The organism is Mycobacterium sp. 852002-51613_SCH5001154, from assembly GCF_001667425.1.
Taxonomy (GTDB): Bacteria; Actinomycetota; Actinomycetes; order Mycobacteriales; family Mycobacteriaceae; genus Mycobacterium.
The window spans coordinates 1-114,746 of sequence record NZ_LZII01000045.1 but is presented as its reverse complement, the minus strand read 5'-3'; the positions used below and the strand labels follow the sequence as shown (position 1 = coordinate 114,746).

Sequence of the window (114,746 nt, the reverse complement as noted above, 5' to 3'; positions counted from 1 at the left end):
CTGACAGCGGGTTTCGGCGGAATGATCGCGCTCGTCGACGGCACCATCCATCACCAAGACATCCGCCGCGCGCTGGGCCGGCCGCGCAGCGTGCCGGCCGATCGGCTCGAGCGGGTCCTCGGGCTGGTGCCGGGCAACCCCAGGCTCGGTGCCGGCCGCCGGATCAGGGGCCTGCGATTGCGCGCCACCGACGTCGACTGGGAACACGGCCGCGGGCCGGAAGTCACCGGCCCCGGTGAGGCGCTGCTGATGGCGATGTCCGGCCGCCCCGCGGCGCTCGCCGACCTCGCCGGCCCGGGCCTGGACACACTGGCCGCCCGGCTCCCCGGCTGAGGCCGCGCGGCCCCGCGCGGCCCCGCGTCCTCAGCGGACAAAGGAGCTTCGCTTACGATCGAGCCTCGTGCCCCACGACGATGATCAGCGTTCGCAGCGGATCCCTCGCTTGGTGGCAGTCGTCGCGGGCCTCGTGGGTCTGCTGTTGTGCGTTCTGGTTCCGTTGCTCCCGGTGAAACAGACCACCGCGACGGTGCTGTGGCCGCAGGGCACCGCGGACGGGCACGTCACCCAGATCACCGCGCCCCTGGTGTCCGGGGCGCCGCGCGCGCTGGACATCTCCATCCCGTGCGCGGCGATCGCCACCCTGCCCGCCGGCGGCGGCCTGGTGGTCTCCACCCTGCCCGCCGGCGGGATGGACGCCGGCAAGAACGGGCTGTTCGTGCGGGCGGACAAGGACCTGGTGGTCGTGGCCTTCCGCGACACTGTCGCCGCGGCCGCGCCGCGCCCGGCGGTCGCCGGCGGGGCCTGCAGCGTGCTGCACGCCTGGGCCGACGCGGGCGCGGCGGGTGCGGAGTTCGTCGGCATGCCCGGCGCCTCCGGGATACTGCCCTCGGAAAAGAAGCCCCAGGTCGGCGGCATCTTCACGGACCTGAAGGTGCCCGCCCAGCCCGGGCTGTCGGCCCGCGTCGACATCGACACCCGGTTCATCACGGCCCCAACCGCCCTCAAACAGCTCGCCATGGGCGTGGGCGCGCTGGCCGTCCTGACGGCCGTCATCGCGCTGGCCGCGCTCGACCGCCGCAGTCGGGGCGGCGGCACGCTGGTCAATTGGCAGTCCCCGATCGCCTGGCTTTCCCGGTACCGTCCCCGTGCGCGCTGGAATTCGTGGCGGCGCGTCGGCATCGCCACCTGGATCGCCGACGCCGGCGTGATCGCGACGCTGCTGGTCTGGCACGTCATCGGCGCCACCTCGTCCGATGACGGCTACAACCTGACCATCGCCCGGGTCGCCCCGAAGGGCGGCTACATCGCCGACTACTACCGCTACTTCGGCACGACGGACGCACCGTTCGACTGGTACCTGGGGGTGCTGTCCAGGCTGGCGTCGGTGAGCACCGCCGGCGTGTGGATGCGGCTGCCGGCCACGCTGGCCGGCATCGCCTGCTGGCTGGTGATCAGCCACTTGATCCTGCGCAGGCTGGGGCCCGGCAGGGGCGGCCTGGCGGCCAACCGGGTGGCCGTCTTCACCGCGGGCGCGGTGTTCCTGGCCGCCTGGCTGCCGTTCAACAACGGTCTGCGGCCCGAGCCGCTGATCGCGCTCGGGGTGCTGATCACCTGGATCCTGGTCGAACGCGCGATCGCGCTGCAGCGCCTGGCCCCGGCCGCCGTCGCCATCTTCGTCGCAATGCTCACCGCGACGCTGGCGCCGCAGGGCCTGATCGCCGTCGCGGCGCTGCTGACCGGCTCGCGGGCCGTCGCCCAGACGATCCGGCGGCGCCGGGCGACCGACGGGCTGCTCGCTCCGCTGGCGGTGCTGGGGGCGTCGCTGTCGCTGATCACCGTCGTGGTGTTCCGCAGTCAGACGCTGGCGACCGTCGCCGAGTCGGCGCGGATCAAATACAAGGTCGGGCCGACGATCGCGTGGTACCAGGACTGGCTTCGCTACTACTTCCTGACGGTGGAGTCCAACCCCGACGGGTCGATGGCGAGGCGATTCGCGGTCCTGGTGCTATTGCTGTGCCTGTTCGGGATGCTGGTCATCCTGCTGCGCCGGGGCGGGGTGCCCGGGGTGGCCAGCGGTCCGGCCTGGCGGTTGATCGGCACCACGGCGGTCGGCCTGTTGCTGTTGACGTTCACCCCGACGAAGTGGGCGGTCCAGTTCGGCGCCTTCGCCGGACTGGCCGGGGCGCTGGGCGCGGTCACCGCGTTCGCCTTGGCGCGGATCGGACTGCACAACCGCCGCAACCTGACGCTGTACGTCACGGCCCTGCTGTTCGTGCTGGCGGTCGCGACCTCCGGCGTCAACGGCTGGTTCTACGTGGGCAACTACGGGGTGCCGTGGTACGACATCCAGCCGGTCGTCGCCAGCCACCCCGTGACGTCGATGTTCTTGACGCTGTCCATCCTCACCGGCCTGCTGGCCGCCTGGCAGCACTTCCGCATGGACTACGCCGGGCACACCGAGGTCAAGGACAGCCGGCGCAACCGGGTGCTGGCGTCGACCCCGCTGCTGGTGGTCGCGACCATCATGGTGGTCGGCGAAGTCGCCTCGTTGACCAAGGGCGCGGTGTTCCGCTACCCGCTCTACACCACCGGCAAGGCCAATCTGGCCGCCATCAGTTCGGGGCTGTCGCCCGCCAGCTGCGCGATGGCCGACGACGTGCTGACCGAGCCCGACCCCAACGCCGGCATGCTCGAGCCGGCGCCCGGGCAGACCTTCGGCCCGGACGGCCCGCTCGGCGGCGCCAATCCGGTCGGCTTCAAACCCGATGGCGTCGGCGACGACCTGAGGTCTTATCCGGTGGTCACCAAGCCGGGAGTGGTGAATTCCGACGCGTCACCGAACAAGCCGAACGCCGCGATGAGTGACTCCGCGGGGACCGCCGGCGGGAAAGGCCCCGCCGGTGTCAACGGCTCGCACGCGGCGCTGCCGTTCGGCCTCGACCCGGCCCGCACCCCGGTGATGGGCAGCTACGGCGAGAACTCGCTGGCCGCCACCGCTACCTCGGCCTGGTACCAGCTGCCGCCGCGCACCGGCGACCGTCCGATCGTCGTGGTTTCGGCGTCCGGCGCCATCTGGTCGTACAAGGAGGACGGCACCTTCACCTATGGGCAGTCGCTGAAGTTGCAGTGGGGCGTGGCCCGCCCCGACGGCAGCACCCAGCCGCTCGCGGAGGTGCAGCCGATCGACATCGGGCCCGAGCCGGCGTGGCGCAATCTGCGATTCCCGCTGACCTGGGCGCCGCCCGAGGCGAACGTGGCGCGGATCGTCGCCTACGACCCGAACCTGAGTTCGGACCAGTGGTTCGCGTTCACGCCGCCGCGGGTTCCGGTGCTGCGGACCCTGCAGCAATTGATGGGATCGCAGACGCCGGTGCTGATGGACATCGCGACCGCCGCGAACTTCCCATGCCAGCGGCCGTTCGCCGAACACCTTGGCGTTGCCGAACTTCCGCAGTACCGCATCCTGCCCGACCACAAACAAACGGCGTCGTCGTCGAACGGGTGGCAGTCCGGTGAGGCCGGCGGGCCGTTCCTGTTCCTGCAGACGATGCTGCGCACCTCGACGGTCGCGACGTATCTGCGTGGCGACTGGTATCGGGACTGGGGATCCGTGGAGCAGTACTTCCGGTTGGTGCCGGCTGATCAGGCGCCGGACGCCGTAATCGAACAGGGTGTGATGACAGTGCACGGCTGGAGCCGGCAGGGACCGATTCGGGCGCTCCCATGACCGTCACGACCGTCAAGAACGTGAGGGTGACGCGGTGGGTCGCGACGATCGCCGGGCTGATCGGCTTCATCCTGTCGGTGGCCACCCCGCTGCTGCCCGTCGTGCAGACCACCGCGACGCTGAATTGGCCGCAGAACGGCCAGTTGAACAGCGTTACCGCGCCGCTGATTTCGCTGACCCCCGTCGACGTGCACGTCACCGTGCCGTGCTCGGTGGCGCGCGACCTGCCACCGGAGGGCGGCGTCGTGCTCAGCACCGCGCCCAAGAAGGGCAAGGACGCCGCGCTGAACGCGTTGTTCGTGGTCGTCAACGGCAAGCGCGTGGACGTCACCGACCGCAACGTGGTGATCGCCAGCGCGGCGCGTGACCAGGTGGCATCCCCCCAATGTCAGCGCATCGAGATCACCTCTACGAAGGCGGGCGCCTACGCCACGTTTGTCGGACTGAACGATCCGGCGGGCAGACCGCTCGGCGGCGGTTTCCCCGATCCGAACCTGCGGCCGCAAATCGTGGGGGTGTTCACCGACCTGACCGGCCCCGCCCCGCCGGATTTGCAGCTGTCGGCCACCATCGACACCCGGTTCTCCACCACCCCAACGACTTTGAAACTTGTCGCGATGGTGCTGGCGATCGTGTCCACCATCGTCTCGCTGGTCGCGCTGTGGCGGCTCGACCAGTTGGACGGTCACCGGATGCGCCGGCTGATCCCGGCGAACTGGCGCACGTTCACCCTGGCCGACGTCACCGTGATCTCCGGATTCGTGCTGTGGCACGTGATCGGGGCGAACTCGTCGGACGACGGCTACATCCTGGGCATGGCCCGGGTCGCCGACCGCGCCGGCTACATGTCGAACTACTTCCGTTGGTTCGGTAGTCCCGAGGACCCCTTCGGCTGGTACTACAACCTGCTGGCGCTGATGACCCATGTCAGCGACGCCAGCCTGTGGATGCGGTTGCCGGACTTGATCGCAGGGATCGTGTGCTGGCTGCTGCTCTCGCGCGAGGTGCTGCCCCGGCTGGGGCCCGCGGTCGCCCGCAGCAAGGCGGCGAACTGGGCGGCGGGCATGGTCCTGTTGACCGCCTGGATGCCGTTCGACAACGGCCTGCGGCCCGAACCCATCATCGCCGTCGGATCGCTGATCACCTATGTGCTGATCGAGCGCTCGATGCGCTACAGCCGGCTGACGCCCGCGGCGCTGGCGGTCATCACCGCAGCCTTCACGCTCGGCGTCCAGCCCACCGGACTGATCGCGGTGGCCGCGCTGATCGCGGGTGGCCGTCCGATCCTGCGCATTCTGGTCCGCCGCCATCGCCTGGTCGGCACCTGGCCGCTGGTGGCACCCATGCTGGCCGCCGGAACGGTCATCCTGACCGTGGTGTTCGCCGACCAGACGCTGTCAACGGTGTTGGAAGCCACCAGGATTCGCACCGACATCGGGCCCAGCCAGGCCTGGTACACCGAGAACCTGCGCTACTACTACCTGATTCTGCCCACCGTCGACGGATCGCTTTCGCGCCGCTTCGGCTTCCTGATCACCGCGCTGTGCCTGTTCACGGCCGTGTTCATCATGTTGCGGCGCAAGCGAGTTCCCGGTGTGGCCCGTGGACCGGCGTGGCGACTGATGGGCGTCATCTTCGGCACCATGTTCTTCCTGATGTTCACGCCCACCAAGTGGGTGCACCACTTCGGGCTGTTCGCGGCGGTGGGGGCCGCGATGGCCGCGCTGACGACGGTGCTGGTGTCACATGAGGTGCTGCGCTGGTCGCGCAACCGGATGGCGTTTTTGGCGGCGGTGCTTTTCATCTTGGCGCTGTGCTTCGCCACCACCAACGGCTGGTGGTACGTCTCCAGCTATGGCGTGCCGTTCAACAGCAGCATGCCGAAAATCGGTGGAATCACGATCAGCACAATCTTTTTCGCATTATTCGCGATCGCCGCCCTGTGGGCGATGTACCTGCACTTCGCGTCCAGGAGCCGCGGCGAGGGACGGTTGGCGCGGCTGGTGACGGCGGCGCCCATCCCCGTCGCAGCGGGATTCATGGCGGTGGTGTTCATCGCGTCGATGACGGCCGGCATCGTGCGCCAGTACCCCACCTACTCCAACGCCTGGGACAACCTGCGGGAATTCAGCGGCGGTTGCGGGCTGGCCGACGACGTGCTCGTCGAGCCGGACAGCAACGCCGGCTTCATGGCGGCCCTGCCCGACAATTACGGCCCGCTGGGCCCGCTGGGGGGTGTCAACCCGACCGGGTTCACCCCCAACGGGGTACCGGATCGCACGCTCGCGGAGTCGGTCAAGGAGACGTCGGTGCCGCAGCCCGGAACCGACTACGACTGGGATGCGCCGACCAAGCTGAGCACGCCGGGTGTCAACGGGTCGACGGTGCCGCTGCCGTACGGCCTCAACCCCGATCAGGTGCCGCTGGCGGGCAGCTACACCAGCGGCGCGCAACAACAGAGCAAGCTGACCTCGGCGTGGTACCAACTGCCGAAGCCCGACGCCGGACACCCGTTGGTGGTGGTGACCGCCGCCGGCACGATCGCCGGCAACAGCATCCTGCACCACCACACCAACGGGCAGAACGTGGAATTGGAATTCGGCAAGCCCGGCCCCGGCGGCGCCGTGCTTCCGGCCGGGCGCCTGGTGCCTTATGACCTGTACGGCGAGCAACCCAAGGTATGGCGGAATCTGCGCTTCGCGCGCTCCCAGATGCCGACCGACGCCGTCGCGGTGCGGGTGGTCGCCGAGGACCTGTCCCTCACGCCGGACGACTGGATCGCCCTGACCCCGCCGCGCGTTCCGGAGCTGCGCTCGTTGCAGGAGTACGTCGGCTCGACGCAGCCGGTGCTGATGGACTGGGCGGTCGGACTGGCCTTCCCTTGCCAGCAGCCGATGCTGCACGTCAACGGCGTCACCGAGATCCCCAAGTTCCGGATCACTCCGGACTACAACGCCAAAAAGCAGGACACGGACACCTGGCAGGACGGGGTCAACGGCGGTCTGCTTGGGATCACCGATCTGCTCCTGCGCGCCCATGTGATGTCGACCTACCTGTCCCACGACTGGGGCCGCGACTGGGGATCGCTGCGCAAGTTCGACACCATCGCCGATGCGCAACCCGCGCGGCTCGACCTCGGCACCGCGACCCGCAGCGGGTGGTGGTCCCCCGGGCCGATCCGCATTAAGCCTTAGCTGCTTTATAAATGCATCGCCTTTAATTAGTCAGCCGCCAAATAGCTGCCTAAATTAACGGTCGAGTAATTGTCCGCATTGGGTTTAATTCCGCCGATTTCGGGTTAATACTCATTCCGCTGTGATCCACTTCACACGGACCCAATAGGTGGCCCCCCATGCACGCGCTGACACGACTCGGAACATGTGCGGCGGTGATCACCGTGGTGATCACCCCGGCGGCGGCGCTCGAAAACACCAAGGCGGCCGCCGAGGGCGGCACCACGGTAGCCCTGGACAACTACTATCGGCGCTGCGATTTCAGCCGCGTCGGCGTAGCCCCCAAAGTGCCCCGGCCCGGGCTGGGCACCGGTTCGGCCCAGATCCATACCTCCGGGTCAAAAGCGGTCGCCGAGGTGCACCTGTACGACGAGCCCGAGCCGGGCACCCACTTCGACGTCGGGCTCATCCAGATGCCGCGGCCGTCGTCGAGTCCCTGCGGGCCGGGTGATCCGGGCACCGCCTTCTCCGGCATGGACATCGACCCGGCGGGCAACGGAACGGCGACCGTCCAAGACACCATTCGGCCCGGCACCACTGGCGTGTGGGTGATTATCGAGCGGTCCAACCCGAACTCGCAGAATCCAGCGGAGTTTTACACGTCCGAGTTCGTGGCACCGGTATAAGCCCCCCTCCCTGCCAGGGAGTGCCATAAGTCCCTATCTCGACGCCGCGGTCAAGTGCTCCGATAAAGGAGATCGCCGAATGACCGGCACCGCATGAGAGGTACGGCAATGAACGTTCCACAACAGTCGCAGACGACACGCTTCTTCTCCCGCGTGCTCGGTCCCTTCCTCGTGATTGTCGATGTGACGGCGGTGGCGCGCGCGTCCGACATGCAATCGCTGCTGTCGCAGTTCGAGGCGAACTCGATGTGGACCTTCGTCACCGGCGCCTTCATCTTGTTGCTCGGCCTGACCATTGTCGCCGCTCACCAGAACTGGCGCGGCGCCGCGGCGGCCATCGTTTCCCTGCTCGGCTGGCTGATCGTGTTGCGGGGCCTGCTGCTGGTGGCCTTCCCCAAGTTCTTCGCCTCGCTGGCCAACGACATGATCGGCGCGCAAGCCTGGTGGATAGCGGCGTGCGTCGTCTTCGCCGTTGTCGGTGTGTACCTGACCTACGTCGGCTGGGCACCGGCACCGACGCGGCCGACGTCGCAGGGCGCCGCGGCCAGCCCGGATCTGCCGCGAGCCGCGTGAGCGACACCGGGTCTACGCCGAACCGGCCGACGCAGCGCGAAGGTTCGGAGGAACTCACCGGCGACATCGGCACCGCGGTGCCGCCCGAGTTCGACGCGCCGGCAACCGCCGCCGCCGCGGCGCTCGAGGACACACCGACGCTGAGCCCGGGCTCGGCGCTGCTCGTCGTCACGCGCGGGCCCAACGCCGGCGCACGGTTCACCTTGACCCAACCCGTCATGGCGGCGGGCCGGCATCCCGAAAGCGACATCTACCTCGACGACATCACCGTCAGCCGTCGGCATGCCGAAATACGTAGCGAGGGTGGCCAATTCCGCGTCGTCGACGTGGGCAGCATGAACCGCACCTATCTGAACCGGGAGCCCGTCGACTCGGCGGTGCTGGCCAACGGTGATGAAATCCAGATCGGCAGGGTACGTCTGGTTTTCCTCACGGGCGCGTAGCGTCACTCCCATGAGCGACTACGCCGTCGAGGCGGTGGACAGGCTGCCCTTCTCCACGGAGGAGAAATCGCAGCGCTACCAAACCGAAAACTACCGCGGGGCCGTCGGTCTCAACTGGTATCGCACCGATCCCACCCTGCAGTTCACCATGGCGTACTACCTGCAGCCGGATGAACTGGCGGTCCTAGAGCCGCATCTGGTGCGCATGGGCGAGCTGATGGGCGGTCCGGTCGCGCGATGGGCGGAGGAGACCGACCGCAACCCACCCCGGCTGGAGCGTTACGACCGCTGGGGACACGACGTCAGCCAGGTCGTCATGCCGGTCTCCTTCACCCAGTCCAAGCGCGCGGTCCTGGATGCCCAGCAGGCCCTGCGCGACGACGCGCGCGCCGCCAAGGTGAGCTCGGGCCTGGGCCTGTTCGCGTCCAACTATCTGCTCAACCAGGCCGATATCGGGATGGGCTGCGCGCTTGGCACCGGCGGCGGCATGGTCCAGTCACTGGTGGCCGCCTACGCGCCGGCCGACGTGCGTGAGCACGTGCTGGCCAAGTTCGCCTTGGGCGAGTGGGCGGGCGAGACGGCGCAACTGCTGACCGAACGGACCGGCGGCTCGGACCTGGGCGCGCTCGAGACGACGGCGACCCGCGCTGGGGACGCGTGGATTCTCAACGGCTTCAAGTGGTTTGCGTCCAACTGCGGTGGCGAGGCGTTCGTCGTGATGGCCAAGCCGGAGGGCGCGCCCGACTCATCGCGGGGCATCGCCAACTTCCTGGTGCTGCGCACCCGCCGTGACGGGTCGCGCAACGGGGTGCGGGTGCGCCGTCTGAAGGACAAGCTCGGCACCCGATCGGTGGCCTCCGGCGAGGTGGAATTCGTTGACGCCGAGGCGTTTCTGCTGTCCGGGGAACCCGCCGGCGAGGCGGGACCGTCGGACGGCAAGGGGCTGGGCCACATGATGGAGCTGACCAACGCCGCGCGCCTCGGCATCGCCCTGTTCGGGCTCGGCAACGCGCGCCGCGCCCTGGTCGAGTCGCTGTGTTACGCCCGGCGGCGGCAGGCGTTCGGCGGCGCGCTCATCGACAAGCCGCTGATGCGGCGCAAGCTCGCCGAGCTGGTCGTCGACGTCGAAGCCGCGCAGGCGATGGTTTTCGACGGCACCGGTGCCACCAACCATCGCCAGCCCCGCAGCATGCGGCAGCGCATCGCCGTGCCGGTCACCAAGCTCAAGGTCTGCCGGCTCGGGATCACCGCCGCGTCCGATGCGATCGAAATCCACGGCGGCAACGGCTATATCGAGACCTGGCCGGTGGCCCGGCTGCTGCGCGACGCGCAGGTGAACACCATCTGGGAGGGGCCCGACAACATCCTCTGCCTGGATGTGCGGCGCGGCATCGAGCAGACTCGCGCCCATGAGCCGTTGTTGGCGCGGCTGCGCGACGCGGTGTCGGTTTCCGATGACGACGACACCACCCGGCTGGTCGCGGGGCGCATCGAGGACCTGGACGCGGCGATCACGGCATGGTCCAAACTCGACCGCGACATTGCCGAGGCGCGGTTGTTCCCGCTAGCTCAATTCATAGGCGACGTGTACGCCGCGGCGCTGCTCACCGAGCAGGCCGCCTGGGAGCGTGCCACCCGCGGCCGGGAGCGCAAGGCGCTGGTCGCCCAGCTCTACGCGCAGCGGTATCTCGCCGACCGCGGGGCGCTGCGCGGCATCGACGCCGACTGCGACGAGGCGTTGGAGCGGTTCGACGAACTGATCGACGGCGCGCTGACGGTCGACCCCTGACAGTGATTCGTCGGGCCTCAGTGGGGTATCAGCGGACGCGTCGGCACACCGTGGTAGCGATGCGGGTCGGGTAAGCGCCTGCGGCGCACCATGTGTAGCAGAACCAGAACCGACGCCGCCGCAGCGTAGACGCACCACAGTGATGCGAACCCCCGGGTGTAGAGGACGGCGACCACGATCAGCCCGACCAGGTTGAGCAATCCGAAAGCGACGATCGATCGATAGCCCGACATCACCGCCCCCCCGATGACAGCCACGATGTAGAGCACCGCCCACACAGCGCCGTTCTCGACGCCGGTATGGTAACTCAACGCATGTGGAAGCCTGCGCACGCTGACCGGATTGGCCAGGACGGCGAAGGCGAGGTACGACGACACGACGACACCGAGCAACACGAACGGCGCCACTCGTAACCGGGCCCCTTCGGTTCGAGAAGTAGCACCGCCAGCGGAACGTACGTCGGCAACAACGCGAAGGCGATCAGTACATACGCCAGAACCGCCAGATGTGCGACGCCGACGGACCGGTCACCGTCCTTGGCCGCCCATACGACAGCTTCGATGAACTGGTGCAGGGAGAAGATAGTCGGCAGCAGCGCGAACGGCAGCTCCCGCGGGTGTTTCACCTCTCGCAGTGACACCGCGGCCACGGGCAGCAACGCGGTCCCTGCCACCAGGTCAGCCGTCATCGAGAAACACACATTGCCAATGCTGCCATGGGCCTTGCGCGCGCAACTCGTGTGGAACTCAACTCGCGCTCGGTCACTGCCCACACTGCCGCCACGCCACTCGAACGGCTGCCTGCCACCTGGGACATCGCTGAGAGTTTCGCGGGCAGTGCGTGTCCGGGTACGGAGTGGGTAAGACCGGGTGCGGAGACGCAAAACGAGCACCATGTGGTCGCCGATGGCTACCCATCGGCGATCTCAGCGCCACTGCCGAACGGAGATGATCCATCTGTCTGACACCGTCTTGCATGTGCCGACGACCACGCCGGGCGTGGTAGTCGACGAGACCCGAAGGCCCGTTACGCCGACTGCGAGCACGCCTCGGCCGCGGCGGGAAGGTTGAGCAATGTCGCCTGTCACCCAAGGCCCCATGGGGCGTTTGACATCCGAGCTACGCCTGATCAGCCGCAACCCGAGCCACTTCCGAAGTGGCCGGTGGTACCTACTGGCCGATGGCTTGCTGCTGATTGCTCTGGGCACAGCCGGGTTCGTCTCCGCCGGCGTCCATCCCCACGCCCCGCCCGTCGGCGCCCCGCTGCTGGGACTCGCGTTGACACCCTGGCACAGCGCACTACTGTTCGGGTTTGGGGTGTTGGCCGTCTTCGGCGCGGTCCAGCGCCGCGCGGCGGTCGCCGTAACTGCGCTCAGCTCACTGGTTTTCGTGGCTCTGGTGATCATCGGCGCGATCTTCGCGACGCATCACACGCCTGGACCGCTCGGCTTCGAACCGCGCGACATCGTGTTGCACGGCGTGCTGGCGGTGGCGAATTTTGCTGTCCTGTACTGGCTCATCCCCGACGCGCTGGAGGGGCCGGATTGGGTCCCGCGCCGGGGCACTGAGACCGGGCAGCGCACAGAGCCGGCCACGCCGCCGGCGGGTCCGGCCGCCTAGCTGCCCCTTAGACCGGGATCAGCCCGTGCTTGCGCGCCGTGCGGAACCACAACTGCTTGTCCCGCAACAGCTTCAGGGACTTACGCAGCAACAACCGGGTCTGGTGCGGGTCGATGACCGCGTCGATGAAGCCGCGTTCGGCGGCGGTCCACGGGATCGCCATGTTGAGGTTGTAGCCCTCGATGAAGTCCTTCTTGATCTGCTGCGCCTCGGGCGTCGTCGGGTCGGGGAACCGCTTCATCAGCAGCTGCGCGGCGCCCTCGGCGCCGATCACCGCGATACGCGCGGTGGGCCAGGCGAAGTTGAAGTCGGAGGTCAGCTGCCGGGATCCCATCACGGCGTAGGCGCCACCGTAGGACTTGCGCACGGTGATCGTCACCTTCGGCACGTCGGCCTCGACCACCGAGTAGAGGAACCGGCCGCCGCGCTTGATGATGCCCCTCTTCTCCTCCTCGGCGCCCGGCAGGAAGCCCGGGGTGTCCACCACGAACACCAGCGGGACGTTGAACGCGTCACAGAACCGGATGAACCGCGCGGCCTTGTCGGAGGCCTCGTTGTCGATCGACCCGGCCAGGTGCATGGGCTGGTTGGCGATGACGCCGACCGGGCGCCCGTCGACGCGGGCGTACCCGGTGATGATGGCCGGCCCGTGCTGCGCGGCGACCTCGAGGAAGTCGCCGTCGTCGAAGATGCGCAGCAGGATTTCGTGCATGTCGTAGGCCGCGTTGTCGGAGTCCGGCACGATCGTGTCGAGCTCCAGGTCGGTCGGCGTGACCTCTGGCTCCAGCCCGGGGTTGACGATCGGCGGATTGTCGAAGCAATTGGACGGCAGGAATGACAGGAAGTCACGCACGTACTGGAACGCTTCGGCCTCGGAATCCACCACCTGGTGGATGTTGCCGTAGCGGGCCTGCGCGTCGGAGCCGCCGAGCTCGTCGAGGGTGACGTCCTCGCCGGTGACCTCCCTGATGACGTCGGGACCGGTGACGAAGAAGTAACCCTGGTCGCGCACCGACACGAGCAGATCGTCTTGGATCGGCGAATACACCGCTCCCCCAGCGCATTTGCCGAAGATGAGGGAGATCTGCGGGACCAGACCGGACAGCGCCTCGTGGCGACGGCCCAGCTCGGCGTACCACGCCAGCGAGGTGACCGCGTCCTGAATCCGGGCACCACCCGAGTCCTGGATGCCGATGATCGGGCACCCAACCATCGCGCACCACTCCATCAGCCGCGCGACCTTGCGGCCGAACATCTCGCCGACCGTGCCCTGGAACACCGTCTGGTCGTGGGAGAACACCCCGACCGGCCGGCCGTCGATCATGGCGTGCCCGGTGACGCAGCCGTCACCGTAGAGCGCGTTCGGGTCGTTCGGCGTTTTGGCCAGCGCCCCGACCTCGAGGAAGGTGCCCGGATCGACCAGTGCGTGGATGCGGGCGCGGGCACTGGGAATGCCCTTCTGGTCGCGCTTGGCGACCGCCTTCTCACCTCCCGGCTCCTTGGCCAATTCCAGGCGAACGTGCAGCTCGGCCAGCTTTTCAGCTGTCGTGTGAGCGCGAGAAGGCTCCGCACCGGTCACTACTTGCCCACCTCACTCGTCCGGCGGCGCCCCGCCTCGATGTTGTCCAGCGCCTCGGTCATGTGCGCCCCCACCTTCGCGATGATCGGCTCGTCGATGGCCTGGATGTGTTCCCCACCGATCGGCACGACCTCGAGGTCGGCCACGTACTCACCCCAGCCGCCGTCCGGCTGACGAACCGCATACCGCGGCTCGAACTCGATGACGTCGTCATGGTAGCGATCCGCCATGTAGAGCGTGACGTGACCGTCGTACGGCTCGATCTGGACCGTTTCCAAGGCGCGGTTGTCCAGGTATGACGTGCGCTGGTGCTCGATGATCCCGCCCGGGACCTGCACGCCGCTCTGCTGGACGATCTCCAACACGAACTTGACCTGGCCCTCGTCGTCGAGCTCCTCGAGCTGCTCGTAGGGGATCGCGGGAATCTCCACGTTGAAGGTGCGCTCGGCGAACCTCGCGTACCGGTCCCACCGCTTGCGGGTCTCCTCCCTGGTCTGCGGGATCTCCTCGCCGGCCCGGACCGTGTCGATCATGCCGACGAACGCGACGTTGGCGCCCATCCGCTTGAGCCCGATCGCGCAGGCATAGGCCAGGGCGCCACCCAGTGACCAGCCCACCAGGATGAACGGCTTGTCGCCGTTGATCTCGAGCAGTTTGGGCACGTATTGGGCGGCCCGTTCCTGCACGGTGCCCTCGACACGCTCGAGCCCGTACATCGGGGTGTCCGGCGGCAACCGCTTGAGCAGTGGCTCGTAGACCACCGTCGAACCGCCGGCCGGGTGGAAGACGAAAACCGGTATCTGCGAATCGTCTTGCGGCGCCCGGATGGTGCGCACGAATCCGTCGAGCTCGCCGGCCTCGAGGTAGCTGCGCACCTTCTCGGCCAGCGCCTCGATGTTCTGCGACGTCAGCACGTCCTCGACGGTGATCGGGCCCTCGGCCCGCTCGGAGAGGCGCTGCGCCATCTTCGCGGCCTGCTCGTCATCCAGCTTGGGCAGCGGGTTGAAGATGCCGCCCGGGGACTTGCCGGTGATGATCGCCCACGTCGCGAACGTGACCCGTTCGGAGGCGTCGCGCGGCGGCACGTCGGAGTTGAGCGCCTTGGTGACCGCCTCCTGGTTGAGCGCTTGTGCGGCGCCCGCGAGGTTGGGCTTTGCCTGCCCGGCGCCATTTCCCTTGGGTCCCGACGGTTCCGTGGGCGGTGGCGGGAGGGGCGCGTCGGAGGCCGGCGGCGGCGCCTCTTGCGTCTGCGGCTCGGCCTGCGGATCGGGTGCCGGCGCCGTCACCGTGGCCGGCGTCGCGCCGCTCACCATCTCCGCCTGCATCCGGGCGATCTCTTCGGGTGACTGCGTCTTCTGGTATTCGTGCAGCTGCTCGACCTCGTCGCGGTGCTCGACCGCGTACTTGATCAGCTCCTCGATGTTGTAGAGGTTGGCGTCGCGGACCGCCGTCAATTGGATCGGCGGCAGGTCGAAGTCGTACTCGACGCGGTTCTTGATCCGCACCGCCATCAGCGAGTCCAGGCCGAGCTCGATCAGCGGCACCTCCCACGGCAGGTCCTCTGGTTCATAACCCATGGCCGAGCCGACGATCAGGCCCAGGCGCTCCGCGACGGTCTCGCCCGACTCCGGCGACCATTTGCCCATGCTGGCCGAGAAGTACCGGTTGGTCAGGCTGTCCGTCAGGGTTTCGGCGTCGGCCTCCTCGACGGGCGTCTCCGGCGCGGCCGCCGCCCCGTTGGACGGGGCGGTGATCGCCGCTGCGGCACCGACCGCGGCCGGCAGGGCGACGCCGGCTTCCCCGGCCCGGGCCACCAGCGCGTCGTAGACCAGCGTGAAGGACTCGTCGATGCGGGCATGCACCTGCACCGACGCGCCGCGGGGGTGCCGGGTCAGCGTCGTCACCAGCCGGGCGCCCTCGCCGGGAACCGCACGCTGTTCGGCCGCCGCGAGTTGCGCGTCCGGAAGCACCTCGGCCGCAGCGGTTTTCACCAGGGCGGCGAGGTCCGTCGCACCGCGGGGGTGGAACTCCCAGACGTGGCGGCCGTCGGGCAGCGCGACATGGTTGCCCGGCATGAGCGCCGAGCTGCCGCCGTGCGCGAAGTGCACGTCCAGCCAGTGCTCCTTGCGCTTGAACCGGGTCGGCGGGATGTTCGCGTAGTCTGCCGGTCCGGCGGCACGGGTGAACAGCGTCCAGATGTTGAGGTCGTGGCCGTAGACGTAGAGCTGCGCCATGGTCGAGACCATCGACTCGACCTCGTCCTGCTTGCGGGCCAGCGTCGGGATCAGCTGGGCGTCGTGCAGCCCGGCCGCGGCCGTGGTCAGTCCGACCTGCATGAGCGCGACCGGATTGGGCGCAAGCTCCAAGAAGGTGGTGTGCCCGCTGTCGACGGCGTTACGGACGCCGTGGGTGAAGTAGACGCTGTGGCGCAGCCCCTTCTTCCAGTAGTCGACGTCGTGGATCGGCTCGCCGCCGGGCTTGATGTAGGTGCCCTCGTGCACGGTCGAGTAAATCCCGACGGTCGGGCTCGTCGGCTTGATGCCTTGCAGCTCCGCGGCGAGCTCCCCGAGCAGCGGGTCCATCTGCTGGGTGTGGCTGGCGCCCTTGGTCTGGAACTTGCGGGCGAACTTGCCCTCGGACTCCGCGCGGGCGATGATCGCGTCCACCTGCTCGGGCGGACCGCCGATGACGGTCTGCGTGGGGGCGGCGTAGACGCACACCTCCAGGTCCGGGAAGTCGGAGAACACCGTCTTGATCTCGTCGGCGGAGTACTCCACCAGCGCCATCAGCCGGATGTATTCGCCGAACAGCATCGCCTCGCCCTCACCCATCAGGTGCGAGCGCGAGCAGATGGTCCGGGTGGCGTCGCGCAGCGACAAACCGCCGGCGAAGTACGCCGACGCCGCCTCACCCAGCGACTGACCGACCACCGCGGCGGGCTTGGCGCCGTGATGTTTGAGCAGCTCGCCCAGCGCGATCTGGATCGCGAAGATGGTGACCTGGGTGGTCTCGATGCCGTAATCCTGCGAGTCGTCGAGGATCAGCTCGAGCACCGAGTAACCCAGCTCGTCCTGGACCAGCGCGTCGACCTTCTCGATCCACTCGGCGAAGACCTCGTTGCGCAGGTACAGGCTCTTGCCCATCTTGCGGTGCTGCGCGCCGAACCCGGCCAGCACCCACACCGGGCCGTTGGTCACCGGCCCGTCGACGCTGAACACGCCCGGCCGCTGCTTGCCCTCGGCCACCGCGCGCAGGCCCTTGATGGCCTCTTCGTGGTCGTGCGCCAGCACCACCGCCCGGGAGCGGCCGTGGTTGCGCCGCGACAGCGCCCGCCCGATCGATTCCAGCGACGACGCCTGACCCTCCGGGCTTTCCATCCAGTCGGCCAGCTCGGCGGCCGCCGCCTTCTTGCGCGAGGTCAAGAAGGCCGAAACGGCCAGCGGGATCAGGGGTTTGGTCGGCTCCTCCGCCTCCTGCGCGGCGAGCTCCTCCAGTGCGATCTCTTTCAGCCGCAGCGCCTCGTCGGTGACGCCGGGCAGCTCGTAGTCTTCGTCCTCCTCGGCCGCCTCGGCGTCCGGGATGATGTTGCCGAAGTCGTCGAAGCGCAGCGCGTGACTCTCCATGGTGGGGGCATCGGCGGTTTCGGCCGCGGCCTGCGGTTCGGGCGCGGGCTCGGGTTCGCGTTCGATCACGTCGCGCGGCAGCACCTCGCGCACCACCAGGTGCGCGTTGGCACCGCCGAAGCCGAAGCTCGACACCCCGGCCAGCGCGTAGCCGCCGTACCGCGGCCAATCGGTGGGCTGGTCGATCACCTTCAGGCGCATCGCGTCGAAGTCGATGTAGGGGCTGGGCCCGGCGAAGTTGATCGACGGCGGCAGCTTGTCGTGCTGCAGGGCCAGCACCACCTTGGCCATGCTGGCCGCGCCGGCCGCCGACTCCAGGTGACCCACATTGGTTTTCACCGCACCCAGCAGAGCCGGGCGATCGGCCGGACGTCCCCGGCCGACGACGCGGCCCAGGGCCTCGGCCTCGATCGGGTCGCCCAGGACGGTCCCGGTGCCGTGCGCCTCGATGTAGTCGACGGTGCGCGGGTCGATGCCGGCGTCCTTGTAAGCCCGGCGCAGCACGTCGGCCTGCGCATCCTGGTTCGGCGCGATCAGGCCGTTGGACCGGCCGTCGTGGTTGACCGCGCTGCCCGCGATCACGGCCAGAATCTGGTCGCCGTCGCGGCGGGCGTCGTCGACCCGCTTGAGCACCAGCATCCCGCCACCCTCGGAGCGGGTGTAGCCGTCGGCGTCCGAGGAGAACGACTTGATCCGGCCGTCGGGGGACAAGACTTGGCCGATCTCGTCGAAACCGAGCGTCACCACGGGCGTGATCAGCGCGTTGACGCCACCGGCGACCGCGACGTCGGCCTCGCCGTTGCGCAGGCCCTGCACGGCCTGGTGGATGGCCACCAGCGAGCTCGAGCACGCGGTGTCGACGGCGACCGACGGACCGCGGAAGTCGTAGAAGTAGGAGACCCGGTTGGCGATGATCGACGTCGCGGTGCCGGTGATGGCGTAGGGGTGCGCGACGGTCGGGTCGGACACCGCCAGGAAGCTGTAGTCGTTGTTGGAGACTCCGACGTAAACGCCGACGGACTGTCCGCGCAAGCTCGACGCCGGGATGTGCGCCTGCTCGAGCGCCTCCCAGGTCAGCTCCAGCGCCATCCGCTGCTGCGGGTCGATGTTGTCGGCTTCGGTCTTGGCCACCGCGAAGAACTCGGAGTCGAAACCCTTGATGTCCGTCAGGTAGCCGCCGCGGGTGCGGGCCTTCGCCAGCCGCTCGGCCAGCCGCGGCTCCTCCAGGAACTCTTCCCAGCGCCCCTCCGGCAAGTCGGTGATGGCGTCGCGGCCCTCCATCAGCGCCCGCCACGTCTCGTCGGGGGTGTTCATGTCGCCGGGCAACCGGGTCGACAAGCCCACGATCGCGATGTCGACACGGTCGGCCGGGCCGTTGCGCGTCCAGTCCGAAACGTCGTCGCCCGAGGTGTCGATCTCGGGCTCGCCCTCGATGATCCGCGTGGCGAGCGACTCGATGGTCGGATGCTGGAACGCCACCGCGACCGACAGCGTGACACCGGTCATGTCCTCGATGTCGGCGGCCATCGCCACGGCGTCGCGCGACGACAGGCCCAGCTCGACCATCGGTACCGACTCGTCGATGTCGTCCGGTGACTTCCCGACGGCCCGGCCCACCCAGTTGCGCAGCCACTCGCGCAACTCGGGGACCGTCATTGTGCGCCGCTTCTCAGCATCGCTTCGTCCCCCGCAAGCGGGAGGTGCCCCCACTGCATCATCGCCGGCGCCCAAGTCGGTCTTCGTGTTGGGCAGATTCTCCTGCTGGTCTTGGGGGTCGTCTAGTTCAGCCATGGTTCCTGGGTTCAGTCGTTAGCGCCGGCGAAGGCGGTCGGGGAACCGACGCCGCTACGCAGGCTGCCGTCGAGGTAGGCGGCGCGGCACGCGCGGCGCCCGATCTTGCCGCTGGAGGTGCGCGGAATCGTTCCGGCCTGCACCAGCAGCAGGTCGCGGACGGTCACCCCGTGACGGACGGCGATGGCCGCCCGGATCTCGTCCGCGATCGGCTGGTAGTCGAGCTTGTGCGTGCCGGGGGCACGCTCGGCCACGATCACCAGCTGCTCGGAGCTGTCATCGCGGTCGTGCTTCAGGCCCGTGTGCGGGTTGTCGAACACCACCTGCGGCAGCTCGTTGGCCGGGACGGAGAACGCGGCCACATATCCGGTGCGCAGGGCCCGGCTGGCTTCCTGCGCCGAGTACTCCAGGTCCTGCGGGTAGTGGTTGCGGCCGTCGATGATGACCAGGTCCTTGATCCGGCCCGCTATGTAGAGGTGTCCGTTGTGGTAGGTGCCGTAGTCGCCGGTGCGAACCCACAGCCCATCGTCCTCGGCTCCCTCGGCGTGCGACTTGCTGATGCGCGACTTGAGGATATTGCGGAAAGTCTCCTGGGTCTCCGCCTCCCTGCCCCAGTAGCCGAGGCCGAGGTTCTTGCCGTGCAGCCAGATCTCGCCGATCTGGTCGTCGGGCAGCTCGCTGGCCGTATCGGGGTCGACGATGACGGCCCACTCGTCGACACCGATGACGCCCGCCGAGACCTGCGCGACGGCTTTCGGCGCGTCGGGGGCCACCTCGACGAAGCGTTGCCTGTTGAGCTCGTCGCGGTCGACATGGATGACGGTGGGCGCTTCGTCCATCGGCGTGGTGGACACGAACAACGTCGCCTCGGCCAGGCCGTAGGACGGCTTGATCGCCGTCTCCCGCAGGCCGTACGGCGCGAACGCCTCGAAGAACTTGCGCATCGACGCGGGGGACACCGGCTCACTGCCGTTGAGGATCCCCTTGACGTTGCTCAGGTCCAGCGGCGGCTCGCCCTCCTTGGGCACGCCGCGCACCGCGGCGTGCTCGAACGCGAAGTTGGGGGCGACGGTGAACAGTTCGGAGCCCGGCTCGTCGTCGGGCTTGCGCGCCATCTCGCGGATCCAGCGGCCGGGGCGGCGCACGAACGCGGCCGGCGTCATGAAGGTGAAGTTGTGGCCCAGAACCGGGGACAGCAGTGCCGTGATCAGGCCCATGTCGTGGAAGAAAGGCAGCCAGGACAGGCCGCGGTCACCCTCCTTGCCTTCCAGCCCGTTGAGCACCTGCAACACGTTGGTGGGCAGGTTCAGATGGCTGATCATCACGCCGGTCGGGGTCCGGGTGGAACCGGACGTGTACTGCAGGTAGGCGATGGTGTTCTCGTCGGCCTCGGGCTCCACCCAGGTAGAGGCCACCTCGGTGGGCACCGCGTCGACGGCGATCACCCGGGGCCGTTCCTTGGCCGAACGGGCGCGGATGAACTTGCGGACGCCTTCGGCGGCCTCGGTGGTGGTCAGGATGGTCGACGGCGTGCAGTCGTCGAGCACGGCGTGCAGCCGGCCCACGTGGCCCGGTTCGCCCGGGTCGAACAGCGGCACCGCGATCCGGCCGGCGTACAGCGCGCCGAAGAAGGCGATCAGGTAGTCCAGGTTCTGCGGGCACAGGATGGCGATGCGGTCACCGGGCTGGGTGACCTGCTGCAGCCGGGCGCCCACCGCCCTGTTGCGGGCGCTGAAGTCGCGCCAGACGATGTCGCGGTACACCCCGTCGCGCTCGGTGGAATAGTCGATGAAACGGTAGGCCAGCTTGTCGCCACGAACCCTCGCCCACTTCTCAACGTGCTTGACCAGGTTGGTGTTGTCCGGGAACCTGATCTTTCCATTCACGATGAACGGGTTGTGGTAAACCATGCCGCGCTCCTGTCACACCTGTTTTAGGTCGGCGACGCCGACGTTGTTGTCCTCTGGTCGGCCACGCCGACGGTTTCCATCTCTACGCGGGCCAGCCCTCGCGAGGCGCCTCGGGCGCCAGCCTCCTGCTGATCACAGGCCGGCGTCTACCAGGACCGGGTCCGCAACAAAGTCTTATAGCTCTTAAATTCCTCTTAATGTTAAGGGGCTGCCCGCAGCACACCAAATCACAAGGTACCGCTGATCTGCACCCGCAACGGGCTCCTGGCTGCTGTGTCCCGCGGCCGGTCATCCATGTTTGGGGTGCGGCGCATTGTTGATCAGTCCTTGAACCCAATTCAAGGTCCAATCCGTCGCAGCCTGCCCGTCGGCGTTCCAGAACTGCGTCGTCGCGTACAAGGCGTGGATGGGCTGCCCGCCATTCCCCGCCAGGGTGTTGAGCGTGTTGGGCAGGTTGGCCACGCTGAACGCCTCTTGCGGCGCGGCGCAGATGAGGTCGCCGGGCGCGCAGATCTCGTTGGTCTTGTCGTTGAGCGCGCCGAAACCACCGGGCCGGGCTCCGGTCATGGTCAACCCCAGCCCGGACAGCACCGGCACCTCGTGCAGCGTGACCTCGGCGCCCTGCCCCGGCGGATTGGGCCCGATGTCGTTGCCCACCCCGGGCTGACGGCGACCGTCGGCGATCAACGTCACACCGAGCACCAGGTCGTCGTCGACGGGTCCCCGACCGTTGCCGATGTCGCTGGCGATGTCACCGGCGATCACCGCGCCCTGGGAGAAACCCGTCAGCACGTAACTGGTGAGCGGGCACTTGGCGTTCATGTCCGTCATTGCCTGGACCGTCGCGCGGGTGCCCTCGGCGCGGCTTTCGTTGTACGACATCTGCGTGTCACCGCCGAGGGGGTTATGGAACTGCGCGGTGTAGGGGGTGGTGTACTCCTGCACCCGGGACGCGGGGAACTGCTGGCTGACCGCCGTGGTCACCTTGTGCAGCAACGCGTTGGGGAATTGCATCGGGTTGATCGGATCGTCCTGCGGGGCGGACTCCCAGGTGCCGGGGATGTTGACCAGCTGGACGTCGGGGCACGACGCGTCCTGCGAAGCGGGGCGGGGCTTGTGCGGGTGGGTGGTCGTCGACGGCGAAGGCAGGACGCCGGGCGGCACCGCGCTGGGCGGCGACTCGCGGTTGCGCAGCAAGACCACCACGGCCACGATCACCAACAACACCACGACCGCCATCGCACACGCGGCGGCCCAGGCGAGGACTCGGTGGCGCTTACGCCGGGCGTTGGTAGCCATGTTCTCCTGCTAGCAGAGTGGGTGGATCGCGACGCGGTCCTCCCGACCCCTGCCGCACACCACTACACGGTACCGGCTCCCCCGACTGGATCCGCCGGGCAGCGACCCGCAGCGCCCCGCTACCGAATGGCGCCGACGATGTCGCCCGACATGGCCCCCAGTTGCCCCGACCACGAGCCCCAGCCGTTGTCGCCGCCGCCCGGGAAGTCGAAGTGACCGTTGTGCCCGCCGTTGCTGCGGTACTGCTGATAGAACTCCCGCGAGCTGCCCATCGCCGCGCCCGCCTGGCCAATCATGGCGGCGTCGTCGCCGCCCATATTCGTCGGGCTGTAGACCCAGACGCGAGTGTTGTTCTGCGCCAGCAACGACGCGTGCACGTAGGGGTCGTGCCACTTCCACCGACCGAGCTGCGGGGCGCCCCACATCCCGTTGCCGTCCACACCGCCGAATTGTTGCAGGCCGGCCAGGATCGCCCCGTTGTAGTTGGTGCTCGATGGGTACAGGAATCCGGACAGCGAACCGGCGAAGCCGAAGCGGTCGGGGTGGAACGCGGCCAGCGCCATCGCGCCGTAGCCGCCCTGCGAGGCGCCGACGGCGGCGTGGCCACCGGGCGCCAGGCCCTTGTTGGCGGACAGCCAGTTGGGCAGCTCGCTGGACAGGAAGGTGTCCCACTGCTTGCTGCCGTCCTGCTCCCAGTTGGTGTACATGCTCCACGCACCGCCGGCGGGCGCCACCACCGAGATGCCCTTACCGCCCAGCGTGTTCATCGCGTTGCCCGCGGTGACCCAATTGCTGACGTCCGGCGCCGCATTGAAGGCGTCCAGCAGATAGACCGCGTGCGGACCGCCGGCCAGGAAGGCGACCGGGATGTCGCGGCCCATCGCCGCCGACGGCACCATCAGGCTCTCGTAACCGGCCGCCCGAGCCCGGCCGGCGGGCCCGCCCGTCACCGTCACGCCGATCAAGCCGACCGCCAGCGCGGCCACCGAGATCATCCGAAGAAGCGCTGGCATACCCCGCACGACCCTCATGTCCACCCTCCATCGTCTAGTCGCTGTGGAGCACATTAGCCAGCGCCGTAGTTCCCCCGCCCGCGGGGTAGTGAAACAAATCACACACCAAAACAACCAGCGGCGGAAACCCCTAGGGGTTTCCGCCGCCAGTCGCGTCGTTCTTGGGCTTAGGTGCCCTGGCCGGTCTGACCGTTCCCGGCAGGAGTCGCGGCCGTGGCCGGACCGGCGCCCGGGGTGGCACCCAGGGTCGCCTGCAGGTCAGGCTTCATCGCCTGCAGCTGCGCGCCCCAGTACGGCCAGTCGTGCGTGCCGTTGGCGTCGAAGTTCCACACCGCGTTGTTGCCGCCGGCGGCCTTGTACGCGTCCTGGAACTTCAGGTTGCTGGTCCGCACGAAGCCCTCCAGGAACTTCGCGGGCAGGTTGTCGCCACCGAGGTCGGACGGCTTGCCGTTACCGCAGTACACCCAGATGCGGGTGTTGTTCGCGACCAGCTTGCTGACCTGCAGCGACGGGTCGTTGCGCGCCCACGCCGGGTCGCTCGACGGCCCCCACATGTCGTCCTTCTTGTAGCCACCGGCGTCACCCATGGCGAGGCCGATCAGCGACGGACCCATGCCCTGCGACGGGTCCAGCAGGGCCGACAGCGAGCCGGCGTAAACGAACTGGTTCGGGTGGTATGCGGCGAGGATCAGGGCCGACGAACCGGCCATCGACAGACCCACGGCGGCGTTGTTGGTCGACTTGACCTGCTTTTGCGCCGCGAGGTACGCGGGCAGCTCGCTGGTCAGGAAGGTCTCCCACTTGTAGGTGGTGCAGCCGGCCTTACCGCAGGCGGGCTTGTACCAGTCGGAGTAGAAGCTGGACTGGCCGCCGACCGGCATGACCACGGCGATGCCCGACTGGTTGTACCACTCGAACGCCGGGGTGTTGATGTCCCAGCCGTTGAAGTCGTCCTGGGCGCGCATACCGTCGAGCAGGTAGAGCGCGGGCGCGTTGGCCCCACCGCTTTGGAACTGAACCTTGATATCGCGGCCCATCCCTGCGGAAGGAACCTGCAGGTACTCCACCGGCAGACCGGGGCGCGAGAACGCGCCGGCGGTCGCCGAGCCCCCCACGGCGCCAATCAGGCCCGAGAGCAGGGCCGCACCAGCGGCCGCCACCACGAGCCGGCGCGGCATACCTGCCACGGCGCCGCGAAACCTGTCGACAAGCGTCATCCTTGCTTCCTCATCCTTCTCGGCGCGCCCAGCATCCGGACGCGTCCTTGATTTGGGTCGTACTGCATGCGATCAGGCGCAGCAGTGCTCGTGTAGTCAACCACACCTGTAGCCGTCGAGTCGCATCGAGACCGCACCGCAAAGCGTCAGTCGGCGATCGTTACCCGATGTTTTCCAGGCCAAACGCCGGCGCCGTTGGCGGCGTTTTCGCATGTGCTTGGGCACTTGTGCCAGCTGGTGAAGGCCCAAATGTGAAGTTGCTGGCAATCTTTCGCGGGCGTGGATCGTGATCGTTTTGAGATTGGCCGAAAATTCTTCTGCGCGCGGCTTACTCGCGAGACGGCGGCGGGACCTCTTCGGGCACCGGCAGTCCGCATCTGGCGAGCTCGTAGCGCGGAACGCGGTCGATCCGGTACTTGGTGAATTCATAGGAATGCACCAGGTTGGAGAGGAATCGGTGCGGGGTCATCGGTGCGCGCACCGAACTCAGCACCGCCTTGGTCTCGGGGCATTGCAAGGCGGTTACCGCCTCCGCGACCCATTGCATGTCCAGATAACCCGGGATACCGGGATACACCTTCACCCATGGTCCGTCGGCGATCACCCAATCCGGGAAGAGGTTCTTGTCGTGGCCGATGCGGCCGTGCTTCAACCGTTCCGTGTGTTGCGCAAGCGGATTGGCCAATCCGATCTGGTCGATCACCCTGACGTCCAGCCCGACGTTCATTCCCACCATGCCGAGGTTGGTGAAAAACACTATGTGCTGCGGCTTTTCGGGGGGCTTGCCGGGGCCAGGCTGCGCCTGCGGCACCAGGTCCCACTGGATGTAATTGCCCGACGGCAGCAGTAACGCGCCGTCGGGGGTGTTCTCGAGGGCCGTCAGGATGGCCGCCATCCGCGGATAACCCAGGTAGTCGGCGGCGGTCAGTGGATGCGCGTGCCCGGTGGCCTGCGCGTAGAAGCGCCGCTCGTCGACGATGCCGGAGTAGGTCACGTGGGTGGCGTCGTCACCCATCCCCGGCGAATTGGCCGCCCACAGTGACCAACCCGCCACACCCAGCCAGAGCGCGCCCGCCGCACCGGCCACCCAATAGCCCGTCTCCCGCGAGTAGTCCTGGCCGTCCGGTATCGCCACCGGGATCACGGCCACCGGGGCCAGCAGGCAGAACAGCGGCGCCAGCAGCACCCGCCCATGCATGAAGTCGCCGCCCTGCCGGATCCAGTAGAGCGCCTGCAGCAGGCCGCTCACCAGAACGAAGGCCACGACGGCCGGGGGGCTTTGGACCGCCCGGGCCAGCCGACCGTAGTCGGGCGAGAGCGCGGGGCGCAGGAACGACGGCCGTCGGCGGGCCGCGAGCAGCAGCACCCCCAGCGGCACGAGGAGCACCACCGGCACCCAGACCACGTAGGGCGCGTCGAAATTCGAGAGGTAGATCATGCCCTGGGACCACTTGTCGCCGGCCGCATCCTTGGCCAGGGCGGTGCCGGGCACCAGCAGGCCGTAGTAGCCCATCCGGAAGATCTCGTAGCCCACCGGCAGCAGGCCACCGGCGACCACGACCAGCACCCGGCGCCGCCACGTCCGCGCCGCGATCAGCATCATGATCAGCGCCAGCCCGCCCATCAGCGCCAGGTCGGGCCGAACCAAGACGCTGAAACCGGCCACGAACGCCAACACCCCGATGAAGAGCCTGCGATCCGGGCGGTTGCGCACCGGCTGGGCCCAGCACACCATCATCCACCAGAGCAGACCGAGGTAGGCCAGCGTCAGCCCGCTCTCCAGCCCCGAGGTGGCGAAGTCACGCGCGGGCGGCAGCGCGACGTAGACCAACGCCCCGGCGGGCAGCATGACCGCCCTGCGGCCCCGCAGGCTGGGCGCATACAACCGGGCGGCCCCCAGCATCAGGAGCGCCACGCCCAGCACCGAGAGCGTCAGGGCCAGCGCCAGCGCCACGTATTCCATGCGCATCGGCCCGCCCACCCAGCTGCCGACGTACATCAGGTAGGTCCAGGCCGTGGAGGTGTTGGCCTCCACGCGCTCGCCCTGATTGAAGACCGGGCCGTTGCCGGCCAGCAGGTTGCGGACCGTGCGCAGCACGATCAGCCCGTCGTCGGCGATCCAGCGCCGCTGCCAGGCACCCCAGGCGAACAGGACGGCGACCACCACCACGCTGATCCACAGGCTGACCCTGACCATGGCGGTGTAGGGGAATACCGGCCAGCCCAACCGTCTGATGACCGGCCGGCCGCGCATCATGCGCGCCTTGAGGGCCTGCAGTTCGGAGCTAGCCGAAGGCAACGGCGGCTCCAACTGTCGCGATCCACGTCACCGCCAGCAGCTGCAGCACCCGGTCCCGCAGCGCGATGTCCTCGGGCTCGCCCGCCAGCCCGCCGTCCACGTCCACCGCGTACCGCAGGATGGCGATGGTGAACGGGACCATGGACACCACGAACCAGCCCGCCGCGCCGTGCTCCCGGTCGAACGCCCACAGCCCGTAGCAGACCACCAGCGCCGTGGCCGACAACGTCCAGACGAACCGCAGATAGGTGCTGGTGTAGTTCTCCAGCGCCTTGCGGATCTTGGCCCCGGTGCGCTCGGCCAGTTGTAGCTCGGCGTACCGCTTGCCGGCCACCATGAACAGCGACCCGAACGCCATCACCAGCAAGAACCACTGGGTCAGACGGATGTCGGTGGCCGCACCCCCTGCGATGGCCCGCAGCAGATAGGCCGACGACACGATGCAGATGTCCATCACCGCTTGATGTTTCAGGCCATAGCAGTAGCCCAGTTGCATTGCGAGGTAGACGGCCAGCACCAGCGCCAGATTGGGTGTGATCCACCAGCCGATAACCAGTGCGGCGATTCCCAGCACCACCGCCAGGGCGTAGGCCAGCCACTCCGGCACGACGCCCGCGGCGATCGGGCGGAACCTCTTGGTGGGGTGCTCGCGGTCGGCCTCGACGTCGCGCGCGTCGTTGATCAGGTAGATCGACGACGCGGCCAGGCAGAACGCCGCGAACGCGCCCAGGGCCGGGTAGGCCTTGTCCAGCACGTCGTGCAAGTGGTAGCGGACCGGACCGCCCAATGCGGCCAGCGGCGCGGCCAGCACCAGGACGTTCTTCACCCACTGGCGCGGGCGAATCGCCTTGACCACCCCGATCACCACGTTGCCCGGGGGCCCGGTCACCACGTCCTCACTCATTCGGCCAGACCTTCCGCGCCCGGCCCTCGAGCCGGACGGTGATTCGGGCGACGATGGCTCCCAGAGCGATGCCGCACGCCACGTCGCTGGGATAGTGCACCCCCAGCAGCATCCGCGACAACGCCATCGGGGGAACCAAGACGGCGGGCAGCGGCAGACCGGTGATCCGGCCCATCAGGATGGCCGCGGCCGTCGTCGAGGTGGCATGCGCTGACGGGAAACTCAGCTGGCTGGGCGTGCCGACGTTCACCACGACGGCCGGATCGTTGGGCCGCTTACGCCGCACCACCCGCTTGACCAACACGGCGGCGGCGTGCGCGGCGAATGCGCCGGCCCCCGCCATCAGCCACTCCACGCTCCGCTTCGGCATCAGCAGCGCACCCACCGCCGCCACCGCCAGCCAGCCGATGCTGTGCTCGCCGAAATGCGACAGACCGCGCGCGGCCGTCAGCACGCCGGGCCGGTCGGCCAAGGCCGACTGCACAGCCACCAGCGCGGCCACCTCACCCGTAGGGGGTGGCGATTCAGGCATGCTCTCGCTCGGCAGGTAGCAGCGCCGTCTCCCACTTCTGCTTGCTGGACAGCACGGGCAACGCATCCCGGTACGTTTTGCGCATCTCATCGAACCGGCTCGCCAGCCGGCGCTGCCGCCGCAGCGAGGCGAACAGCAGCTGGAACATCTTGCGGCGGTCGCGCTGCCGGTAGACCACCCCGCACCCGTCGGCGGTCGTCACGGTGACGCCGTCGACGGTGCACAACCGGAACCAGCGCGCGTCCTGGGTGGGCACGTTGAACTCCGGGCGCCGGTGGGCTTCGGGGTCGGCCTTGGTTGCGTTGTGCGCGATGCCGCGGGCCAGCCGATAACCGATCGACAGCGGGTTGACCGGCGGCTTCATCGCCCTCGTCTTGTTCGCCGGCGGGGGCAGTTCGCTCGCCGCCGGCAGCACCACCGCGTCCGGGTATTCCTTGCGCAGCCGATGCACCTCGGGCAGAGCGGATTCCAGGATCGAGAAAATGTGCTCGGGCCCGGCCAGAAAGTCGTCGATGGCCCGGTTCTGGATAGCCACCGTCGAATACTCAAGGCAGGCAAGGTGTTTCAGGGTCGCCTTCAGGTGACTGCGAACCAGCCCGGTGACATCGCCGTCCCAGTGCATCGCGGCGACCACCAGCCGGTTGCGCAAATGGAAGTAGGCCTGCCAGTCGATGGCGTCGTCCTTGTCGCTCCAGGCCATGTGCCAGATCGCCGCACCCGGCAGCGTCACCGTCGGATACCCGTGCTCCCCGGCGCGCAGGCCGTATTCGGCGTCGTCCCACTTGATGAACAGCGGCAGCGGCTGGCCCAGCTCCTCGGCGACCTGACGCGGGATCATGCACGTCCACCAGCCGTTGAAGTCGACGTCGATGCGCCGGTGCAGCAGCGCGCTCCGAGCGTTCTTGTCGTTCAACGGGAATTGGGCGAAGTCATGGTCGTACTCCGCGTGCGGTGCGGCGGTCCACATGAAGTTCGACTGGTTGACGACCTCGCCCATGATGTGCAGGTGCGACGGCTCCTGCAGGTTGAGCATCTGGCCGCCGATGAGCATCGGCGTCTTGGCGAAGCGGTGCAACGCGAGCACCCGCAGGATTGTGTCCGGCTCGATGCGGATGTCGTCGTCCATGAACAGAATCTGTTGGCAGTCGGTGTTTTTCAGCGCCTCGTACATCACCCGGCTGTAGCCGCCGGAACCACCGAGATTGGGCTGGTCGTGGATGGACAGCCGGTTGCCCAGGCCGGCGGCGGCGGCCGGGAAGTCCGGGTGATCACGCACCTTGCGCACGCCCTGGTCGGGGACGATCACCGCCCCAATCACCTCGTCCACCAACGGATCCGCGGTCAGGTCGGCCAGCGCGTTGACGCAGTCGGCGGGCCGATTGAACGTGGGGATGCCGACGGCGATGTTGGCCGCGCCCGGGGCGGGCTCGGTCGCATACCAGCCACCGCTCACCAGGTTGACCACGGTGTCGGTGGTGATGTCGAACCAGACCCAGCCGCCGTCCTCGAACGGCCTGAGCGGCACCTCGATCTCGACGATGGCCGGCTGGTCGTCGGTGCCGACGAATTGGCGGCCGTCCACGGAGATCCGCACTCCGGTGGCCTTCGTCCGGTACACGTCGACGCGGCCGGTTCCGGTCAACTCGACCCGCAGCACCACCGAGGTACAGATCGACCAGCGGCGCCAGTAGCTCGCGGGGAACGCATTGAAGTAGGTGGCGAACGACACCTCGGACTCTTTGCCGATCTCCAGCGAAGTGCGGCTGGTCGCGTGCGCGCGCCGCGCATTGGTGGTCGATTCCTCCAGGTACAGCTTGCGCACGTCCAGGGGCTCACCCGGACGCGGCAGGATGATTCTGGAAAGCAGGCTTACAGCAGTCATCAGGCGCCGCTCCTCCCCCTCGCTTCGATCTGCGTCGTCGCCGGCGCGCTTGCCCCCGCGCCTTCTTCCACCAGAGGTGCGCCGTCGCGCAGGTGCGGTGCGACGGTGTTGTCGTACATGTTCAATGCACTGGCAATCGCCATGTGCATGTCCAGATATTGATAGGTGCCCAACCGGCCACCGAAAAGCACCTTGGCGGAGGCGGTTTCGGCCTTCGCCCGCGCTCGGTACGCGGCCAGCAGGGTGCGGTCGGCCTCGGTGTTGATCGGATAGTAGGGCTCGTCGTCGTCTTCGGCGAATCGCGAGAACTCCCGCATGATCACCGTCTTGTCGGTGGGGTAGTCGCGCTCGGTGTGAAAGTGCCGGAACTCGTGGATGCGGGTAAACGGCACGTCGGGATCGTTGTAGTTCATCACCGGCGTTCCCTGGAAATCCCCGATCGGCAACACTTCCACCTCGAAGTCCAGTGTGCGCCAACCGAGCCGGCCCTCGGAGTAGTTGAAGTAGCGGTCCAGCGGGCCGGTGTACACGACGGGCGCGTCCGGGCTTTCCGCGCGCAGCTGGTCGCGAACCTCGAACCAGTCGGTGTCCAGCCGCACCTCGATGCGGTCGTCGGCGGCCATGTTCTGCAGCCAGGCCGTGTAGCCGTCGACCGGTAGTCCCTCGTAGGTGTCGCTGAAGTACCGGTTGTCGAAGGTGTAGCGCACCGGCAGCCGGGTGATGTTGGCGGCCGGGAGCTCCTTGGGATCGGTCTGCCACTGCTTGGCCGTGTAGCCCTTGACGAACGCCTCGTACAGCGGCCGGCCGATCAGCGAGATCGCCTTCTCCTCTAGGTTCTGCGCGTCCTCGGTTTTGATCTCGGCGGCCTGCTCGGCGATCAGCCGGCGCGCCTCGTCCGGGGTGAAGTATCTGCCGAAGAACTGCGACACCAGGCCCAGCCCCATCGGGAACTGGTAGGCCTGCCCGTTGTGCATGGCGAACACCCGGTGCCGGTAATCGGTGAAGTCGGTGAACTGCCGGACGTAGTCCCAGACCCTCTTATTAGAGGTGTGGAACAGGTGGGCGCCGTACTTGTGGACCTCGATGCCCGTCTGCGGCTCGGCCTCGGAATAGGCGTTGCCACCGATGTGCGGGCGGCGTTCCACGACGAGCACGCGCTTCCCGAGTTGGGTGGCTGCGCGCTCGGCAATGGTCAGGCCGAAGAATCCAGAGCCGACGACGAGGAGATCGAAACGAGCGGTCATCGGTTGCTTAGGGTATCCGACCGCGTGGGTCTAACCCATCTGGCGAGGCCAGGGAGTCCGCCTTCGGCCGAATGACGGTGCGGGCGGGACACCTCAGCGGCCCGATCACAACCGGGGTCGCAATTACCTCACGATTCAATATCACCACTCTAGTCACAGCAATCTCACTCGTACCATCGACTCTGTGTGGTTCTCGCCAGCTAGGACGGCGGACCGCACCGAAACAACACAGTTCAGATGAGTTGTCCAGATTGAGGAGACTTCCGTGCCGAACCGACGCCGACGCAAGCTTTCGACAGCCATGAGCGCGGTCGCCGCCCTGGCAGTGGCGAGTCCTTGCGCATACTTCCTTGTCTACGAATCGACGGCCGGCGGCAAGCAGCCCGAGCACCACGACTTCAAGCAGGCTGCCGTGATGACCGACCTGCCCGGCGAGCTGATGGGAGCGCTGTCGCAGGGGCTGTCGCAATTCGGGATCAACCTGCCCCCCGTGCCCGCGCTGAACGGGGGCACCGCCGCCAGCACTCCGGGCCTGACCAGTCCCGGCCTGGGCACTCCAGGGCTCGGTACGCCAGGGCTCACCAGTCCGGGCTTGACGAGCCCGGGACTCACCAGTCCCGGCCTGACCAGCCCCGGCTTGACGAGCCCGGGTCTGACGAGTCCAGGCCTGGCGAGCCCAGGTCTGGCGAGCCCAGGCCTGACGCCCACGACGCCGGGACTCACCGCGCCCGGCGCGCTACCGACCACCCCGGGCGCCGGAGTGGCGACCCCGGGCGCGGGACTCAATCCGGCGCTTTCCAACCCCGGGCTGACCAGCCCGACCGCGGTCACGCCCGGACTGGGCACCCCGACAGCCGCGGGTGAAGTGCCGATCACCGCTCCGGCCAGTTTGGATCCCGGCGCTGACGGCACCTACCCGATCCTCGGCGACCCGTCGTCCTTCGGCAGCGGTTCGCCGCTCGGTGGCGGTGGCACCGGTCTGGGCGGAGGCAGCGGCAGCGGCAGCGGCGGCGGCGGCCTGGTCAACGACGTGATGCAGGCGGCCAACCAGCTGGGCGCCGGCCAGGCCATCGACCTGCTCAAGGGCCTGGTGATGCCGGCGATCACGCAGGGTATGCAGCACGGCGCCGCGGGTGCACTCCCGGGTGCCGCCGGTGCCCTGCCGGGCGCCGCGGGTGCATTGCCGGGTGCCGCCGGTGCCCTGCCGGCCGCCGCGGGCGCTCTGCCGGGTGCCGCAGGCGCTCTGCCGGGTGCCGCGGGGGCCCTGCCGGCCGCCGCGGGCGCTGCCGGTGCGTTGCCGGCGGCGGCGGCTGCCGCGCCGGTCCTGCCACCCGTGTAGACCTCAAGGGAACCCTTCAACCAGACGGCACCGCAGATTCTTCTGCGGTGCCGTCGATTTTCGTGCAGATTCGCGCCGCCCCGGTTCGTGTCGTCTCATCATTAACATTAGAAACACAAGTAACATCGCCTGGTGTCTCCTAGTCGCGGGCCGACGACGTTGCTCACCGCCATCGCGGCGACCGTCGTCATCGTGTCCTGGGTGGCGGACACGACGCGCGACCGCCGCACGGCCGGCCCGCCGCCGGCCCACGGCACCCAACTGGCCGAACAACCGCTGGTCGGGCTGGGCGGCGGCGTCACGGTTCGCGAGATCGGGCAGAGCACCCCGTTTTCCCTAGTGGCGCTCACCGGCGACCTGGCCGGCACGTCAACCCGGGTCCGAGCGAAGCGTCTCGACGGTTCGTGGGGGCCCTGGTACCAGACCGAGTACGAAACCGCGGCGCCCGACGGCGCGACGCCGGCCGGGTCCCTCGAGGGACCGCGCGGAACCGACCCGGTGTTCGTCGGCACCACCACCACCGTCCAGATCGCGGTCACCCGTCCCATCGATGCGCCGGTGACCCAACCGCCGCCCGCGCCGCCCAACGAGACCGGCCTCGGCTACAAGCCTGCGTCCCGGGAACAACCGTTCGGGCAGAACATCTCAGCCGTCCTGATCTCCCCGCCGCAAGCGCCGTCGGAAACGCAGTGGACGCCACCGTCGGGGGTCTTGATGCCCGGCCAAGCCCCGGCCATCATCAGCCGGGCGCAATGGGGCGCCGACGAGTCGCTGCGTTGCGGTAGTCCGCAGTACGACAACGGGATTCGCGCCGGGGTGGTGCACCACACCGCGGGCAGCAACGACTACTCCCCGCTGGAATCGGCCGGGATCGTCAAGGCCATCTACACCTATCACAGCAAGACCCTGGGCTGGTGCGACATCGCCTACAACGCCCTGGTCGACAAGTACGGCCAGGTGTTCGAGGGCAGCGCCGGGGGGCTCACCAAAGCGGTCGAGGCCTTCCACACCGGCGGCTTCAACCGCAACACCTGGGGTGTGGCGATGATCGGCAACTTCGACGACGTACCGCCGACGCCGATCCAGCTGCGCACCCTGGGCCGGCTGCTGGGCTGGCGGCTGGGCCTGGACGGCGTCGACCCCAAGGGCACCGTGGCGTTGGAGTCGGCGGGTAGCCACTACACCACCTACCCGGCCGGTTCCGTCGCGACGCTGCCCACGATCTTCACCCACCGCGACGTCGGCAACACCGACTGCCCGGGCAACGCCGCCTACGCGCTCATGGACGAAGTACGCGACATCGCTTCGCATTTCAACGATCCGCCGGAGGAATTGATCAAGGCCCTGCAGGGCGGCGCGATTTACGACCACTGGCAGGCGATGGGCGGCATGAACAGCGCGCTGGGAGCGCCGACCTCACCGGAGGACAGCGCGGAGGGTGACGCCCGGTACGTCACATTCGCCAGGGGAGCGATGTACTGGTCGCCCGAAACCGGCGCCCAGCCGATCACCGGCGCGATCTACGACGCCTGGGCCTCGCTGAGCTACGAACGCGGTCCGCTCGGCTTGCCGACGAGCGCCGAAATTCAAGAGCCGCTACGGATTACGCAGAACTTTCAGCACGGAACCCTTAACTACGATCGGCTGACCGGCAACGTCACCGAGGTCGCGGAAGGCATCACCACGCCACTGTCGACGGAGTCCCCGAGCGGTCCGACCGTCGCGCCCGAACACTTCTCGCTGCCGGCGCACCCCTCCGCCACTTAGCCGAAAAGCCCGCTCAGAGCCACCAGCGTTCCAGCACGCGCCCCACCCCGTCGTCATTGTTGCCTGCGGTGACCTCGTCGGCCGCACTCAGCACGTCGGGATGGGCGTTGCCCATCGCCACGCCATGACCGGCCCAGCGCAGCATCGGTAGGTCGTTGGGCATGTCGCCGAACGCCACCACCTCTTCGCTGGCGATCTGCAGGGGCCTGGCGATCTCGTCCACACCGGTGGCCTTGCTGGTGCCCAACGGCACGATTTCCACCAGGCCGTTGTTGGTGGAGTAGGTGATATCGCCCTCGATGCCGACATGCCTGGCCAGTGCGGCGGCCATATCGGCGCTGCGGGCGCCGCTTCGGCGGATGAGCAGCTTGATCGCCGGCGCGCTCAGCAGGTCCTCGATCGACACCTCGGTGTTGTCCGGGTTCAGCCAGGCATGTTCGTAGCCGGGCGAGCTGATGAACTGCGGGGTCGCCGTGTCGTGGGCGCGTTCACCGATTCGCTCGACGGCCAGGCCGGCCCCCGGGATGACGCGCGTCGCGAGCTCCGCCAGTTCGGCCAGCATGTCCACGGGCAGCGTGCGCGCCGACAGCACCCGGTCGGCCGCGGGGTCATAGATGACGGCACCGTTGGCGCACACCGCGATCGGCGCGAAGCCGAGCGCATCCACGACGGGACGTATCCAGCGCGGCGGCCGGCCCGTCGCCACGACGAACGTCGCGCCGGCGGCGGTGGCGGCACGCACGGCGTCGCGGGTGCGCGGAGTGATGGTTTCGTTGTCGTCGAACAGGGTGCCGTCGACGTCACAGGCGATGAGCGCCGGCAAAGTCATCTGACGGTTCCGCGTTCGCGGCTCGCCGGTCTGATCAATGCACTCCGCTCTGCTCCTGCCCCGGACGGGTCACGCCGTCGGTGCCGTATTTCTGCATTCGCGCCTGCAACTCCGACAGGCGGATCGCCCGGGAATCATCCTGGGTGGGCGCGGCGCCGCCGAGCCGCCGAGGCACCCAGAACTCGCCCTCGGGGTGCGGGTACTCCTCCTGCACCCGGTACAACAGCGCGTTCATCGCCTCGCGCAGCGCCGCGTTGAGCTGCTCGGGTGTGCCGTGCGGCGGCAACGGCCGCCCTGCCGCGACGGTGATCGGAACCTTGTTGCGCCACACCTTCTTCGGATGATCCTTGGGCCAGATCCGATGGGCACCCCAGACGATGACCGGAACGATCGGCACCTGGGCGTCCAGCGCCATCCGGGCCGCACCTCTCTTGAATTCCCGAAGCTCGAAACTGCGGCTGATCGTGGCTTCAGGGTGCATCCCGATTAGCTCGCCGTCCCGCAGGCGCCGCGTGGCCAGCTCGAGCGCGTCGTGCCCGTTAGTGCGGTCCACCGGGATCAGCCTGGCGTGGTTGATGACGTAGTTGACCGCCTTCACGTCGGCCATTTCCGCCTTGATCATGAAGTAGGCGCGCCGGCGCCGCTCACGCACGGCAAGCAGCGTCGGCAGCCAGTCCAGGTAGCTGGTGTGGTTCTGCGCCAGCAGTGCACCGCCCGACTGCGGAATGTTCTCCAGCCCGCGATAGGTGAACTTGGTTCCCTGCATCGCGACCATGGGCGGGACGACCCATTCGCACAACCGGTAAAAGCCCTCAGGCATGTGTCCTCCTTCGCCTACCGCGACGATCGTCCATCACGACCGGCGGCCCGGGCCGCGGCCTCGTCCGCCTCCATCCGAGCAGCCTCCGCCATGGTCGGTGCCCCACCGCCCAGCCGGTGCGGCGTCCAGTACGCACCCGGTTCGTGCGGATAGCGCTCCTGCACCTGGTGTAGCAGCGCGGTCATCGACTCGCGCAGGGCGGCGTCGGTCCGCGCGATGTCTTCGGCCGCCGTGACCGGCGCGCCCACCTGCACTTTAATCGGTACCTTGGTGCGGCCCAGTGTGCGCGGGTGGTCTTTGGTCCAGATCCGGTGCGCACCCCAGACGATGATCGGGACGATCGGAACGTCCGCGTCGACGGCCATGCGGGCGGCGCCCGTTTTGAACTCCTTGAGCTCGAAACTGCGGCTGATGGTGGCCTCCGGATACACCCCGACCAGCTCGCCCTCGCGCAGCCGCTGCACCGCCAGCGCGTAGGCGCCCGCGCCAGCACCGCGGTCCACCGGAATGGTCCGGGTGTGCTTGATCAGGAAGTTGACGATCTTCACCTGCTGCATCTCGGCCTTGATCATGAACCTGAGCCGGCGGCGCCGGCGATACACGGCCAGCGCGGCGGGCAGAAAGTCGACATAGCTGGTGTGGTTGATCGCGATCACGGCACCACCGGAGTCGGGGATGTTCTCCTCGCCGGCGTAGGAGATCCGGGTGTCGGTGGCCAGAACCGTCAGCCGAGCCAGGATCTCGAGCGCGCGGAAGACCGGTTCCACCATCGATCGCTACTCCGGCGCTCCCGCGGATCCGGCCCGGCGCGCCGCGCGAGCGGCCGCCTCCTCGGCGTCCATCCGGGCAGCTTCGGCCAGCGATGGGGCACTGCCGCCCAACCGGCGCGGCACCCAGAACTCACCCGCCGGGTGCGGCCCATACATTTCCTGGGCCCGCTCCAGCAGATGTTGCATCCGCGAGTGCAGCAGCCCCTTCAATTCCTCGACGCCCAGCGTCGGTTCGATCGGTTCACCGACGACGACCATGATGGGCACCTTGGGACGGAACAGCTTCTTGGGGTGCCCCTTGGTCCAGACGCGCTGCGCGCCCCAGACGATCACCGGAACGATGGGCACCCCGGCTTCGACGGCCATCCGCGCCGCACCCGACTTGAATTCCTTGATCTCGAAGCTGCGGCTGATCGTGGCTTCCGGGTAGACGCCGACCAACTCGCCGTCCTTGAGGTTCCGGACCGCTTCCTCGTAGGAGGCGGCCCCGTTCTGCCGGTTCACGGAGATGTGCCGCAGGCTGCGCATGAGCGGCCCGGTGATCTTGTGGTCGAACACTTCCTGCTTGGCCATGAAGCGCACCTTGCGGCCCAGACCTTGCTGGTAGGCGGGCAGCCCCGCGAACGTGAAATCGAGGTAGCCGGTGTGGTTGATGGCGATGACCGCTCCCCCGCTCTTGGGCAGGTTTTCGGCGCCCGTGACCGTGATCTTGAGACCCTGTATGCGCCATATCAAGCGGGCAAGTTGAATGACAGTCCCGTATACCGGTTCCACAGCTGATCAGCCTAATGCTCCCGGCTGTGAGTCAGCCCTTGAGTCAGCCGAAGTGCCGAAAACCGAGACGCCGTCCCGCGCTAAGCTCGGAGGCTGAAAAAGCCGTTACCCGGCCGCGGGCCGCGCAGGTCCCTTGAGCGGCCCCAGGAAGGTGTTTGTGCAGGTCACAAGCGTAGGTCACGCCGGATTTCTGATCGAGACGTCCGCGGGCAGCATTCTTTGCGACCCCTGGGTCAATCCCGCGTACTTCGCGTCCTGGTTTCCGTTCCCCGACAACAGCGGCCTGGACTGGGACCGGCTGGGGGACTGCGACTACCTCTACGTGTCGCACCTGCACAAGGACCACTTCGACGCCAAGAATCTTCTCGAGCACGTCAACAAAGACGCGGTGGTGCTGCTGCCCGACTTCCCGGTGCCGGACCTGCGAAACGCGTTGCAGGAGCTGGGTTTCTACCGGTTCTTCGAGACCAGCAACTCGGTCAAGCACCGGGTCAGCGGCCCCAAGGGCGACCTCGATGTGATGATCATCGCCCTGCGGGCGCCGGCCGACGGCCCGCTCGGTGACTCGGCGCTGGTGGTTTCCGACGGCGTGACGACCGCGTTCAACATGAACGACGCCCGGCCGGTCGATCTCGACATGCTGAGCTCGGCTTTCGGACACATCGACGTGCATATGCTGCAGTACTCCGGCGCGATCTGGTACCCGATGGTGTACGACATGCCGGCCCGCGCCAAGGAGTCGTTCGGTGTCCAGAAGCGGCAGCGGCAGATGGACCGCGCCCGCCAGTACATCGCCCAGGTGGGCGCGACGTGGGTCATCCCGTCGGCCGGGCCGCCGTGCTTTCTGGACCCGGATTTGCGTCATCTCAACGACGACCACGGCGATGCGGCCAACATCTTTCCGGACCAGATGGTGTTCCTCGACCAGATGCGCACCCACGGGAGCGACGGCGGCCTGCTGATGATCCCCGGCTCGACCGCGGACTTCACCGGCACCACCCTGAATGCGCTGCGCCATCCGCTGCCCGACGATCAGGTCGAGGCGATCTTCACCACCGGGAAGCGGGCCTACATCGCCGACTACGCCGAACGGATGGCGCCGGTCGTGGCCGCCGAGCGCGCGAGCTGGGCGCCCGCCACCGGGGAACCACTGCTCGAGCCGCTACGTGCGCTGTTCGAACCGATCATGTCCCAGAGCGACGAGATCTGCGACGGCATCGGCTATCCCGTCGAATTGGTGATCGGCCCGGAGACTGTCGTGCTCGACTTCCCGAAACGCGCCGTGCGCGAACGGATTCCCGATGAGAAGGTGCGCTACGGTTTCGCCATCGCGCCGGAGTTGGTCCGCACCGTACTGCGGGATCGGGAGCCGGACTGGGTGAACACCATCTTCCTGTCCACCCGATTCAGGGCGTGGCGCGTCGGCGGCTACAACGAATACCTGTACACGTTCTTCAAGTGCCTGACCGACGAACGGATCGCCTACGCCGACGGCTGGTTCGCCGAGACGCACGACGATTCGTCATCGGTCACGCTGGACGGCTGGGAAATTCAGCGCCGCTGCCCCCATCTCAAGGCCGACCTGTCGAAATTCGGTGTGGTGGAGGGCGATACGTTGACCTGCAACCTGCATGGCTGGCAGTGGCGATTGGACGACGGGCGGTGCCTGACCGCGCGGGGTCACCAACTGCGAAGTTCGCGAGCATGAACGAAAGCCCAGGCCGGTCTTACGACGACGGGTTGGTTCAGTTGGACCGCGCGGCGATCACGCTGCGCCGCTATCACTTTCCTTCCGGAACGTCGAAAGTGATTGCGCTGGAGTCGATTCGTGGATACAAGGCCGAAGGGCTGGGCCTGCTCACAAATCGGTTCCGGATCTGGGGCAGCTCGGACTTGCGTCGCTGGCTGCCGCTGGACGTGAGCCGGCCGTTCAAGTCGACCTTGGTCACGCTGGACGTGCCCGGCGTCCGGCCCAGCCCCGCCTTCACGCCGGCGCGACCGGAAGAGTTCACCGCACTCCTGGATGAGCTGCTAGGTCAGCGCGGTTAGCGTCGCGCGCGAGTGCGCAAAAGTCCGGCTGCGACTGCCGTCGGCGACCCCGGCATACGCCAGGACGACTGGGCGAGTTTGAGTCAGGGGCCGAGCTGGCTGCGGTACGGTTGCCCAGCATGTGGATCACTGTGCTGGTGCTGGCCGGCTCGGTGATCTTCGAACCGATCCGCGTCGGTCTGGTGGTCCTGCTGCTCAGCAGGCGGCGCCCGCTCATGCAAATGCTCGCGTTCTTGTGTGGTGGCTTCGCCATGGGCGTCGGCGCGGGTCTGGTGGTGCTGTTCGTCCTCCGTGCCGCGCCGGTCGTTGGCCACTTCAGCGTGGCGGACGTCCAGATCGCATCCGGGCTCGCCGCTTTGCTCGTTGCCGTCGTGTTGGCGACCAATGTTGTGCGACGCAGGGTTGTCCATGTCCACCCAGCACCGGCGGATGCGGTAATCGGCCGCAGCGGTGACGTTGCCCTCGACGAAGGGTCGGCACCGAGCGGACGGCGGCGGCTGGCCGAAAGCGCGCGAATCTTCTTGCGCGGTGACTCCCTAGCTGTGGCAGCGGTCAGCGGCGTTGGGGCGTCGTTGCCGTCGGCGAACTACATGGGCTCGATGGCCGCCATCCTCGCCGCGCACGCCGCGCCGGCCGCGCAGGTGCAGGCGTTGGTCGCCTTCAACGTGGTGGCGTTCGCCGTGGCCGAGATCCCGCTGGTCGGATATCTGGCGTCGCCGCAGCGCACGCGTGCCGTCATGGCCGGGCTGCAGAACTGGCTGCGATCCCGCGGCCACCGCGACATCGCCCTCTTGGCGGCGGCCGGGGGCTGTTTCATGCTCGTCCTCGGGCTGATCAACCTCGCTGCGCGTTAGCGGCCCACCTACAGCTTTTCGATCGGCCATGAGAGCCGGTGTGAACAGCCGTCCCTAGGTGGCGCGCTCGGCGAGCGCCTGCCGGGCCGCGTTGTACCCGGGGATGAACGTGATGCCGGGTCCGCCGTGACAGCCCGCGCTGCCCAGGTACAGACCCTCGATCGGAATCGGCTGACCCCGAAATCCCTTCGGGCCGGGCCGGTTCGGCCCGATCTGGTTCGGGTTGAGCAGTCCGTGGCAGTAGTCGCCGCCGGGCGCGCCGAACATCACGCCCATGTGCTTGGGCGTGAAGGTGGTGTGCCGGATGATGCTGCGTTCGAAGTTGGGCGCCAACCGGGTGATCTTGTCGATCACCCGCTGGCCCATTTCGACCTTCGCGTCGCCATAGTCGGCACCACCCTCGATCGGGAACCACAACGCGAACGCCGACGCGGCGTGTTTGCCCGCGGGTGCCAGGTCCGGGTCGTTCTGCGTGGGTATCTGCAACACCACCGTCGGGTCGGCCGGGACGATGCCGCGCCGGCAATCCTCCCACTGCTGCTGCACCTCCTCCGGCGTGCAGAACAGGCCTATCGACGCCTGCATCGCGGGGTCGTTGAGCGCCTCGTAGGGTGCGGCGAATTCCGGCGCTTCCTCGAGCGCGAAGTGCATCTGCAGGTAACTGCCGCGGTGATCGGTGCGGGCATACCGCTCCCGGATGTCGCCGGGCAGCAGGGCCGGGTCGATCAGGTCGTTGAGGGTGGTGTCGGGCGCGATGCCGGAGACGACGATCGGGGCCGTCAACGTCTCGCCGCCCTCGGTGCGCACCCCCCTCACCCGCCCGTCCTCGACGAGGATCTCGGTCACCTTGGTCCGCAGCCGGACCTCGCCGCCGTGGCTCTCAAGCAGCTCACCCAAGTGGGAGGTGAGCGCCCCAATGCCGCCGCGCAGCTTCTTCATCTGCATGGTGTCGCCGTCGGGGACGCCCAGCCCGAACGCCAGCGCGGCCGCGCTGCCCGGCGTGGCGGGTCCGCGATAGAGGGTGTTGACGGCGAGCACGGTCATCGAGCCGCGCAGCGCGCCGTGCTTCTCGCGATCCGGAAGGTAGCGGTCCAGCACGTCGGTGACCGAACCGAACAGCATGTCGTCGATGGCCGACCGTTCGAATTCGTTTGTCGCGCAGGCATACATCTCGTCGTAGGTCTTGGGCTCCGTTCCGGCTTCGAAGCGGCCCAGCGCCCGGGTGGGCGCCTGGCTCCAGGCCATCAGCCCCGCCATCCCGTTGACGGCGTCCGCCCCGTGCACCTCGTTGAGGTGGGTGAACAACTTGATGGGGTCGCTGTACTGGATCAGCGGATCGTCACCGACGCCGCGCACCGCAACCGACATCACGTCCAGGTCGATCGTCGGCAGGGTGTCCAGGCCGAGCTCGTCGACCACCACCTTCGAAGTGGGAAATTGCACGGAGCCCGCGATCTCGAACCGGTACCCGTCGAAAAGCTCCACGGTGGAAGCCATCCCGCCGGCGTACAGCTTGGAATCCAGACACACCGTCCGCAGTCCGGCCTTCTGCAGCAGCACCGCCGCGGCCAGACCGTTGTGCCCGGCACCGATAACTATCGCGTCATATTCAGTCATGTCCTGCCCTCCAGCAATGGAGGCTGGCACGGTCGCAAAGTTTTGTCAATTATGACGAAACTTTATCCCGTCTCGGCGACCCAGGCGTCGGCGATGCCGGCCCTCAGCGATTCCAGCGCCGCGTGGCACATCCGCGCCAGCTCGCCCAGCGACCGATCCTCGCCCAGCATCCAGAACTCCATCGCGCCGAAAACTCCCGCCGCGATGCACCGTGCGATCACCGCCGCGCGCAACCGCCCATCCAGCGTCCCGCTCGCCGCGCAGCTACGCCGGTGCAGCTGCGCCTGAATGACGCCGGCGAAGTCGGCCTCGACTTCCTGCATGTGCCGAACGATGCGGCCGGGATCAAGCTCCCCACCCCGCAACGCGGCTATTTTGGTGACGGCCTCAACGTCATACGGGAACGAGAAGACGGCCGATTGCACCGAGTCGATGATCGGCTCATCGGCGGGCCGGGCATCTAGCGCGGCACGAAACCAGTTCAGTCCGGTGTAGTCGGCAAACAACAGATCGTGCTTGGACTTGAAATGGCGATAGAAGGTCCGAAGCGAGACCCCGGCGTCCGCCGCGATCTGCTCGGCCGAGGTCTCTTCGACACCCTGGGCCAGGAATCGCACCAGGGCGGCCTGGATCAACGCCTCCCGGGTGCGCTCGCTGCGCACCGTCTGCGCCGGCCGGACCATGCAAGTACGGTACCTCAGCCATCTTTTGTCAGTATTGACAAAACTTCGGCTCTGGGGTGAGACTGCGGCCATGGTCTCGCTTCTTGTGCATGCAGTTCTCGGGCTCAGTGTCATCGGCTGGATCGTCGCCTCGAACTCGAAGGTCTTCGCCCGGCCCGCCGGCGGGCCGTTGTTTTCCCCGCTCGAATGCGTGTATTACGTCGTCGGCATCGCTTCGGTCGCGCTGGGCTGGTATTTCAACGTCACCTACGTCCAGCAGTACTCGCACGGCTCCACCAATCCGCTGTGGGGCGAGCACGGGAGCTGGGCCGAATACATCAAGCTGATGTTCACCAATCCGGCCGCGGACTCCGCCAGCCAGGACTACACGATCGCGAATGTGATTCTGTTGCCGCTGTTTACGATCGTGGACGGCTACCGCCGTGGGCTCAAGCACCCGTGGCTGTACTTCGTCTCCAGCCTCTTCACCAGCTTCGCGTTCGCGTTCGCGTTCTACTTCGCCACCATGGAGCGGCAGCGCCGGCACGAGCAATCCCGCGAGACGGTCGACGCCTAGTTTCCGTCCGCCCAGCGCCGGGCCCACTGGTCGAGGGGATCGAGCGCCTCGCCCAGCGACCGGCCGACCTCGCTGAGCTCGTAAGACTGGTCGTCGCGCTGGACGACCAGGCCCGCGCCCGACAGTTCGCCGAGACGGTCATACAAGACGCTGGGAGACATCCCGTCGCAGCGCTCCCGCAACGACCTCGCCCCCAACGGACCGTCGCGAAGCTCCCACAGGATCCGCAGCGACCAGCGCCGCCCGAGGAGATCGAGGGCCGCCATGAGCGGCCGCCCGGTCGTCGACCCCCGCACGGGGCGCCCCGGTCGAGCCACCGATTGACGTTTCGGATTCCGTAACGTAGCTTTCTTGTCCATGGTTACGGAAATAGTAACGCCTCGCATCGACGCCCTCGACCCGCCGTACGACGCCGCGGTGGCGGCCCTACTGCAGAAGATGATGCCGCCGGACGTGCCGCCCATCGCCCTGTTTCGCGTCGTGGTGCGCAACATGCCGATGGCCGAGGCCATGACGCTCTGGGGCGGTTACGAGCTGAGCCGCGCGTTGTCGCTGTCCCTTCGCGACCGCGAGATCGTGATCGACCGCACCTGCGCTCGCTGCGACTGCGAGTACGAATGGGGCGTGCACGTCGCGTTTTTCGCGGACAAGGCCCGTCTGGATCGCGCGCAGGTCCACTCCCTGACCCACGGCGGAGCCGACGATCCGTGCTGGACGGCCGAGCGAGATCGCCTACTCGTCCGCGCCGTGGATTCGCTCTACGACCGTCGAGACATCGACGATGCCCTCTGGACGGCGCTGCGCGCCGAATTCGACGAAAGCCAGATCCTCGACCTCACGATGCTGTGCGGCTGGTATCACGCGATCAGTTTCACCGCGCGTTCCGCCCGGGTCCCGCTCGAGGCGGGCAGCCCTACTTTCAGGTCGGTTTGACGGCGCGCCACCGTTGCCGCCCACCTAAGGGGTGGATCTGGACATCGGCGAATCCCGCGTTGCGCAACCGCGCGCCCAGATCATCGGGCGCGATCGGGTTGTAGGTGTCGGCGATGTGCAGCAGCCGGAAGGACAGCGACGGGACACCGTCGCTGCCGGCGAACACCCCGCCCGGCCGCAGCACCCGGAACGCCTCCGCGAAGAGCCGGTCCTGCAATTCGGCGCTGGGCACGTGGTGCAGCATGGTGAAGCACACCACCGAGGTGAAGTGATCGGCGGGCAGCCCGGTGTCCGCGCCGTCGCCGTGGATGATGCGGGCCCGATCGCCGTAGCGGCGCTCAAGGCGGTCGGCCATCGCGGCGTCGACCTCGACGGCGGTGAGCGAATCGGCCCTGTCCAGCAGGGCGCGCGTCGTCGCCCCGTATCCCGGGCCGATTTCCAAAGTCCGCGAACCCAATTCGACGCCGTCCAACGCCCAGGGCAACAGCTGCCCCGCCACCGCCTTCTCCCAGGCCGCCGAGTTACACCGCCGCCGGTGCAGAAGATTCATTCCCATAACCGCGACGTTAGGCGCACCAGAGGACGGCGCACTTCCGATATCCTGCCGACTTATGTCGGAAATCAGCCATCACGGGCCGGCGACATCATCGCTGGCGCTGCCGCCGGGGGCCCGGATCGATCGGCATCGGCATCCCTTGCACCAAGTGGTCTACCCGTCCTCAGGCGCGGTCTCGGTCACCACCCCGGCCGGCACCTGGATCACGCCGGCGAACCGGGCGATCTGGATCCCGGCGGGCTGCTGGCACGAACATAAATTCCACGGCCCCACGCAGTTTCACGGCGTCGCATTGGATCCCCGTCGCTATCGCCGCGGGCCGGCGGCCCCCGCCGTGCTGGCGGTCAACCCGTTGATGCGGGAACTCATCATCGCGTGTTCGCAGACTGATCGGACCGACAGCGACGAGCACCACCGGATGCTGGCCGTACTGCACGATCAGTTGCGGGCGACCAGTGCCGGCGAGCCGCTGTGGATTCCCACGCCCGTCGACGGCAGGCTGCGCGAAGCGTGCGCGTTGATCGCCGACAACCTGGCCGCGCCGTTAACGCTGCCGCAGATCGGCCGGCGGATCGGCGTCAGCCAACGCACCCTGACCCGACTGTTCAGCGACGAGCTGGCGATGACCTTTCCGCAATGGCGCACCCAGCTCCGCCTGCAGCGCGCCTTGGTGCTGCTCGCCGAGCGGCACGACGTCACGTCGGTGGCAGCCGAATGCGGTTGGGCCACAACAAGTGCCTTCATCGACACCTACCGGCGCGCCTTCGGTCACACCCCGGGCCGGCTGACGAAGGCGCGCTAGCTAGCTGATCGGCTCGAGCAGCTCGGTGCCGACGAAGGGCACCAGCGCGTCGGGCACGCGCACGCTGCCGTCGGCCTGCTGGTGGTTCTCCAGGATCGCCACCAGCCACCGGGTGGTGCCCAGCGTGCCGTTGAGGGTGGCCGCGGTCTGCGGCTTGCCGTTGTCGTCGCGGTAGCGCGTCGCGAGCCGGCGCGCCTGGAAGGTGGTGCAGTTGGACGTCGAGGTCAGCTCGCGGTAGGTGCCCTGCGTGGGAACCCATGCCTCGCAGTCGAATTTGCGGGCGGCCGAGGACCCGAGATCCCCTGCCGCGACGTCGATCACCCGATACGGCACCTCGATCTGGGCCAGCATCTCGCGCTGCCAGCCCAGCAGCCGTTCGTGTTCGGCCTCGGCTTCGGCGGGCGTGCAGTAGACGAAGCCTTCGACCTTGTCGAACTGATGCACCCGGATGATGCCCCGGGTGTCCTTGCCGTAGCTGCCGGCCTCCCGCCGGAAGCACGACGACCACCCCGCGTAGCGCAGCGGTCCGCCGGACAGGTCCAGGATCTCGTCGGCGTGGTAGCCGGCCAGCGGCACCTCGGAGGTGCCGACCAGGTAGAGGTCGTCGGCCTCGACCCGGTAGATCTCGTCGGCGTGGGAGCCCAGGAACCCGGTGCCGGCCATCACCTCGGGGCGCACGAGCACCGGCGGGATCATCGGGATGAAGCCGTTGTCGACGGCCAGGCGCAGCGCGAGCTGCAGCAGCCCGAGCTGCAACAGGGCGCCCCGTCCGGTCAGGAAGTAGAAGCGCGAGCCGGATACCTTGGCGCCGCGTTGCATGTCGATCAGCCCCAGCGACTCGCCGAGCTCGAGGTGGTCCTTCGGGTCTTGCAGCTGAGCGGGCTCGCCCACCACCTCCAGCACGCGGTATTGGTCCTCCCCACCGGCAGGCACCCCGTCGATGACGACGTTGGAGATCGTCATGTGTGCGGCGGTGAACGCCGCCTCGGCCTCGGCTTGCTCGGTCTCGGCGGCCTTCACCTGCTCGGCCAACTCCTTGGCGCGCGCCAGCTTGGCGGGGCGCTCCTCGGGGGACGCGGCGCCGACGCTCTTGCTGGCCGACTTCTGTTCGGCGCGCAACGCATCGGCCGACGAGATCGCCGCCCGGCGGGCGGCATCGGCCGCCAGCAGCGTGTCGACCAAGGTGGGATCCTCGCCCCGGCTGGTCTGTGACCGGCGTACGACGTCGGGGTTTTCGCGGAGCAGCTTGAGGTCGATCACGGCCCTGAGACTACTTTCACCGGCACTGCACACTGCGCGGTGCACCCACCCCGCCAGGTCCCAGGACTCACATCCGTAACTTTTGTCACACTCCACAGCCGCTCCTGTCAGAATGGAGCCGATGTCGCCAGCGCCCGAGACGGACCTTCCGGAAGCCCCGGAGTCCGATGCCCCCTCCGCCGAGCCGGAACAGCCGCAACCCGGCTTCCGGTGGCCACGCAGTCTGCAGGCCCAGGCGACTCGGCGCGCCCTGTTGCTGACCGCGCTGGGCGGCCTGTTGATCGCCGGGCTGGTCACCGCGCTGCCGGTAAGCGGCACCGGCGCGGGGCGGCTGTCCGGTTATCTCGACGGCAACCCGGTGCCCACCACCGGGAGCAAGAGCGACGCCGCCTTCAACAAGGCCTCCAGCGGTGACTGCCTGATCTGGCCGGACGCCACCCCGGAGTCGGCGAAGATCGTCAACTGCGCCGACGCCCACAAGTTCGAAGTCGCCGAATCCATTGACATGCGGACGTTCCCGGGCGCCGAGTACGGCCCCAACGCCGCTCCCCCCTCGCCCGCCCGCATTCAGCAGATCACCCAGGAGCAGTGCGAGTCCGCCGTGCGCAACTACCTGGGCCCCAAGTTCGATCCCAACAGCAAGTTCACCGTCAGCCTGCTGTGGCCCGGCGACCGGGCGTGGCGCCAGTCCGGCGAGCGCCGCATGTTGTGCGGGCTCCAGCTGCCCGGCCCCAACAACCAGCAACAAGCCTTCAAGGGCAAGGTCGCCGAGGTTGACCAGTCCAAGGTCTGGCCGGCCGGCACCTGCCTGGGCATCGACTCGACGACCAACCAGCCGGTCGATGCGCCGGTCGAGTGTGCGGCGCCGCACGCGATGGAGGTGACCGGCACGGTCAACCTGGCCGAGAAGTTCCCCGGCGCGCTGCCCGCGGAGCCCGACCAGGACGGGTACATCAAGGATCTGTGCACCAAGATGACGGACGCCTACCTGGCGCCGGTCAAGCTGCGCACCACCACCCTGACGCTGATCTATCCCACCGTGCCCTTGGCCAGCTGGACGGCCGGCAGCCGCGAAGTCGCCTGCAGCATCGGCGCGACCTTGGGCAACGGCGGCTGGGCCACCCTGGTCAACAGCGCAAAGGGCCAGCTGCTCATCAACGGTCAGCCGCCGGTGCCGCCGCCCGACATTCCCGAAGAGCGGCTCACCATGCCGCCGATACCGCTCCAGGTGCCGGCCCAGGCTCCGCAGAGCCAGGCCAGCGCGCCCCCGGAGATCCCGCCAAACAATCAGCACCTCCCGGGTCAGCAGCCGGCGGTAGCGCCCCAGGCGCCCGCCTCGGACACCCCGGCTCCCCAGGCACCGCAGCCCCCACCCCCGGCGGACGCCGGGGCGCCGCCGCAGGCCCCGCCACCGGCGGACGGCGGGGCGCCACCGCCGGCCAACCCGGCGCCGGAGGCGCCGCCCGCGCCGCCAGCCGGGGGCTAGCCGCGTGCCCGCGCGGATGGATCCCCAGCGGTTCGACGAACTGGTGTCCGACGCGCTCGACCTGATCCCGCCTCAGCTGGCGGCGGCGATGGACAACGTTGTGGTGCTGGTCGACGACCGCCACCCCGAGGACGGCGGACTGCTCGGGCTGTACGAAGGGGTCGCCCTCACCGAGCGCGACTCGGACTACGCCGGATCGCTGCCCGACGCCATCACCATCTACCGCGAGGCGCTGCTGGACGTCTGCGATTCCGAGGACGACGTCGTCGAGGAGGTGGCGATCACGGTGATCCACGAGGTCGCCCACCACTTCGGCATCGACGACGACCGGCTGGAAGAACTGGGCTGGACCTGACGGCCTGTCAGCCGCGCCGGATTTATGGGCGCGGCATCCCGGATTTGTCCGCCACCGGTGCTATGAACGGGTTATGAGTGCTGACTGCCGCGACTGCCGGGCAGGCTTAGATCACTGTCACGGCACCATCATTCGCCATTCCCTGCGCCGCTCGGAGTGCACGGAGCCGGATTGCTTCAGCCCTGAGCTGTTGCCGCACGCCTTCGTGATCGACTGCGACGCCATCGGCTGCGAGTGCTTCGAAGCGGTCGCGCTGGCCGTTTGACCGGCCGTCAGCCCATCGGGTCGGTGCTCGAGTGCACCGCGTCCGCGACGGGACTGGCCTCGGGCTCGGGGTAGAACGGCGGCGTCAGGGTCCCCCATCGCACGCAGCTCCACCGCCCGTCGGTGATCGGGGCCAACACCACCGATTCGGCGTTGTCCAGGTGGTTGTCCAGCGCGAAGCCGGCATCCACGCCCGCTAACACGGCGGCGGCCAGTCGAATCGCCGCACCATGGCTCACGACGACGATGTCGCCCGTCCAGTCGTGGTCGTCGAGGTAGCGCAGGCGCAGGTCGGTGAGCACCGGCACGTAGCGACCCAACACGTCGTTGCCGGTTTCTCCGCCGGGCAACGGAACGTCGAGATCACCGTGATGCCACTGCTCGTAGATCGCGTTGAATTCCGCGACCGCGTCGTCGTCGTTGCGGTTTTCCAGGCCACCGACCTGGACCTCGTGAATGCCGCTCACTTCGACGGCGGCCATCTCGAGCTCGCCGCCGATGACACCGGCCGTCTGCGACGCGCGGATCGCCACCGAGTGCGCCAGCAGCCCGGGCCGTCCCGCACCGCGCGCAAAGGCGCGGGCTTGGTCGCGGCCCAGCGGCGTCAGCTCCGCCCCCGGCGGCCGGGTGTCCAGCCTGCGTTCGACGTTGCCGTACGACTGGCCGTGTCGCAAAAGCACCAGCCGGCCGGTCACAGCTCGATTCCCCCGGCCGCCGTTTCCGGTTTTCCTTCTCGTAGCCGCGCCAGCCAGCGGGCCGCCTCGTCGGCCGGTGGCGGCAACACCCCGGCGGGCGAGCCGGTCGGCCAAGATCCCAGGTATCGCACATCGGCACAACGACGGTGCAGCGCTTTAAGTGCCTCGGCGACGGCGTCGTCGTCGATGTGGCCCACGCAGTCGGCGAAGAAGACATAGGTGCCCAGCGCGGTACGGGTCGGCCGAGATTCGATCCGCGTCAGGTCGATGCCGCGGATTCCGAATTCGGTGAGCGCGCCCAACAAGGCACCCGGGGCATTGTCGATCCGTAAAACCACCGCCGTCCGGTCCGCCCCGGTGCGGGGCGTCGGCGGGCCTGGCAGGCCCACCAGGAGGAAGCGCGTGCGGGCGTTGGGCTCGTCGACCACCCCCTCGGCCAGCGCGGCAAGGCCCCAGCGGGTAGCGGCCAGGGGCGAGGTCACCGCGGCGTCGGCCTGTCCCTCGGCCACCTGCCGCGCAGCGTCGGCATTGGAATACGCCGGCCGGGGCTCGGCCTCGGGCAGGTTGGCTGCGACCCACCGCCGCACCTGCGCCGCTGCCACGGGGAAGGCCGCCAGGCTGCGCACGTCGGCGGCGGTGCGGCCGGGTTTGACGACGATCGTGAACGCGACATCCAGGGTTGTCTCGGCGAAGACTTGCAGGGGCGAACCGATGGCCAAGCTGTCGAGCGTGGGCGTCACCGACCCGTCGATCGAGTTCTCGATCGGGACGCAGGCGTATTCGGCGCCGCCGTCGCGCACCGCGTCCAGCGCCGCGGCGGTGCTGTCGATGGGCAGTCGCCGGACCTCGTCGGGCCCCTGTCCTGGGACCGGACCGGCGGCCGTGATCTGCAACAGCGCCGCTTCGGTGAACGTCCCTTCCGGGCCGAGATAAGCGATGCGGACCACGCCCCAACCCTAGCGGCGACCGCCGCCAAACCGCTCTTGCGGCGCCTCGCCATCTAAGTTAACTTAGGCTTACCTAATCTAAGGAGAACGGTGTTATCCCTGACCTGCCCCGCCCCGACGACGGCCGAACGTATCCGCAGCGCCTGTGTCCGAGCCGGCGGCGCGCTCCTGGCACTGGAGTCCGCGCCCGCGCGCCAGGACCCCGTCGTGACGCCCGTGCATCACCTGCTGCCCGACGGGTCGTTCGCGCTGGCGATCCCCAGTGAGCGCGAAGACCGACCGGAGGGCGCCGTCGCCGGATCGCAGGCGCTCCTGGAGTTGACCGACTACGCACCCCTTCCGCTGCGGGAGCCGGTGCGCTCGCTGGTGTGGGTGCGCGGGCAGTTGCACGAATTCCACCCGGCCGAGGTCGCCGAGACGGTCGACCTGATCGCCGCCGAGTGGCCGCACCCCGCATTGCTTCAGGTCGACACCCCGCGGTGCGTGCCGTCCGACGGGCAGGAAGCTCGCTACACCCTGGTCCGGCTGGAGGTCGCATCCGTCGTCGTCACCGACGCCACCGGCGCCGAGCCCGTCAGCGTGGCGGATCTCCTGGCGGCCCGGCCCGACCCGTTCTGCGAGATCGAGTCGAACCTGCTGTGGCATCTGGACACCGCGCACAGCGACGTCGTTGCGCGGCTGGTGTCCCGGTTGCCCGCGCCGTTGCGCCGGGGGCAGGTGCGCCCGCTCGGATTAGATCGCTACGGCGTGCGGTTCCGCGTCGAAGGCAAGGACCGCGACCACGACGTCCGGCTGCCGTTCCACAAGCCCGTGGACGACATGACCGGGCTGAGCCACGCCATCCGCGTGCTGATGGGGTGCCCGTTCATCAACGGCCTGCGCGCCCGCCCGTAGTCCAACCCGTCGTGTCCGGCGGCCCCGGCCGCGTACGTTAACCGGGTGAATGGCGATCGACCACCGCACCGGCCCGAACCGCGCACCGAGCCGTCACCGGTGATTCGCCGCGGGGCCCCCCGGCCGGCACCGGCCGAACAGACCACGCCGCTGCGTCGGCCAACACCGCCGCCTCCACCCCCGCCGCCTCGCACCGTCGAACCGTCGCGCCCCCGTCAACCGCCCGGACCTCCGCCGCGGCCCACCGCCGCGCGCACGCGCCGCAGCCGTGGCTGGCGCCGCTGGATACGAGCGGTCGCGTCGGCCCTGGTGATCGGCGTGCTGCTGGCCGGCATCGGCGTCGTCTGCGGCGCAGTCTGGTTCGACAGCAGGCTGCACCGCGACGAGATCCTGGCCGACTACCCGGGACGCCCCGCGCATGGCCGCGGGACGAACTGGTTGCTCGTCGGCTCGGATAGCCGCCAGGGGCTCAGCCCCGAACAGCAGGAGGACCTCGCCACCGGCGGCGACATCGGCAGCAGCCGCACCGACACCATCCTGCTGGTACACCTGCCCGAGCTGTGGTCCGGCGGCCGGGTGACGATGGTGTCGATACCGCGCGACTCCTACGTCCCGATCCGCGGCCACGGCAAGGACAAGATCAACGCCGCCTTCGCGATGGGCGGGGCACCCCTGCTGGCGCAGACGCTGGAGCAGGCCACCGGGCTGCGCCTCGACCACTACGCGGAGATCGGATTCGGCGGATTCGCCGGCCTGGTCGACGCGTTGGGCGGGGTGACGGTATGCCCGACGACGCCGCTCAGCGACCCTTTGGCCGGCATCGACCTGCCGGCCGGTTGCCAAAAACTCAACGGCCGCAACGCCCTCGGGTACGTCAGGACGCGTGACACCCCCCGGGCGGATCTGGACCGGATGGTCAATCAGCGGCAGTTCGTCGCGGCGCTGCTGCACGCCGCCGCCAGCCCCGCGGTGTGGCTCAACCCCTGGCGCTGGTACTCCGTGCCGCACGCACTCGCCGACGCCCTGACCGTCGACCGCGACGACCACGTGTGGGACCTGGCCCGCCTCGGCTGGGGGCTGCACGGCTCGCCCACCACCATGACCGTCCCGATCGGGGAGTTCACCAGCGGTGACGCCGGATCGGTGGTGGTGTGGAACCACGACGAGGCCAGCCGGCTGTTCGAGGCGCTGGCGGCGGACGCCCCGGTGCCCACCGCTCCGCCGGACTAACCGCCCGCGCGGCCGTTCTCCAGATACGCCTTCGTGCGACCCGGGTGGTGGGTGGCAAGCCAGGCCACCCCGACGTCGCGGCAGAAGTCGAGGTCTTCGTACTCGTCGACGTTCCAGCAGTACACCGCCCGGCCCTGGGCGATCGCGCGGTCCGCGAGCTGGGGATATTCCTTCAACGTCGCCAGCGACGGGCCGACGGCGGTGGCACCGACGGCCGTGGCCGCGCCACTGGTCAGGTAGCGCGCGGTCTTGCCGAGCAGCACGGTCGGAAGCAGCGGCGCGGCTCGCCGGATGCGCCAGACCGCGGCCGCCGAGAACGACATCACCACCGCGCGAGACCGGTCGGCGGAGGCGGGCGCGGCGATGCCGAACCGCTGCAGCAGCGCGAGCAGCTTGGTCTCCACCAGCGAGCCGTACCGCACCGGGTGCTTGGTCTCGATGAAGAGCTTCACCGGCCGATGCCAGTCCAGAACGAGGGAAACCAGGGCGTCCAGCGTCAACAAACTCGTATCGCCGTGCGTGCCGTCTTCGCGCCAGCTGTCGTGCCACGCGCCGTACTCGAGCTCACGCAGCTCGGCGAGGGTCATGGTGCTGACCAGGCCGGCCCCGGTCGAGGTCCGGTCCAGCCGGCGGTCGTGTACGCACACCAGGTGGCCGTCGCGGGTCAGGCGCACGTCGCATTCCACGCCGTCGGCGCCCTCTTTGAGGGCGAGGTCGTAGGCGGCCAGCGTGTGTTCGGGTCGCGCGGCTGACGCGCCGCGGTGGGCCACCACAAAGGGGTGCCCGGCGAGCACCTCCTCGGCCCACGTCATACGCCTAATGCTGCCGCTTCCTGACCCTCGAGCTCAACCGGACGTGCTGCTGGCGCGTCCGCAACGACGACCCAGCGGTGCGCGGGGCGTTCGACCGGTTTGCGCTCGAACCCCTCGAAGACCCTGGCGGCCGCGGCGACCGTGAGCGCCGCGATCAGGTAAGCGAAAACCATCGTGATGGTGTTATTGGCGATGCCTTGGGCGTCCCTGGCGAAGCTGGTGATCATGGCGAAGACGGAGGCCAGGTAGCTGGCGACCCAGGCAATCCACCACTCGACGATCGGTCGGCGTATCCGGGTGTAGTGCTCTTCCAGGATCGCCAGCTCGATGACGTAGACCGGCGCCCACAGCAGGTTGGCCAAGGGCACTACACACCCGGCCCACAATGCCCGGGTGGACCGCGGCTCCGGCAGGCCGTGATGGGCGAACACGGCGGCGCGCCGCGCGATGAGCCAGCGGATCAGCACCGCGCCGGAGGTGAACACCGCCGCGATCGCGCTCACGCTGGCCAGGATGCCGAGCCAGTCCGCCCCGGCGGCGACCCACGAGTTCAGGAGGGTGTTCCGGTTGACGACCAGCAGGACGTAGCGCACGACATAGACGAGGGCGGCGACGCCGAGGACGAGCACGCTCACGAACAGCGTGGTGCGGATCATCGCTGCCGATGGCGCAGCGTGCGCGGGCTTTTCGAGTGCGGCCGGGGCTTGCCCGACGCGGTCGTCCAAGCCCCAGCGCGGCATCACTGCATAACGCGGGGTGGGGCCGAGGGGACGTCTTGCGTGCCGGGTGGGCGGCGCGGCGCCGGGACGCACCGCTATCCAGCGAAAGCCCGGTGGTAGCCGTGGCGGGGTGCGCTGCCAGCCCCGAGCCGCGGACGGTCGGCTCGGCGCCGCGGCGGTGGGTGCGCTCCACCCCGGACCGGGGGCCGGCGCATCCGACAGGGGCGCCATCAGTGCGCCCTGACAACGGGGACACCACGCACGTTGCCGCTCGCGCACGTTCCACCGAGTGCCGCATTGGGAGCACACCTGGATCACCGGACTAGCGTAACCGCGCGCCGATGCGCGCCGCGGGACACTCAGCGATGGCCGGAGTGGGGCCGGTCGGCTATCTACTCAGCCATTACGGCCTATCCACAGTTTCCACAGGTTTATCCACATGGCTTTAGTGGGTAAGGGAAGCGTTACTACAGCTTCACCCGTTGGCCGTGGCACCACTGTGGATAACAACGCGGTCACGGAGGCATGCCATCGACAGCCCAAAACCTCGTGTGAGCGAAATGGATTGCCTTGCTAAGCATCGCGCGGTGGGCTGCAGGTCGCGCCGCCGGTCCGGCCTTCCCGCGGTCGCCCTCAACACGCAGCTCAGCCCATCATTTTCCAAGCCCGCCCGGAAGCGCTATGATCGCCTTCGCGCAAAATGTTTGTGACTCACCTCACTACCGCGAGGTGAGGAGCGGGTGAAAGGCGATTAATGGCCACGCATTCGTTCGGTCCGGGATCACCGGCCCCCTCGAAGTCGTACTCCGGCTCGCCCGCGTGGAATCACAGTTACAGCGTCGCCGCATTGCGCGCCGGGCTGATCGCACTGGCGCTGCTGGCGGTTCTCGCCCTCATCGTTCTGTCTTGAACCCACGCTGAGCGGGTATCCGCCTTCGGAGCTCATAGCGGTCTTTCTTGCGGTCCGCGCAGTCATGGAGCAGGGTTGTCTACGGCTGGCCGCCGCGTGGTAGGCCCGCGAATGAGCGTAAGAAGACAACCGAAGGAAGGAACGCCGTGGCTGAATACACCCTGCCCGATCTGGACTGGGACTACGCAGCGTTGGAACCGCACATCTCGGGTCAGATCAACGAGATCCATCACAGTAAGCACCACGCCACGTACGTCAAAGGCGTGAACGACGCCGTTGCCAAACTGGAAGAGGCACGCGCCAATGACGACCACGCCGCGATCTTCCTGAACGAAAAGAACCTGGCGTTCCACCTCGGCGGCCACGTGAACCACTCGATCTGGTGGAAGAACCTGTCGCCGGACGGCGGCGACAAGCCGACCGGGGAGCTGGCCGCCGCGATCGATGACGCCTTCGGGTCGTTCGACAAATTCCGCGCCCAGTTCAGCGCGGCCGCCAATGGCCTCCAGGGTTCGGGCTGGGCAGTGCTGGGATACGACACGCTCGGCAGCAGGCTGCTCACCTTCCAGCTCTACGACCAGCAGGCCAACGTCCCCCTCGGCATCATTCCCCTGCTGCAGGTCGACATGTGGGAGCACGCCTTCTACCTGCAGTACAAGAACGTCAAGGCGGACTACGTCAAGGCATTCTGGAACGTCGTCAACTGGGCCGACGTGCAGAAGCGCTACGAAGCCGCGACGTCGAAAACCGGCGGGTTGATCTTCGGCTGAGTCCATCTCGATCGCAGGGGCGTCGCGCGGTTTGCGCGGCGCCCCTGCCGTTTGTCCGGCCGCGAACCGGGCATTCCGAAAACATGTGCGCCACTGGCCGTGTCGGGTTGCACGGCGCCGGACCCGCGGGCATGCTGAATTACTCGAGCTACCAGTGTGGTTGATCGGACGGAGGCGTCGCGCGGAGGTCGAAAATGGAGACTGGGTCTGACCGCCCGATAGGGGTTTCCCCTTTCCATGCTCGTGGTGCCCTGAAAGGGTTCGTGATCTCCGGGCGTTGGCCCGATTCGACCAAAGAGTGGGCCCAGTTGCTCATGGTCGCGGTCAGGGTCGCGTCATTACCCGGATTGCTTTCCACCACAACGGTTTTCGGGGCCCGCGAGGAGTTGCCCGAGGAACCCGAGCCGGGCACCGTCGGCCTGGTGCTCGCCGAGGGCACGGTCTTCGGTGATTCGCCGATTCAGCCAGGCTATTTCGCCGACCATCAGCCCCCCGCGCTCCTGATGTTGCACCCGCCCTCGGAGACCACCCCGTCGCTGCCGGAGTGCAGCGGGGCGGCCTCGGGATGCGTCCTGCTCCCCGGGTTGCCATACCTGGGACTCGAGCATCGGGCCGCCTGGGTGGAAGCGGAAGCCGACGGCACCATCACCTCCATGGTGAGCCGCGTCGGCGTCGACCCCATCAGTCATCCTGATACCGCAATTCTGGCGATGCTGCTTGCGGCATGAGCAATTGGCCCGGCGCTCGAATCGGAAAAGCGGACTAGCGAACTCGATCGCGTTACTTCTCCAGCCGGCCATCGTTCGAGTACCGGCGGACAGCGCACCCCCGTCCACTCCCGGGCTCCACGCCGGCGGCTCGCCCCAACGGTGCGCGGCAGGCCTGGCCGAGGACGGGTTTGCCGACGGCCAACGGACCATTTTTCGTATTTCGGATAGGTCCACGAGCGGCGTTTTCCGGCCTCGGAGCACATCCGGCAGCAAATAAGGCGTTAAGCGAACATAAATTGCTGCCCGGTTGCAGTGCGACCGCCCAGCACGTTCCCATCCTACCCCTCGCCGCTCCCGGGGAGGTCACCCCGCCACCTAGGCCCCGGAGCCGAATTCTGCGGATAACCTGTGAGTTTCGCTGATTTAGTGGACACCCCAGCGAATCAGTTAGACGCTCGTCAAGTGTGGCATCGGCACGCCCCAGCTACGCCTGGACCCCAACCGCGGGGGTTTGCACCTAGTTAGGGGAACCAACCCTCGCTACCATGATCAGCAAATACACCTAGGTAATAGTTCACTTCTACAGCCAAGTGGAGGTCATATCCAATGAGCACGACGTTCGCTGCTCGCCTGAACCGCCTGTTCGACACGGTGTATCCCCCGGGACGGGGGCCGCACACCTCCGCGGAAGTGATCGCGGCGCTCAAGGCGGAGGGCATCACGATGTCGGCTCCCTACCTGTCGCAGTTGCGTTCGGGGAACCGCACCAACCCGTCGTCGGCGACAATGGCCGCATTGGCCAACTTCTTCCGCATCAAGCCGGCCTACTTCACCGACGACGAGTACTACGAGAAGCTCGATCAGGAGTTGTCGTTCCTGGCGACCATGCGCGACGACGGCGTGCGTCGCATTGCCGTGCGCGCCTCCGAGTTGTCCCCCGAGGCCCAACACGAGGTCATGCAGCGGGTCAACGAGCTGCGCCGCGCGGAGCACCTGGACGTCTAGCGGACGCCCGGGCTGGCAACCGGTTGGCCGGGGCCGACCTGGAGGGCTTGCGCCCGCCCATTCCGATTAGGGTTGGCTCACGGATCGCGCACGCGCGAAAGCGATAGCCACGAGAAACCGGGGAGGCGGCCGGGAATGGCCCTGTTCCGCAAGCGAAAGAGTCGCGCGACGCGTCGCGCCGAAGCCCGTGCGATCAAGGCCCGCGCGAAGCTGGAGGCCAAGCTCGCCGCCCGAAACGAGACTCGCCGGTACAAGGCCGCCCACCGGGCGGAGGCCAAGGCGCTCAGGGCGCAGATCAAGGCCCAACGGGACAGCGACCGGAACGCCCTGAAGGTGGCCGAGACCCAACTCAAAGCGGCGCGCGAGGGCAAGATCTTCTCGCCGACGCGGATCCGCCGGGCACTCACGGTGTCCCGGCTGGTCGCGCCGATCCTCACTCCGGTCGTCTACCGCGCCGCCGTCTCGGCCCGCGCGCTGATCGACCAGCGCCGCGCGGACCAACTCGGGATACCGCTGGCCCAGATCGGGCAGTTCTCCGGTCACGGCGCGCAGCTGTCCGCCCGGATCGCCGGAGCTGAGAAGTCCCTGCGGACCGTGCAGGAAAAGAAGCCGAAGGACGCCGAGACCAAGCAGTTCGTGTCGGCCATCACCGAGCGGCTGACCGATCTGTCCGCGGCCGTCACCGCCGCCGAGAACATGCCGGCCGCGCGGCGCCGGGCGGCCCACGCCGCGATCTCATCGCAGCTCGACGGCATCGAGGCGGACCTGATGGCCCGGCTCGGGTTGAGCTGACCAACGAATGTGGCTGCCCGGCATCTCGACCCGCGCGCGGCGGACGGCGCGCCTCCCCATCGCCGTGGTGGCTGTTCTCGGTCTCTATCTCGGCTCGGCGGCGCAACTCCCGGCGGCCTGGGCGCACGTCCACGCCAGCAGCGACAGTGCGGTGCGCGGCGCCATGGCGATCGTCACCTTCCAGGTGCCCAACGAATCGAACACGGGCGCGGTAACCACCGGGCTGAGCGTCGCCCTGCCCAACGTGGCCTCGGCGCGCACCGAGAGCATGCCGGGCTGGACGACCAAGCTCGACCGCGACGCGGCATCGGGTGCGGTGCACTCGGTCACGTGGACGGCCGCGCCGGGCGCCGGCATCGGGGTGGACCAATTCGCCCTGTTCCGGATTTCGGTGAAGTTGCCCGACGCAGAGACCGTCAGCTTCCCGGCCACACAGACCTATTCCGACGGCACCGTCGTGAAGTGGGACCAGCCGCCGCAGCCCGGTGGCGGTGAGCCGGAATACCCGGTCCCCACGCTGACACTTGCCGCGGGACCGATAGCGTCCCACGGCCATCACCCGCCTTCGATGGCACCGGCCGACCAGGCGGCCGCGCCGCCACCGCCGAGATCCGCGGACAACACCGCCCGGGTGCTGGGCGGTGCCGCCCTGGTGGTGGCCGCGCTGGGTATCTGCCTTGCGCTGATCCGCCGACGGGCATGAGGCGGTTGGCGATCGCCGCGTGCGTCGGTGCCCTGTTGGTGATCGCACCGTTGACGGCGCCGGTCGCGTCGGCGCACGCAGCCCGGGTAGCCACCGATCCGGCGGACAACGCGGTTCTCGCGACGGGTCCCGGGCGGGTGAGCGCCACCTTCAACGAACAGCTGCAGACCACGTTCGCGGCCATGACCGTCATCGGGCCCGACGGCAACGTGTGGTCCACCGGCGACCCGACGGTGCGTGGCGCGGTGGTCGGCATCGACCTTCGGCCGCTGGGACCGGCCGGCGTCTACACGGTGAACTACCGGGTCACCTCCGCGGACGGCCACGTGGTCTCCGGATCCTGGTCGTTTCGGCTGAGCGTGCCGGGCACGGGCACGCCGGGACCCCCGGCGGGTGGCGGCCCCGCCGGCGGCGATGTCCCGGTCTGGCCGTTCGTCGTGGTGGCGGCGGTGCTTGTCGCCGGGGGCGCCCTGTGGGCGGTGCGGCGCAGACCGTGACCGGCGGCCGAGGCGCCCGCGCTCGTGCTGGCATGATGGGTTCGAAGAACCCGCGTGGGCTAGATAACTACTGAAAGATTGCTCAAGGAGCGGCCGCATGGCAGACCCGCAGGATCCACCCGGCAGCGAACCCGACGGCGCGTCGACCCCGCCGCCGGAAAAGAAGCCTCCGGCCAAGGCCGCGAAGAAGGTAGCGAAAGCACCCGCCAAGAAGGCGCCCGCGAAGAAGGCGCCCGCCAAAAAGGCGCCAGCGAAGAAGGCACCGGCGAAGAAGGCTCCCGCAAAGGCCGCCGAGCCGCCGGCAAAGGCCGCCGAGCCGCCGCTAGAGGTGCGGCAACGAATCGAAACCAACGGCGACCTCGCGGCCGCCGCCAAAGACGCAGCGGCGCAAGCGAAATCCACTGTGGACGCCGCCAATGACCCGGTTTCTCCGAACGCTCCGGCGGCGGCGGCACTGACCCAGTCCCCGCTCCCGTTGATCGTCGCCCTGGCCGTCAGCCTCCTGGCGATCCTGTTGATCCGGCAGCTGCGCCGCCGCTGACCGCCGCCGTAGCCGCTACCGTGTCAGACGTGACCGTGTCATTCCAGCCGACCGCCGACCTGGTGGACGACATCGGACCGGACGTACGCAGCTGCGACGTCCAGTTCCGCCAGTTCGGCGGCCGCGCCCAATTCGCCGGACCCATCAGCACGGTGCGCTGCTTCGAAGACAACGCGTTGCTGAAATCGGTGCTCTCGCAGCCGAGTGCGGGCGGGATACTGGTCATCGACGGCGGCGGCTCCCTGCACGCGGCCCTGGTCGGCGATGTGATCGCCGAGCTGGCCCGCTCCAACGGCTGGGCCGGGATCGTCGTCAATGGCGCGGTGCGCGACGCCGCCGCGCTGCGCGGACTCGACATCGGCATCAAGGCGCTGGGCACCAACCCCCGTAAGAGCACCAAGTCCGGCGCCGGCGAGCGCGACGTCGAGGTCACGCTGGGCGGGGTGAGGTTCGTCCCGGGCGAGATCGCCTACTGCGACGACGACGGCATCGTCGTCGTCGAGCCCTAAACCGCTACCGGCGCACGCTGTTTCGCGAAGCGCAGGCCCTCATCGGCAACCTTGCCGCGCCGGATCGTGCGCATGTCGAACAAGTAGTTCTGCTTGAGCCGCCACGGTGCGCGCGACCCTGACTTGGGCAGCATGTCCATCGCCCGCTGGAAATAGCCGGGGCTGAAGTCCATGAAAGGCAGCTCGTCGACGTCAGGGCCGGGATGCTGCGGCTCCACGAAGTCAAAACCGTTGTCGTCCATGTAGTTCAGCAACCGGCAGACGAATTCGGAGACCAGGTCGGCCTTCAGCGTCCATGACGCGTTGGTGTAGCCGAAGGTGATTGCGAAGTTCGGGACGCCGGAGAACATCAGGCCCTTGTAGGTCATCAACGACGTCAGCTCGATCGGCTGACCGTTCCGGGTGGGCCGCACCCCACCGAGCAACTGCATGTTCAAACCCGTTGCGGTGACGATGATGTCGGCTTTCAGCTCCTCACCCGAGGTGAGCCTGATTCCGGTCTTGGTGAACCGGTCGATGGTGTCGGTGACGACGTCCGCCTTGCCGTGCCGGATGGTCCGGAAGAAATCGCCGTCGGGCGCCAGGCACAGCCGCTGGTCCCATACGTTGTACCGGGGCCCGAAGTGCTTCTCGACGTCGTAGCCCTGCGGCAGGCGGCGCTTGGCCATCGTCATCAACGTCTTGCGCATGTAGGCCGGACGCTTCCGGGACAGCTGGTACTGGAAGGTGCTGAACGCGATGGCTTTCCAACGATTGGCGATGTGCGCCAAGCGGTCCGGTAACCACTGGTTGAACCGCACGGCGAAGGGGTCGACCCCGGGCAGCGAGCCGATATAAGTGGGCGAGCGCTGCAGCATCGTGACGTGGCCGGAGCCCGAGTTCACCAGGGCCGGGATCAGCGTGATCGCGGTGGCGCCCGACCCGATCACGACGATCTTCTTGCCCGTGTATTCGAGGTCCTCCGGCCAGTGCTGCGGATGGACGATCCGGCCCTCGAAGTCGTCGGCGCCGGGGAAGGTGGGCGAGTATCCCTCGTCGTAGTTGTAGTAGCCCGTGCAGGCGAAGAGGAAGGAGCAGGTGAGCTCTCGCTGCTGGCCGTCGGACTCGACGGTCAGGGTCCAGCGGTTGTCGGCGTCCGACCAATCGGCGGCGAGGACGCGCTGACGGTAACGGATGTGCCGGTCGATCTTGTTCTCGACCGCCGCCTCCTTGATGTAGGCCTTGATGTCGGGGCCGTCTGCGATCGATTTCGCCGACCGCCACGGCTTGAACCGGAAGCCCAGGGTGAACATGTCCGAGTCCGACCGGATGCCCGGGTACTTGAACAGGTCCCAGGTGCCGCCCAGGTCCTCACGGCGTTCGAGGATCGCGTAGCTCTTGGTCGGGCAGCGCTCCTGCAGGTGCCACGCCGCGCTGATGCCCGAGATGCCGGCGCCCACGATGATCACGTCAAGGTGCTCAGTCATGGGGCCACATTATCAACGGCCTGTCGACGCAGTCAACAGGGTGTTGAAACTTTCGACACGGTGTAAAGTAACGGTCGTGACTAGCGTCGGCCAGACCCGTGCCCTGCGTGGCCGCCGCGCCATGCGTCCCTCGGGTGACGACCGTGAGCAGGCGATCCTCGCGACCGCCGAGCGGCTGCTCGAACAGCGCTCGTTCGCCGACATCTCGGTCGACGACCTGGCCAAGGGCGCAGGATTGTCGCGCCCGACGTTTTACTTCTATTTCAAGTCGAAGGATGCGGTGCTGCTGTCGCTGCTGGAGCCGGTGATCGCGCGCGCCGACTCCGAGTTCGACGGCGCGGTGCAGCGGCTGCCCGCGGATCCCCGCCGGGTCTGGCGAAACGGCATCAAGGCTTTCTTCACCGCGTTCAGCACCCACCGCCGGCTGGCGCGCGCCGCCACCGAAGCGCTGGCGACCAGCTCCGAACTGCGCGTCGTGTGGTTGGGCTTCATGCAGAAGTGGATCGACCAGACGGCCGCGATAATCACCGCCGAACGCACCCGCGGGGCCGCGCCGGAGACGATCCCGGCGGTTGACCTGGCGACCTCGCTGAACCAGATGAACGAGCGGACGATGATGGCCGCCCTGTCCGCGGAGACGCCGGCGGTGGATGAGGACCGGGTCGTCGACACCCTTACCCATATCTGGGTCACCAGCATCTACGGCGAATCAGGCTAGTGGCGATCGCAAGCGCGGCGTAGCCGGGCGAAGCGGGTCGCCACCACCGGCTAAGTGGCGATCGCAAGCGCGGCGTAGCCGGGCGAAGCGGGTCGCCACCATCGGCTGTCGTCACCGGCGCGTGCGAACATATGTTCGTGCGGTGCGATGCGTCCATCCTGCACGCGGACCTGGATTCGTTCTACGCGTCCGTCGAACAGCGCGACGACCCGACGTTGCGCGGCCGCCCGGTGATCGTCGGCGGCGGGGTCGTGCTCGCGGCCAGCTACGAGGCCAAGGCCTACGGCGTGCGGACCGCGATGGGCGGGGCGCAAGCGCGCCGGCTGTGCCCGCACGCGGTGGTGGTGCCGCCCCGGATGAGCGCCTACAGCCGCGCCAGTGACGCCGTGTTCGAAGTGTTTCGCGACTGCACGCCGATCGTGGAGCCGCTCTCGGTGGACGAGGCGTTTTTGGATGTCGGCGGGCTGCGCCGGGTTTCCGGGACGCCGGTTCAGATCGCCGGCCGGCTGCGGGCCGACGTGCGCGACCGGGTTGGTCTGCCCATCACCGTGGGCATCGCGCGCACGAAGTTTCTCGCCAAGGTCGCCAGCCAGGAGGCCAAACCGGACGGGCTTCTGCTGGTACAGCCCGACCAGGAGCTGACCTTCCTCCACCCGCTGCCGGTGCGGCGGCTGTGGGGCGTGGGCGCCAAGACGGCCGACAAACTCCACGCCCACGGACTCCTGACCGTCGCCGACGTCGCCGAGCTGAGCGAGTCGACGCTGGCGTCGCTGCTGGGCGGCGCCATGGGCCGCCAGCTGTTCGCGCTGTCCCACAACGTCGACCGCCGCCGGGTGACCACCGGTGTGCGTCGTCGGTCGGTGGGCGCGCAACGGGCGCTGGGCCGCGCCGGCAACACCATGTCGGCCGCCGAGATCGATGCGGTGGTGGTCAACCTGATCGATCGGATTACCGGCCGGATGCGCGCCGCCGGACGCACCGGGCGCACGGTGGTGCTCCGCCTGCGGTTCGACGACTTCGGGCGGGCGACACGGTCGCGGACGCTGCCCTGGGCGACGTCGTCGACGCAGCCGATCCTGGGCGCGGCGCGGCAGCTGGTTGCGTCGGCCGCACCCCTGATCTCGCAGCGCGGGCTGACGCTGGTCGGTTTCGCGGTGTCGGGGATCGACCGCAGCGGCGCCCAGCAATTGGCGTTGCCGCTTGACGGGGAATCGCTTGCGGTGGACGTCGCGGTCGACCAGGTTCGTCAGCGCTTCGGCAGATCCGCCCTCACGCGCGGGGTGTTGGTCGGCCGTGAACTGGGTATCGAGATGCCGCACCTTCCCGACTGACCGATGCGCGGTATCGGCTAATTCTTCTCTGCCCCAACTGTTTTCGCGTAGACGGTGCAGGTCTGAGGAGTCTCAGTTCGAGCCCGTCCACTCCAGCAGCTTGTCGGCCGGCCAGGTGTTGACGATCCGGTCGGCGGGCACACCCACGTCCACGGCGCGCTGCGCGCCATAACCGAGGAAGTCCAGCTGGCCTGGCGCATGTGCATCGGTGTCGATGCTGAAGACGCAGCCGATCTCCAGCGCCAGCTGGAGCAGCCGGGTCGGCGGGTCCCGGCGTTCGGGTCGCGAGTTGATCTCCACCGCGGTGCCATGCTCGCGGCAGGCGGCGAAAACCGCTTCGGCGTCGAACTTGGATTGGGGTCGGACGCCCCGATTGCCCGATACCAGCCGGCCGGTGCAATGGCCCAGCACGTCGGTGTGCGGATTGGAGACGGCGCGCACCATGCGCCGCGTCATCGCCGCGGCATCCATCGACAGCTTCGAATGCACGCTGGCCACCACGACATCGAGCCGCTCGAGCAGCTCGGGCTCCTGGTCGAGGCTGCCGTCCTCGAGGATGTCGACCTCGATCCCGGTGAGAATGCGCATCGGCGCGAACTGCTCACGCAGCTTGTCGATGACGCCGAGCTGTGCGCGCAACCGCTCCGGCGACAGCCCGTTGGCAATCGTCAGCCGCGGCGAGTGGTCGGTCAGCGCGCAGTACTCATGCCCGAGCGCGGACGCGGTCGCCATCATCTCGTCGATCGGCGCCGACCCGTCCGACCAGTTGGAGTGCAGGTGCAAGTCCCCGCGCAACGCCGCACGGATGTCACCCCCACCGAGATCCTCGGCGGCGGAACGCAATTCGACGAGGAGGTCGGGTTCGCGACCGGACCAGGCCTGGTCGATGACCTTCGCGGTCTTGGGCCCGATCCCGGGCAGCGACTGCCAGCTGTTGGCCTGGCCGTGCCGCTCCCGCGCCGCGTCGTCGAGACCCTCGATGATGTCGGCGGCGTTGCGGTACGCCATCACGCGCCTGGGGTCCTGACGGCTCCGGTCCTTATAGTAGGCGATCTGCCGCAAGGCTGTTACCGGGTCCATGACTCCAGTGTGCCTGGCTGCTTTACCAGAACTGCCCGGCGACGAAACCGGCGAGCAGCACGCTGAAGCCCCCGATCTCGCCGGCGATCAGCAACGCCATGAAGAGTCCCGTTCCGGGCGCGGGATCCTCGAATTGGTTGACGGTGTCGCGTCGCGCCCCGTGTGCGATGTAGCTCAGGATGGCGCCGACGAAAAAGAAGACGACCACGCCGGCCGCGGCCAGGTTGACCAACGTCGGCCAGGCGCTGAGCTCGACGAAGACGGCCAGCAGCAGCGTCGCGAAAGAGTAGAGCAACGCGGCCCGGTGCGCGATGTCGACATAGGGATGGGCGCTATGGTCGGCGGCGGCCATGATCTGCCGGTACTTCCACACCCCGAGCACCAGGGCGAGGAGGAAGATCAGCCCGGCCGCCAGCAGGGTGACCTTGGTGTCGAGTCCGAGGGAGTAGCTCATCGCGCGGTCGAGTTTAGTTGCCCTTCATAAAGATCGGCTAACGTCGATTTCATGCGATTCGCCTTCAAGACCTCCCCCCAAAACACCACCTGGGCAGCCATGCTGGCCGTCTGGCAGGCCGCCGACGATATCGACGTCTTCGATTCCGGGTGGACCTTCGACCACTTCTACCCGATCTTCTCCGACGCCGGCGGGCCCTGCCTCGAGGGTTGGACGACGCTGACCGCGCTGGCTCAGGCGACCAAGCGGCTGCGGCTGGGCACCCTGGTCACCGGGATCCATTACCGCCACCCCGCCGTGCTGGCAAACATGGCCGCGGCACTCGACATCATCTCGAACGGACGACTCGAGTTGGGGATCGGCGCCGGCTGGAACGAGGAGGAGTCGGGCGCCTACGGCATCGAGCTGGGCAGCATCCGGGAACGCTTCGATCGGTTCGAGGAGGCGTGTGAGGTGCTGACCAGCCTGCTCAGTCAGGAGACCACGGACTTCGACGGGAAGTACTACCAGCTCAAGGGCGCCCGCAACGAACCCAAAGGCGTGCAGCGTCCCCATCCCCCGATCTGCATCGGTGGCAACGGGGAGAAACGAACCCTGCCGATCACCGCGCGCTACGCGCAGCACTGGAACTTCGTGGGCGGTCCGCCCGAGCTGTTCGCCCGCAAGCGCGACGTGCTTGCCGCGGAGTGCGAGAAGATCGGGCGCGACCCGAAGGAGATCACGCTGTCCGCCCATCTGCGGTTGGACGAGGAGCGCAACTACCAGAAGGTCGTCGAAGAGGCCGCCGGGCTTCAGGCCGAAGGACTCGACCTGGGCATCGTGTACATCAACCCACCGCACGACCCCGCCGTCTTGGAACCGCTCGCCGAGGCCATCCGCGATTCGGGGCTGCTGGGTTGATGGGGCCGGGTTAACCCCTTTGTCGCGACGAGCAAACCCCTCCGCGGCGCGCGAAGGGGTTCGGTCGGGCGGTTATGCCCCGAAGATCAGCAAATCGTCGGCGGTTACCAGGCGCTCGTGCTTAGCGGGGAACTCGCGGCTCTTGACCGGGTGACGAAACCAGGACCAGGCGATTCGCCCTATCCGTGATCGAGGTACGGGATTGATGTGCACAGTGATCACTCCTGCGATCGTTCCGTTCAGCCGGGGCCCCGATCCGATGCCCGTGTGACCGAGCCCACAACAGGCAATTAGACACCACCGTCTGGCAAACGGGGGGCGACTCGCCGACAGTTGGTGCTTCTGTTTCTGGTGTGGCTTCTGTGACTACTGGAGCGGGACCGCGGTCGGCTTGACCGGCGCTGGCAGCGCGGTCGCACCCATCAGGTACCGATCGACGGCCGCGGCAGCGGCCCTGCCTTCAGCAATCGCCCAGACGATCAGCGACTGGCCGCGACCCATGTCCCCGGCGACGAACACACCGGGGACCGACGTGTCGAAGTCGGCACCGCGCGCGACGTTGCCGCGGTCGGTGAGCTTGACTTCGAGATCGGTGAGCAGGCCCTCCTTTTCCGGGCCGACGAATCCCATGGCCAGCAGCACCAAGTCGACCTCGAGCTCGAAGTCGGAGCCGTCCACCTTGACGAACTTGCCGTCCTGCATGGTGACCTCGTGCGCTTTGAGCGCCGTCACCCGGCCGTCTGCGCCGATGAACTTTTCGGTGTTCACCGAGAACACCCGCTCGCCGCCCTCTTCGTGCGCCGACGACACCCGGTACATCAGCGGGTAGGTCGGCCACGGGGTCGATTCGGCGCGCGTGTCCGGTGGGCGCGGCATGATCTCGAACTGGTGCACGACGGTCGCGCCCTGCCGGTGCGCGGTACCCAGGCAGTCCGCCCCAGTGTCACCGCCGCCGATGATGACCACCTTCTTGCCTTTGGCGGTGATCGGAGGTTCCCCGTCGGCCCCTAGGACGTCGTCGCCCTCCTGCACGCGGTTCCCCCACGGCAGGTACTCCATCGCCTGGTGGATCCCGTCCAGGTCCCGACCGGGAACGGGCAGGTCTCGCCCGGCGGTGGCGCCGCCGGCCAGGACCACCGCGTCGAAGTCGGCGCGCAGCTGTTCGGCGGTGATGTCGACTCCGACGTTGACACCGGCGCGGAATTCGGTTCCCTCGGCCCGCATTTGGTCCAGGCGCCGGTCGAGGACACGCTTCTCCATCTTGAATTCCGGAATGCCGTAGCGCAGCAGCCCGCCGATCCGATCCGCCCGCTCGAAAACGGTGACCGTGTGGCCGGCGCGGGTCAGTTGCTGAGCCGCGGCCAAACCTGCCGGACCCGAACCCACCACGGCGACCTTTTTCCCGGTCAGCTTGTCCGGGGGCAGCGGCACCACGAAGCCTTCCTCGAAGGCGTGGTCGATGATCTCCAGCTCGATCTGCTTGATGGTCACCGGATCCTGGTTGATGCCAAGCACACACGCCGGTTCGCACGGGGCCGGACACAGCCGCCCGGTGAAGTCCGGGAAGTTGTTGGTGGCATGCAGCCGCTCGATCGCGTCGCGCCAGCTGCCCCTGCGCACCAGGTCGTTCCATTCCGGGATCAGGTTGCCCAACGGACACCCGTTGTGACAGAACGGGATACCGCAATCCATGCAACGGGTCGCCTGCTCACGCAGCGTGCCTTCGTCGAAGTCCTCGTAGACCTCGTGCCAGTCCTTCAACCGCAGCGGGACAGGCCGGCGCTTCGGCAGTTCCCGGTGCGTGTACTTCAAGAAGCCGCTCGGGTCAGCCATGTGCGGCCGCCATGATCGCCTTGTCCACGTCGACTCCGTCGCGCTCTGCTTCGGCGATCGCTTGCAGCACCTTCTTGTAGTCGCGCGGCATCACCTTGACGAAATGGCGTTGTTGACCGCGCCAGTCCGCCAGGACGCGCTGGCCGACCGCGGAATCGGTGGCGTCCACGTGGGCCTGGATGATGCCGTGCAGGAAGTCGACATCGTCTTCGTCCAGGGTCTCCACATCGACCATCTCGATGTTGAGATTGTCCGGAAGTTCCTCGTCCGGGTCGTACACGTAAGCCACACCGCCTGACATTCCCGCCGCGAAGTTGCGGCCGGTCCGGCCGAGAATCACAACCCGACCACCCGTCATGTATTCGCATCCATGGTCACCGACGCCCTCGACGACGGCGTGGGCCCCGGAGTTGCGGACCGCGAACCGCTCGCCGACCACCCCGCGTAGGAAGGCTTCCCCGCTGGTCGCGCCGAACAGGATCACGTTGCCGCCGATGATGTTGTCCTCGGCCACGTAGTCCTGCGGGGCGTTGTCCGACGGACGCACCACAATCCGGCCACCGGACAGCCCCTTGCCGACGTAGTCGTTGGCGTCGCCGTAGACCCGCAACGTTATTCCCTTGGGCACGAAGGCGCCGAAGCTGTTACCCGCGGATCCGTCGAAGGTGATGTCGATGGTTCCATCCGGAAGCCCTTGGCCGCCATACGCTTTCGTCACCTCGTGGCCGAGCATAGTGCCCACCGTGCGGTTGACGTTGCTGATGGTGGTGGAAAAGCGCACCGGCTTGCCGGAATCGAGCGCCTCCCGGCTCATCACGATCAGCTGCTGATCGAGCGCCTTGTCCAGGCCGTGGTCCTGCCGGGAACTGCAGTACAGGTCCTGGTTCATGAACGCCGACTCGGGCTCGTGCAGCACCGGCGCGAGATCCAGCTTGTGCGCCTTCCAGTGCGCGCGGGCCAGCGTGGTGTCCAGCGCCCCCACCTGGCCGACGGCCTCGTTGAGGGTGCGGAAACCCAACTGCGCCATGTACTCGCGGACCTCTTCGGCGATGAACATGAAGAAGTTCTCGACGAACTCGGGCTTACCGGTGAACCGCTCGCGCAGCACCGGGTTCTGGGTGGCCACGCCGACCGGGCAGGTGTCCAGGTGACACACCCGCATCATGATGCAGCCGGCCACCACCAGCGGCGCGGTGGCGAAGCCGAATTCCTCGGCGCCGAGCAGCGCGGCGATCATCACGTCGCGGCCCGTCTTGAGCTGACCGTCCACCTGGACCACGATCCGGTCACGCAACCCGTTGAGCAGCAGGGTTTGTTGTGTCTCGGCCAGGCCCAACTCCCAGGGCGCGCCCGCGTGTTTCATCGACGTCAGCGGGGTGGCGCCGGTGCCGCCGTCGTGGCCGGAGATCAACACCACGTCGGCGTGCGCCTTGGAGACGCCGGCGGCGACCGTCCCAACCCCGTTCTCGGAGACGAGCTTGACGTGCACCCGTGCGGACGGGTTGGCGTTCTTCAGGTCGTGGATCAGCTGTGCGAGATCCTCGATGGAGTAGATGTCGTGGTGCGGCGGTGGGGAGATCAGGCCGACGCCGGGTGTGGAATGCCGGACCTCGGCGACCCACGGATACACCTTGTGTCCCGGGAGCTGGCCGCCCTCGCCGGGTTTCGCGCCCTGCGCCATCTTGATCTGAATGTCGGTGCAGTTCGTCAGGTAGTGCGACGTGACGCCGAAACGCGCGGAAGCGACCTGTTTGATGGCGCTGCGGCGCCAATCCCCATTGGGGTCGCGGTCGAAGCGCTTGACGTCCTCGCCGCCTTCCCCACTGTTGGAGCGCCCGCCGAGACGGTTCATCGCGATGGCGAGCGTCTCGTGCGCCTCGGCCGAGATCGAGCCGTAGCTCATCGCCCCGGTGGAGAAGCGCTTGACGATCTCGCTGGCGGGTTCGACCTCTTCCAGCGGGACCGGGGGACGCACACCGCCGCGGAACTTGAGTAGGCCGCGCAGTGAGGCCATCCGCTCGCTCTGGTCGTCGATCAGGCGGGTGTAGTCCTTGAAAATCTTGTACTGGCCGGTGCGAGTCGAGTGCTGCAGCTTGAACACGGTCTCCGGGTTGAACAGGTGATACTCACCTTCCCGGCGCCACTGGTACTCGCCGCCGACTTCGAGTTCGCGGTGCGCGCGCTCGTCGCGGCGATCCAAATAGGCCAGCCGGTGCCGAGTTGCGACGTCGGCGGCGATGTCCTCCAGGGTGATGCCACCGATCGGGCAGCTCAGCCCGGTGAAGTACTCGTCGAGCACATCCTCGGAGATGCCGACCGCCTGGAACAGCTGCGCGCCGGTGTAGGAGGCCAGCGTCGAAATGCCCATCTTGGACATCACTTTCAGCACGCCCTTGCCGGCGGCCTTGACGTAGTTGTTCAGCGCCTTCTCGCGGTCCTGCCGGTCCGAGAAGCCGTCGATCGCGCCGCGGTCGAGCATGTCCTCGATCGACTCGAACGCCAGGTAAGGGTTGATCGCCGCCGCCCCGCACCCGATCAGCATCGCCATGTGGTGCACCTCGCGGGCGTCACCGGTCTCGACGACCAGACCCACATGGGTGCGCGTCCGGTCGCGCACCAGGTGGTGGTGGACTCCGGAAACGGCGAGCAACGACGGGATCGGCGCCATCTGCTCGTCGGACTCGCGGTCCGAGAGAATGATGACCCGCGCGCCGTCCTCGATCGCGGCCGATGCCCGCGCGCGCACCTCATCGAGCGCCGCCGCCAACCCGGCGCCACCCTCGGCGACCGGGTACAGGCAACGAATCACCTTGGACCGCATGCCATGCGGGCGCCCGTTGACCTCGTCCTCGGGATTGAGGTTGACCAACTTGGCCAGCTCGTGGTTGCGCAGAATCGGCTGCTGCAACGCGATCTGGTGACAGGAGTGTTCGGTCGGCGTGAGCAGGTCGCGCTCGCCGCCGGTGGTGCCCTGCAGGCTGGTCACCACCTCTTCGCGGATGGCGTCCAGCGGCGGGTTGGTCACCTGCGCGAACAGCTGCTGGAAGTAGTCGTAGAGCATCCGGGGCCGCTGCGAGAGCACCGCGACCGGGGTGTCGGTGCCCATCGAGCCAATCGGCTCGGCGCCCGTGCGCACCATGGGCGACACCAAGAGGTTGAGCTCTTCATAGGTGTAGCCGAATGTCAACTGCCGCTTGACGAGTCGTTCATGCGGCATCCGCACGTAGTCGCCCTGTGGCAGCTTGTCGAGCGGGACCAGGTTCCGGTCCAGCCATTCCTGGTACGGGTGCTCGGCGGCGAGTTCGGCCTTGATCTCCTCGTCGGCGACGATTCGCCCTTGGGTGGTGTCCACCAGGAACATCCGGCCGGGCTGCAGGCGCATCCGGCGAACCACCTTCGCCGGGTCCAGGTCCAGGACCCCGGCCTCGGAAGCCATCACCACCAAGCCGTCCTCGGTGACCCAGATCCGGGAGGGGCGCAAGCCGTTTCGGTCCAGCACGGCGCCCACGATGGTGCCGTCGGTGAACGTGATCGACGCCGGGCCGTCCCAGGGTTCCATCAACGAGGCGTGGAACTCGTAGAACGCCCGCCGCGCCGGGTCCATCGACTCGTTGCGTTCCCACGCCTCGGGAATCATCATCAGCACCGCGTGGGCGAGGCTGCGGCCACCCAGGTGCAGCAGTTCGAGCGCCTCGTCGAACCGCGCGGTGTCCGAGGCGCCCGGGGTACAGATCGGGAACAGCTTCTCGACGTCGGCTTCCGTCCCGAAGACCTCGGTCTTGATCAACGCCTCGCGGGCACGCATCCAGTTCTCGTTGCCGGTGACGGTGTTGATCTCGCCGTTGTGGGCCACCCGACGGAACGGATGGGCCAGCGGCCACGAGGGAAAGGTGTTGGTGGAGAACCGCGAATGCACGATGCCCAGCGCGCTGGTCATCCGATCGTCTTGCAGGTCAAGGTAAAACGCCTTGAGCTGCGGTGTGGTCAGCATGCCCTTGTAGACCATCGTCTGGCCGGAAAGGCTTGGGAAATAGACGGTTTCGCGACCGGGTCCGTCCTGCCCGGGCCCCTTGGTGCCGAGTTCGTGCTCGGCGCGCTTGCGCACCAGATAGCAGCGGCGCTCCAGCGTCATGTCCGATGCGCCGGCCATGAACACCTGCCGGAACGTGGGCATCGCGTCGCGGGACAGCGCGCCGAGTGACGAGTCGTCGATGGGCACGTTCCGCCAGCCCAGCACCGTCAGGCCCTCGGCTTCGGCGATCTTCTCCACCGCGTCGCAAGCGGCCGCGGCGTCCTTGGACGACTGCGGGAGGAAGGCGATACCGGTGGCATAACTGCCAGCTGGGGGCAGCTCGAAATCCACGACCTCGCGCAGGAAGGCATCCGGGACCTGGATCAGGATGCCGGCACCGTCACCGCTGCGCGGCTCGGCGCCCTGAGCACCGCGGTGTTCGAGGTTGAGCAGCGCGGTGATGGCCTTATCGACAATGTCGCGGCTACGACGGCCGTGCATATCGACGACCATGGCTACCCCGCACGAGTCGTGCTCGAACGCGGGGTTGTATAACCCGACGCGCTTGGGCGTCATATGCACCTGACCCTTCGCCTGAACGTTGAGCTGTCCGTTAACAGCTGCTCCGATGGAGTCGCACCCGGAGGTTGCGGGCTTAAGACCCCTCGGTCTTGTCTCGATAGGCTGTCCCCCAGGTGGAGATGATCCTGTTAGGGATGCGTCCGTGCAGCGCTGAACGGTGGCCTGGAAACCGGTCTCGACAAGTCGTAAAACGATATGACAATACCCGCCTGACATGCCAACTTCGTCAAGTCTAACCGCCAGCTGGCAGCACCGTAAATTTCGCGGCGGCCGTAGTGCGACAACAGGGCGGACGTGCTGTTTTGGCGTTGCAGCCTTCGTCACAGCAGCGCCGTCCGGTGCGCCGAATCTGCTGCCGGTAGATGTTTGCTGACGCCGCACTGGCGCGTGCCGACCGCCCCCGCATCGGCTCGCATGGTCGTGCTCAGCGGGCGGCCAAAGCCACCGCGGGCAGGCCAAAGCGAGCGCTGCTAAGTTTGCACGGTAGCGATGGGCGGCACGGCGGAGATACTGGACGGGTACTGGTCCGCATCCGGCGCCGGCGGTGAGCCGTGGCGCTTATCACTAGCCCAGGACGCACCCCACCAGCGCCGACCGATCGCCCGGCACCCGAGGAGCCCATGAACGAGCGCGACGAATTCCTGCGGGACCGTCTGCAGCCGCCGCCCGGTACGGCGGCGGCGCGCCCGCCCGGCCCCCCGCCCGGGAGTGTGCCGCCTGCGCCGCAGCCTCCTGTCGGCCAGCGCCTCACACCGCGGCCACCGTCGGGGACCCCGGTGCGCCCGCCGGCGCCTCCGCAGCGTCCGCCCGCTCCGTCCCAACAGCCCGCCGTCGCCGCGCCCGCTTTCCCGCGGCCGCCCGCGAGGCCGGCTCCACAGGAGGCCCCCGCACCCGCCGCTGCGGTACCGCCGATCACCGCAACGCCGGCGCGGTCCACCAGCCCCGTCGGCGCAACACCCGACCGCGGTTGGCGACGCATCCTCCGGCTCATCACTTTTGGTCTCGTCAAGCTGGGTCCGTCATCCGCGCAACAGCAGGACGCCCAATTCGAGGCGGCGATCCGGGCCCGCCTGCTCGGCAACTACAAGGTGGGCATCCTGGGCAAGGGTGGCGTCGGAAAAACGTCGGTGGCCGCCAGTGTGGGCTCGCTGTTCGCCGAACTCCGAAGGCAGGACCACGTCGTGGCGATCGACGCCGACACCGCCTTCGGCCGACTCAGCAGCCGGATCGACCCGCGGTCGTCCGGATCGTTCTGGGAACTCACCGCCGACAAGAACCTGGAGTCTTTCAGCGATGTGGTCGCCCGGGTGGGGCGCAACTCCGCCGGCCTGCACGTGCTCGGTGGTGAACCGGCGGCCGGGCCGCGCCGGGTGCTCGACCCCGCGATCTACCGGGAGGCCGCGTTACGCCTCGACCGTCATTTCGCGATCTCGGTCATCGACTGCGGTTCCACGATGGACGCGCCGGTCACCCAGGAGGTGCTGCGCGATTTGGACGCGCTGATCGTGGTTTCCTCGCCGTGGGCGGACGGGGCGAATGCCGCCGCCAGGACCATGGAGTGGCTGGCAGATCAGGGCTTCGACACACTGCTGCGGAACAGCGTCGTCGTGCTCAACGATTCAGATGGCCACGCCGACAAGCGCACCCGGGCGTTGCTGGCCCGCGAGTTCATCGATCACGGCCGGCCGGTGATCGAAGTGCCCTTCGACCCCCACCTGCGGCCGGGCGGTGTCATCGATGTGAGCCGCGAAATGGCGTCGGCGACGCGGCGGAAATTCCTCGAGGTCACGGCGACGATCGCGGGCTATTTCGTGGCCCGTCACGACGACCAGCCGGGCTAGCCTCGTTCGGCCGGATTTCCCATCCGCGCGGCCGGGTCCGCGATCGCCTCGATCTTGGCCACGCGGGACCCGCGGATCGTCAGGACAATGACGGCGAACAGCCGGCGATCGGTGAATGCCAACAGCACCGGTTGCCCGACGGGGCCGCTGACCAACGTCACGTCCGGCCACAGGTAGCGCAGCAGGTTGGTGGCCACCGCGTCCGGCCCGTGGTTGATCTGCTGCGGCGGGGGCGGGTCGGCGAGGATCGTGCCCACGCCCCACACCGTCGGGTCCAGCACGGCGGCCAACGCCGCAACGTCGCCGTTGGCGCATGCGGTGATGAACTTCTCGGTGACCAGCTGGTGCTCGGCCGTCCCCACCTCGTTGATTTTGGGTTGCGCGGCAACGAATTTCGCCCGCGCTCTCCGCGCCAGTTGACGGCAGGTGCCCACCGGGCGGCCCACGGTTTCGGAGATCGATTCGAACGGGACGCCGAACACGTCGTGCAGCACGAAGGCGACCCGTTCCCCGGGACTGAGCCTGCGCAGCACTTCGAGCAACGCGGCGCGGATCTCGTCGTCGAGGGTGACCCGGTCGGCAGGGTCGGAGCGGTGCGGCGCCGGCCGCTCCTGGACCTCGCCCGGTCGTTCGTAGCGGGCGCGTGCCGAGCGGACCTGGTCGAGGCAGAGCCGGCTCGCCACCACCGTCAGCCAACCTCGGACGTCATCGATCTCGCCGACGTCGGCCCGCGAGAGCCGCAAAAATGCCTCCTGCGCAACGTCTTCGGCGTCACCGACGTCGCCGAGCATTTGGTAGGCGAGGTTGACAAGATACGGTCGGTGACGACGCCAGGCCTCGGCGACCTGGTCGCCCGCTGGCTGCGACTGGTTCATGACTCTTCGACGATCCGCTGCGGCAAAAAGTTACAGGTTTTCCACGTGTAACTTTCCCACCTTTCGCCCCGTCCTTGGAACACCGCAGAAAATTCCGAGAAAGGGGCCTTCCCATGACCATTGTGATAACCGGAGCGACCGGCAACGTCGGACGCCCTCTCGTCGCCGCCCTTGCCGCCGCGGGGGCGCCGGTGCGCGCGGTGACCCGTGCGCCGGAGACGGCCGGGTTTCCGTCCGGCGTCGAACCGGTCGGGTCGGCGACCGCGGCGCTGCCCGGCGCGTCGGCGGTGTTCCTCAATTCCCGGGCGCTGGGTGAGGACCTGCAGCGGGTGGTAACCGAGTGCGTGCGCGCCGGGGTGAGGAAGCTGGTTGCGCTCTCGGCGATCAACGCCGACGACGACTTCTCCCGGCAGCCGTCCCGCTTCCGCGGGGACCGCAACAAGGAGGTCGAACAGCTCGCCGTCGACTCCGGCCTGGCCTGGGTGAGCCTGCGGCCGACGGTATTCGCGACGAACTTCGCCGGCATGTGGTCACCGCAGATCCGCGCGGGCGACGTGGTTTTTGGGCCGTACGCCGCGGCTTCGACGGCACCCATCGTCGAGACCGACATTGCGGAGGTGGCAGCGCGGGCGTTGCTCACCGATGAGCTTGTCGGGCAGCGGATCCCGCTGACCGGTCCGCAGGCTTTCACCAACTCGGAGCTGGTCGAGGCCATCGGCGCCGTGTTGGATCGGCCGCTGCAGTACCGCGAAATCCCGAATACCGCGGTGCGCCAACGATTCCTCGCGTTGGGCTTCACCGCCGACTTCGCGGATGCCTACATCGCCATGCTGGCCGCGACACTCGATGCACCCGCGCTGGTCACCCACGACGTGGAGAAGATCCTCGGCCGGCCGGCGCTCCCCTTCGGCCAGTGGGTCGCCGGGCATCGCGACGTTTTCGCCCGTGCGAGTTAGCAAAGGAGCCGCACATGTCCGAACCGCGTCCGCCGCGCTACCTCAAGCCGATGAACAGGGTGATGATGGCGGTCCAACGCCTCGGGATCCCCACCGGTCCCGCGATGGTGCTGACGGTCCCCGGCCGCAAGTCGGGCCGGCCTCGCAGCACCCCGATGACACCATTCAAGTTTCGGGGTGACCTCTATGTCGTGGCGGGTTATCCCGGCGCCGACTGGGCGGCCAACGCCCGGGCGGCGGGCACCGGCACGCTCAGCCGGGGACGGCGGTCACGGCAGGTCCGGATCGTCGAACTCTCCGCCCGAGAAGCGCGGCCGGTGCTGCGGGCGTTCCCCGCCCAGGTGCCCGTCGGTGTGGCGTTCGCGAAACGGTCGGGGATGGTGCGCGATGGGACGGCCGACGAATTCGAAGCGCTGGCGGGGCGACTCGCCGTCTTCCGCTTCGAACCGACGTAAGGGCAATCGCGGATCCCTGGCCGAGGCCTACCAGACGATGGCCGCCATGTCGCGGTTGTCCGAGCACACGCTGCGCACCGCGGCCTCGATGTCGGGCGCGGTGATGATCTGCAGATCCTCGACCGTCACCGTTTGGCCCGCACGCTTTTGCGCGACCACGCGAGTATCCCGAAACCCCTCGGCACGTTCGATGACGTTGCGGGCGAACCGGCCGTTCTGCATGGCATCGATGCCGTGCCGCCCGCCCGGCGTGGTGTAGTTGCGGATGGTCGTGGCCGCATCCAGGAATGCCTCCCGCGCGGCGTCGTCGAGCTTGCTGGCGCGCGGCGCCGCGTAGCGGTGTCCGATCTCGACGATCTCGGCCGGCGAATACGATTCGAACCGCAGCTTGCGGTTGAAGCGGCCGGCCAACCCCGGGTTCACGGTGAGGAACTCGTCCACCTGATCCTCGTAACCGGCGCCGATGAAACAGAAGTCGAAGCGGTGGGTTTCCAGCGCCACCAGGAGCTGATTGACGGCCTCCATGCCGATCATGTCGGGTGTGCCGTCCTGGTGCCGCTCGACCAAGGTATAGAACTCGTCCATGAAAATGATTTGGCCAAGCGACTTTTCGATCAACGCGTTGGTCTTGGGTCCCGACTCCCCGATGTAGTGGCCGCAGAAGTCCGACCGACGGACCTCCCGGATTTCGGGGTTGCGCACGATGCCCATGCCGGCGTAGATCTTGCCGAGCGCTTCGGCGGTGGTCGTCTTCCCGGTGCCGGGCGGGCCAACCAGCAGCATGTGGTTGGTCTGTCCCTCCACCGGCAGGCCATGCTCGAGGCGCATCATCCGCACTTCGAGCTGATCTTCGAGCGCCGACACGGCCTGCTTGACCGCGGCCAGTCCGACCTGCTTGGCCAGCAGTGCCCGGCCCTCGGCGAGCAACTCGGCGCGCCGCTCCGAGGTGGCGTCGTCGTCCAGCTCGTCACGGCTCTTGGCCGTCGACACGTCCCACCGATCGGTGCGGCTGGCGATCGTTTCCTCGTCGGTCACGACCAGGTGCAGGTTCGGGTCGGCCAACGCGGCCTTCGCGGCCTCGGTCAGGACGCCGTTGATGGTGGCCTTCGACAGCCAGACCTGGGCCTTGTCCTCCTCACGCAGTTGGCGGTGCACCATCCCGCGCACATACGCCAAATCGGCGACCAGCAGCGGGATATCGGCCGGCCCGATCGATGCGGTCAACACGTCGGCGTCGAAGCGGCCCGACGCGTTGGTCTGCCCGATCACGTCCACGCGGTCGAGCCAGTCAAGCGCGACCCGGCCCTGCCCCAGGTGCGCCGCGGCGTGAGCCGCCAGCGCGCAAATCGACGCCGTCACGGCCGACATGATGATCGCCTGCGGGGGAAGTTCGTCGGCGGCGGCCAACAATACGTCCGGCCAGCGCTGCGTCGTGTACATCAAGAACGCCCGGGCCAGCTGGTGCCACTGATAGTTGGCCCACGAATCGAGCAGGTCGCGATTGGACAGCAGCCTGTCGGCCTCGGCGTATTCGCCGGCGATGGTCAGCGCAGACGACAACGCCAACCCCACTTGCGATGCGTCGGTCACCGTGATTCCGATGTAGGGCCCCAGCTGGATCTCCGCGGCGAGCCTCTGCCCGATGCGGGTCGTTTCACGGTGCAGCCATTCGCTGGTGGCGTAGAGCCTCTTCAGCGAGGCGAGATCGTTGTCGCCACAGGCGATGCGGCCCAGCCACGCGTCGGCCATCGACGAATCGGCGTCGGTGGCCGCGACGAACTCCGGCAGCGCCGCCGCCCGGCCCTGCCTGCTCATGACCGCCATGGCCCGGTCGAAATGCCTACGGGCAGTTTGCAAATCACCCATCGCGTGTGCCTTAGAATCCTCGATGTTCTACATGACCGACATGGTGACCGGGTCGAGACTCACGTAGCGGTTCTCGGCGCGGAACATGTCCATCTCGACCAGCCAATCCTTCCCCGCCGCGCTGACCCGCACCGTCGCTGGGCCAACCTGCTCGATGATCACCTCGAAGTTGTGCCGGTGTCCCTCGGGCAGCCTCGTGCCGGACGGGGCGATGGTGATCACGGTCGCGGGGCGCGGGGTGGGTGAGATCGGCGCGGCGTGCTCCACGACGCTGACGGTGGTGCGCGGCGCGGGCCGCGCCGTGCTGACGACGCCGATCTCCGGCATCCGCACGCTGGCCCAGCGTGTCATGTCGCGGGTATGCACGCACACCCGCTCGCCCGCGCCGGCGGTGCGGATCACGATCCGCTTGGCGACCGGATCGTCGGCGGCAACGAAAACCCTTGACAGCTCGCCGGCATCGGTGACGGGGATCAGCAGGCGGTCTCCGTTGCTCAGTTTTCCGACCAGCACGCCCGAAGGGCCGATCTCGGTGAGCAGTTGCTCGGGCAGCGGGCTGGGCCGCAGTGCCCGCAGGTAGGGCCGCGGGCCGCACATGTTGGCCGCGGCGGCCGCGGCCTGTTCCCCGTTGAGCCGGCGCAAGATCACACTCGGCGGGGTGGGGGCCGGCGTCGGCGTGCGGACGGTGATCGTCGCGGTGCAGGTCGCATCCGGATACACGGTCACGTTCTGGATGACCTCGTCGGCGCGCAGCGTCCACGCCTGCGACAGCACGCGCGAGTCGATCGCGTCGGCCGGATACGCGTAGGTCGTCATCCAGCCCGCCTCACCGCGGATGGCCTTCCACCTCTGCGTCTCCCCCTCGACGGCGTCGCACCCCAGCCGCCGATCGAGCTCGGCCAGATCGGTGGCGGTGGCCACCTTCGCCCGCAGCCCCTGGCAACGCAGCAGGCCCGCGATGCGCTGCGCCGCCGAAATGGCCGCGGCGCCAACGGTGGTGCGCCAGCGGAGCGCTTGGGTGTTGTCGATGATGGACAGCCGCATGATCAACCAGGTTTCCCGGCGGCCCGCATACGGCGGGGTCCCGATCTCCGAGTCATACACCCGCGGGTAGTCCCCGATATTGCCGTGCCGGGACCCGAGTGAGACGACGCTGATCGAGTCGAGCTGTAGGCCCAGCGCCTGGTGCATCATCGGCACCAGTTCGACGACATCGATGACGTTGTCGGTATCGACGGTCACCGAACCCGTCACCAGGGTCGCTTGGTGCGCCCGGCCGAGCAGCTGCACCGCCACCACCGCGACATCGTCTTGCACGCGGACCCCACCGCCGGATCGGTTGTTGGCCACCGTGATCGGGGCGTTCCAGCGGATCGGGCGCCGGCCCCGCCGCCACAGCACCAGCCATGACCACGCCGGCTGACCCCACCAGCGGACGAACACCGCCGCGACCCCGACCGCCACGGCGATCGCCGCACCGATGTAGCCGCCCACCGCCCAACTCGCCGCCGCGAGTAAGAACACCACCCACACCCCGAGGACCCGCCGATTGCTACCCCGGCTGAACCCGGTCAGGGTGGAGCTCACCGCGCCCTCCTCAGCCGCGCCGCGATCGCGGCCACGAGCACACCGGCGGCCACCGCACCGATGAACCCGATGGCGATGTTGCGCGCCCGATGGTCCGCCGGTGGGGGCGGCGGTGCCGGCCTGATGATGCGGCTCTGCGCGCCCGGCGGCATCCGGTCACCCGGCGGGATGTTGAACGTCAGTGCCGCAACGGGATCGACCAACCCGTACCCGACCTTGTTGTCCACTCCCGCAGGCGGATTGTGCGCCGACTGCACGATCCTGTTGATCACCTGATGGGCGCTCAGGTCGGGGAACTTCGCCCGGACCAGCGCCGCGACGCCGCTGACGTAGGCGGCCGAGAAGCTGGTGCCCCAGAACGGCATGTTCTTCTCGCCGGGCCTCGACGGCGGGTACGCATTCACCGGCCCACCACCCTGGGGCGAGAGACCCATGATGTGGGTGCCCGGCGCGGCCACACTCACCCATGGGCCCGACATGCTCTTGTCGAGCGCGGCGCCGGTGGCATCGACCGCACCGACCGACAGGACGTAGTCGGAAAACCACGACGGCGACGAGACAACCTTGACCTGATGCCAGTCACGCGGATCCGACGGTTCCAGCGGGTCGTACATCGGGTTGTTGTTGCAGCCGGCTTCTCCGTCGTTTCCGGCCGCGGCCACCACCACCGCGTCCTTGACGGTGGCGGCGTACCACAGCGCGGCGCCCAACGCCCGCTGGTCGGCGGGGGCCGCCGCCGGCAGGCAGGCGGTGACGGAAATGTTGATGATTTTCGCGCCCATGTTGGCCGCGTGCACCACCGCGCGCGCCACCGTGTTGAGCGTGCCGGCTTTGACCTTCTCGTCGGAGTTGGGGTCCCCCGGCCCGGGGTTGACCGGCTCAAAAGCCCTGGAGGACTGGCGAATTGAGATGATGGTCGCGTGCGGGGCCACGCCCACCACCCCGTCGGGCGCTCCCGGCGGGGGCGGGGGCACCGCGGGTTCGTCCTCGGTCTGCGGATCCGCCGGGCCGTTGGAGCTGGCGGTGGCGCGACCGGTGGCGGGACCTCGACCGGCGGCGGTGGGGCGCCGTTGGCCGGTGGGGGTCCGGCCGGCGGAGGGAACGCCGGTGTCGACGGCATGGGCCGCGGCATGGGCAGAGTCCCTTGCGGCGCAGCGGCGATGATCGAGCCCACGATGGTGCCGTGCGCGTCGCAATCCGACAGGCCGTCCTCACCCATGATGTAGTCACCACCGGGCACGGCCGGCAGCCGCGGGTTGGGCGAAATGCCGGTGTCGATGACCGCCACCGGTACACCGTTGCCGGTGCTGTATTGCCAGGCCTTGCTGATGTTGAGCAGGTTGAAGCCCGGTGCCAGCTGCCCCACATCGGGATTGCGCACAGTGATGGGCGTCGAGCAGCTGTTGGCGCGCCGCATCGGTTGGTCTGGCTTGGGCGGTCCGTCCGGGGGCACCAGTCCGGGATCCACCTGCGGGGGCGTAATAGCCTGCGCGGCGGGAACATTCGCGGATAGCGCGACGAGGGCCACGGCGGCAGTCACCGCCGCGACCCTCTTTAGTGGCGAATCCACGTGAACAGCCCTCCCAGGGCCGCCGCCGCGGGCAGCAGGACGATGAACGCCAACACTTCCACCCATTCCACGGTCAACCGGATGAAGGGCCTGAACCGCACCGTCGGCACAAGAAGCGCCGCGGCCAGACCGCACGCCGCGAAGGCGGCGATGGCCACTGCGGGCCAAAGCAGGCCGCTCACAACGTCTTTCGGTTCGTAAATGGCGTATTTGACCACTCCGGCGCATACCGCGGCCGCGGCCCCGCAGGCGAGCGCGACGGCCTGGTACTTGGCAGCGAATCCGCGGCCCTGGGTGATGAAGATGCCTACCACCAGTCCCGCGACCACCAGCGCCAACCACGCCCAGGGACGCCCCGGCGTCAGCACCCCCCATACGGCGGCGGGCAGGACGATCGACACCCCGACACACACACCGACCTGCACCGCGTTGACCAGCCGCGCCGAGGCGGCGATCGCTGCGCCGCGCGCGGTGATGTCGGTCAATTCGTTGTCCTCGTCCTCGGATTCGTCCTCGCTGACCGGGGAGACCGTGTCGACGGGCATGCCCTCGCGGCGCGCGAACAGGTCGCGTCCGGTGATCGATCCGAAGTGAGGCGGCCGCACCCGAGCCACCCACAGCGCAATCAGGGGGGTCATCCTGACCAAGATCAGCAATCCGACCAGCACGCAGACGGCCAGTACCTGCGCCGAGGCCGGCCGGAACATCCGGACGACGGCGACGGCGGCGAGGATTCCGCTCACCGTCACCACCGCGGTGACGGCCGCGGTCTGCCACCGCTTGCGTGTCATCACGCCGATGGCGATGGCACCCAGGATCACGATCACGAGGCCGATCACCCCGTGCGCCGCCCCCAGCGTGCCCGGGGGCGCGCATGCGCCCGCGACGGCCAGCAACACCACGGCCAGCCAACCGAATCCGCTGAACAGGTCGCGCCGCTCCCGCCAGCCCCACCAGACGACGGCGGCCCCGACCACCAGCAAGGCCCCGACGGCGCCGGACACCGCGGCCGGGACGGGGTTGTCGGTGAATGTGCGGGCCCGCAACGTCAGCGCCACCACCACCCCGGCCGCCATCGCGATGATCGCGACCGCGGTGTGCGCGGCCGTCAGCGGCGTCACCGGGGCGAACATCCGGTCGCCGCCGTCGCGGCCCAGCCACTTGCCTATGGCCGCCAAGCCGGTCGACAACGACTCGTACTGCGGTTCAAAGGATTCGCCGGCCACTCGGGGCACCAGCACCAGGGTGTCCCCGTCCTGCACGCCCAGCTCGTCCAGGCTCTTGTTGATGTCCAGCCGGACACCGTTGATCTTGTGCAGTTCGTAGCTGCCCGCCGGCAGCGTAATGCCGTCGAAACCCTTGCGCTTCAGGTCCGCGTCGAAGAGCTCGACCATTCCCTCGAAGAATCCCTCCACCGGAATTCCGGCCGGGAACACTTGGGAGCAGAGATGCTTCTCGTAGGAAATATTGACCGCACAGCGCGCCGGGAAAGCGACCTTATGCGCTGATGTCACGGCGCCGTCCGCTCCGCATCCGGAATGTATTTGTCGGCCAGGCCGGCGGTGATTTCAAAAAGCCGCAACCGCGTCTTTTTCTTTAATTCATGAACCGTGTCGATGAGCCCGCCTTTGGCCAGGTGCGGATCGAACGGCATCTCTTCGACGGTCGCGCCGACCTTGCTGAAGCGCTCGGTCAAGTACGCCAGCGCATCCTTGTCGGCGATCTGATCGGTGTGGTTGATGATCACGGTGCTGCGCGAGACCAGCTCGTGGTAGCCCTGCGAGCGCAGATAGTCCACGGCCCGCAGCACCGGCCGGGACCGGTCCGCGGTTATCCCGGAGACGAACACGAGCGTGTCGGTGTTCTCCAAAACCGGCTTCATCACCTCGTGTTCCAGATCAGGCGAGGTGTCGACGATCATCACCGTGTGGGTTCGCCGCAGCCGCGACAAGACCCCCGAGAACATCGCCGGCACCAGCGGCCGGGGCTGGTCCGACGTGCGATTTCCGGCCAGCACGTCGAGTCCGATCGGGTTCTGCCCCAAGTGTTCACGGATGTCCGCGTAGCCCTGGACGTCGGTGTCGTTGATGATGGCGGTGTAGTCGCCGGGCGGCGACTCATCGATGCGGTCGGCCAGCGTGCCGAAGCCCGGGACCGCGTCAATCGCAATCACGTTCTGCGGGCGGCATTCTCGGAACACCCCACCGATGCAGGCGACCATCGTCGAAACGCCGACCCCGCCCTTACCGGACACCACCGTGATGACGTACTGGCGCCGGATGTGGCGCCGGATGCGGTTCTGCAAGTCCCGGTAGTGCCGCTCACTGGGCGATTCACCCGGGTTTATTTTCTTAAAAGAGATGACGTAGACGAATTTCCGCCAACCCGAGCCCGGAGGAATCTTTCGAGGCGCGGCCAGATCGGTAATGCGCATGGTGTCCGACACCGAATCCGGGAAGTTGCGGCCCCCTGACGGATCCCCCCGTCTGAGCGCCCCTTCGTCCGACATATTCGGGTCATTCCAAGGGCTTGTCACGTCGCGATGCTAACACGCTCGGCGATACCGCGTTTACCGATCAAGAAACCCTTCAAGAGCGTAAGGGGTTGCTATTCCACGGCATTGGTTAACTGACTTATCTTGCGTCAGTTGAGAAATCGTCCTCCTCCTCAGACCACCCGCCGATACGAGTACCACTCGTCGCCGGCGGGCAAGCGGCGGATGAGCCGCTGCACGGCGCCACTGATGTCGCTGCGCGAACCGGGCGAGACGATCTGGTAGCGCCGCTGCCCCGAGATGACGCACTCGATGCAGACGCGGCCCGACGGGGTGTCGACGATGGACACCGACGAATCGCCGACCGCCACGCGCGCCAATTCGTCCGGCCCGACACCGGCTTGCAGCGCGACGATGGACGCACGCGCCGAGCGCGCCGGGTCGGCGGCCGCGAGCACGAGCTGCAATTGATCGGCGTCGAGGCGCTGGGCGAGCAGAAAGGTCCGCAGACTGGCCGAATCGCGCACCGACGAGAGCAATTGTTCGGTGTCCAGGGTGACCGGCCGCAACGGCGCCGCCTCCGCCACACCGCACAACCGCTCTACCTGCCCGACCACGAGCTCGCTGGCCCCACCCTCGTCGCTGGCGGTACCGGCCGGGTACATGCGGATCAGCTCGCCGTGGCGTTCCAGCACCACCCACCAGCTGGCAAAGCGGCAGATAGACACCCGCGTCGGTTCGCGTCCGGGCACGTCGATGTTGACCATCAACGCCAAGTCCCGCCGCAACAGCACGGTGAGCCATTCGCGGATCATCGGGTCGACATTGTCGGCCTCGTCAAGGGCGCCGGCAGTCCTCAACTCGGCCGCGATCGGGTGGCTCAGCGCCCGCTCGGGGGTGTCGAGCCTCGGCAGCAACGGCCGCAACCCCAGTTCGGGGCAGGTCTGCTCCACCCCGGCCACCGCCTGCAACACCCACAGGCCATCGAGCGTCGTAGTCAGCATGTCACTTCGCTTTCCAAGCAGCGCCCATCAACCGGCGGCCCAGACACCGAAGGGGGGCACATGCGTCGCTCACGCATCTGCCCCGCCTTCAATCGTGGCGGTGAACCGATCTCAGCCGAACAAGTTGCCGATGTTCTGGTCGGTCGCGAGCGCGTTGTCCAGCACGTGCGAGGTCGTCGTCCCGTGCTGGCTCACGGTGTCGATCAACCCCTGCAGCCCGGACAGCATCTGCGCTTGCGCCTCGAAGAATTGCTTCGCACCATGACCGGCGAAGAATTCTGTCAGCTGGTTGGTCCGGTTCGAGGTGTCGTCATAGATTCCCTGCAGCTGGCCGGCGCGGGAGCCGATGTCGGAGGCGAAATCGGCTACGGCGCCCGGGTTATAAGTGATCGGGTTGGACATTTGCGAGCTTCCTTTCAAAAGACCATTAGTGAAATTAAGAGTGAGTGGGCCGGTTAGGAGCCGTGGCCGCCGAATAGCGCGCTGAAGGCGTGCGTGGAATCCGCCTCGTGGTGTTCCATCAAGGCCGCCGCCTGCTTGAGACCCTCGGCCAGGCGGGTTCCGCCGGACAGGACCTTGTTCAGGTCGTTCTGAATTTCGATGGCCGTCGCGTGTGACGCGGTGACCGCTTCACCGGACCAGGTCGACGGGTTCATCACGTTTTCGTGATTCGCGATGTAGCCCTGAGCGATTGCGATCGCGTGCTCCATGTTCGCCTGAATATGGTTGGAAGCGTCGCGTAGCACCTGCGACGATACTTGGATTGTTGAACTGTCCACTTGCGGTTTCTCCTAACTACTGCTGCCCTCCCCCGGGGAATTACCTGGGGCATGAAACGAAGTGTATGAGGGCTATTTGGAACTGTCGATTCACCCTTGGCCGGGCCGGCTTCACACTCTGGTGTCGACAACCCGCACCGTCGCGGGCTGTTCGGATTTGTCTCGGGATCCGCGCTCTCCTCCCGCCCCATGCCCCACCGGCATGCCGCCCATCGGTGTGCCGCCGCCGACCGTGGTGGTCTGCGGACGGATGGCCTCGGCCCCCAACGCCCCGCTCGGCCGCAGCCCCACCGGCCGGCCACTGCTGACGGGCTCGAACGCGCTGACGGGACGGGTGAAGCTGGTCGCGGGCATGCCCCCACTGCCCAGGGATGCGGCCCCGCCGCCGCCCGATGCGCCGACGGCCGACACCTCGGTCGCCGAGACCGCCGAAACTCCGGGTGTCGCCCCGGCCATGGCGCCGGGATTGGCGAACATGCCCATCATCGATTGCAGCGGCGACATCATCTGCATCGGCGCCTGCATCATCTGCATGGGAGCCTGCATCGCCTGCGGGACCGCGCCCATCATCGATTGCACCGGCTCCATGAAGGAGCCGGCCTGGCTCATGAAGTCCTGTCCGCCCGACGCCGCCTGGCCGGCCCCCTGTGTGCCCGTCTGCGCGCCCTGAAATGCGGAGCGCATGCCGTCGCCGGCCGCGACCTGGGCGGCGGACTGACCCACCGCCGAAGCCGCCTCCGCCGGCGCCGCCGGCGATGCGCCCATGGTTGCCAGCGGCGGCGGAATGGCGAGGCTTTGGGTCAACGCGGTGAGGATCGTTCCGTAGCTGGCGCCGACGGCGGAGTTGTTCGGCCACATCGATCCGAAGTATTCGAGCTCCAGCGACGTGATGCGGGGCGTCAAGGCCCCGAGGACGAGGGGGTTGATGCCGTAGTCGGTGGCGCATTCGGTGCGGTTCTCGATGCATTCGGGCGCTGGGCGCATCGAGCCGTACGCCATCTGATACGCCGAGACCGCGGTGGAAACCACCGCCGGCTTGACGTCCACCCACCCGGCAAGCCCGTGCAACGACGCGTTCAGCGCGGTGGCATTGGCTGCGGAGGCCAGGGAGCCGGTACCGACCCAGCTCGCCGACGTGGCCACGGTGTTGATCGTCGAGGCGATGCTCGAGCCGTGGTGGGTGGCCGCGAGTGCGGTCCAAGCGGCCTGGTTGGCCAGATGGGTGATGACGCCGGCGCCCGCCTTGAGCAACACATCGTTGTCCTCAGGCGTACGCGCGGCCCACCCCGGATCGGCCATGCGTACTTCCCCCTTTGTGCGTCGCTGGTCTCAGGCGCCGATGGCCAACGCCAAACTACGCATGAGCTCGGTGACGACGTACGTTCCCGACGCAAGGCTCTGCGCACCGGAGAACAGGCCGCGCTGGGCGGCGTGTTCGGAAACCACTCCCAGGTAGCTTCCGCCGCACGCGTTCAGCGCCGCCGCGAACATCGCCGAGTCGGGGTCTGCGCCCATCGGCAGCACTCCCAAAAGCACCGGCGCAGCAGCCGAAGCCGCCGCCTGAGTTTCCGCGCTGATGGCCGCCTCCGCGGATGACGACGCCAGCACTGCCTCCGATTGCACCTGCAGCACCATGATTTCCCTCCGATTGCTCAGCGTCTAAAAGACGGGCTTGGCGCATCAGTCTAGTGCGGTTCGACCGTTCGTGTATTCACTTGCTTTCCCGCCGGCCGTCGGCCGGAAATTTCGCGTTTGTCCTGACCGGCGGTATTCCCTTTATAAGTCATCCGTCAAACAACCTCGTATGCCACTGCAGACACAGTGGTCACGAAGTCAACGCCCAAAGCTTCAGCGCGAGTGGGTCATGCGAATGCGTGGCAGTAAAGGCACCCGCCTAAAAGGCGGCCCAAGAAGAGAGCACCGCGGTGGATATTGTTGCCGGCTTAACGGAAAATCGGCCAACTGTTCCCGTCTGATTTCCCGGGTCAGAAAGGGCGCCGCAAGCTATGCGGGACCGCGCCCGTCGCCGGCCAGGTTCAGCAGCAGCCGGGTCCCCCCGAGCGGGCTGGTCTGCAACGCCGCCGTGCCCCCGTGCAGTTCGGCCTGCTGGGCGACCAGCGCCAGACCCAGACCGGATCCCGAACGCGACGCCGTCGAGCCGCGGGCGAAACGCTCGAACACCGTGGCCCGCTCCGATTCCGGCACGCCGGTGCCGTCGTCGTCGATCGCTATCTCCACGCCCTCGCTGGAGCTGCTCACGGTGAGCTGGATCTTGCCGGCGTTGCCGTGCTTGACGGCGTTCGCGATGGCGTTGTCGATCACCAGCCGCAGCCCCGTGGGCAACCCCACCATCAGTACGGTCGGCGAGGGCACCAGCGACACCTCCACCTCGGGGTAGATGCGCAGCGCGTCGTGCGCGGCCCGGTCCAAAAGTTCGGTGATGTCGAACGGGACGAAATCGTCGACGGTGGTGAGCTCGCCCTGCGCGAGCCGTTCCAGCGCCGTCAGGGTGCCCTCGATGCGGCTCTGGGTCCGGATGACGTCGCCGATGACCTCCTGACGCTGCTCACGCGGCAGGTCCAGGGTGGACAGCACCTCCAGGTTGGTGCGCATGGCCGTCAACGGGGTGCGCAACTCATGCGAGGCGACCGCCGCGAAGTCACGGGCCGACTCGAGCGCGGCCTTGGTGCGTTGTTGCTCCTTGCCGATGCGCGCGAGCATCCCCTCGACGGCTTCGGCGATCTCCACGGCCTCACGCACCCCGCGCACCTGGACCTCGTCCGGGCTGGACTGGGCGTTGATGGCGCGGGCCTGCTGGGCCAGCAGCAGGAACGGATTCACCATGATCAACGAGATCACCCAGCCGACGACCACCGTGCCGCCGATGACGCTGGCGCAGATCAACAGCACTCGCAGGTGCAGCTCGTTGATCCGGTGCTGGGCTTCGGCCAACGGTGCGGCCAGCGCGATCGAGGCGGGCCCCGCGGAGAAGGTGCGGACGCGGTATTGCACCCCGTCGATCGTCGTGTTCGCGTATCCGTTTGGCAGCTTGGGCAGCACGATATTGCTGGGCGCCGATACGGTCTCGTCTCCGATGCGCGCGGTGCGCACCAGGTTTCCGTCCGGCATGGGCTGATCGGGGCTGGCGTGCTGCACGTTGTTGAGCAGCGAGTTGATGTCGCCCAGGCTGCTGACCGAGTCGAGCCGACGGTCGAGCTGGCTGTACTGATCGTTGGTGACACCGACCCACACCCAGGTGCCCAGCAGCACCACAAGGGTGATCACCGACAGTGCCGCGACGACGACGATGGTGCGCAGCGACAACACCCGCATCGGCAGATCTACGTGCGGTAACACGCGAATGTCAGCTCCTCAATGCAGCTCGCGGCGCGGGCCGGGCGGCGGTATCGACCACCTGACCACAACCTTCACACCGATATCGATTCGCCGCGCTCAGGCCTCGTGGCGTTTCGCAGAGAATCTAACGCCAATCATCGAGCCGGTTCCCGCGCCTGCGACTGGCGCCATTTTGCCTGGGCGGTAGTGAGTGAGTACTCTCTCACCATGCTCGCCTCCGGACGCGATCGGCTGCTGGCCGCGGCGCTGAAGCTCTTCGCCGACAAGGGCTACGCGGCGACGTCGGTGGCCGACATCCAGCGGGCATCGGGGCTGGCGCCGGGGTCGGGCGCGCTGTACAAGCACTTCGGCTCCAAGCGGGAGTTGCTCGAGGCCGCCGTCGCGCACCGGATCGACAGCATCGTGGCGGCGCGGGAGCAGTACGACGCCGGGCAGCCCGGCGGCGTCGAGCAGGGGGTGCGCACAGCGGGCCAGCTGATCTGGAGCAACCTCAAAGAAAGCGAGGACCTGCTCAAGGTCATGCTGCGCGAACCAGACGAGCTCGGCGATCTCGACGAGAAGACCTGGCAGGTCATCACCGACAACGCCTATCAACGCTTCGCCGACGAACTGGCCGCGTCGAACCGGTCCGGCCGCACCCGGATCCCCGATCCGCAGGCGGCCGCCGCCGTCGCCATCGGGTCGTTGTCCTACGCCGCAACGCTGCAGGCGCTGACCGGCCGCCTGCCGGGCAACATCGACGAGGAGCGCTACTTCGAGGCGTGGGTCAGCCAGACCGTCAGCGTCCTCGCCCAATACGGAAACCGTTGAGAACAAAGACAATCCAGGAGTGAAGCCGTGACTTTCTCATTGCAACTGACCGACGACGTGATCGAGGTGCGCGACTGGGTGCACAAGTTCGCCGCCGACGTCATCCGTCCCGCCGCCTCGGAATGGGACGAACGGGAGGAAACCCCGTGGCCGGTGATCCAGGAGGCCGCGAAGGTGGGCCTGTACTCCCCCGACTTCTTCGCGCAGCAGGCGGCCGAGCCGACCGGCCTGGGCATGCTCACCGCGTTCGAGGAGATGTTCTGGGGCGACGCCGGCATCGCGCTGTCCATCATGGGCACCGGCCTGGCCGCGGCGGCCTTGGCGGGCAACGGAACTCCCGAACAGCTGGGCCGCTGGCTGCCCGAGATGTTCGGTACGGCCGACGAGCCGAAGCTGGGCGCGTTCTGTTCGTCCGAGCCCGACGCGGGTTCCGACGTCGGCGCCATCCGCACCCGGGCCCGCTACGACGAGGCCAGCGGGGAGTGGGTCCTCAACGGCACCAAGACGTGGGCGACCAACGGCGGCATCGCCAACGTGCACATCGTGGTGGCATCGGTCTACCCCGAGCTCGGCACCCGCGGCCAGGCCACCTTCGTCGTCCCCGCGGGCATCAACGGGCTGGCGCAGGGCCAGAAGTTCAAAAAGCACGGGATTCGGGCGTCCCACACCGCCGAGGTGGTGCTGGACAACGTGCGACTTCCCGAAGACCACATCCTCGGTGGGCGGGAGAAGTTCGAGGCGCGGATCGCGCGCGTCAAGTCGGGCACCTCTGCTCGGAGCCAGGCGGCGATGAAGACCTTCGAGCGCACCCGGCCCACGGTCGGCGCGATGGCGGTCGGCGTTGCCCGGGCCGCCTACGAGTACGCCCTCGACTATGCCTGCCAGCGTGAACAATTCGGCCGCAAGATCGGCGAATTCCAGGCCGTGGCGTTCAAGCTGGCCGACATGAAGAGCCGCATCGACGCCGCCCGGCTGCTGGTGTGGCGGGCCGGGTGGATGGCGCGCAACAACCAATCCTTCGACGCGGCGGAGGGGTCGATGGCCAAACTCGTGGCGAGCGAGACGGCCGTCTACGTCACCGACGAGGCGATCCAAATCCTGGGCGGCAACGGCTACACGCGTGACTATCCCGTGGAGCGGATGCACCGCGACGCCAAGATCTTCACCATCTTCGAGGGCACCAGCGAGATCCAGCGTCTGGTGATCTCGCGGGCGTTGACCGGCTTGCAGATTCGTTAGCGCCGCAGCCCGCGGTCCACGCCGCGGCGCGCACGCGACATGATGGCCGGATGACCACCGAGATCCGGGTCCTCGACAGCGAGGACGAGCTCCTGGCGGCCGCCAACGTCTTTCGCGTCGCCATGATCGGCTTCCCGCCGCTGCCAGACCTGCCGCCCGGCCGCATCGCCGCGTTGCTCGAACCCGGCCGCACCGTCGGCGCGTTCGCCGGCGGTCACCTGGTCGGCACCGCGGACGCGGTGACGAGCCGGATGACGCTGCCCGGCGGTGCGCTGGTCGGGCACGCCGCCGTCACGCATATCGGGGTGCTGCCGTCGTTCACCCGGCAGGGCATCGCCACGGAGCTGATCCGTCATCAGTTGCGGGACATCGCGGCCCGCGGTGAAGTGGTCGCGTCGCTGCGGGCCTCGGAGGCGACGATCTACGGCCGGTACGGATACGGCGTCGCCAGTTCGTCGCAGACCGTCGAGGTGCACACCGCCCGGGCGGCGCTGCGGCGCGACGTCGGGCCCGGCGGTCCTGTGCGGTTGATCGACGCCACGCAAGCATGGGAGCTGTTGCCCCGCATCTATGCCGAGCATCGCCCGTCACGTCCGGGCACCATCGACCGCCCGGACGTGTGGTGGCAGAGCCTGCGGCTGCGCACCGAGTCGTCGCCGCAGCCTTCGTACGTCGCGGTGCACGGTGCTCCTGGAGCCGAATCGGGGTTCGCCCGCTACCGTCCCGTCGACACCGAGCGGTGGTTCGTCAGCGACCAGCGCACCATCGCCGTGGAGGACTTCTTCGCGCCCACTGCCGAGGCCTACCTCGGACTGCTGCGATTCCTGCTCGGCCTGGATCTCATTGACCGCGTGGTGTTTTGGATGCTGCCCCTCGACGACCCGCTGCCCTGGCTGCTGGCCGATCGGCGGGCGGCGCGGGTCACCGCGGTGCACGACGAGACGTGGCTGCGGGTCATCGACGTGCCGCGGGCGCTGGCGGCACGCCACTACAGCGGCGACGGTGCCGTCACCATCGCGGTGAAAGACGCTATGGTGCCGGACAATTCGCGTCGCTTCACCGTCACCGGCGGCGGTGCCGAACCGACCGATCGGCGGGCACAACTGGCGGTCGACGTCGAGGGGCTGGCCGGTGCCCTGCTCGGCGGCACGACCTGGCGCGACCTCGCGATCGCCGGGTTGGTCCGGGCCGACGACCCGTCGGCAATTGCGGTGGCGGATCGGTTGTTCGCGGTGCCGGACGCGCCCCACGCCGGGTTCTTTTTCTAACCGCGTGGGTATGCCGGTCGCGTGATCATCATCGTCGGCGCGGGGGTGTGCGGGCTGGCCGCCGCCTACGAGCTGGCGCGGCACGGTGAGCCCGCGATCGTGCTGGAGCGCGGCCAGCCGTTCGGCGAGCAGTCCACGGGACCGGGCCGCATCTTCCGGATCGCGCACCGGCGCCCGGCGCTGTGCCGCCTCGCCTTGCGGGCTCGCACCGGTTGGCAGCGCTGGGAAGCCGAACTCGGCGTGGGCCAGCTGCTGGGCTCGGAGGGGTTCATCGCCGCCGGCGCCTGCGACGAAACCGCCGCGGCGATGACGGCGGCGGGCGCGGAGTTTCGCTGGGTGGACGCTGCGGAAATCGCCACGCGGATCCCGTTCGCGTCACCTCCGTGGGAGGGCGGTGTGCTCGATCCGCTCGGCGGCAGCCTGTGCGCCGGCAGCGCACTGTCCGCGTTGGCGCGGCGCGTCGAGATCCGGCGTGGTGACGTCGCGTCCGTCGCCGACGACGGTGAGACGACACTCGCGGACGGGACGGTGCTGCGGGGCGCGCGCGTGCTGATCTGTGCCGGGGTGCGGACGCCGGAACTCTTCGGCCCGCTCGGCGTCCAGTTCGCCCCGCACACTCGGTTCTCCTACGAGGGCGCCGACGCGACCGGCGCGGCGTGCCTGTCGGCGCCCGAGGGTTACGGGTTGCCGCTCGGCACGACGGGCCGGTGGGCGTTCGGGCAGGAGGTGCCGGACCCTGTGACGGTACGCGCGCTGTTCCCGTCGCTTTCGCCGGTGAGCCGCGTGGACTGCGTGACGGTCCGCGCGCCGTGGCTCGACTCGGGCGGTGACGGCTGGACCGTGGCGCGCCGCGGCCGCGTCACCGCGTTCGTCGGCAGCAACCTGATGAAGTTCGGTCCGCTGCTGGGTGAACTGCTCGCGCAGGCTGTCCTGGAGGACGAGCTGCCCAATTCGCTTCAGACAGTGTCGGATTGATGTCTACCACTCACGGGTCAGCGGCCAACGCCACCTTGTCGCCAGCGTTGGGAAAACTTCCGTCGGCAAATCTAGTTGCGCTGCAGCATCATTCGCTTTTACATCGCTCTCGGCACGGCGCGCGTTCCGAAGCTGCGACTGAACCCGTCGCAGTGACGGTCAGCCGTGGGGCGCCTCGGAAATCTTGGTGTCCGGCTTGCCCAACGTCTGGCAATAGGTCAGAGCCGACAGTCGGGTGGCCGAGATCTCAGCATTGGCGGGGTCCGTGCCGTTTTTGTCCTTCAGCATCTTGCTGACCTCGTCGTTCTGCTTCTTCTCGTCCTGCGAGGTGAAGTCCTTGCACTTGGTGTCGCCGCCGGTGTTGATGACCTGTGAGGCCGAACACGCGCTGGACAGCAGCACGGCGGCGATCGCGAACGTGGCAGCCGCGATTTGCTTCATCATTTGCCTTCCTGGAGCCGAGTAGTGGTATCAGTACACCAAATCGACCGATTTGAAACCCCGCCGTGCGATTGCCCCGATGACCCAGCCGTTTGCGCCGCGTGCATCTCGCCGGCGAATGGGAATAACTGCCACGTCCAAGTCGTCGTTTAGGGTTTGTCGGTTCCCGCCGCGCCGAGACCAGAGGGGAGGAACGCCCGGTGCCCGCGTCCAAAGGGTCAACTCCAACGTCGACTTTGGCCGCGATGGACAAGGGTGACAGCCCGGATGCGGCCCGCGGCGCGTTCGCCGGCGTCCTGGTGTTGTTGCTGTCCATCGGCTGGGTGGCCAACCACTTCGTCGCGTTGATGCCCTTGCTCAGCGTTCGGCAGCACCTCAGCTCGGCCACGCTCGAAGCGATCTTCGGCATCTATGCGCTGGGATTGCTGCCCGGTCTGCTCGCCGGCGGGCGCGCCTCGGATGCGTTCGGCCGTCGGTCGGTGGCACTGGCGGGGTCGGCGACCGCTGTGGCAGGAACCGTGGCCATGTTGTGTTCGCAGCAGTACGACGTTCTGCTGCTGGGACGCCTGGTTGTCGGGCTCGGGGTCGGGCTGGCCATGAGTTCCTGCACCGCGTGGGCCTCGGATCTGAGAGGTCCCGCCGGTGCGGCCGCCGCAGGCGCGGTCTTGATGGCCGGCTTCGCGATCGGCCCATTCGCGGGAGCGTTGATCGCGCGCGCCGGTCCGGTCGGCATCCGGCTGTCGTTCGGGATCGCGGCCGCCATCGGACTGGCCGCGATGGCCGTCGCGGTCGTCGTGGCGGGGCGCGCGGGGGCCACGGGGCCGGAGACCACACAGGTTTGGGAGCCGTCGAGCACCGCCGGGCAGGGTGCTGCGCGGGCGATGAGTTGGGCGATGCCGCTGGCGCCGTGGGTGTTCGCCTCGGCGACACTCGGATTCATCACGATCCCCGGCCGCGTGCACACCGGGCTCGCGGCTCCGATGGCTGCCGGCATCGCCACGCTGCTGGTCAACGGGGTCAGCGGGCTCATCCAAGTGCTCGCCCGCGCGCGCCGGTGGGGGCCGCAGGCCGGCACCGCCGGCGCCGTGCTCGCCGCGCTCGGCTACGCGGTCACCGCGCTCGCCCCGCCGGCCATGTCGCCGGCGTTGGGTCTGCCGCTGTTCCTGGTGCTGGGCAGCGCGTCCGGTCTGTGTCTGCGCGAGGGCTTGATCGACCTGGAGGCGGCGGCGCCGAAACGCTTGCGCGGTGCGCTCGTTGGCGCGTTCTACGTGGTGACGTACCTCGGTTTCGGCCTGCCGCTGATCTTGACGACGGTCGAGCCGGCGGTTTCGACGGCCATCCTCGCCGTGATGGCGGCGCTGGCGTTGCTGACGGCCGTGAGTCGCGCGGTTCGACTCCGCCGAGACGCCCATCGCCAGGGCTGACCGCCGCTGATCACAGGAGTTCGCGCAGAGTCTCGATCAGCTTGATCCGCTCGGTGGGTGTGGACGCGATGGGCGAGACGTTGAGGGTGGTAACCCCCGCCTCCCGGAACGCGGCCAGGCGATCCTTGACGAATTCGCGGCTGCCAATGAGGTTCACGTCTCGCACGAGTTCGTCGGGCACGACCTTCGCGGCGCCGTCCTTGTCACCGGCGAGGTAGAGCTCTTGAATCCGGTCGGCCTGCGGGCCGTAGCCGTACTTGGTGGCCAGGGCGTGGTAGAAGTTCTTGCCCTTGGCGCCCATTCCGCCGATGTACAGGGCCAGGTGGGGTTTGACGAATTCCCTTAGTGGTTCTACGTTTTCGCCGATGGCCAGCACCGGTCCGGCATAGATGTCGAGCTCACCCAGATTGGGGTCGCGCTTGGCCCGGCCGGTGGCCAGCGCGTCTCCCCACACCTCCCGCGCCTTCTCGGGCAGGTAGAAGATCGGCTGCCAACCCTCGGCGACCTCGGCCGCCAGCTCGACGTTCTTGGGCCCCAGCGCCGCCACCAGAATCGGAATGCGTTCCCGGACAGGCTGATTGATGAGCTTGAGCGGCTTGCCGAGCCCGGTGCCCTGCCCGGCGGGCAGTGGAATCGTGTAGTACTTGCCCTGGTGTTTGAGCGTCTCGCGTCGCCACACCTGGCGGCAGATGTCGATCACTTCGCGGGTGCGTGCGATCGGCGCGTCGTACGGGACACCGTGGAAGCCCTCGATGACCTGCGGGCCGGAAGCGCCCAGGCCGAGGGTGAACCGACCGTCGGAGACGTAGTCGAGACCGGCGGCGGTCATCGCGGTCAGCGTGGGCGTTCGGGTGTAGAGCTGCAGGATCCCCGAGGCCAGTCCGACCGTGTCGGTACTGGCGGCCAGGTACCCCAGCGCGCTCACCGCGTCGAACGAATATGCCTCGGGGACAAAGACAATGTCGAGTCCGGCCCGTTCCAGGTCGGCCACTTCGGCGGCCACGTCCTTGAAACCGCCCGCGTAGTTGATGCCCAATCCGATTCGCATGATCGTTTGCTCCTAGGCGGTGGCGAACTCGTCGGCCAGCTCGAGCGCTTCTTGCTGGATTCGGTCGAACTGGGCGCCCATGGCCTCCGACAGCGCCTTTGCGCCCGATAGCGGTCGGACCATCACCACGAAGTCGTCGATGAGACCGTCGTCGTTGAAGTGCAGGAAGTCGCAACCGGTGACCCTCACCCCCGGCGCTCCGGCGATTCCGGTCTCGAACACGAGCGCATGGTCGCGACCGCTGCCGTCGTGGATCTCGCGGACGTAGTGAAAGTCCTCGAAGATGCGCATGACGCCGCGCAGGATCGCCGCGGTGATCGGCTTGCCGACGTAGGGCTTGAACGCCACCGGGCTGGTGAACACCACGTCGTCGGCCAGCAGGGCCTGGATGCCCTTCTCGTCACGTTCTTCGACCGCCTTGCGGAACGGATGCATCCGACACCTCACCTAGTGAATTCGTTTCAGGAGTGCCGTTGACGCTATGCCGCCGGCCCCGTCATGTCCATAGTGCGATTAATCACTTTGTTGATTACTCACCTCGTTGTAGCCTGGGTCGATGTCGCTACGGGATGCGGTATTGGCGGCCCTCCTCGAGGGGGAGTCATCCGGGTACGACCTGGCTAAGGAATTCGACGCCTCGGTCGCGAACTTCTGGATGGCCACGCCGCAGCAGCTGTACCGCGAACTTGACCGGCTCGCCGAGCAGGGTCTCATCGCGGCGCGGGTGGTGCACCAAGAGCGGCGGCCCAACAAGCGCCTGTTCTCGCTGACCGCTGCCGGTCATCAGGCGATCCAGGAGTTCACCGCGCGGCCGCCCAAGCCGTCGGTGGTCCGCGACGAACTGTTGGTCAAGGTCCAGGCCGCAGACGCCGGCGACACGCGCGCGGTGCGTGAGTCCATCGTCGAACGGCTGCAATGGGCCACGGCCAAACTCCAACGCTACGAACGGTTGCGTGCGCGCGTGCTCGACGGACGCGACGAGGAGGACTTCCTGGCCCACGCCCCGCGAATCGGCCCGTACCTGACGTTGCTCCGCGGAATCGCGTTCGAGGAGGAGAACATTCGGTGGGCCGAGCGCGCGCTGGCCGCCCTCGACCGACGGCTGGCCGCGCCGGCCAGGAAAACCCGTTCCCGTCGTCGGTGATCCCGGCAGCTCGGCCGGGGTCGCCGTCAACGCGGGGCGGTCCAGCGCTCCCTATCTCCAGGCGAAGACCGGTTGCTCCAGCTCGCCGACCGGGTCGTGACGGCCTTCCAGACACCACCACCGCAGTTGCAGCAGCACGGCGCCGGTCGGTGCGTGAATGAGGTCGTTCCCCAGTGGGATCTGCACGACCGGGCGGGGGCTCTCCGGGATGGTGATGAACCGCGGCGAATCGGCGCGTTGCAGTTGGTGCAGCCCCACCCGGTACACCGCCACCACCTCGTCGGGCGCCGGCCGGGGGTCGAGCCGGCCGCCACCCCAGATCACCACCGGGGTGATGACGTACCCGGAGCGGGTCGGGTAGTCGTCCAGGAGCCCCAGCACGGTCGAGTGGGGCAGGGTGATGCCGACTTCCTCGTGCAGTTCCCGCAGTGCCGCATCGACGGCGGTCTCACCCGGGTCGACCCGCCCACCGGGCAGTGCCCACTGCGCAGCATGTGCGGTGAGGCGGGATGCCCTGCGGCACAACAGGAATGCCGCGCCGCCGGACACGTCGACCATCCGGCCGTCGAGGCCGGCCTCCGGTAGCGGGCGGTCACCGTTCCACTCGTCCACCGGCGCCGGGTCGACCCGGTCCTCGCCGAGGGTCGAGTCCACCAGCACCACGGCAACCGCCGCGTGCCGCTTCGTCGGGTCGGTCACCTCGCGACGGTCATGGCCCGCCAGATGTCCCCGAATCCGCTCACACAGCGCATCGTCATACGGGATGGTCACGGGTTCGAGACTATGCGGGGGCCGCCCGCGGTCGACGATCCACCGCCGCAATGACAATCCTGGTACCCGATGAACGCCCAGCGCGCCGGCCTCGTAGGTGTCCATGAACGGGAGGAGACGGATGAAGGTCATCGGTATCGAGGAGCACTACAGGTTTGCGGCCATAGCCGAAGAACACCAGGGCCTGGATTCGGCGACCGAACTGCTGACGCACGCGGGCTACGGCTCCCCCGGAGCGGATGGGGAGTGGCCGCCGGGCATCAACGACCTCGGCGAGGGCCGGATCGCCGCGATGGACGCCGCGGGCATCGACGTGCAGATCCTCTCGCACGCCGTCCCGGGCCCCGAGACGCTGGAACCCGCGGTGGCGGTCGAGCTGGCGCGGCGGGCCAACGACGAGGTGGCGGCGGCGATTGGCCGCTACCCGGATCGGTTCCGCGGCTTCGCCACCCTGCCCATGCGCGACCCGGCGGCGGCCGCCGGCGAGCTCGAGCGCACCGTCCGCGACCACGGCTTCGTGGGCGCCCTGATCAACGGCCATGTCAACGGCCGCTACCTCGACGACACCTTCTTCTGGCCGGTTTTCGAATCCGCCGAAACGCTCGGCGTGCCAGTCTTTTTGCACCCCACCGTGCCGCCGCAGGCGGTCATCGACGCCTACTACGCCGGCTTCGATCGCAAGATAACGGCACGGTTGGCGGCCGCCGGGGTCGGCTGGCATATCGACACCGGGGTGCACTGCCTGCGGCTGATCCTCAGTGGGGTGTTCGACCGCTTTCCGCAGCTGCAGATCATCGTGGGCCACCACTTCGAGGCGCTGAGCTGGATGGGATGGCGGACCGATTACTCATTTCCGATAGCCGAGACGGGCCTCAAGCGCACGGTGAAGGAGTACCTGCGGGAGAACTTCTACGGCGGCATCCTCGCCGGTGACTTTTTCAGCCAGCCCGGCGCGATGGATCCCAGTTGGAGCCTGTCGTTCAACGCCTACCTGGCGATGGTCAACGTCATCGGGATCGACCGCGTCGTCTTCACCGCCGACTATCCCTACGGAAACATCAAGGCGTGCCGGGAGTTTCTCGATCGGATGCCGATCAGCCAAGCCGACCGCGAGAAGATCGCCCACCGCAATGCCGAGCGCCTGCTGAGGCTTTGAGCACCGGCAACCCTCGGGGTGGTTAACTACGACCATGCAACGAGAACCGGTGCTGGCGCGACGTTTCTTCGACCGGTTCGAGCCGGTGCACGCGGTGACGTATTTCGCGCCGGAGGCGCGGGCCGCGTTGGACGGGCTGGGCTACCGCGGTTTCTGGATGGGTTACTTCGCCGCCCGGTCGGCACCGCTGGGGATAGTCCCCCGCGAGGTCATCACCGCGATCTTCTACAACTTCGCGCCCGAGCGGGTCGCCAAGGCCCTGCCCGCGGCATGGCAGATCGCGGGGCCCGACGCGGCGTCGCGCGCCCGGCAGGAGTCCGCGGTCGCCGCACTACGCCGCTACGGACTCGACTCGAACGAAAATGTCCGCACCGCAGCGGAATTGGCGGGCAAGGCGGCGCGGCGCGCACCGCTCGACGCGCGGCCGCTGTTCGCCGCGAACCTGGCACTGCCGTGGCCGGACGATCCGCTCGCCGCGCTGTGGCACGCGACCACGTTGCTGCGTGAGCACCGTGGCGACGGGCACGTCGCCGTGCTGGCGGCCGCCGGCATCTCGGGCCGCGACTCCAATGTCTTACACGCCGCGGCGGGTGGGGTTCCTCGCGAATACATCGCCCGCACCCGCGATTACGACGAAGCCGCGTGGCGGCACCACGAGCGGCGCCTGGCCGAGCGCGGGCTGCTCGACGACGACGGGGCGCTGACGGCGGCCGGCCGGGAACTCAAGGATCACATCGAGCGGTCCACCGACACGCTCGCCCTGTCGGCGCTCGATGCGCTCAGCGACGACGAGGTGGAGACGCTGTTTCGGGCTCTCACACCCCTCACCCGCGCCGTGGTCGCCGGAGGGGACGTCCCAGACCTCACGCCAATGGGCCTGCGCCGCGACGAATTGTACGACAACAGCGCACATTTGAGCGTGACCGACGGGTTAGCCTAAACCTTATGAGCAGCCAGCGAATCCCCGGCGGGGTGGTGCACAAGCTTCCGGCGGACCTGCGCGAGTCGTTGATCGGCAACACCGCGGCCCTCGCCGCGTGGAAAGACATCACGCCCCTGGCCCGCAACGAGTTCATCTGCTGGGTCGAGGACGCCAAGCAGAAAACCACGCGGCAGCGCCGCATTCGCCGGACGCAGGAGGAGCTGGAAGAAGGCAAGCGCCGGCCATGCTGCTGGCCGGGGTGCAAGCACCGCGAGCGCACCGGCAAGTAGCTGTCAGCGGGCGAGCGGTTTGTAGAAGACCAGGCCGTTGCCCTTGTTGTCGTAGACCACCGCGCGGCGTTCGTGTGCGTCGTCGTACGGGGCCTTGACGATGCCGCCGCCGCTGGCCTCCACCGCCTTCGCCGCGGCGTCGACGTCGGCGGTCTTGATGCCGACAACGACGTGACCCGGGATCGGATGGTCCACGGGGGTCGCCAGTGCGAGAGTGACCGACCCGCCGTCGAGGGCTGCGAAGTGCGCCCCGTCGCGGAATTTCAGCGGCATGCCCAGCGTCTCGCCGTAGAACCGGATCGACTCGTCGAGGTCGTCGGTCGACAGGATGATCATTTTCACTTCGTGCTCGCTCACGGTGCCTCCTCTGGCTGGATGGCATAGAGACTAGGCCGGGAGGGCTGCTCGGGGAAGGCGCCGAGCGGCAGATTCATTGCGCAGGGCGAGATTCAGGTGCGGCCGGCCGGAACAATCTGCCCGTCAAGGTAATCCATCGGCGGCCCGTCCCCGCGTCCGGCGTCGCGGTCGGCCACCGCGGTGGCCAGGACAGCGCCGTCCTGAATGGTTCCGACGATCTCGACCCGGTCGTTGACCGTGAAATGCGTAGCGGCCGCAGCGGATTGGCCACCGTGACCAATAAGCGTCGTGTTGGGGGTGACAAGGTAGGTCTGGGTGTAGCCGTTGGCGCTGCGCGCGGTGACCGAGCCCGCCGACACCGCAATCACCGTGCCCACTTGCCGCACCGGCTGCGCAGCCGCCGGCGGCTCCTGGCTCGCCTCGATCGTTCGCTTTTCGCTGTGCGGGACGTTGAGCACCAGCGCCGCACACGCCGCCGCACACAGCATCGCAGCCGAAGCGACTTCACATACCGTTGCGACACCCGACCGGCGCAGCGCACCCGCCCGCGGTCTTTGCTCCGGGGTCACGCTCATCCGATGCCTGGCACCCACGATCAGTCCTTCCCTGCGGTTTTGCGCCGACGAAGGTCGGCGCGTACCGAATCAGGTTGTTGCTCGTGGATTTACCCCGGGCGGGGTGCCGATAAACCGGCCCGGCGGACCACTTGTGGGCCGGCCGGATCAGTGCCGGGGTGGTCAGCCCTTGGTCAGGGTGAACTGCGCGACGTCGGTGTAGCCCTCGCGGAACAGGTCGGCGCAACCGGTGAGGTACTTCATGTACCGGTCGTACACCTCTTGGGACTGAATCGCGATGGCCTCGTCGCGGCGCGACTCGAGCGCGGCCGACCAGGTGTCGAGGGTGCGCGCGTAGTGCAGGCGCAGCGGCTGGACGAGCTTGACGCCGAAGCCGGCGCGCTCGGCGTGCTCCACCACGGTCTTCGCGGCGGGCAGGTCACCGCCCGGGAAGATCTCGTCCATGATGAATTTCATGAACCGCAGCTTCGTCATGGTGATGGGCAGCCCGCGCTCGGCGAACTCTTCCTGGCTGGGCTGGATGATGGTGTGCAGCATCATCACGCCGTCGGCGGGCAGCGCCTCGTAGGCCATCTTGAAAAAGTCGGGGTAGCGGTCGCGCCCGAAATGCTCGAAGGCGCCGATGGAGACGATGCGGTCCACCTTTTCGTCGAACTGCTCCCAGCCCTGCAGCAGCACGCGCTTGCTGCGCGGGCTGGGATGCTGGTCCAGCCGCTGCTGCACATGCGCCTGCTGGTTGCGGCTCAGGGTCAGGCCGACGACGTTGACGTCGTACCGCTCGAGCGCCCGGACGATGGTGGTGCCCCAGCCGCAGCCGATGTCGAGCAGCGTCTGGCCCGCTTGCAGCCCGAGCTTGCCGAGCGACAGGTCGACCTTCGCGAGCTGCGCCTCTTCCAGGGTCATGTCGTCGCGCTCGAAGTACGCGCAGCTGTAGGTGCGCGTCGGGTCCAGGAACAACGCGAAGAACTCGTCGGACAGGTCATAGTGGGCCTGAACGTCGTCGAAATGCGGCTCTAGGCTCACGGGCTCGCTGCGGTTCTCAGGCACAAACAACCTCTGACTGTGGTGGATTTTTGCGGCGCGCGATCGAGGGCGATCAACACGCTGGTGCCCTAGTGTATCCGGACGGTGTATGCACCCCTTCTGGAGTGTTCCCGGCCGGTTGACTGGCCCGCCGCTATGGGACACCATGGCCGCGAACCGCTGCGGTGAGGGAGGTGGGGCGGCGCGATGGCTGACATCACCATGTTGATCCTCGCCGACCACGAGTGGTTCCGCGAACAGTTCGCCCAGCTGGACTACCTGCAGGCGCAGGATCCGACCGACGAAACCGCCCTGACGCGGGTGTGGCGTCCCCTTGCCGACAAGCTCGACGTGCACGCCTATATTGAAGAGAAGATCTTCTACCCGCAATTGCTGAAGCGGGGCACCGACGACGCCGAGGGCGAGACGCTCGACGCCATCGGGGATCACAACGACATTCGCGACGGGGTGCGCGACGCCAACGCAGCCCGGGTCGGCAGCGAGCAGTGGTGGGCGGCGGTCGGCCGCACCCGGGAGGCCAACGACGAGCACATGGGCGAAGAGGAGCGGGAAGGGTTGTCCGACTTCCGTCGCGCCGCCCCCATCGGCCTTCGCGAAGCGCTCGGGCGGCAATACAGCGACTTCATGGCCGAGCACCCCACCACCGAGGGGTTGCCGATCGTCGACCGCGACCCTGAGCGCTACGTCGAGGATATCGAGGCCACCACGCAGTCGAAGCCGCAGGAGCAGTCAACCCCCCAGGATTTCTCGCTTCGCATCGGCAGCCTGAAAGGTCAGTGAGTTCCCGCCGACCTTGCCGCGGCCGCTACGATCGGCCACCGGTCGATGGACACTATAGAGCCGGTTGGGAGTGCGATTTTGTTCGGCCCGCGAGACTTCTGGGTACGCAATTCGTCGATGAATGCACGGGGCCGCCGGAGGAAATGGGCACGCAAAGACATCAGGGTCGCCGACCCGGCCATGCGCCAAACCATCATGGGGACCGCGATCGGCAACTTCATGGAGTGGTACGACTTCGGCGTCTACGGCTACATCGCCACCACCATCGCCCAGGTTTTCTACCCGGGTAAGAGCGTCAGCGGTGTCCACCTCATCGCCACGTTCGGCACGCTGGCCGCGGCGTTCGTGGTGCGCCCGCTGGGCGGGTTCATCTTCGGCCCGCTCGGTGACCGGATCGGACGACACCGGGTCCTTGTCGTCACCATCCTGATGATGACGGTGAGCACCACCGTGACCGGTTTGCTGCCCGGCTACAGCACCATCGGCATCTGGGCGCCGATCCTGCTCGTCATCGCCCGCATATTCCAGGGCTTGTCGACCGGCGGTGAGTATGTCGGCGCGATGACCTATCTGGTCGAGCAGGCCCCCGACCACAAACGCGGCATGATGGTCGGGTTTCTGCCGATGGGCAACCTGGTCGGCTTCGTGCTTGCCGGGATGATGGTGACCGGGCTGCAGACCTGGCTCCCCGACGACGCCATGCTGGCTTACGGCTGGCGGATCCCCCTGCTGCTGGGCGCGCCCTTCGGCCTGTTCGCGCTGTTCCTGCGGCTACGGCTCAAGGAGTCATCCGCCTACCAGAACGCGACGGAGGGGGCGTCGCACTCGGGCGGGCGTAAACAACAATTCCGGCGCACCGTCGTGGATCAGTGGCGGGGGCTGCTGATCTGCGCGGCTCTGGTGCTGACCTCTCAGGTCGCCGACTTCATGCTGACCGGCTACCTGCCGACGTACCTCAAGCTGTTCGTGCGCGTCGGCCACACCGCCGGGCTGGTGATGATCGTGGTGACGCTGGCGATCCTGATGGTCACCGTGGTGCTCGTCGCCGCGTTGTCCGACCGCATCGGCGTCAAACCCATCATGTGGACGGGCTGCGCACTGCTGGTCGTGGGTTCCATTCCGGCGTTCCTGCTCATCCGCTTCGGCGCCATCTACCCGGTGATCTTCCTCGGGGTGCTGCTGATCGGGCTGATGGAGCTGTGCTTCGACAGCACAGCTCCCGCGATGCTGCCGGCCCTGTTCCCCACCAACGTGCGCTACGGATCGCTGGCCATCTCGTACAACATCTCGATATCGGCGGTCGGCGGCACCACGCCGCTGATCGCCCAGGCGCTGGTGTCGGGCACCGGCAACGTCATGGCACCCGCCTACATGTTGATCTTCGGTGGGCTGGTGGGCGCCGTCACGCTGCTGTTCACGCCCGAGGTCGCCAGGAAGCCGCTGCCCGGGTCCGGGCCCGCGGTGGAAAGCGAGCGGGAGGCGCGCGAGCTGGCCGACGACGTCAGGTGATCTAAAGGCATTGGGAAAGAAGCGCTTTCAACAGGCGCGCACCACGACGTTTATTTCGCGCATTCCGGCCTACTCCTAATGCATGAGAACCGCTTTTCACCATCGGTTGGGGACGCTCACCGAACAACTCGGGGCGATGTGCGCGATGGCCGGGGAGGCGATCGGACAGGCCACGGTTGCGCTGCTGAAGGCCGACCTGGCCCTGGCGGAACGGGTCATCGCGGGCCAGGAGGACGTCGTCGCCGTCAACGCTCGCGTCGAGGAGACCGCGTTCACCCTGCTGGCATTGCAGGCGCCGGTGGCCACCGATTTGCGGGCGGTGGTCAGCGGCATTCGGATCGCCGCGGATGCCCAGCGGATGGGGGCGCTGGCGGTCCACGTGGCCGAGATCGCCCGCATGCGCCATCCCCGCAATGCCGTACCCGAAGACGTGCGCCGACAGGTCGCCGAGATGGGTGAGGTGGCCGAGCTGTTGGCCGGTGTCGCCCGAGAAGTGTTGCTGGACCGGGATCCTCGCCGAGCGGCACAGATTCGCCGCGACGACGACGCGATGGACGAACTGCATCGCCAATTGCTGGCGGCGCTGGTGGATCCCGGATGGCCGTATGGTGTCGCCGCCGCGGTGGACGTCACCCTGTTGGGGCGCTTCTACGAGAGGTTCGCCGACCACGCCGTTCAGATTGCTCGGCGGGTCATCTTCCAAGCCACCGGGTATTAGGCCGAAACCCGCTGCCACCAAACGGGTTTCGGTGGCCTGTGTGAGAAGCCCCGGCTTGGGTATATAAGCGATGTGCTTCCTCGTCATCGTCGTCCCATCGCCCCCGCCGGCTCCCCAACCGGGCCGGCGCGCTGATGGCGAATCCCAAGCCGGTTCCCGACGACCTGCGTCGATTGGCCGCGGCACACGGGGTGGCCACCTCTTACCGCAACGAGCGGCGCGAGCCCGTCGAGGTCGACGCCGACGTCGTGATCCGCGTGCTCGGCCTGCTCGACGTCGACGCCGCCAGCGAAGCCGACCGTCGTCGCGAGTTGGCCAAGCTGGCCGAGCGCGACCGCGCCGGCGCCCTGCCCCCCACCGTTTCCCTCCGCCTGGATGGGCGGCCCCGGCCGCTGCCCGGCGCGGCCCTCCTGGTGAGCGAGGACGGCGACCGCACCGAGGTGCGCGACGAGCTGCCCGACGACCTGACCCCCGGCTGGTACCGGCTGCAGCTGCGCGACGGGCAGGAGGCCACCCTGGTCGCCGCGCCACCCCGGGTGCCCGCGGCCCCCGCCACCTGGGGCTGGATGCTGCAGCTCTACGCCCTCCGATCGGCCCGCTCCTGGGGCATCGGCGACCTGGGCGACCTGCGGGAGTTCATGAACTGGACCGTCGCCGAGCACGGTGCCGGCGCGGTGCTGCTCAACCCGCTCAGCGCGCCCGGGCCGACCCATCCGGTGCAGCCGTCGCCCTACACCCCCTCCAGCCGACGGTTCGCCAACCCGCTGGCGCTGCGCGTCGAGGACCTCGACGCGTACCGCCGGGCCGACCCGGACACCCGCGCCGAGGTGGATGCGCTGCGGGTCTCGGCAACGACCGAACGCATCGACCACGACCTCGTGTGGGCGGCCAAGCGGTCGGCGCTGGAGCTGCTCTGGCGCGCCGAGGGCCGGCCCAGTCCGCTGGACGGATCGGCCGCCGGCACGGGCCTGCGCGACTGGGCCACGTATTGCGCACTGGCCGAGCGGCACGGCGGCCGGTGGAGCCGCTGGCCCGAGCCCCTGCGTGACGTCGCCGGGCCGGCCGTCGCGGCGGCGCGGCGAGAGCTGGCGCCCCGGGTGGCGTTCCACGCCTGGGTGCAGCAGCGCTGCGCCGAGCAGCTGGTCGCCGTGCGCGACACCGCCCGAAGCGCGGGGATGGCCCTGGGGGTGTTGCACGACCTCCCCGTCGGGGTCGACGCCGAGGGCGCAGACGCGTGGGCGCTGGCCGACGTGCTCGCCACCGGGGTCAGTGTCGGGGCGCCACCGGACAACTTCACTCCCCGCGGACAGGACTGGGGGTTGCCGCCGTGGCGGCCGGACCGCCTCGCCGCCACCGGCTACGCCGCCCTGCGCGACATGCTGCGCGCCGTCGTGACCTACGCCGACGGCCTGCGGATCGACCATGTCGCCGGCCTGTGGCGGTTGTGGTGGATTCCCCCGGGCGACGGTCCGGATCGGGGCACCTACGTGCACTATGACGCCGACGTGATGCTCGCCGTCCTCGCCCTGGAGGCACACCGGGCCGGAGCCACCGTGGTCGGCGAGGACCTGGGCACCGTCGAACCGGAGGTGACTGAGGCGCTGGCCGGCAACGGGATGCTCGGGTGCGCGGTGTCCTGGTTCACCCGCGACGAGTCCGCCCCCGGGGAGCCGCTGCTGACGCCGCCACAATGGCCGTCGCGGGCGGCCGCCAGCCTGTCCACCCACGACCTGCCCACCGCCGCGGGCTTCCTGCGCGCCGAGCACGTGCGGGCCCGCGCCGATCTCGGGCTGCTCGACGACGTGGCGGGCGAGCAGTCGGTGGCCGACAAGGAGCGGGCCGAATGGTTGGAGCTGCTGCGGTCCGAGGGCCTGCTTGACGGCCCGGATCCGGATGAGGCGGCGATCATCACCGCGATGCACCGGTTGCTGGCGGCGACACCGAGCCGCCTGAAGTTGATTTCGCCTTACGACGTGTTGGCCGAACCCCGGCAGCCCAATCTGCCGGGCACGATCGACGAGTACCCGAACTGGCGGCTCCCGCTCGCGCAGACACTGGAGGAGCTACGTGCCGACCCCAGGGTCGCCGAGATCATCGCCGCGTTCCGCGAGTCGCCGTAACCGAGTCTCACGCGTGCCGCAGCACCAGCAGCTCGCTGGTCAGTGTCCCCTCGTCGAGCAGCCGCCCGATCTGTGCGCTCTGGCGTTCGGCCAGTTGCCAGGCCTCCGTGTGCCCGTGCCGGTCGCTCAGGGCGTCCGTCACGGCGTCGACGCGCTCGTTCCACGCGTCGGAGATCGGCGGAAGGTCCGCGGTGCCGAGCCGCTGCTCGACGTGCAGCGACGCGCGCCGAACCAGGTCGAGTAGCCCGCCGGGCGTCGGGAAATGGTTGCCGTCCAACGTCTCGTTCGCTTTGTCGCCGTGGGCGAGAAAGACGAGCAGGCCGATCCGGCCGCCCGGCCGGACGACACGGCGCAGCTCCTCGAGGACCGTGAGGTGATCCGGTGTCGTGCTCAACACGCCAAGTGCCCACGCGGCGTCGAAGCTCGAGTCCGCCACCGGTAGGGCCGACCCCAGCGCGCACGCCACCGGGAAGCCGAACAACTTCTTCGCCGCGCGGCACGCACCCGTCTCCGGCTCGATGAGCACCGGCCGCACCGAGCGCTCTCGCGCCGCGTAGGCCGCGGGGCCCCCGACGCCCGCCCCGGAGTCCAGCAACGTGGAACCGGGCGCCAGGCCCATCTCCGCTATCAACCAATCGAGGGCGGCCGGACTGCCACTGCCCCGGCACCCGGCGGGCACGTAATAATCCGGCCCGAGGTCGGCGGCCACCTGCGCGGTCCACTCGGCGACGGTGTCGAACTCTGCCTCCATCGCTTCCGTCATCGACGGCCCTCCACTCGTATTCGGCGACCGACCTCCGCCTTGATTTCCGCACCGATGCGCCCGCCCGCCGCTGACGCCAAACCCGACACGTTGACTCCCTCGACGCCTTCGATCGAGAGCAGCGCGCGCGCCTCGGCCACCGCTGCCTCGATTCCGGCGGACACCGGATCCGGCGCGCCCAAAACCTGTTCCGTCACGGCCCGATCGAGTTCCAGGCCGGGCAAGCCTTGCAGCACCGCCGCGGACACGGCGTCGGTGAACACCGCCACCGCCGCGATCACCGGGATCGCCAGACCCGCCGCCCGGGCCGCCCTCACGAAGTCGGCCACCATCTCGGGACGGGGCACGTGGTTGAGGACCGCCAGGCTCGCTCCGGCCCGTTGCTTCTGGACCAACCGGGCGGGCCGGTCTGCTACGGGCGGGGCGGTGGGCGTTTCGGGCGCCGCGGCGACCATTCCCGTCGAAGCGGCCAGCGAAACCAGGCGCGGCCCGTCGAGGTCGAAGGTCTGCGTGACGTCCGGACGCACGTCGTAGCCGCGCCCGTCGCCCGTCACGCACAACACCGTCTCCACGTTGATGCTGCGCAACCCCCGCAGCTCCTGCTCGAGCACCACGCGGTTGCGGTCGCGGCACGACAACGTGATCCAGGGCGTCACGCCGGCGTCGAGGAGCAGTGACCCCATGAGCGTCGGCGGAAAATCGGGCTTGTTCTGGTGCTCCCCGACCAGGACGGCGTCGCACCCCGGCGCCAGCACGGCCGCGGTCGCCGCGACGTCCTGGCGATCGAACGGGGTGCAACTGAAATCGGTGAGCACCAGTGGCGCGCGAGCGGGACGCGCCGCGTGCTGACGGCCAGACCACGCCACCACGCCGTCGAACGCGCACGCGCCCGGGCGCATCTCGCATTGGCCGTCGGGCCGCACCCCGCCGCACGGTCCGAACTCCATTCGTTTCGGACACTCCAAACCCGCCGACATCTCACTCCCCGTGCGCCAGTGTTCGCATCGATGTACCCCAACGACCGCGCCCGCAAGCCCTCGGGCCGGGACCGGATTCGGAGTGCTGTTTCGGGATTAGCAAACGTTCCCGGCGGCTACTAGGAGATGGGCGTGTACCGCGCGGACGGTGCAGCGAAACGAACGGGGTTGACCATGGAACCGATATCGCCGACTGATGCGCTGTTCCTCATCGGCGAGTCCCGCGAGCACCCGATGCACGTGGGATCGCTTCAGCTCTTCGAGCCGCCCGAGGACGCCGGGCCCCATTTCGTCCGCGAGGCCTATCAGGCCATGCTCGAGTGCACGGATGTGCAACCGCTGTTCCGCAAGCACCCGGCCTTCTTCGGTGGTCTGACCAACCTCGCGTGGTCGTTCGACAACGACGTCGAGCTCGACTACCACCTGCGCCGCTCGGCCCTCCCGGAGCCCGGGCGGGTCCGCGATCTGCTGGAGCTGGCGTCCCGGCTGCACGGCAGCCTGCTCGACCGCCACCGCCCGATGTGGGAAGCCCACCTCGTCGAGGGCCTCCAGGACGGTCGGTACGCCGTGTACACGAAGTACCACCACTCCCTCATGGACGGCGTGTCCGCGATGCGGCTGGTGCAGCGCGCGTTCACCCCCGACCCGGACGACGACGAGGTGCGCGTCCCGTGGACCCTGGGGCCGCGCAAACGCAGCAAGGAACACAAAAGTCAGTCACTGCTCGAGCGCGCCGGCCGCACCGCGGGGTCGGCGCTCGCCCTGGCGCCATCCACCCTCAAACTGGCCCGGGCGGCGCTGCTCGAACAGCAACTCACACTCCCGTTCCGCGCGCCGCGCAGCATGTTCAACGTCCGGATCGGCGGTGCCCGGCGAGTGGCCGCACAGTCGTGGTCGCTGGACCGGATCAAGGCGATCAAGTCGGCGGCCGGAGTGACGGTCAACGACGTCGTGCTCGCCATGTGCTCCGGGGCCCTGCGGGCCTACCTCTTGGAGCAAGATGCCCTGCCCGACGCCCCACTGACCGCGATGGTGCCGGTCAATCTGCGCAAGACCGACGACGACCGCGGCGGCAACCTGGTCGGAACGTTCCTGTGCAACCTGGCGACCGACCTCGACGACGCGGGGCGGCGCCTCGAGATCGTCAGCACGTCGATCCGCGACACCAAAGACGTGTTCCAGCAACTGCCACCGGTGCAGCAACTGGCACTGTCGGCGTTCAACATCGGCGGCCTGTTCTTCGGGCTGATCCCCGGGTACCTGTCGGCGGCCTCACCGCCCTTCAACATCGTCATCTCCAACGTCTCCACCGGTCCCTCCGAGCCGCTGTACTGGCGGGGCGCCCGGTTGGACGGCAACTATCCGCTGTCCATCCCACTCGACGGGCAGGCGGTCAACATCACGGTCACCAACAACGCCGACAACCTCGACTTCGGTCTGGTGGGCTGCCGCCGCAGCATCCCGCACCTGCAGCGGCTGCTGGGCCACCTGGAGACCTCGTTGAAAGACCTCGAGCGCGCCACCGGCGTGTGAGCGGGTGACGGCTAGGGCCTGGTGGTGTAGTCCAGGCACACCGTCGTGCCGTTGGGCCGCGCGTTGATGGTGCAGTGGTCGGCGAGCGCGTGCATCAGCAGGAGGCCGCGGGATCGCCGGGGATCGTTGAGCCGCTGCGGCGCGGGGGGGTGCCAGGATCCACGATCGCTGACGCACACGCTGATCGATTGGGCGGCGGGATCGTAGCTGGCCTGCAGTTTCATGGTGCCGACCGTGGTCTGGGCGCGGTACGCGTGCTCGACGCAGTTGGCCAGCGCCTCATTGACGCCCAGAATGATGTCGTCGCGCACTTCAGCCGGGGCCTCCGTCACTTCCTGGAGCCACCGGCGCAGGGCGCGGCGCAGTTCCGCCGCCGTGACGGCGTCGGCGGCACCAGCGCAGGTCAATCGCGCGGGCGTGACGACCCTGGGTGGAAGTAGTGAGGTCATGCTAAGGACATACCCCGGTGCGGGTGGGGTGCTAAACCCCTTCGCGTCTCGCTTTGGCAACGGGCGGGTACACGTTCGGAATCGGGTTGCCGTACAACGACATACAGAGGGATCCTATGGAATTCCGTGCCTTCATCGAACCGCAACAGGGCGCCCGTTATGCCGACCAGGTCGCCGTCGCCCAAACCGCTGAGCAGCTGGGCTTTGCAGCGTTTTTCCGGTCCGACCACTACCTGGCGATGAGCGGCGACGGCCTACCGGGTCCCACCGACTCGTGGGTGACCCTGGGCGCAATCGCGCGGGAGACGTCGAGCATCCGGCTCGGCACCCTGGTGACCTCCGCAACGTTTCGCCATCCGGGTCCGCTGGCCATCGCGGTGGCGCAAGTGGACGACATGAGCGCGGGGCGTGTCGAACTCGGACTGGGCAGCGGCTGGTTCGAGAAGGAGCATCAGGCGTACGGGATTCCCTTTCCTCCGCTGCGGGAGAGGTTCGACCGGCTCAGCGAACAGCTCGCCATCGTCACAGCGCTGTGGACGACGCCGCCCGGTGAGACCTTCGACTACGCCGGCAAGTACTACACCATCACCGGCTCGCCGGCGCTGCCCAAACCGACGCAGACCCCGCATCCGCCTATCGTCATCGGCGGTCTCGGCGCCAAACGCACTCCGCAGCTGGCGGCGAAGTACGCGGCCGAGTTCAACATTCCCTTCGCGCCGATCGACGTGGCCGAGAAGCAATTTCAGCGGGTGGCGGACGCGGTCACCGAGGCGGGCAGGCCGGCCGACTCGATGGTCTACTCGAGCGCATTCGTGCTCTGCGCCGGGCGCCGCCACCGCGAGGTGGCCCGCCGCGCCGACGCGATCGGCCGCAACCTCGACGAGTTGCGCTCGAACAGCCCGCTGGTCGGCACTCCCGCGCAGATCGTCGACAACTTGGGCGGGTGGAAACACCTCGGCGTGCAGCGCGTCTACACCCAGCTGCTGGACCTAACCGATCTCGGGCACCTGGAACTACTGGCGAGTGAGGTTATGCCGCAACTGCTTTGAGGCTCACACGGACTCGGCCTCGGCGCGTTCCTCCTCGAGCCGATCCTTGCTCCTCAGCAGCCGCAGCAACGTCACGAAGAGCAGCCCGCCGATCATGTTGCCCACCACGGTGTAGCCGAACCAGCCCAGCCATGTCAGATAACCGAACGGCGCCTTCCCGGTAACCAGCGCGCCGAAGATCAGCAACGAATCCAGAATCGAATGGAACAACCGCAGCCCGGCGAGCAGGAACGCTGCGGCGACGGCGGCCGCGATCTTGGCCGGCACGGAATCGGTGCCGTGTTGCATCCGGGTCATCAGCGTGATGACCATGCCGCCGAGGATCGCCAAAACCATGCTCTGCGCCGACACCGGCGCGGTGGCGAAATGGGTGCCGGACTCGATCGTCTGGGCGTGCAGCTCTGGGAAGCCCGTCATGATCAACCACATGATCACCCAGCCGCCGACGAGGTTGGCGAACATGGTGCCGCCCCATAGTTTGGCCAGCTGGCGGAGGCTGGCGCGTTTGGCGGCCACGGTCACGACGGGAATGATGAAGCCCTCGGTGAACAGCTCGCTGCGGCCCAGCAGCAGGGCCAGGAAACCGATCGAGAAAGCCAATCCGGCCAACAGCGGCCGGTGGGTGGCGTCCAACACCGACAGGTAGGCGAGCACCCCGATTCCCACCTCGGTCCCGCCGAAAAAGCCGGTGACCAACACGCCGCGCCAGGTGCGGTGCAGACGCTGGGTGCCCTCGCTCAGCATCCTGCTGAACGCGTCCTCGAGCTCGTCCTCGATGGGACTGTTGGTGTCTCCGAGCTCGCGTTGGGTCGTGTCACTCATGGTGGATGGCCTAGTACCCGTTAATCGGGGCTGGACCATCCGGTGTGAGGCATCTGACAGGGGCGGCCCCGCTGTCACTTGCGCGGTCGCAGCACCGGTGTCACCAGCGCACCGGTGTCGAGGTAACTCTCCAGGTTGCGGATCGCCAGCAGCGCCATCGCCCTGCGAGTCCGGGCGGTGGCGCTGCCGATGTGCGGGAACAGCACCACGTTGTCCATGCCCAGCAGCTCGGCCGGCACGTGCGGTTCGTCGACGAAGACGTCCAGACCCGCACCGGCCAGGGCGCCGCCGGCCAGCAATTCCACCAGCGCGTCCTGGTCGACGACGCTGCCGCGCGCGATGTTGATGAGGTAGCCCTCGGGGCCCAACGCCTCGAGGACGCGCCGGTCGACCAGCTGGTGCGTCTTGGAGTCGCCGGTGGTGGCCACGACGAGGACGTCGACCGATTCGGCCAGTTCCACCGGCGAGTCGGCGTAACGGTACGGCGATCCGTCGATGCGACGACGGTTGTGATACGCGACGGCACAGTCGAATCCGACCAGCCTGGTCGCTATGGCCGAACCGATGCGGCCCAGCCCCAAGATTCCGACCTGCAGGCCGCTGACGTCGCGGGCGTAGGGGGAATGGCCCCTCGCGCACCCACCGGCCGGC

101 protein-coding genes and 4 pseudogenes (1 of these 105 running past the window's edge) are annotated in these 114,746 nt (G+C 68.2%); 51 read left to right on the top strand and 54 right to left on the bottom strand.

The genetic code is table 11. The features are described from left to right. The 7 genes from A5750_RS12165 to A5750_RS12135 form a co-directional block, all read left to right on the top strand. Nucleotides 1-333, top strand: partial view of a maleylpyruvate isomerase family mycothiol-dependent enzyme gene (locus A5750_RS12165; RefSeq protein WP_067263083.1) — the 3' portion only. 291 nt of this gene lie to the left of the window's left edge; the window shows 333 of its 624 coding nt (coding positions 292-624); the start codon falls outside the window, past its left edge; it ends in the stop codon at nt 331-333. Between the two features lie 67 nt (nt 334-400). After that, nucleotides 401-3,727, top strand: a complete 3,327-nt coding sequence (locus A5750_RS12160) for an arabinosyltransferase domain-containing protein (RefSeq protein ID WP_067263080.1) — start codon at nt 401-403, stop codon at nt 3,725-3,727. Then, nucleotides 3,724-6,921, top strand: coding sequence for an arabinosyltransferase domain-containing protein (locus A5750_RS12155; RefSeq protein ID WP_067263076.1), 3,198 nt, complete (start codon nt 3,724-3,726; stop codon nt 6,919-6,921). The genes A5750_RS12160 and A5750_RS12155 overlap by 4 nt, the downstream gene beginning before the upstream one ends. A gap of 158 nt (nt 6,922-7,079) precedes the next feature. Then, nucleotides 7,080-7,586: a hypothetical protein gene (locus A5750_RS12150; RefSeq protein WP_066953429.1), complete on the top strand. Its 507-nt coding sequence runs from the start codon at nt 7,080-7,082 to the stop codon at nt 7,584-7,586. A 108-nt stretch (nt 7,587-7,694) separates the two neighbouring features. Next, a complete protein-coding gene (locus tag A5750_RS12145) occupies nt 7,695-8,159 on the top strand; it encodes a hypothetical protein (protein WP_066953431.1) in 465 nt (154 codons plus the stop codon). After that, nucleotides 8,156-8,602, top strand: coding sequence for an FHA domain-containing protein (locus A5750_RS12140; protein ID WP_066953433.1), 447 nt, complete (start codon nt 8,156-8,158; stop codon nt 8,600-8,602). The genes A5750_RS12145 and A5750_RS12140 overlap by 4 nt, the downstream gene beginning before the upstream one ends. A gap of 10 nt (nt 8,603-8,612) precedes the next feature. Next, nucleotides 8,613-10,391 carry an acyl-CoA dehydrogenase family protein gene (locus A5750_RS12135; protein ID WP_067263073.1) on the top strand — a complete coding sequence of 593 codons (1,779 nt, stop codon included), beginning with the start codon at nt 8,613-8,615 and terminating at the stop codon, nt 10,389-10,391. 17 nt (nt 10,392-10,408) lie between these two features. Here A5750_RS12135 and A5750_RS26595 read toward each other — a convergent pair. Continuing rightward, nucleotides 10,409-11,079 (bottom strand): annotated as a pseudogene (locus A5750_RS26595) (DUF6629 family protein). Nucleotides 11,080-11,464: 385 nt separating this feature from the next. Here A5750_RS26595 and A5750_RS12125 point away from each other — a divergent pair. Then, the gene (locus tag A5750_RS12125) at nt 11,465-12,010 is read left to right on the top strand and encodes a DUF4383 domain-containing protein (RefSeq protein WP_066953439.1); all 546 of its coding nucleotides are present in this window, start codon (nt 11,465-11,467) and stop codon (nt 12,008-12,010) included. Nucleotides 12,011-12,017: 7 nt separating this feature from the next. Here A5750_RS12125 and A5750_RS12120 read toward each other — a convergent pair whose 3' ends face one another. The 11 genes from A5750_RS12120 to glf all read right to left on the bottom strand — a co-directional run bounded on the left by A5750_RS12120 (nt 12,018) and on the right by glf (nt 31,303). Continuing rightward, on the bottom strand, nt 12,018-13,589 hold the full coding sequence (locus A5750_RS12120; RefSeq protein ID WP_067263070.1) for an acyl-CoA carboxylase subunit beta: 1,572 nt from the start codon (nt 13,587-13,589) through the stop codon (nt 12,018-12,020). Then, nucleotides 13,589-18,868 (bottom strand): polyketide synthase Pks13, encoded by a 5,280-nt coding sequence (gene pks13, locus A5750_RS12115; RefSeq protein ID WP_067263067.1) that lies wholly within the window; start codon nt 18,866-18,868, stop codon nt 13,589-13,591. Before pks13 ends, A5750_RS12120 begins: the two co-directional genes overlap by 1 nt. A gap of 146 nt (nt 18,869-19,014) precedes the next feature. Then, on the bottom strand, nt 19,015-20,913 hold the full coding sequence (gene fadD32 / locus A5750_RS12110) for a long-chain-fatty-acid--AMP ligase FadD32 (RefSeq protein ID WP_066953445.1): 1,899 nt from the start codon (nt 20,911-20,913) through the stop codon (nt 19,015-19,017). Nucleotides 20,914-21,201: 288 nt separating this feature from the next. Next, nucleotides 21,202-22,212 carry a cutinase family protein gene (locus A5750_RS12105; protein ID WP_066953447.1) on the bottom strand — a complete coding sequence of 337 codons (1,011 nt, stop codon included), beginning with the start codon at nt 22,210-22,212 and terminating at the stop codon, nt 21,202-21,204. A 119-nt stretch (nt 22,213-22,331) separates the two neighbouring features. Beyond that, on the bottom strand, nt 22,332-23,234 hold the full coding sequence (locus A5750_RS12100; RefSeq protein ID WP_066953609.1) for an esterase family protein: 903 nt from the start codon (nt 23,232-23,234) through the stop codon (nt 22,332-22,334). A gap of 158 nt (nt 23,235-23,392) precedes the next feature. Beyond that, on the bottom strand, nt 23,393-24,442 hold the full coding sequence (locus A5750_RS12095; RefSeq protein ID WP_066953449.1) for an esterase family protein: 1,050 nt from the start codon (nt 24,440-24,442) through the stop codon (nt 23,393-23,395). A 328-nt stretch (nt 24,443-24,770) separates the two neighbouring features. Next, the gene (gene aftB / locus A5750_RS12090; protein WP_304441462.1) at nt 24,771-26,741 is read right to left on the bottom strand and encodes a terminal beta-(1->2)-arabinofuranosyltransferase; all 1,971 of its coding nucleotides are present in this window, start codon (nt 26,739-26,741) and stop codon (nt 24,771-24,773) included. Further along, on the bottom strand, nt 26,728-27,645 hold the full coding sequence (locus tag A5750_RS12085; protein WP_066953453.1) for a decaprenyl-phosphate phosphoribosyltransferase: 918 nt from the start codon (nt 27,643-27,645) through the stop codon (nt 26,728-26,730). Before A5750_RS12085 ends, aftB begins: the two co-directional genes overlap by 14 nt. Next, on the bottom strand, nt 27,638-28,177 hold the full coding sequence (locus A5750_RS12080; protein WP_067263061.1) for a phosphatase PAP2 family protein: 540 nt from the start codon (nt 28,175-28,177) through the stop codon (nt 27,638-27,640). Before A5750_RS12080 ends, A5750_RS12085 begins: the two co-directional genes overlap by 8 nt. Next, nucleotides 28,170-30,059 carry a glycosyltransferase gene (locus A5750_RS12075; RefSeq protein WP_066953457.1) on the bottom strand — a complete coding sequence of 630 codons (1,890 nt, stop codon included), beginning with the start codon at nt 30,057-30,059 and terminating at the stop codon, nt 28,170-28,172. The genes A5750_RS12080 and A5750_RS12075 overlap by 8 nt, the downstream gene beginning before the upstream one ends. Next, nucleotides 30,059-31,303: a UDP-galactopyranose mutase gene (glf, locus tag A5750_RS12070; protein WP_067263058.1), complete on the bottom strand. Its 1,245-nt coding sequence runs from the start codon at nt 31,301-31,303 to the stop codon at nt 30,059-30,061. The genes A5750_RS12075 and glf overlap by 1 nt, the downstream gene beginning before the upstream one ends. Nucleotides 31,304-31,568: 265 nt before the next feature. Between glf and A5750_RS12065 the strand changes: the two genes are divergently transcribed. Together A5750_RS12065 and A5750_RS12060 are read left to right on the top strand one after the other, a co-directional pair. Further along, entirely contained in the window at nt 31,569-32,642 is a 1,074-nt protein-coding gene (locus tag A5750_RS12065) for a PirG (protein ID WP_197505417.1), read from the top strand. Between the two features lie 132 nt (nt 32,643-32,774). Beyond that, nucleotides 32,775-34,409: an LGFP repeat-containing protein gene (locus tag A5750_RS12060; RefSeq protein ID WP_197505416.1), complete on the top strand. Its 1,635-nt coding sequence runs from the start codon at nt 32,775-32,777 to the stop codon at nt 34,407-34,409. 13 nt (nt 34,410-34,422) lie between these two features. On the opposite strand, the gene A5750_RS12055 is transcribed toward A5750_RS12060, so the two are convergent. From A5750_RS12055 to A5750_RS12040, 4 genes are read right to left on the bottom strand one after another with little or no spacing between them, the layout of a single operon-like run. Continuing rightward, nucleotides 34,423-35,238 carry a Cof-type HAD-IIB family hydrolase gene (locus tag A5750_RS12055; protein ID WP_066953466.1) on the bottom strand — a complete coding sequence of 272 codons (816 nt, stop codon included), beginning with the start codon at nt 35,236-35,238 and terminating at the stop codon, nt 34,423-34,425. Nucleotides 35,239-35,272: 34 nt separating this feature from the next. Continuing rightward, entirely contained in the window at nt 35,273-36,058 is a 786-nt protein-coding gene (locus tag A5750_RS12050) for a 1-acyl-sn-glycerol-3-phosphate acyltransferase (protein WP_067263050.1), read from the bottom strand. Between the two features lie 14 nt (nt 36,059-36,072). Continuing rightward, nucleotides 36,073-36,828 carry a 1-acyl-sn-glycerol-3-phosphate acyltransferase gene (locus A5750_RS12045; protein ID WP_067263047.1) on the bottom strand — a complete coding sequence of 252 codons (756 nt, stop codon included), beginning with the start codon at nt 36,826-36,828 and terminating at the stop codon, nt 36,073-36,075. 6 nt (nt 36,829-36,834) lie between these two features. Then, nucleotides 36,835-37,602 carry a 1-acyl-sn-glycerol-3-phosphate acyltransferase gene (locus A5750_RS12040; protein ID WP_066953472.1) on the bottom strand — a complete coding sequence of 256 codons (768 nt, stop codon included), beginning with the start codon at nt 37,600-37,602 and terminating at the stop codon, nt 36,835-36,837. A gap of 157 nt (nt 37,603-37,759) precedes the next feature. Here A5750_RS12040 and A5750_RS12035 point away from each other — a divergent pair, with 157 nt between their 5' ends. The 3 genes from A5750_RS12035 to A5750_RS12025 all read left to right on the top strand — a co-directional run bounded on the left by A5750_RS12035 (nt 37,760) and on the right by A5750_RS12025 (nt 40,505). Further along, nucleotides 37,760-39,310: an MBL fold metallo-hydrolase gene (locus tag A5750_RS12035; RefSeq protein WP_067263126.1), complete on the top strand. Its 1,551-nt coding sequence runs from the start codon at nt 37,760-37,762 to the stop codon at nt 39,308-39,310. Further along, nucleotides 39,307-39,651 carry a hypothetical protein gene (locus tag A5750_RS12030; RefSeq protein WP_066953474.1) on the top strand — a complete coding sequence of 115 codons (345 nt, stop codon included), beginning with the start codon at nt 39,307-39,309 and terminating at the stop codon, nt 39,649-39,651. The genes A5750_RS12035 and A5750_RS12030 overlap by 4 nt, the downstream gene beginning before the upstream one ends. A 119-nt stretch (nt 39,652-39,770) precedes the next feature. Continuing rightward, nucleotides 39,771-40,505, top strand: a complete 735-nt coding sequence (locus A5750_RS12025) for a GAP family protein (RefSeq protein WP_067263044.1) — start codon at nt 39,771-39,773, stop codon at nt 40,503-40,505. A gap of 54 nt (nt 40,506-40,559) precedes the next feature. Here the strand turns inward: A5750_RS12025 and A5750_RS12020 are convergent, their stop codons facing one another. Together A5750_RS12020 and A5750_RS12015 are read right to left on the bottom strand one after the other, a co-directional pair. Next, nucleotides 40,560-42,122, bottom strand: a complete 1,563-nt coding sequence (locus A5750_RS12020; RefSeq protein ID WP_067263041.1) for an NAD(P)/FAD-dependent oxidoreductase — start codon at nt 42,120-42,122, stop codon at nt 40,560-40,562. A 62-nt stretch (nt 42,123-42,184) separates the two neighbouring features. Then, nucleotides 42,185-42,805 carry a TetR/AcrR family transcriptional regulator gene (locus tag A5750_RS12015; protein WP_067263038.1) on the bottom strand — a complete coding sequence of 207 codons (621 nt, stop codon included), beginning with the start codon at nt 42,803-42,805 and terminating at the stop codon, nt 42,185-42,187. Nucleotides 42,806-42,875: 70 nt separating this feature from the next. On the opposite strand from A5750_RS12015, the gene A5750_RS12010 reads away from it, so the two are divergent. Then, nucleotides 42,876-43,361, top strand: coding sequence for a DUF2834 domain-containing protein (locus A5750_RS12010; protein ID WP_066953482.1), 486 nt, complete (start codon nt 42,876-42,878; stop codon nt 43,359-43,361). Here A5750_RS12010 and A5750_RS12005 read toward each other — a convergent pair. Then, the gene (locus A5750_RS12005) at nt 43,358-43,678 is read right to left on the bottom strand and encodes a helix-turn-helix domain-containing protein (RefSeq protein WP_231989177.1); all 321 of its coding nucleotides are present in this window, start codon (nt 43,676-43,678) and stop codon (nt 43,358-43,360) included. The genes A5750_RS12010 and A5750_RS12005 overlap by 4 nt on opposite strands. Before the next feature lie 40 nt (nt 43,679-43,718). Between A5750_RS12005 and A5750_RS12000 the strand changes: the two genes are divergently transcribed. Continuing rightward, nucleotides 43,719-44,294: a carboxymuconolactone decarboxylase family protein gene (locus tag A5750_RS12000; protein ID WP_066953486.1), complete on the top strand. Its 576-nt coding sequence runs from the start codon at nt 43,719-43,721 to the stop codon at nt 44,292-44,294. Here the strand turns inward: A5750_RS12000 and A5750_RS11995 are convergent. Continuing rightward, nucleotides 44,281-44,850 carry a class I SAM-dependent methyltransferase gene (locus A5750_RS11995; protein ID WP_066953488.1) on the bottom strand — a complete coding sequence of 190 codons (570 nt, stop codon included), beginning with the start codon at nt 44,848-44,850 and terminating at the stop codon, nt 44,281-44,283. The genes A5750_RS12000 and A5750_RS11995 overlap by 14 nt on opposite strands. Before the next feature lie 55 nt (nt 44,851-44,905). Between A5750_RS11995 and A5750_RS11990 the strand changes: the two genes are divergently transcribed. Further along, nucleotides 44,906-45,652, top strand: coding sequence for a helix-turn-helix transcriptional regulator (locus A5750_RS11990; protein WP_066953490.1), 747 nt, complete (start codon nt 44,906-44,908; stop codon nt 45,650-45,652). Here A5750_RS11990 and serS read toward each other — a convergent pair whose 3' ends face one another. Beyond that, complete coding sequence (gene serS / locus A5750_RS11985; protein WP_067263035.1) at nt 45,653-46,912, bottom strand: serine--tRNA ligase; 1,260 nt, start codon at nt 46,910-46,912, stop codon at nt 45,653-45,655. A 112-nt stretch (nt 46,913-47,024) separates the two neighbouring features. Between serS and A5750_RS11980 the strand changes: the two genes are divergently transcribed. The 3 genes and pseudogenes from A5750_RS11980 (at nt 47,025) to A5750_RS11970 (ending at nt 49,018) form a co-directional block, all read left to right on the top strand. After that, a complete protein-coding gene (locus tag A5750_RS11980; RefSeq protein WP_067263032.1) occupies nt 47,025-48,398 on the top strand; it encodes a septum formation family protein in 1,374 nt (457 codons plus the stop codon). Nucleotides 48,399-48,402: 4 nt separating this feature from the next. After that, nucleotides 48,403-48,830 (top strand): annotated as a pseudogene (locus A5750_RS11975) (metallopeptidase family protein). Continuing rightward, a complete protein-coding gene (locus tag A5750_RS11970) occupies nt 48,827-49,018 on the top strand; it encodes a hypothetical protein (RefSeq protein WP_067263026.1) in 192 nt (63 codons plus the stop codon). The pseudogene A5750_RS11975 and the gene A5750_RS11970 overlap by 4 nt, the downstream one beginning before the upstream one ends. A 7-nt stretch (nt 49,019-49,025) precedes the next feature. On the opposite strand, the gene A5750_RS11965 is transcribed toward A5750_RS11970, so the two are convergent. Beyond that, the gene (locus A5750_RS11965; RefSeq protein ID WP_066953501.1) at nt 49,026-49,712 is read right to left on the bottom strand and encodes a histidine phosphatase family protein; all 687 of its coding nucleotides are present in this window, start codon (nt 49,710-49,712) and stop codon (nt 49,026-49,028) included. Beyond that, the gene (gene pheA, locus A5750_RS11960) at nt 49,709-50,659 is read right to left on the bottom strand and encodes a prephenate dehydratase (protein WP_067263024.1); all 951 of its coding nucleotides are present in this window, start codon (nt 50,657-50,659) and stop codon (nt 49,709-49,711) included. The genes A5750_RS11965 and pheA overlap by 4 nt, the downstream gene beginning before the upstream one ends. Before the next feature lie 90 nt (nt 50,660-50,749). Here pheA and A5750_RS11955 point away from each other — a divergent pair, with 90 nt between their 5' ends. Together A5750_RS11955 and A5750_RS11950 are read left to right on the top strand one after the other, a co-directional pair. Next, nucleotides 50,750-51,553: a DUF2470 domain-containing protein gene (locus A5750_RS11955; protein WP_067263022.1), complete on the top strand. Its 804-nt coding sequence runs from the start codon at nt 50,750-50,752 to the stop codon at nt 51,551-51,553. Nucleotides 51,554-51,598: 45 nt separating this feature from the next. Then, entirely contained in the window at nt 51,599-52,783 is a 1,185-nt protein-coding gene (locus A5750_RS11950; protein WP_067263019.1) for an LCP family protein, read from the top strand. Here A5750_RS11950 and A5750_RS11945 read toward each other — a convergent pair. Beyond that, a complete protein-coding gene (locus tag A5750_RS11945; protein WP_066953509.1) occupies nt 52,780-53,595 on the bottom strand; it encodes a glycerophosphodiester phosphodiesterase in 816 nt (271 codons plus the stop codon). The two genes, A5750_RS11950 and A5750_RS11945, sit on opposite strands and share 4 nt — an antisense overlap. Then, the gene (locus A5750_RS11940) at nt 53,592-54,632 is read right to left on the bottom strand and encodes a DUF4328 domain-containing protein (protein WP_082948313.1); all 1,041 of its coding nucleotides are present in this window, start codon (nt 54,630-54,632) and stop codon (nt 53,592-53,594) included. The genes A5750_RS11945 and A5750_RS11940 overlap by 4 nt, the downstream gene beginning before the upstream one ends. Before the next feature lie 436 nt (nt 54,633-55,068). Here A5750_RS11940 and A5750_RS26095 point away from each other — a divergent pair, with 436 nt between their 5' ends. The 9 genes from A5750_RS26095 (at nt 55,069) to rraA (ending at nt 60,751) form a co-directional block, all read left to right on the top strand. After that, on the top strand, nt 55,069-55,224 hold the full coding sequence (locus tag A5750_RS26095; protein ID WP_167385587.1) for a hypothetical protein: 156 nt from the start codon (nt 55,069-55,071) through the stop codon (nt 55,222-55,224). 146 nt (nt 55,225-55,370) lie between these two features. After that, on the top strand, nt 55,371-55,994 hold the full coding sequence (locus A5750_RS11935; RefSeq protein WP_066953511.1) for a superoxide dismutase: 624 nt from the start codon (nt 55,371-55,373) through the stop codon (nt 55,992-55,994). 194 nt (nt 55,995-56,188) lie between these two features. Further along, entirely contained in the window at nt 56,189-56,722 is a 534-nt protein-coding gene (locus A5750_RS11930) for a peptidase (protein WP_066953512.1), read from the top strand. A 588-nt stretch (nt 56,723-57,310) separates the two neighbouring features. Beyond that, complete coding sequence (locus A5750_RS11925) at nt 57,311-57,709, top strand: helix-turn-helix transcriptional regulator (RefSeq protein ID WP_066953513.1); 399 nt, start codon at nt 57,311-57,313, stop codon at nt 57,707-57,709. 135 nt (nt 57,710-57,844) lie between these two features. Continuing rightward, on the top strand, nt 57,845-58,501 hold the full coding sequence (locus A5750_RS11920; protein WP_066953514.1) for a DUF6474 family protein: 657 nt from the start codon (nt 57,845-57,847) through the stop codon (nt 58,499-58,501). Nucleotides 58,502-58,508: 7 nt separating this feature from the next. Continuing rightward, the gene (locus tag A5750_RS11915; RefSeq protein ID WP_066953515.1) at nt 58,509-59,204 is read left to right on the top strand and encodes a YcnI family protein; all 696 of its coding nucleotides are present in this window, start codon (nt 58,509-58,511) and stop codon (nt 59,202-59,204) included. Beyond that, nucleotides 59,201-59,701, top strand: coding sequence for a copper resistance CopC family protein (locus A5750_RS11910; RefSeq protein WP_067263016.1), 501 nt, complete (start codon nt 59,201-59,203; stop codon nt 59,699-59,701). Before A5750_RS11915 ends, A5750_RS11910 begins: the two co-directional genes overlap by 4 nt. Before the next feature lie 97 nt (nt 59,702-59,798). Next, on the top strand, nt 59,799-60,242 hold the full coding sequence (locus tag A5750_RS11905) for a nucleoid-structuring protein H-NS (RefSeq protein WP_067263013.1): 444 nt from the start codon (nt 59,799-59,801) through the stop codon (nt 60,240-60,242). A 29-nt stretch (nt 60,243-60,271) separates the two neighbouring features. After that, the gene (rraA, locus tag A5750_RS11900) at nt 60,272-60,751 is read left to right on the top strand and encodes a ribonuclease E activity regulator RraA (protein ID WP_067263009.1); all 480 of its coding nucleotides are present in this window, start codon (nt 60,272-60,274) and stop codon (nt 60,749-60,751) included. Here rraA and A5750_RS11895 read toward each other — a convergent pair. Next, a complete protein-coding gene (locus A5750_RS11895) occupies nt 60,748-62,217 on the bottom strand; it encodes an NAD(P)/FAD-dependent oxidoreductase (RefSeq protein ID WP_067263006.1) in 1,470 nt (489 codons plus the stop codon). The genes rraA and A5750_RS11895 overlap by 4 nt on opposite strands. Before the next feature lie 76 nt (nt 62,218-62,293). Here A5750_RS11895 and A5750_RS11890 point away from each other — a divergent pair, with 76 nt between their 5' ends. Then, complete coding sequence (locus A5750_RS11890; RefSeq protein ID WP_066953522.1) at nt 62,294-62,935, top strand: TetR/AcrR family transcriptional regulator; 642 nt, start codon at nt 62,294-62,296, stop codon at nt 62,933-62,935. Between the two features lie 131 nt (nt 62,936-63,066). Then, the gene (gene dinB, locus A5750_RS11885) at nt 63,067-64,266 is read left to right on the top strand and encodes a DNA polymerase IV (RefSeq protein WP_067263003.1); all 1,200 of its coding nucleotides are present in this window, start codon (nt 63,067-63,069) and stop codon (nt 64,264-64,266) included. Nucleotides 64,267-64,338: 72 nt separating this feature from the next. Here dinB and A5750_RS11880 read toward each other — a convergent pair whose 3' ends face one another. Together A5750_RS11880 and A5750_RS11875 are read right to left on the bottom strand one after the other, a co-directional pair. Then, on the bottom strand, nt 64,339-65,346 hold the full coding sequence (locus A5750_RS11880) for a PHP domain-containing protein (RefSeq protein ID WP_067262999.1): 1,008 nt from the start codon (nt 65,344-65,346) through the stop codon (nt 64,339-64,341). Between the two features lie 22 nt (nt 65,347-65,368). Continuing rightward, entirely contained in the window at nt 65,369-65,800 is a 432-nt protein-coding gene (locus tag A5750_RS11875; RefSeq protein ID WP_067262995.1) for a hypothetical protein, read from the bottom strand. A gap of 51 nt (nt 65,801-65,851) precedes the next feature. Between A5750_RS11875 and A5750_RS11870 the strand changes: the two genes are divergently transcribed. Beyond that, nucleotides 65,852-66,700, top strand: coding sequence for an LLM class F420-dependent oxidoreductase (locus A5750_RS11870; RefSeq protein WP_067262992.1), 849 nt, complete (start codon nt 65,852-65,854; stop codon nt 66,698-66,700). A gap of 366 nt (nt 66,701-67,066) precedes the next feature. On the opposite strand, the gene A5750_RS11865 is transcribed toward A5750_RS11870, so the two are convergent. Beyond that, nucleotides 67,067-68,533, bottom strand: a complete 1,467-nt coding sequence (locus A5750_RS11865) for a glutamate synthase subunit beta (RefSeq protein WP_066953532.1) — start codon at nt 68,531-68,533, stop codon at nt 67,067-67,069. Beyond that, nucleotides 68,526-73,121, bottom strand: a complete 4,596-nt coding sequence (gene gltB, locus A5750_RS11860) for a glutamate synthase large subunit (RefSeq protein WP_066953534.1) — start codon at nt 73,119-73,121, stop codon at nt 68,526-68,528. Before gltB ends, A5750_RS11865 begins: the two co-directional genes overlap by 8 nt. Before the next feature lie 626 nt (nt 73,122-73,747). On the opposite strand from gltB, the gene A5750_RS11855 reads away from it, so the two are divergent. Continuing rightward, a complete protein-coding gene (locus A5750_RS11855; RefSeq protein WP_197505415.1) occupies nt 73,748-74,968 on the top strand; it encodes a MinD/ParA family protein in 1,221 nt (406 codons plus the stop codon). On the opposite strand, the gene sigI is transcribed toward A5750_RS11855, so the two are convergent. Next, complete coding sequence (gene sigI, locus A5750_RS11850; RefSeq protein WP_066953536.1) at nt 74,965-75,843, bottom strand: RNA polymerase sigma factor SigI; 879 nt, start codon at nt 75,841-75,843, stop codon at nt 74,965-74,967. The two genes, A5750_RS11855 and sigI, sit on opposite strands and share 4 nt — an antisense overlap. 113 nt (nt 75,844-75,956) lie before the next feature. Between sigI and A5750_RS11845 the strand changes: the two genes are divergently transcribed. After that, on the top strand, nt 75,957-76,799 hold the full coding sequence (locus tag A5750_RS11845; RefSeq protein WP_066953538.1) for an NAD(P)H-binding protein: 843 nt from the start codon (nt 75,957-75,959) through the stop codon (nt 76,797-76,799). Between the two features lie 14 nt (nt 76,800-76,813). Next, nucleotides 76,814-77,254, top strand: coding sequence for a nitroreductase family deazaflavin-dependent oxidoreductase (locus A5750_RS11840; protein ID WP_066953541.1), 441 nt, complete (start codon nt 76,814-76,816; stop codon nt 77,252-77,254). 27 nt (nt 77,255-77,281) lie between these two features. Here the strand turns inward: A5750_RS11840 and eccA are convergent, their stop codons facing one another. From eccA to A5750_RS11785, 11 genes and pseudogenes are all read right to left on the bottom strand, one after another. Then, nucleotides 77,282-79,120 (bottom strand): type VII secretion AAA-ATPase EccA, encoded by a 1,839-nt coding sequence (eccA, locus tag A5750_RS11835; RefSeq protein WP_066953546.1) that lies wholly within the window; start codon nt 79,118-79,120, stop codon nt 77,282-77,284. Between the two features lie 27 nt (nt 79,121-79,147). Further along, a complete protein-coding gene (gene eccE / locus A5750_RS11830; protein WP_067262988.1) occupies nt 79,148-80,707 on the bottom strand; it encodes a type VII secretion protein EccE in 1,560 nt (519 codons plus the stop codon). Further along, a pseudogene (gene mycP, locus A5750_RS11825) lies at nt 80,704-82,277 on the bottom strand (type VII secretion-associated serine protease mycosin). Before mycP ends, eccE begins: the two are co-directional and overlap by 4 nt. Beyond that, on the bottom strand, nt 82,262-83,791 hold the full coding sequence (gene eccD, locus A5750_RS11820) for a type VII secretion integral membrane protein EccD (protein WP_082959095.1): 1,530 nt from the start codon (nt 83,789-83,791) through the stop codon (nt 82,262-82,264). Before eccD ends, mycP begins: the two are co-directional and overlap by 16 nt. Continuing rightward, nucleotides 83,788-84,813, bottom strand: coding sequence for a MinD/ParA family protein (locus A5750_RS11815; RefSeq protein ID WP_156659540.1), 1,026 nt, complete (start codon nt 84,811-84,813; stop codon nt 83,788-83,790). Before A5750_RS11815 ends, eccD begins: the two co-directional genes overlap by 4 nt. Before the next feature lie 131 nt (nt 84,814-84,944). Continuing rightward, a complete protein-coding gene (locus tag A5750_RS11810) occupies nt 84,945-85,775 on the bottom strand; it encodes an ESX secretion-associated protein EspG (protein ID WP_066953552.1) in 831 nt (276 codons plus the stop codon). Nucleotides 85,776-85,886: 111 nt separating this feature from the next. Beyond that, nucleotides 85,887-86,177 (bottom strand): WXG100 family type VII secretion target, encoded by a 291-nt coding sequence (locus tag A5750_RS11805; RefSeq protein WP_066953553.1) that lies wholly within the window; start codon nt 86,175-86,177, stop codon nt 85,887-85,889. A gap of 53 nt (nt 86,178-86,230) precedes the next feature. Further along, on the bottom strand, nt 86,231-86,554 hold the full coding sequence (locus A5750_RS11800; RefSeq protein ID WP_066953556.1) for a WXG100 family type VII secretion target: 324 nt from the start codon (nt 86,552-86,554) through the stop codon (nt 86,231-86,233). 111 nt (nt 86,555-86,665) lie between these two features. Continuing rightward, complete coding sequence (locus A5750_RS11795; RefSeq protein ID WP_066953558.1) at nt 86,666-87,853, bottom strand: PPE family protein; 1,188 nt, start codon at nt 87,851-87,853, stop codon at nt 86,666-86,668. 30 nt (nt 87,854-87,883) lie between these two features. Beyond that, entirely contained in the window at nt 87,884-88,189 is a 306-nt protein-coding gene (locus A5750_RS11790) for a PE domain-containing protein (RefSeq protein WP_066953560.1), read from the bottom strand. Between the two features lie 369 nt (nt 88,190-88,558). Continuing rightward, nucleotides 88,559-89,887 (bottom strand): sensor histidine kinase KdpD, encoded by a 1,329-nt coding sequence (locus A5750_RS11785; RefSeq protein ID WP_067262983.1) that lies wholly within the window; start codon nt 89,885-89,887, stop codon nt 88,559-88,561. Nucleotides 89,888-90,118: 231 nt separating this feature from the next. Between A5750_RS11785 and A5750_RS11780 the strand changes: the two genes are divergently transcribed. From A5750_RS11780 to A5750_RS11765, 4 genes are read left to right on the top strand one after another with little or no spacing between them, the layout of a single operon-like run. Beyond that, on the top strand, nt 90,119-90,721 hold the full coding sequence (locus tag A5750_RS11780) for a TetR/AcrR family transcriptional regulator (protein ID WP_067262979.1): 603 nt from the start codon (nt 90,119-90,121) through the stop codon (nt 90,719-90,721). A 27-nt stretch (nt 90,722-90,748) separates the two neighbouring features. Further along, nucleotides 90,749-91,960, top strand: a complete 1,212-nt coding sequence (locus A5750_RS11775; RefSeq protein WP_067262975.1) for an acyl-CoA dehydrogenase family protein — start codon at nt 90,749-90,751, stop codon at nt 91,958-91,960. A gap of 50 nt (nt 91,961-92,010) precedes the next feature. After that, the gene (locus A5750_RS11770) at nt 92,011-93,228 is read left to right on the top strand and encodes a GNAT family N-acetyltransferase (protein ID WP_067262971.1); all 1,218 of its coding nucleotides are present in this window, start codon (nt 92,011-92,013) and stop codon (nt 93,226-93,228) included. Between the two features lie 21 nt (nt 93,229-93,249). Beyond that, nucleotides 93,250-94,203, top strand: a complete 954-nt coding sequence (locus A5750_RS11765; RefSeq protein WP_067262966.1) for an FAD-binding oxidoreductase — start codon at nt 93,250-93,252, stop codon at nt 94,201-94,203. Nucleotides 94,204-94,362: 159 nt separating this feature from the next. Here A5750_RS11765 and A5750_RS11760 read toward each other — a convergent pair whose 3' ends face one another. Continuing rightward, nucleotides 94,363-94,647: a hypothetical protein gene (locus A5750_RS11760; RefSeq protein WP_066953571.1), complete on the bottom strand. Its 285-nt coding sequence runs from the start codon at nt 94,645-94,647 to the stop codon at nt 94,363-94,365. 242 nt (nt 94,648-94,889) lie between these two features. On the opposite strand from A5750_RS11760, the gene A5750_RS11755 reads away from it, so the two are divergent. Further along, nucleotides 94,890-96,068 carry an MFS transporter gene (locus A5750_RS11755; RefSeq protein WP_067262963.1) on the top strand — a complete coding sequence of 393 codons (1,179 nt, stop codon included), beginning with the start codon at nt 94,890-94,892 and terminating at the stop codon, nt 96,066-96,068. Between the two features lie 10 nt (nt 96,069-96,078). Here the strand turns inward: A5750_RS11755 and A5750_RS11750 are convergent, their stop codons facing one another. Together A5750_RS11750 and A5750_RS11745 are read right to left on the bottom strand one after the other, a co-directional pair. Continuing rightward, a complete protein-coding gene (locus A5750_RS11750) occupies nt 96,079-97,116 on the bottom strand; it encodes an LLM class F420-dependent oxidoreductase (protein ID WP_067262958.1) in 1,038 nt (345 codons plus the stop codon). A gap of 12 nt (nt 97,117-97,128) precedes the next feature. After that, nucleotides 97,129-97,551 (bottom strand): nuclear transport factor 2 family protein, encoded by a 423-nt coding sequence (locus A5750_RS11745; protein WP_067262954.1) that lies wholly within the window; start codon nt 97,549-97,551, stop codon nt 97,129-97,131. Nucleotides 97,552-97,672: 121 nt separating this feature from the next. Here A5750_RS11745 and A5750_RS11740 point away from each other — a divergent pair, with 121 nt between their 5' ends. Beyond that, complete coding sequence (locus tag A5750_RS11740) at nt 97,673-98,260, top strand: PadR family transcriptional regulator (RefSeq protein ID WP_067262951.1); 588 nt, start codon at nt 97,673-97,675, stop codon at nt 98,258-98,260. Between the two features lie 51 nt (nt 98,261-98,311). On the opposite strand, the gene A5750_RS11735 is transcribed toward A5750_RS11740, so the two are convergent. Then, nucleotides 98,312-99,031, bottom strand: coding sequence for a CoA pyrophosphatase (locus A5750_RS11735; RefSeq protein WP_067263116.1), 720 nt, complete (start codon nt 99,029-99,031; stop codon nt 98,312-98,314). A gap of 121 nt (nt 99,032-99,152) precedes the next feature. Here A5750_RS11735 and A5750_RS11730 point away from each other — a divergent pair, with 121 nt between their 5' ends. The 3 genes from A5750_RS11730 to A5750_RS11720 are packed head-to-tail and all read left to right on the top strand — an operon-like array spanning nt 99,153 to nt 101,399. Then, nucleotides 99,153-100,187 carry an amidohydrolase family protein gene (locus A5750_RS11730; protein WP_067262948.1) on the top strand — a complete coding sequence of 345 codons (1,035 nt, stop codon included), beginning with the start codon at nt 99,153-99,155 and terminating at the stop codon, nt 100,185-100,187. A gap of 34 nt (nt 100,188-100,221) precedes the next feature. Then, a complete protein-coding gene (locus tag A5750_RS11725) occupies nt 100,222-101,127 on the top strand; it encodes a hypothetical protein (protein ID WP_066953577.1) in 906 nt (301 codons plus the stop codon). Between the two features lie 5 nt (nt 101,128-101,132). Next, entirely contained in the window at nt 101,133-101,399 is a 267-nt protein-coding gene (locus A5750_RS11720) for a YdeI/OmpD-associated family protein (RefSeq protein ID WP_066953578.1), read from the top strand. Nucleotides 101,400-101,402: 3 nt separating this feature from the next. Here the strand turns inward: A5750_RS11720 and A5750_RS11715 are convergent, their stop codons facing one another. From A5750_RS11715 to A5750_RS11705, 3 genes are all read right to left on the bottom strand, one after another. After that, the gene (locus A5750_RS11715; protein ID WP_066953579.1) at nt 101,403-101,756 is read right to left on the bottom strand and encodes a VOC family protein; all 354 of its coding nucleotides are present in this window, start codon (nt 101,754-101,756) and stop codon (nt 101,403-101,405) included. A gap of 92 nt (nt 101,757-101,848) precedes the next feature. Beyond that, nucleotides 101,849-102,331 carry a DUF5666 domain-containing protein gene (locus A5750_RS11710; RefSeq protein WP_231989176.1) on the bottom strand — a complete coding sequence of 161 codons (483 nt, stop codon included), beginning with the start codon at nt 102,329-102,331 and terminating at the stop codon, nt 101,849-101,851. 162 nt (nt 102,332-102,493) lie between these two features. Beyond that, entirely contained in the window at nt 102,494-103,378 is an 885-nt protein-coding gene (locus A5750_RS11705; RefSeq protein WP_066953582.1) for a cyclopropane mycolic acid synthase family methyltransferase, read from the bottom strand. Between the two features lie 183 nt (nt 103,379-103,561). On the opposite strand from A5750_RS11705, the gene A5750_RS11700 reads away from it, so the two are divergent. The 4 genes from A5750_RS11700 to malQ all read left to right on the top strand — a co-directional run bounded on the left by A5750_RS11700 (nt 103,562) and on the right by malQ (nt 108,502). Beyond that, nucleotides 103,562-104,155: a hemerythrin domain-containing protein gene (locus A5750_RS11700; RefSeq protein WP_066953586.1), complete on the top strand. Its 594-nt coding sequence runs from the start codon at nt 103,562-103,564 to the stop codon at nt 104,153-104,155. 180 nt (nt 104,156-104,335) lie between these two features. After that, entirely contained in the window at nt 104,336-105,664 is a 1,329-nt protein-coding gene (locus A5750_RS11695) for an MFS transporter (protein WP_067263111.1), read from the top strand. A gap of 82 nt (nt 105,665-105,746) precedes the next feature. Further along, nucleotides 105,747-106,382: a phosphate signaling complex protein PhoU gene (gene phoU, locus A5750_RS11690; RefSeq protein ID WP_067262944.1), complete on the top strand. Its 636-nt coding sequence runs from the start codon at nt 105,747-105,749 to the stop codon at nt 106,380-106,382. 134 nt (nt 106,383-106,516) lie between these two features. Then, nucleotides 106,517-108,502: a 4-alpha-glucanotransferase gene (gene malQ / locus A5750_RS11685; RefSeq protein ID WP_067262939.1), complete on the top strand. Its 1,986-nt coding sequence runs from the start codon at nt 106,517-106,519 to the stop codon at nt 108,500-108,502. Nucleotides 108,503-108,509: 7 nt separating this feature from the next. Here the strand turns inward: malQ and A5750_RS11680 are convergent, their stop codons facing one another. Beyond that, the gene (locus tag A5750_RS11680; protein ID WP_066953593.1) at nt 108,510-109,265 is read right to left on the bottom strand and encodes a class I SAM-dependent methyltransferase; all 756 of its coding nucleotides are present in this window, start codon (nt 109,263-109,265) and stop codon (nt 108,510-108,512) included. Beyond that, nucleotides 109,262-110,242, bottom strand: coding sequence for a methylenetetrahydrofolate reductase C-terminal domain-containing protein (locus A5750_RS11675; RefSeq protein WP_067262936.1), 981 nt, complete (start codon nt 110,240-110,242; stop codon nt 109,262-109,264). Before A5750_RS11675 ends, A5750_RS11680 begins: the two co-directional genes overlap by 4 nt. 174 nt (nt 110,243-110,416) lie before the next feature. Here A5750_RS11675 and A5750_RS11670 point away from each other — a divergent pair, with 174 nt between their 5' ends. After that, a complete protein-coding gene (locus tag A5750_RS11670) occupies nt 110,417-111,775 on the top strand; it encodes a wax ester/triacylglycerol synthase family O-acyltransferase (protein WP_066953596.1) in 1,359 nt (452 codons plus the stop codon). An 11-nt stretch (nt 111,776-111,786) separates the two neighbouring features. Here the strand turns inward: A5750_RS11670 and A5750_RS11665 are convergent, their stop codons facing one another. After that, on the bottom strand, nt 111,787-112,224 hold the full coding sequence (locus A5750_RS11665; RefSeq protein ID WP_066953597.1) for an ATP-binding protein: 438 nt from the start codon (nt 112,222-112,224) through the stop codon (nt 111,787-111,789). A gap of 116 nt (nt 112,225-112,340) precedes the next feature. Here A5750_RS11665 and A5750_RS11660 point away from each other — a divergent pair, with 116 nt between their 5' ends. After that, nucleotides 112,341-113,273: an LLM class F420-dependent oxidoreductase gene (locus tag A5750_RS11660; protein ID WP_067262932.1), complete on the top strand. Its 933-nt coding sequence runs from the start codon at nt 112,341-112,343 to the stop codon at nt 113,271-113,273. Nucleotides 113,274-113,276: 3 nt separating this feature from the next. Here the strand turns inward: A5750_RS11660 and A5750_RS11655 are convergent, their stop codons facing one another. Then, the gene (locus A5750_RS11655; protein ID WP_066953599.1) at nt 113,277-114,095 is read right to left on the bottom strand and encodes a formate/nitrite transporter family protein; all 819 of its coding nucleotides are present in this window, start codon (nt 114,093-114,095) and stop codon (nt 113,277-113,279) included. A 74-nt stretch (nt 114,096-114,169) separates the two neighbouring features. Further along, nucleotides 114,170-114,746: pseudogene (locus tag A5750_RS11650) on the bottom strand (NAD(P)-dependent oxidoreductase); the annotation flags it as partial.

What these genes read in the sequence shown, in the direction of transcription:
- A5750_RS12155 (WP_067263076.1), top strand. Translation starts at nt 3,724, where the DNA reads ATGACCGTCACGACCGTCAAGAACGTGAGGGTGACGCGGTGGGTCGCG.
- A5750_RS12150 (WP_066953429.1), top strand. Translation starts at nt 7,080, where the DNA reads ATGCACGCGCTGACACGACTCGGAACATGTGCGGCGGTGATCACCGTG.
- A5750_RS12145 (WP_066953431.1), top strand. Translation starts at nt 7,695, where the DNA reads ATGAACGTTCCACAACAGTCGCAGACGACACGCTTCTTCTCCCGCGTG.
- A5750_RS12135 (WP_067263073.1), top strand. Translation starts at nt 8,613, where the DNA reads ATGAGCGACTACGCCGTCGAGGCGGTGGACAGGCTGCCCTTCTCCACG.
- A5750_RS12125 (WP_066953439.1), top strand. Translation starts at nt 11,465, where the DNA reads ATGTCGCCTGTCACCCAAGGCCCCATGGGGCGTTTGACATCCGAGCTA.
- pks13 (WP_067263067.1), bottom strand. Translation starts at nt 18,868, where the DNA reads ATGACGGTCCCCGAGTTGCGCGAGTGGCTGCGCAACTGGGTGGGCCGG.
- fadD32 (WP_066953445.1), bottom strand. Translation starts at nt 20,913, where the DNA reads ATGGTTTACCACAACCCGTTCATCGTGAATGGAAAGATCAGGTTCCCG.
- A5750_RS12105 (WP_066953447.1), bottom strand. Translation starts at nt 22,212, where the DNA reads ATGGCTACCAACGCCCGGCGTAAGCGCCACCGAGTCCTCGCCTGGGCC.
- A5750_RS12095 (WP_066953449.1), bottom strand. Translation starts at nt 24,442, where the DNA reads ATGACGCTTGTCGACAGGTTTCGCGGCGCCGTGGCAGGTATGCCGCGC.
- A5750_RS12085 (WP_066953453.1), bottom strand. Translation starts at nt 27,645, where the DNA reads ATGAGTGAGGACGTGGTGACCGGGCCCCCGGGCAACGTGGTGATCGGG.
- A5750_RS12080 (WP_067263061.1), bottom strand. Translation starts at nt 28,177, where the DNA reads ATGCCTGAATCGCCACCCCCTACGGGTGAGGTGGCCGCGCTGGTGGCT.
- A5750_RS12075 (WP_066953457.1), bottom strand. Translation starts at nt 30,059, where the DNA reads ATGACTGCTGTAAGCCTGCTTTCCAGAATCATCCTGCCGCGTCCGGGT.
- glf (WP_067263058.1), bottom strand. Translation starts at nt 31,303, where the DNA reads ATGACCGCTCGTTTCGATCTCCTCGTCGTCGGCTCTGGATTCTTCGGC.
- A5750_RS12055 (WP_066953466.1), bottom strand. Translation starts at nt 35,238, where the DNA reads ATGACTTTGCCGGCGCTCATCGCCTGTGACGTCGACGGCACCCTGTTC.
- A5750_RS12050 (WP_067263050.1), bottom strand. Translation starts at nt 36,058, where the DNA reads ATGCCTGAGGGCTTTTACCGGTTGTGCGAATGGGTCGTCCCGCCCATG.
- A5750_RS12045 (WP_067263047.1), bottom strand. Translation starts at nt 36,828, where the DNA reads ATGGTGGAACCGGTCTTCCGCGCGCTCGAGATCCTGGCTCGGCTGACG.
- A5750_RS12030 (WP_066953474.1), top strand. Translation starts at nt 39,307, where the DNA reads ATGAACGAAAGCCCAGGCCGGTCTTACGACGACGGGTTGGTTCAGTTG.
- A5750_RS12025 (WP_067263044.1), top strand. Translation starts at nt 39,771, where the DNA reads ATGTGGATCACTGTGCTGGTGCTGGCCGGCTCGGTGATCTTCGAACCG.
- A5750_RS12020 (WP_067263041.1), bottom strand. Translation starts at nt 42,122, where the DNA reads ATGACTGAATATGACGCGATAGTTATCGGTGCCGGGCACAACGGTCTG.
- A5750_RS12015 (WP_067263038.1), bottom strand. Translation starts at nt 42,805, where the DNA reads ATGGTCCGGCCGGCGCAGACGGTGCGCAGCGAGCGCACCCGGGAGGCG.
- A5750_RS12010 (WP_066953482.1), top strand. Translation starts at nt 42,876, where the DNA reads ATGGTCTCGCTTCTTGTGCATGCAGTTCTCGGGCTCAGTGTCATCGGC.
- A5750_RS12000 (WP_066953486.1), top strand. Translation starts at nt 43,719, where the DNA reads ATGGTTACGGAAATAGTAACGCCTCGCATCGACGCCCTCGACCCGCCG.
- A5750_RS11995 (WP_066953488.1), bottom strand. Translation starts at nt 44,850, where the DNA reads ATGGGAATGAATCTTCTGCACCGGCGGCGGTGTAACTCGGCGGCCTGG.
- A5750_RS11990 (WP_066953490.1), top strand. Translation starts at nt 44,906, where the DNA reads ATGTCGGAAATCAGCCATCACGGGCCGGCGACATCATCGCTGGCGCTG.
- A5750_RS11980 (WP_067263032.1), top strand. Translation starts at nt 47,025, where the DNA reads ATGGAGCCGATGTCGCCAGCGCCCGAGACGGACCTTCCGGAAGCCCCG.
- A5750_RS11970 (WP_067263026.1), top strand. Translation starts at nt 48,827, where the DNA reads ATGAGTGCTGACTGCCGCGACTGCCGGGCAGGCTTAGATCACTGTCAC.
- A5750_RS11945 (WP_066953509.1), bottom strand. Translation starts at nt 53,595, where the DNA reads ATGACGTGGGCCGAGGAGGTGCTCGCCGGGCACCCCTTTGTGGTGGCC.
- A5750_RS26095 (WP_167385587.1), top strand. Translation starts at nt 55,069, where the DNA reads ATGGCCACGCATTCGTTCGGTCCGGGATCACCGGCCCCCTCGAAGTCG.
- A5750_RS11930 (WP_066953512.1), top strand. Translation starts at nt 56,189, where the DNA reads ATGGAGACTGGGTCTGACCGCCCGATAGGGGTTTCCCCTTTCCATGCT.
- A5750_RS11925 (WP_066953513.1), top strand. Translation starts at nt 57,311, where the DNA reads ATGAGCACGACGTTCGCTGCTCGCCTGAACCGCCTGTTCGACACGGTG.
- A5750_RS11920 (WP_066953514.1), top strand. Translation starts at nt 57,845, where the DNA reads ATGGCCCTGTTCCGCAAGCGAAAGAGTCGCGCGACGCGTCGCGCCGAA.
- A5750_RS11915 (WP_066953515.1), top strand. Translation starts at nt 58,509, where the DNA reads ATGTGGCTGCCCGGCATCTCGACCCGCGCGCGGCGGACGGCGCGCCTC.
- A5750_RS11910 (WP_067263016.1), top strand. Translation starts at nt 59,201, where the DNA reads ATGAGGCGGTTGGCGATCGCCGCGTGCGTCGGTGCCCTGTTGGTGATC.
- A5750_RS11905 (WP_067263013.1), top strand. Translation starts at nt 59,799, where the DNA reads ATGGCAGACCCGCAGGATCCACCCGGCAGCGAACCCGACGGCGCGTCG.
- A5750_RS11895 (WP_067263006.1), bottom strand. Translation starts at nt 62,217, where the DNA reads ATGACTGAGCACCTTGACGTGATCATCGTGGGCGCCGGCATCTCGGGC.
- dinB (WP_067263003.1), top strand. Translation starts at nt 63,067, where the DNA reads ATGTTCGTGCGGTGCGATGCGTCCATCCTGCACGCGGACCTGGATTCG.
- A5750_RS11880 (WP_067262999.1), bottom strand. Translation starts at nt 65,346, where the DNA reads ATGGACCCGGTAACAGCCTTGCGGCAGATCGCCTACTATAAGGACCGG.
- A5750_RS11875 (WP_067262995.1), bottom strand. Translation starts at nt 65,800, where the DNA reads ATGAGCTACTCCCTCGGACTCGACACCAAGGTCACCCTGCTGGCGGCC.
- A5750_RS11870 (WP_067262992.1), top strand. Translation starts at nt 65,852, where the DNA reads ATGCGATTCGCCTTCAAGACCTCCCCCCAAAACACCACCTGGGCAGCC.
- A5750_RS11865 (WP_066953532.1), bottom strand. Translation starts at nt 68,533, where the DNA reads ATGGCTGACCCGAGCGGCTTCTTGAAGTACACGCACCGGGAACTGCCG.
- gltB (WP_066953534.1), bottom strand. Translation starts at nt 73,121, where the DNA reads ATGACGCCCAAGCGCGTCGGGTTATACAACCCCGCGTTCGAGCACGAC.
- A5750_RS11855 (WP_197505415.1), top strand. Translation starts at nt 73,748, where the DNA reads ATGAACGAGCGCGACGAATTCCTGCGGGACCGTCTGCAGCCGCCGCCC.
- sigI (WP_066953536.1), bottom strand. Translation starts at nt 75,843, where the DNA reads ATGAACCAGTCGCAGCCAGCGGGCGACCAGGTCGCCGAGGCCTGGCGT.
- A5750_RS11845 (WP_066953538.1), top strand. Translation starts at nt 75,957, where the DNA reads ATGACCATTGTGATAACCGGAGCGACCGGCAACGTCGGACGCCCTCTC.
- A5750_RS11840 (WP_066953541.1), top strand. Translation starts at nt 76,814, where the DNA reads ATGTCCGAACCGCGTCCGCCGCGCTACCTCAAGCCGATGAACAGGGTG.
- eccA (WP_066953546.1), bottom strand. Translation starts at nt 79,120, where the DNA reads ATGGGTGATTTGCAAACTGCCCGTAGGCATTTCGACCGGGCCATGGCG.
- A5750_RS11810 (WP_066953552.1), bottom strand. Translation starts at nt 85,775, where the DNA reads ATGCTGACTACGACGCTCGATGGCCTGTGGGTGTTGCAGGCGGTGGCC.
- A5750_RS11805 (WP_066953553.1), bottom strand. Translation starts at nt 86,177, where the DNA reads ATGTCCAACCCGATCACTTATAACCCGGGCGCCGTAGCCGATTTCGCC.
- A5750_RS11795 (WP_066953558.1), bottom strand. Translation starts at nt 87,853, where the DNA reads ATGGCCGATCCGGGGTGGGCCGCGCGTACGCCTGAGGACAACGATGTG.
- A5750_RS11790 (WP_066953560.1), bottom strand. Translation starts at nt 88,189, where the DNA reads ATGGTGCTGCAGGTGCAATCGGAGGCAGTGCTGGCGTCGTCATCCGCG.
- A5750_RS11785 (WP_067262983.1), bottom strand. Translation starts at nt 89,887, where the DNA reads ATGCGGGTGTTGTCGCTGCGCACCATCGTCGTCGTCGCGGCACTGTCG.
- A5750_RS11780 (WP_067262979.1), top strand. Translation starts at nt 90,119, where the DNA reads ATGCTCGCCTCCGGACGCGATCGGCTGCTGGCCGCGGCGCTGAAGCTC.
- A5750_RS11770 (WP_067262971.1), top strand. Translation starts at nt 92,011, where the DNA reads ATGACCACCGAGATCCGGGTCCTCGACAGCGAGGACGAGCTCCTGGCG.
- A5750_RS11760 (WP_066953571.1), bottom strand. Translation starts at nt 94,647, where the DNA reads ATGATGAAGCAAATCGCGGCTGCCACGTTCGCGATCGCCGCCGTGCTG.
- A5750_RS11755 (WP_067262963.1), top strand. Translation starts at nt 94,890, where the DNA reads ATGGACAAGGGTGACAGCCCGGATGCGGCCCGCGGCGCGTTCGCCGGC.
- A5750_RS11750 (WP_067262958.1), bottom strand. Translation starts at nt 97,116, where the DNA reads ATGCGAATCGGATTGGGCATCAACTACGCGGGCGGTTTCAAGGACGTG.
- A5750_RS11745 (WP_067262954.1), bottom strand. Translation starts at nt 97,551, where the DNA reads ATGCATCCGTTCCGCAAGGCGGTCGAAGAACGTGACGAGAAGGGCATC.
- A5750_RS11740 (WP_067262951.1), top strand. Translation starts at nt 97,673, where the DNA reads ATGTCGCTACGGGATGCGGTATTGGCGGCCCTCCTCGAGGGGGAGTCA.
- A5750_RS11730 (WP_067262948.1), top strand. Translation starts at nt 99,153, where the DNA reads ATGAAGGTCATCGGTATCGAGGAGCACTACAGGTTTGCGGCCATAGCC.
- A5750_RS11725 (WP_066953577.1), top strand. Translation starts at nt 100,222, where the DNA reads ATGCAACGAGAACCGGTGCTGGCGCGACGTTTCTTCGACCGGTTCGAG.
- A5750_RS11720 (WP_066953578.1), top strand. Translation starts at nt 101,133, where the DNA reads ATGAGCAGCCAGCGAATCCCCGGCGGGGTGGTGCACAAGCTTCCGGCG.
- A5750_RS11710 (WP_231989176.1), bottom strand. Translation starts at nt 102,331, where the DNA reads ATGAGCGTGACCCCGGAGCAAAGACCGCGGGCGGGTGCGCTGCGCCGG.
- A5750_RS11700 (WP_066953586.1), top strand. Translation starts at nt 103,562, where the DNA reads ATGGCTGACATCACCATGTTGATCCTCGCCGACCACGAGTGGTTCCGC.
- A5750_RS11695 (WP_067263111.1), top strand. Translation starts at nt 104,336, where the DNA reads ATGCGCCAAACCATCATGGGGACCGCGATCGGCAACTTCATGGAGTGG.
- phoU (WP_067262944.1), top strand. Translation starts at nt 105,747, where the DNA reads ATGAGAACCGCTTTTCACCATCGGTTGGGGACGCTCACCGAACAACTC.
- malQ (WP_067262939.1), top strand. Translation starts at nt 106,517, where the DNA reads ATGGCGAATCCCAAGCCGGTTCCCGACGACCTGCGTCGATTGGCCGCG.
- A5750_RS11680 (WP_066953593.1), bottom strand. Translation starts at nt 109,265, where the DNA reads ATGACGGAAGCGATGGAGGCAGAGTTCGACACCGTCGCCGAGTGGACC.
- A5750_RS11675 (WP_067262936.1), bottom strand. Translation starts at nt 110,242, where the DNA reads ATGTCGGCGGGTTTGGAGTGTCCGAAACGAATGGAGTTCGGACCGTGC.
- A5750_RS11670 (WP_066953596.1), top strand. Translation starts at nt 110,417, where the DNA reads ATGGAACCGATATCGCCGACTGATGCGCTGTTCCTCATCGGCGAGTCC.
- A5750_RS11665 (WP_066953597.1), bottom strand. Translation starts at nt 112,224, where the DNA reads ATGACCTCACTACTTCCACCCAGGGTCGTCACGCCCGCGCGATTGACC.
- A5750_RS11660 (WP_067262932.1), top strand. Translation starts at nt 112,341, where the DNA reads ATGGAATTCCGTGCCTTCATCGAACCGCAACAGGGCGCCCGTTATGCC.
- A5750_RS11655 (WP_066953599.1), bottom strand. Translation starts at nt 114,095, where the DNA reads ATGAGTGACACGACCCAACGCGAGCTCGGAGACACCAACAGTCCCATC.